Source organism: Nocardiopsis kunsanensis DSM 44524, from assembly GCF_000340965.1.
GTDB classification, from domain to species: Bacteria; Actinomycetota; Actinomycetes; order Streptosporangiales; family Streptosporangiaceae; genus Nocardiopsis; species Nocardiopsis kunsanensis.
The window spans coordinates 171,517-286,859 of sequence record NZ_ANAY01000006.1 but is presented as its reverse complement, the minus strand read 5'-3'; the positions used below and the strand labels follow the sequence as shown (position 1 = coordinate 286,859).

At 69.6% G+C, this 115,343-nt stretch carries 101 protein-coding genes, 1 other RNA gene and 2 pseudogenes (2 of these 104 only partly in view); 58 read left to right on the top strand and 46 right to left on the bottom strand.

The window, feature by feature from the left end; genetic code table 11:
- The 7 genes from D456_RS0105655 to ssrA form a co-directional block, all read left to right on the top strand.
- Window positions 1–913: the final stretch of an NAD-glutamate dehydrogenase gene (locus D456_RS0105655; RefSeq protein ID WP_017575191.1), read on the top strand. The gene continues 3,959 nt to the left of window position 1, outside the view; 913 of the gene's 4,872 nt are visible here — the last part of the coding sequence; its start codon lies off the left edge, out of view; its stop codon occupies window positions 911–913.
- A gap of 132 nt (window positions 914–1,045) precedes the next feature.
- Window positions 1,046–2,155 (top strand): peptide chain release factor 2, encoded by a 1,110-nt coding sequence (gene prfB, locus D456_RS0105650; RefSeq protein WP_017575190.1) that lies wholly within the window; start codon window positions 1,046–1,048, stop codon window positions 2,153–2,155.
- A gap of 353 nt (window positions 2,156–2,508) precedes the next feature.
- On the top strand, window positions 2,509–3,198 hold the full coding sequence (ftsE, locus tag D456_RS0105645; protein ID WP_017575189.1) for a cell division ATP-binding protein FtsE: 690 nt from the start codon (window positions 2,509–2,511) through the stop codon (window positions 3,196–3,198).
- 79 nt (window positions 3,199–3,277) lie between these two features.
- Window positions 3,278–4,189 carry a permease-like cell division protein FtsX gene (gene ftsX, locus D456_RS0105640; RefSeq protein ID WP_193373807.1) on the top strand — a complete coding sequence of 304 codons (912 nt, stop codon included), beginning with the start codon at window positions 3,278–3,280 and terminating at the stop codon, window positions 4,187–4,189.
- A gap of 76 nt (window positions 4,190–4,265) precedes the next feature.
- A complete protein-coding gene (smpB, locus tag D456_RS0105635) occupies window positions 4,266–4,730 on the top strand; it encodes an SsrA-binding protein SmpB (RefSeq protein ID WP_017575187.1) in 465 nt (154 codons plus the stop codon).
- Window positions 4,731–4,753: 23 nt separating this feature from the next.
- A complete protein-coding gene (locus tag D456_RS0105630) occupies window positions 4,754–6,694 on the top strand; it encodes a penicillin-binding transpeptidase domain-containing protein (RefSeq protein WP_017575186.1) in 1,941 nt (646 codons plus the stop codon).
- 370 nt (window positions 6,695–7,064) lie between these two features.
- Window positions 7,065–7,440: a transfer-messenger RNA gene (gene ssrA, locus D456_RS25490) on the top strand.
- A 227-nt stretch (window positions 7,441–7,667) separates the two neighbouring features.
- On the opposite strand, the gene D456_RS0105625 is transcribed toward ssrA, so the two are convergent.
- The 3 genes from D456_RS0105625 to nagA all read right to left on the bottom strand — a co-directional run bounded on the left by D456_RS0105625 (window position 7,668) and on the right by nagA (window position 10,058).
- Entirely contained in the window at window positions 7,668–8,426 is a 759-nt protein-coding gene (locus tag D456_RS0105625; protein WP_017575185.1) for a helical backbone metal receptor, read from the bottom strand.
- A gap of 83 nt (window positions 8,427–8,509) precedes the next feature.
- Complete coding sequence (locus D456_RS0105620; RefSeq protein WP_017575184.1) at window positions 8,510–8,818, bottom strand: hypothetical protein; 309 nt, start codon at window positions 8,816–8,818, stop codon at window positions 8,510–8,512.
- Between the two features lie 103 nt (window positions 8,819–8,921).
- A complete protein-coding gene (gene nagA, locus D456_RS0105615; protein WP_017575183.1) occupies window positions 8,922–10,058 on the bottom strand; it encodes an N-acetylglucosamine-6-phosphate deacetylase in 1,137 nt (378 codons plus the stop codon).
- Between the two features lie 636 nt (window positions 10,059–10,694).
- Here nagA and D456_RS0105605 point away from each other — a divergent pair.
- Entirely contained in the window at window positions 10,695–11,210 is a 516-nt protein-coding gene (locus D456_RS0105605) for an NADPH-dependent FMN reductase (RefSeq protein WP_017575182.1), read from the top strand.
- Window positions 11,211–11,265: 55 nt separating this feature from the next.
- On the opposite strand, the gene D456_RS0105600 is transcribed toward D456_RS0105605, so the two are convergent.
- Window positions 11,266–12,195: a hypothetical protein gene (locus D456_RS0105600; protein ID WP_017575181.1), complete on the bottom strand. Its 930-nt coding sequence runs from the start codon at window positions 12,193–12,195 to the stop codon at window positions 11,266–11,268.
- A gap of 222 nt (window positions 12,196–12,417) precedes the next feature.
- Between D456_RS0105600 and D456_RS0105595 the strand changes: the two genes are divergently transcribed.
- From D456_RS0105595 to thiC, 8 genes are all read left to right on the top strand, one after another.
- On the top strand, window positions 12,418–14,199 hold the full coding sequence (locus D456_RS0105595; protein ID WP_017575180.1) for a GDSL-type esterase/lipase family protein: 1,782 nt from the start codon (window positions 12,418–12,420) through the stop codon (window positions 14,197–14,199).
- Complete coding sequence (locus D456_RS0105590) at window positions 14,199–16,025, top strand: hypothetical protein (RefSeq protein ID WP_017575179.1); 1,827 nt, start codon at window positions 14,199–14,201, stop codon at window positions 16,023–16,025. Before D456_RS0105595 ends, D456_RS0105590 begins: the two co-directional genes overlap by 1 nt.
- The gene (locus D456_RS27040) at window positions 16,022–16,162 is read left to right on the top strand and encodes a hypothetical protein (RefSeq protein WP_017575178.1); all 141 of its coding nucleotides are present in this window, start codon (window positions 16,022–16,024) and stop codon (window positions 16,160–16,162) included. Before D456_RS0105590 ends, D456_RS27040 begins: the two co-directional genes overlap by 4 nt.
- 217 nt (window positions 16,163–16,379) lie before the next feature.
- Entirely contained in the window at window positions 16,380–17,711 is a 1,332-nt protein-coding gene (locus D456_RS0105580; protein ID WP_017575177.1) for a glycosyltransferase family 4 protein, read from the top strand.
- On the top strand, window positions 17,708–22,192 hold the full coding sequence (locus D456_RS0105575) for an alpha-(1->3)-arabinofuranosyltransferase domain-containing protein (RefSeq protein ID WP_026115599.1): 4,485 nt from the start codon (window positions 17,708–17,710) through the stop codon (window positions 22,190–22,192). The genes D456_RS0105580 and D456_RS0105575 overlap by 4 nt, the downstream gene beginning before the upstream one ends.
- Window positions 22,189–23,259 carry a DUF3068 domain-containing protein gene (locus D456_RS0105570; RefSeq protein ID WP_017575175.1) on the top strand — a complete coding sequence of 357 codons (1,071 nt, stop codon included), beginning with the start codon at window positions 22,189–22,191 and terminating at the stop codon, window positions 23,257–23,259. Before D456_RS0105575 ends, D456_RS0105570 begins: the two co-directional genes overlap by 4 nt.
- A 10-nt stretch (window positions 23,260–23,269) precedes the next feature.
- A complete protein-coding gene (locus D456_RS0105565; protein ID WP_017575174.1) occupies window positions 23,270–24,118 on the top strand; it encodes an SOS response-associated peptidase in 849 nt (282 codons plus the stop codon).
- A gap of 213 nt (window positions 24,119–24,331) precedes the next feature.
- The gene (gene thiC / locus D456_RS0105560; protein ID WP_017575173.1) at window positions 24,332–25,999 is read left to right on the top strand and encodes a phosphomethylpyrimidine synthase ThiC; all 1,668 of its coding nucleotides are present in this window, start codon (window positions 24,332–24,334) and stop codon (window positions 25,997–25,999) included.
- A 53-nt stretch (window positions 26,000–26,052) separates the two neighbouring features.
- Here the strand turns inward: thiC and D456_RS0105555 are convergent, their stop codons facing one another.
- Complete coding sequence (locus D456_RS0105555; protein WP_017575172.1) at window positions 26,053–26,874, bottom strand: class I SAM-dependent methyltransferase; 822 nt, start codon at window positions 26,872–26,874, stop codon at window positions 26,053–26,055.
- 356 nt (window positions 26,875–27,230) lie between these two features.
- On the opposite strand from D456_RS0105555, the gene D456_RS0105550 reads away from it, so the two are divergent.
- The 4 genes from D456_RS0105550 (at window position 27,231) to D456_RS0105535 (ending at window position 31,570) form a co-directional block, all read left to right on the top strand.
- Window positions 27,231–27,896, top strand: a complete 666-nt coding sequence (locus D456_RS0105550; protein WP_017575171.1) for a sigma-70 family RNA polymerase sigma factor — start codon at window positions 27,231–27,233, stop codon at window positions 27,894–27,896.
- Window positions 27,896–28,204 carry a mycothiol system anti-sigma-R factor gene (gene rsrA, locus D456_RS0105545; RefSeq protein WP_017575170.1) on the top strand — a complete coding sequence of 103 codons (309 nt, stop codon included), beginning with the start codon at window positions 27,896–27,898 and terminating at the stop codon, window positions 28,202–28,204. Before D456_RS0105550 ends, rsrA begins: the two co-directional genes overlap by 1 nt.
- Window positions 28,205–28,955: 751 nt before the next feature.
- Entirely contained in the window at window positions 28,956–30,305 is a 1,350-nt protein-coding gene (locus D456_RS0105540) for an HD-GYP domain-containing protein (protein WP_373295693.1), read from the top strand.
- Window positions 30,302–31,570, top strand: a complete 1,269-nt coding sequence (locus tag D456_RS0105535) for an HD-GYP domain-containing protein (protein WP_040698705.1) — start codon at window positions 30,302–30,304, stop codon at window positions 31,568–31,570. The genes D456_RS0105540 and D456_RS0105535 overlap by 4 nt, the downstream gene beginning before the upstream one ends.
- Window positions 31,571–31,662: 92 nt before the next feature.
- On the opposite strand, the gene D456_RS0105530 is transcribed toward D456_RS0105535, so the two are convergent.
- Both D456_RS0105530 and D456_RS27740 read right to left on the bottom strand, forming a co-directional pair.
- On the bottom strand, window positions 31,663–32,403 hold the full coding sequence (locus tag D456_RS0105530; RefSeq protein ID WP_017575167.1) for a GntR family transcriptional regulator: 741 nt from the start codon (window positions 32,401–32,403) through the stop codon (window positions 31,663–31,665).
- 25 nt (window positions 32,404–32,428) lie between these two features.
- Window positions 32,429–32,554 carry a hypothetical protein gene (locus D456_RS27740; RefSeq protein WP_017575166.1) on the bottom strand — a complete coding sequence of 42 codons (126 nt, stop codon included), beginning with the start codon at window positions 32,552–32,554 and terminating at the stop codon, window positions 32,429–32,431.
- Window positions 32,555–32,568: 14 nt separating this feature from the next.
- On the opposite strand from D456_RS27740, the gene D456_RS0105520 reads away from it, so the two are divergent.
- Window positions 32,569–34,119 carry a sensor histidine kinase gene (locus tag D456_RS0105520; protein WP_017575165.1) on the top strand — a complete coding sequence of 517 codons (1,551 nt, stop codon included), beginning with the start codon at window positions 32,569–32,571 and terminating at the stop codon, window positions 34,117–34,119.
- 149 nt (window positions 34,120–34,268) lie between these two features.
- Here the strand turns inward: D456_RS0105520 and D456_RS0105515 are convergent, their stop codons facing one another.
- Both D456_RS0105515 and D456_RS0105510 read right to left on the bottom strand, forming a co-directional pair.
- The gene (locus D456_RS0105515) at window positions 34,269–34,526 is read right to left on the bottom strand and encodes a WhiB family transcriptional regulator (RefSeq protein WP_017575164.1); all 258 of its coding nucleotides are present in this window, start codon (window positions 34,524–34,526) and stop codon (window positions 34,269–34,271) included.
- A 302-nt stretch (window positions 34,527–34,828) separates the two neighbouring features.
- Entirely contained in the window at window positions 34,829–35,761 is a 933-nt protein-coding gene (locus D456_RS0105510) for a diacylglycerol/lipid kinase family protein (RefSeq protein ID WP_017575163.1), read from the bottom strand.
- A 45-nt stretch (window positions 35,762–35,806) separates the two neighbouring features.
- Between D456_RS0105510 and D456_RS0105505 the strand changes: the two genes are divergently transcribed.
- Window positions 35,807–36,208: a hypothetical protein gene (locus D456_RS0105505; RefSeq protein ID WP_017575162.1), complete on the top strand. Its 402-nt coding sequence runs from the start codon at window positions 35,807–35,809 to the stop codon at window positions 36,206–36,208.
- 464 nt (window positions 36,209–36,672) lie between these two features.
- On the opposite strand, the gene D456_RS0105500 is transcribed toward D456_RS0105505, so the two are convergent.
- The 7 genes from D456_RS0105500 to D456_RS0105470 form a co-directional block, all read right to left on the bottom strand.
- Complete coding sequence (locus D456_RS0105500; protein ID WP_017575161.1) at window positions 36,673–37,476, bottom strand: RNA polymerase sigma factor SigF; 804 nt, start codon at window positions 37,474–37,476, stop codon at window positions 36,673–36,675.
- Window positions 37,473–37,898, bottom strand: coding sequence for an ATP-binding protein (locus D456_RS0105495; RefSeq protein ID WP_017575160.1), 426 nt, complete (start codon window positions 37,896–37,898; stop codon window positions 37,473–37,475). Before D456_RS0105495 ends, D456_RS0105500 begins: the two co-directional genes overlap by 4 nt.
- 126 nt (window positions 37,899–38,024) lie before the next feature.
- Window positions 38,025–38,516, bottom strand: coding sequence for a GNAT family N-acetyltransferase (locus D456_RS0105490; RefSeq protein WP_026115596.1), 492 nt, complete (start codon window positions 38,514–38,516; stop codon window positions 38,025–38,027).
- Window positions 38,517–38,599: 83 nt separating this feature from the next.
- Complete coding sequence (locus D456_RS0105485; protein ID WP_017575158.1) at window positions 38,600–39,181, bottom strand: class I SAM-dependent methyltransferase; 582 nt, start codon at window positions 39,179–39,181, stop codon at window positions 38,600–38,602.
- 289 nt (window positions 39,182–39,470) lie between these two features.
- A complete protein-coding gene (locus D456_RS0105480; protein ID WP_017575157.1) occupies window positions 39,471–40,289 on the bottom strand; it encodes an amino acid ABC transporter ATP-binding protein in 819 nt (272 codons plus the stop codon).
- The gene (locus D456_RS0105475; protein ID WP_026115595.1) at window positions 40,289–41,248 is read right to left on the bottom strand and encodes an amino acid ABC transporter permease; all 960 of its coding nucleotides are present in this window, start codon (window positions 41,246–41,248) and stop codon (window positions 40,289–40,291) included. The genes D456_RS0105480 and D456_RS0105475 overlap by 1 nt, the downstream gene beginning before the upstream one ends.
- 109 nt (window positions 41,249–41,357) lie before the next feature.
- Window positions 41,358–42,212 carry an ABC transporter substrate-binding protein gene (locus D456_RS0105470; RefSeq protein ID WP_017575155.1) on the bottom strand — a complete coding sequence of 285 codons (855 nt, stop codon included), beginning with the start codon at window positions 42,210–42,212 and terminating at the stop codon, window positions 41,358–41,360.
- 375 nt (window positions 42,213–42,587) lie between these two features.
- On the opposite strand from D456_RS0105470, the gene D456_RS0105465 reads away from it, so the two are divergent.
- Window positions 42,588–43,784: an NAD(P)-dependent malic enzyme gene (locus D456_RS0105465; RefSeq protein ID WP_026115594.1), complete on the top strand. Its 1,197-nt coding sequence runs from the start codon at window positions 42,588–42,590 to the stop codon at window positions 43,782–43,784.
- A gap of 86 nt (window positions 43,785–43,870) precedes the next feature.
- Here D456_RS0105465 and D456_RS0105460 read toward each other — a convergent pair whose 3' ends face one another.
- The 5 genes from D456_RS0105460 to D456_RS0105440 all read right to left on the bottom strand — a co-directional run bounded on the left by D456_RS0105460 (window position 43,871) and on the right by D456_RS0105440 (window position 50,095).
- Window positions 43,871–44,053, bottom strand: a complete 183-nt coding sequence (locus D456_RS0105460) for a hypothetical protein (RefSeq protein WP_017575153.1) — start codon at window positions 44,051–44,053, stop codon at window positions 43,871–43,873.
- Window positions 44,054–44,190: 137 nt separating this feature from the next.
- Window positions 44,191–45,156 (bottom strand): PadR family transcriptional regulator, encoded by a 966-nt coding sequence (locus D456_RS0105455; protein WP_017575152.1) that lies wholly within the window; start codon window positions 45,154–45,156, stop codon window positions 44,191–44,193.
- Window positions 45,157–46,008: a DUF4097 family beta strand repeat-containing protein gene (locus tag D456_RS0105450; protein WP_017575151.1), complete on the bottom strand. Its 852-nt coding sequence runs from the start codon at window positions 46,006–46,008 to the stop codon at window positions 45,157–45,159.
- A gap of 198 nt (window positions 46,009–46,206) precedes the next feature.
- Entirely contained in the window at window positions 46,207–46,386 is a 180-nt protein-coding gene (locus tag D456_RS0105445) for a DUF6104 family protein (protein ID WP_017575150.1), read from the bottom strand.
- Window positions 46,387–46,456: 70 nt separating this feature from the next.
- Window positions 46,457–50,095: a multifunctional oxoglutarate decarboxylase/oxoglutarate dehydrogenase thiamine pyrophosphate-binding subunit/dihydrolipoyllysine-residue succinyltransferase subunit gene (locus tag D456_RS0105440; protein WP_040698702.1), complete on the bottom strand. Its 3,639-nt coding sequence runs from the start codon at window positions 50,093–50,095 to the stop codon at window positions 46,457–46,459.
- 544 nt (window positions 50,096–50,639) lie between these two features.
- On the opposite strand from D456_RS0105440, the gene D456_RS0105435 reads away from it, so the two are divergent.
- Window positions 50,640–51,014 (top strand): BlaI/MecI/CopY family transcriptional regulator, encoded by a 375-nt coding sequence (locus tag D456_RS0105435; RefSeq protein ID WP_017575148.1) that lies wholly within the window; start codon window positions 50,640–50,642, stop codon window positions 51,012–51,014.
- 18 nt (window positions 51,015–51,032) lie between these two features.
- Here the strand turns inward: D456_RS0105435 and D456_RS0105430 are convergent, their stop codons facing one another.
- Together D456_RS0105430 and D456_RS0105425 are read right to left on the bottom strand one after the other, a co-directional pair.
- On the bottom strand, window positions 51,033–52,268 hold the full coding sequence (locus D456_RS0105430; protein WP_017575147.1) for an MFS transporter: 1,236 nt from the start codon (window positions 52,266–52,268) through the stop codon (window positions 51,033–51,035).
- 100 nt (window positions 52,269–52,368) lie between these two features.
- The gene (locus D456_RS0105425; RefSeq protein WP_017575146.1) at window positions 52,369–53,448 is read right to left on the bottom strand and encodes a suppressor of fused domain protein; all 1,080 of its coding nucleotides are present in this window, start codon (window positions 53,446–53,448) and stop codon (window positions 52,369–52,371) included.
- A 202-nt stretch (window positions 53,449–53,650) separates the two neighbouring features.
- Here D456_RS0105425 and rlmN point away from each other — a divergent pair, with 202 nt between their 5' ends.
- Both rlmN and D456_RS0105415 read left to right on the top strand, forming a co-directional pair.
- Window positions 53,651–54,748: a 23S rRNA (adenine(2503)-C(2))-methyltransferase RlmN gene (gene rlmN, locus D456_RS0105420; protein WP_017575145.1), complete on the top strand. Its 1,098-nt coding sequence runs from the start codon at window positions 53,651–53,653 to the stop codon at window positions 54,746–54,748.
- Window positions 54,749–54,755: 7 nt separating this feature from the next.
- A complete protein-coding gene (locus D456_RS0105415) occupies window positions 54,756–55,226 on the top strand; it encodes a hypothetical protein (protein WP_017575144.1) in 471 nt (156 codons plus the stop codon).
- A 236-nt stretch (window positions 55,227–55,462) separates the two neighbouring features.
- Here D456_RS0105415 and D456_RS0105410 read toward each other — a convergent pair whose 3' ends face one another.
- Genes D456_RS0105410 through D456_RS23690 form a run of 3 tightly spaced genes read right to left on the bottom strand, consistent with a single transcriptional unit; the run spans window position 55,463 to window position 58,692 of the window.
- Entirely contained in the window at window positions 55,463–57,061 is a 1,599-nt protein-coding gene (locus D456_RS0105410; RefSeq protein WP_017575143.1) for an ABC transporter permease, read from the bottom strand.
- Window positions 57,058–57,999: an ABC transporter ATP-binding protein gene (locus D456_RS0105405; protein ID WP_017575142.1), complete on the bottom strand. Its 942-nt coding sequence runs from the start codon at window positions 57,997–57,999 to the stop codon at window positions 57,058–57,060. Before D456_RS0105405 ends, D456_RS0105410 begins: the two co-directional genes overlap by 4 nt.
- Window positions 58,000–58,017: 18 nt before the next feature.
- Complete coding sequence (locus D456_RS23690; protein ID WP_051049411.1) at window positions 58,018–58,692, bottom strand: TetR/AcrR family transcriptional regulator; 675 nt, start codon at window positions 58,690–58,692, stop codon at window positions 58,018–58,020.
- 136 nt (window positions 58,693–58,828) lie between these two features.
- Between D456_RS23690 and D456_RS0105395 the strand changes: the two genes are divergently transcribed.
- Both D456_RS0105395 and D456_RS0105390 read left to right on the top strand, forming a co-directional pair.
- Complete coding sequence (locus D456_RS0105395) at window positions 58,829–59,638, top strand: carbon-nitrogen hydrolase family protein (RefSeq protein WP_017575140.1); 810 nt, start codon at window positions 58,829–58,831, stop codon at window positions 59,636–59,638.
- Window positions 59,639–59,880: 242 nt separating this feature from the next.
- Complete coding sequence (locus D456_RS0105390) at window positions 59,881–60,126, top strand: hypothetical protein (protein WP_017575139.1); 246 nt, start codon at window positions 59,881–59,883, stop codon at window positions 60,124–60,126.
- Window positions 60,127–60,516: 390 nt separating this feature from the next.
- On the opposite strand, the gene D456_RS0105385 is transcribed toward D456_RS0105390, so the two are convergent.
- Window positions 60,517–61,809 carry an aspartate aminotransferase family protein gene (locus D456_RS0105385; protein WP_026115593.1) on the bottom strand — a complete coding sequence of 431 codons (1,293 nt, stop codon included), beginning with the start codon at window positions 61,807–61,809 and terminating at the stop codon, window positions 60,517–60,519.
- A gap of 224 nt (window positions 61,810–62,033) precedes the next feature.
- Here D456_RS0105385 and D456_RS0105380 point away from each other — a divergent pair, with 224 nt between their 5' ends.
- The 9 genes from D456_RS0105380 to D456_RS0105340 all read left to right on the top strand — a co-directional run bounded on the left by D456_RS0105380 (window position 62,034) and on the right by D456_RS0105340 (window position 73,344).
- Window positions 62,034–65,024 (top strand): AAA domain-containing protein, encoded by a 2,991-nt coding sequence (locus tag D456_RS0105380; protein ID WP_026115592.1) that lies wholly within the window; start codon window positions 62,034–62,036, stop codon window positions 65,022–65,024.
- A 90-nt stretch (window positions 65,025–65,114) separates the two neighbouring features.
- Window positions 65,115–65,999 (top strand): Fpg/Nei family DNA glycosylase, encoded by an 885-nt coding sequence (locus tag D456_RS0105375; RefSeq protein WP_017575136.1) that lies wholly within the window; start codon window positions 65,115–65,117, stop codon window positions 65,997–65,999.
- 97 nt (window positions 66,000–66,096) lie between these two features.
- Window positions 66,097–67,119 (top strand): LacI family DNA-binding transcriptional regulator, encoded by a 1,023-nt coding sequence (locus D456_RS0105370; RefSeq protein ID WP_026115591.1) that lies wholly within the window; start codon window positions 66,097–66,099, stop codon window positions 67,117–67,119.
- Between the two features lie 214 nt (window positions 67,120–67,333).
- Complete coding sequence (locus D456_RS0105365; RefSeq protein WP_017575134.1) at window positions 67,334–69,028, top strand: ABC transporter substrate-binding protein; 1,695 nt, start codon at window positions 67,334–67,336, stop codon at window positions 69,026–69,028.
- A gap of 65 nt (window positions 69,029–69,093) precedes the next feature.
- The gene (locus D456_RS0105360) at window positions 69,094–70,089 is read left to right on the top strand and encodes an ABC transporter permease (protein WP_017575133.1); all 996 of its coding nucleotides are present in this window, start codon (window positions 69,094–69,096) and stop codon (window positions 70,087–70,089) included.
- Entirely contained in the window at window positions 70,086–70,994 is a 909-nt protein-coding gene (locus D456_RS0105355) for an ABC transporter permease (protein WP_017575132.1), read from the top strand. Before D456_RS0105360 ends, D456_RS0105355 begins: the two co-directional genes overlap by 4 nt.
- Window positions 70,994–71,947: an ABC transporter ATP-binding protein gene (locus tag D456_RS0105350; protein WP_017575131.1), complete on the top strand. Its 954-nt coding sequence runs from the start codon at window positions 70,994–70,996 to the stop codon at window positions 71,945–71,947. Before D456_RS0105355 ends, D456_RS0105350 begins: the two co-directional genes overlap by 1 nt.
- A gap of 1 nt (window position 71,948) precedes the next feature.
- Window positions 71,949–72,860, top strand: coding sequence for an ABC transporter ATP-binding protein (locus D456_RS0105345; protein WP_017575130.1), 912 nt, complete (start codon window positions 71,949–71,951; stop codon window positions 72,858–72,860).
- 280 nt (window positions 72,861–73,140) lie between these two features.
- Window positions 73,141–73,344 carry a cold-shock protein gene (locus tag D456_RS0105340; RefSeq protein ID WP_017575129.1) on the top strand — a complete coding sequence of 68 codons (204 nt, stop codon included), beginning with the start codon at window positions 73,141–73,143 and terminating at the stop codon, window positions 73,342–73,344.
- A gap of 104 nt (window positions 73,345–73,448) precedes the next feature.
- On the opposite strand, the gene D456_RS0105335 is transcribed toward D456_RS0105340, so the two are convergent.
- From D456_RS0105335 to D456_RS0105310, 6 genes are all read right to left on the bottom strand, one after another.
- Window positions 73,449–74,201 (bottom strand): MIP/aquaporin family protein, encoded by a 753-nt coding sequence (locus tag D456_RS0105335; protein WP_017575128.1) that lies wholly within the window; start codon window positions 74,199–74,201, stop codon window positions 73,449–73,451.
- 105 nt (window positions 74,202–74,306) lie between these two features.
- The gene (gene glpK, locus D456_RS0105330) at window positions 74,307–75,800 is read right to left on the bottom strand and encodes a glycerol kinase GlpK (RefSeq protein ID WP_017575127.1); all 1,494 of its coding nucleotides are present in this window, start codon (window positions 75,798–75,800) and stop codon (window positions 74,307–74,309) included.
- 234 nt (window positions 75,801–76,034) lie between these two features.
- Window positions 76,035–76,814 (bottom strand): IclR family transcriptional regulator, encoded by a 780-nt coding sequence (locus tag D456_RS0105325; protein WP_017575126.1) that lies wholly within the window; start codon window positions 76,812–76,814, stop codon window positions 76,035–76,037.
- 56 nt (window positions 76,815–76,870) lie between these two features.
- Window positions 76,871–77,881: a threonine aldolase family protein gene (locus D456_RS0105320; protein ID WP_017575125.1), complete on the bottom strand. Its 1,011-nt coding sequence runs from the start codon at window positions 77,879–77,881 to the stop codon at window positions 76,871–76,873.
- 93 nt (window positions 77,882–77,974) lie between these two features.
- Window positions 77,975–78,436 (bottom strand): MarR family winged helix-turn-helix transcriptional regulator, encoded by a 462-nt coding sequence (locus tag D456_RS0105315; RefSeq protein ID WP_017575124.1) that lies wholly within the window; start codon window positions 78,434–78,436, stop codon window positions 77,975–77,977.
- The gene (locus tag D456_RS0105310) at window positions 78,433–79,065 is read right to left on the bottom strand and encodes a DJ-1/PfpI family protein (RefSeq protein ID WP_017575123.1); all 633 of its coding nucleotides are present in this window, start codon (window positions 79,063–79,065) and stop codon (window positions 78,433–78,435) included. Before D456_RS0105310 ends, D456_RS0105315 begins: the two co-directional genes overlap by 4 nt.
- A gap of 514 nt (window positions 79,066–79,579) precedes the next feature.
- Here D456_RS0105310 and D456_RS0105305 point away from each other — a divergent pair.
- The gene (locus D456_RS0105305; protein WP_017575122.1) at window positions 79,580–80,959 is read left to right on the top strand and encodes a GntP family permease; all 1,380 of its coding nucleotides are present in this window, start codon (window positions 79,580–79,582) and stop codon (window positions 80,957–80,959) included.
- A 26-nt stretch (window positions 80,960–80,985) separates the two neighbouring features.
- On the opposite strand, the gene D456_RS0105300 is transcribed toward D456_RS0105305, so the two are convergent.
- Window positions 80,986–81,720, bottom strand: a complete 735-nt coding sequence (locus tag D456_RS0105300; protein WP_017575121.1) for a FadR/GntR family transcriptional regulator — start codon at window positions 81,718–81,720, stop codon at window positions 80,986–80,988.
- A 136-nt stretch (window positions 81,721–81,856) separates the two neighbouring features.
- Here D456_RS0105300 and D456_RS0105295 point away from each other — a divergent pair, with 136 nt between their 5' ends.
- The 9 genes from D456_RS0105295 (at window position 81,857) to D456_RS0105255 (ending at window position 92,480) form a co-directional block, all read left to right on the top strand.
- Complete coding sequence (locus tag D456_RS0105295; protein ID WP_017575120.1) at window positions 81,857–82,372, top strand: gluconokinase; 516 nt, start codon at window positions 81,857–81,859, stop codon at window positions 82,370–82,372.
- A 56-nt stretch (window positions 82,373–82,428) separates the two neighbouring features.
- Window positions 82,429–82,950: a hypothetical protein gene (locus tag D456_RS0105290; RefSeq protein WP_230479879.1), complete on the top strand. Its 522-nt coding sequence runs from the start codon at window positions 82,429–82,431 to the stop codon at window positions 82,948–82,950.
- 453 nt (window positions 82,951–83,403) lie between these two features.
- Window positions 83,404–85,071 carry an ABC transporter substrate-binding protein gene (locus D456_RS0105285; protein ID WP_017575118.1) on the top strand — a complete coding sequence of 556 codons (1,668 nt, stop codon included), beginning with the start codon at window positions 83,404–83,406 and terminating at the stop codon, window positions 85,069–85,071.
- Window positions 85,072–85,307: 236 nt separating this feature from the next.
- The gene (locus tag D456_RS0105280) at window positions 85,308–86,312 is read left to right on the top strand and encodes an ABC transporter permease (RefSeq protein ID WP_017575117.1); all 1,005 of its coding nucleotides are present in this window, start codon (window positions 85,308–85,310) and stop codon (window positions 86,310–86,312) included.
- A complete protein-coding gene (locus D456_RS0105275; protein WP_026115589.1) occupies window positions 86,312–87,355 on the top strand; it encodes an ABC transporter permease in 1,044 nt (347 codons plus the stop codon). The genes D456_RS0105280 and D456_RS0105275 overlap by 1 nt, the downstream gene beginning before the upstream one ends.
- A gap of 2 nt (window positions 87,356–87,357) precedes the next feature.
- Window positions 87,358–88,419 carry an ABC transporter ATP-binding protein gene (locus tag D456_RS0105270; RefSeq protein ID WP_017575115.1) on the top strand — a complete coding sequence of 354 codons (1,062 nt, stop codon included), beginning with the start codon at window positions 87,358–87,360 and terminating at the stop codon, window positions 88,417–88,419.
- Window positions 88,416–89,489: an ABC transporter ATP-binding protein gene (locus D456_RS0105265; protein ID WP_017575114.1), complete on the top strand. Its 1,074-nt coding sequence runs from the start codon at window positions 88,416–88,418 to the stop codon at window positions 89,487–89,489. The genes D456_RS0105270 and D456_RS0105265 overlap by 4 nt, the downstream gene beginning before the upstream one ends.
- 285 nt (window positions 89,490–89,774) lie before the next feature.
- Complete coding sequence (locus D456_RS0105260) at window positions 89,775–90,770, top strand: bile acid:sodium symporter family protein (protein ID WP_017575113.1); 996 nt, start codon at window positions 89,775–89,777, stop codon at window positions 90,768–90,770.
- An 87-nt stretch (window positions 90,771–90,857) separates the two neighbouring features.
- Complete coding sequence (locus D456_RS0105255) at window positions 90,858–92,480, top strand: serine hydrolase domain-containing protein (protein ID WP_017575112.1); 1,623 nt, start codon at window positions 90,858–90,860, stop codon at window positions 92,478–92,480.
- Window positions 92,481–92,549: 69 nt separating this feature from the next.
- On the opposite strand, the gene D456_RS0105250 is transcribed toward D456_RS0105255, so the two are convergent.
- Both D456_RS0105250 and D456_RS0105245 read right to left on the bottom strand, forming a co-directional pair.
- Window positions 92,550–93,218 carry a response regulator gene (locus D456_RS0105250; protein WP_017575111.1) on the bottom strand — a complete coding sequence of 223 codons (669 nt, stop codon included), beginning with the start codon at window positions 93,216–93,218 and terminating at the stop codon, window positions 92,550–92,552.
- Window positions 93,215–94,501, bottom strand: coding sequence for a sensor histidine kinase (locus D456_RS0105245; protein WP_017575110.1), 1,287 nt, complete (start codon window positions 94,499–94,501; stop codon window positions 93,215–93,217). Before D456_RS0105245 ends, D456_RS0105250 begins: the two co-directional genes overlap by 4 nt.
- 120 nt (window positions 94,502–94,621) lie before the next feature.
- On the opposite strand from D456_RS0105245, the pseudogene D456_RS27895 reads away from it, so the two are divergent.
- Window positions 94,622–94,840 (top strand): annotated as a pseudogene (locus tag D456_RS27895) (hypothetical protein); the annotation flags it as partial.
- A 113-nt stretch (window positions 94,841–94,953) separates the two neighbouring features.
- On the opposite strand, the gene D456_RS27890 reads toward D456_RS27895, so the two are convergent.
- Window positions 94,954–95,112: a hypothetical protein gene (locus D456_RS27890; RefSeq protein WP_338036322.1), complete on the bottom strand. Its 159-nt coding sequence runs from the start codon at window positions 95,110–95,112 to the stop codon at window positions 94,954–94,956.
- A gap of 24 nt (window positions 95,113–95,136) precedes the next feature.
- On the opposite strand from D456_RS27890, the gene D456_RS27885 reads away from it, so the two are divergent.
- The 5 genes and pseudogenes from D456_RS27885 to D456_RS0105230 all read left to right on the top strand — a co-directional run bounded on the left by D456_RS27885 (window position 95,137) and on the right by D456_RS0105230 (window position 97,190).
- A complete protein-coding gene (locus D456_RS27885) occupies window positions 95,137–95,664 on the top strand; it encodes an RNA-guided endonuclease InsQ/TnpB family protein (RefSeq protein WP_338036319.1) in 528 nt (175 codons plus the stop codon).
- Window positions 95,665–95,729: 65 nt separating this feature from the next.
- Window positions 95,730–95,774 (top strand): annotated as a pseudogene (locus D456_RS28130) (hypothetical protein); the annotation flags it as partial.
- 73 nt (window positions 95,775–95,847) lie between these two features.
- Window positions 95,848–95,964: a zinc ribbon domain-containing protein gene (locus D456_RS28125; protein ID WP_449289277.1), complete on the top strand. Its 117-nt coding sequence runs from the start codon at window positions 95,848–95,850 to the stop codon at window positions 95,962–95,964.
- Window positions 95,965–96,357: 393 nt separating this feature from the next.
- Window positions 96,358–96,834: an SdpI family protein gene (locus tag D456_RS0105235; protein ID WP_239643778.1), complete on the top strand. Its 477-nt coding sequence runs from the start codon at window positions 96,358–96,360 to the stop codon at window positions 96,832–96,834.
- Complete coding sequence (locus D456_RS0105230; protein ID WP_017575108.1) at window positions 96,831–97,190, top strand: hypothetical protein; 360 nt, start codon at window positions 96,831–96,833, stop codon at window positions 97,188–97,190. Before D456_RS0105235 ends, D456_RS0105230 begins: the two co-directional genes overlap by 4 nt.
- 14 nt (window positions 97,191–97,204) lie before the next feature.
- Here D456_RS0105230 and D456_RS0105225 read toward each other — a convergent pair whose 3' ends face one another.
- From D456_RS0105225 to D456_RS0105185, 9 genes are all read right to left on the bottom strand, one after another.
- Complete coding sequence (locus D456_RS0105225; RefSeq protein ID WP_017575107.1) at window positions 97,205–97,765, bottom strand: type I-E CRISPR-associated protein Cas6/Cse3/CasE; 561 nt, start codon at window positions 97,763–97,765, stop codon at window positions 97,205–97,207.
- A gap of 137 nt (window positions 97,766–97,902) precedes the next feature.
- Window positions 97,903–98,520: a LysE family translocator gene (locus D456_RS0105220; protein ID WP_026115588.1), complete on the bottom strand. Its 618-nt coding sequence runs from the start codon at window positions 98,518–98,520 to the stop codon at window positions 97,903–97,905.
- Window positions 98,521–98,583: 63 nt separating this feature from the next.
- A complete protein-coding gene (locus D456_RS0105215) occupies window positions 98,584–100,431 on the bottom strand; it encodes a glycoside hydrolase family 13 protein (protein WP_017575105.1) in 1,848 nt (615 codons plus the stop codon).
- Between the two features lie 373 nt (window positions 100,432–100,804).
- Window positions 100,805–101,581 carry a CPBP family intramembrane glutamic endopeptidase gene (locus D456_RS0105210; RefSeq protein ID WP_086002054.1) on the bottom strand — a complete coding sequence of 259 codons (777 nt, stop codon included), beginning with the start codon at window positions 101,579–101,581 and terminating at the stop codon, window positions 100,805–100,807.
- Window positions 101,582–101,646: 65 nt separating this feature from the next.
- Window positions 101,647–102,663: a DUF2254 domain-containing protein gene (locus D456_RS0105205; RefSeq protein WP_017575103.1), complete on the bottom strand. Its 1,017-nt coding sequence runs from the start codon at window positions 102,661–102,663 to the stop codon at window positions 101,647–101,649.
- A 565-nt stretch (window positions 102,664–103,228) separates the two neighbouring features.
- Entirely contained in the window at window positions 103,229–104,116 is an 888-nt protein-coding gene (locus D456_RS0105200; RefSeq protein WP_086002060.1) for a 3-methyladenine DNA glycosylase, read from the bottom strand.
- Window positions 104,117–104,149: 33 nt separating this feature from the next.
- Window positions 104,150–105,934, bottom strand: a complete 1,785-nt coding sequence (locus tag D456_RS0105195) for a coiled-coil domain-containing protein (protein ID WP_017575101.1) — start codon at window positions 105,932–105,934, stop codon at window positions 104,150–104,152.
- A 189-nt stretch (window positions 105,935–106,123) separates the two neighbouring features.
- A complete protein-coding gene (locus tag D456_RS0105190; RefSeq protein ID WP_017575100.1) occupies window positions 106,124–107,170 on the bottom strand; it encodes a trypsin-like serine peptidase in 1,047 nt (348 codons plus the stop codon).
- A gap of 135 nt (window positions 107,171–107,305) precedes the next feature.
- On the bottom strand, window positions 107,306–108,916 hold the full coding sequence (locus tag D456_RS0105185; RefSeq protein ID WP_017575099.1) for a CocE/NonD family hydrolase: 1,611 nt from the start codon (window positions 108,914–108,916) through the stop codon (window positions 107,306–107,308).
- 256 nt (window positions 108,917–109,172) lie between these two features.
- Here D456_RS0105185 and dxr point away from each other — a divergent pair, with 256 nt between their 5' ends.
- From dxr to D456_RS0105160, 5 genes are all read left to right on the top strand, one after another.
- Complete coding sequence (gene dxr, locus D456_RS0105180; RefSeq protein ID WP_017575098.1) at window positions 109,173–110,417, top strand: 1-deoxy-D-xylulose-5-phosphate reductoisomerase; 1,245 nt, start codon at window positions 109,173–109,175, stop codon at window positions 110,415–110,417.
- A gap of 67 nt (window positions 110,418–110,484) precedes the next feature.
- Window positions 110,485–111,846 carry a M50 family metallopeptidase gene (locus tag D456_RS0105175; protein WP_017575097.1) on the top strand — a complete coding sequence of 454 codons (1,362 nt, stop codon included), beginning with the start codon at window positions 110,485–110,487 and terminating at the stop codon, window positions 111,844–111,846.
- A gap of 187 nt (window positions 111,847–112,033) precedes the next feature.
- Window positions 112,034–113,230 carry a flavodoxin-dependent (E)-4-hydroxy-3-methylbut-2-enyl-diphosphate synthase gene (ispG, locus tag D456_RS0105170; RefSeq protein ID WP_051049405.1) on the top strand — a complete coding sequence of 399 codons (1,197 nt, stop codon included), beginning with the start codon at window positions 112,034–112,036 and terminating at the stop codon, window positions 113,228–113,230.
- A gap of 340 nt (window positions 113,231–113,570) precedes the next feature.
- The gene (locus D456_RS0105165) at window positions 113,571–115,028 is read left to right on the top strand and encodes an amino acid permease (protein ID WP_017575095.1); all 1,458 of its coding nucleotides are present in this window, start codon (window positions 113,571–113,573) and stop codon (window positions 115,026–115,028) included.
- A gap of 211 nt (window positions 115,029–115,239) precedes the next feature.
- On the top strand, window positions 115,240–115,343 hold the 5' end (the start) of the coding sequence (locus D456_RS0105160; protein ID WP_017575094.1) for a carbon-nitrogen hydrolase family protein. The gene runs 706 nt beyond the window's last position; the window shows 104 of its 810 coding nt (coding positions 1–104); the start codon lies at window positions 115,240–115,242; the stop codon falls past the right edge of the window.

The following is a 115,343-nucleotide window of genomic DNA, read 5'->3' as shown; positions in this document are numbered from 1 at the left end:
GGACTACTTCCCGGCGCCGCTGCGCTCGGACCGCTTCGCCGACGGCGTGGCCGAGCACCCGCTGCGCAAGGAGATCATCGTCAACCAGGTGGTCAACCAGATGGTGAACCGTTCCGGGATCACCTTCGCGTTCCGCCTCAACGAGGAACTCGGCGCCGGAGCGGCCGACATCGCCCGCGCCTACCTGGTCGTCCAGGACGTCCTGGAGCTGCGCGGTTTCTGGGACGAGATCGAGGCGCTGGGGCAGGACGTCAGCGTCGATGCCAAGCTCACCCTGCTGCTGGAGACCCGCAAGCTCGCAGAGCGATCCGCGCGCTGGCTACTGCGGCGCCGCTCCTTCCCGTTCGACATCCGCAGTGAGATCGCCTACTTCTCCGAACGCATCGGCGAGGTGCTCTCCGACCTGGTCGGGCTGCTGCGCGGGCGCGATCGGGAGGCCTACGAGGAGCGCCGTGACCGCTACACCTCCGTGGGTGTGCCGATCGAGCCCGCCGAGCGGGTCGCCGCCATGGTGCCGGCCTACTCCTCCCTGGACCTGGTGGAGATCACCCACCGCACCGGCCGTTCGCTGAAGCAGGTGGCCGAGCTCTACTTCGAGCTCGCCGACCGGCTCAACATCAGTTGGTGGCGTGAGCGCATCATCGACCTGCCGCGCGACGACCGCTGGGCCACCACGGCACGAGCGGCGCTGCGCGACGACCTGTACGCGGTGCACGCCGACCTGACCGTGCGTGTGCTGGAGTCCGGCGGGGTGGACGACTCGACGGCCGACCTCATCGACCAGTGGTCGAAGCAGAACGAGGACAAGATCGGCCGGAGCGGGATCACCCTCTCGGAGATCCAGGAGAACGAGCGGTTCGACCTGGCCACTCTTTCGGTGGCACTGCGGTCGTTCCGCGGTCTGGTCGACTGAGCCGGTCAGGGCGGCGAACGGAGAACGAGGACGAGGGGCGCACGGCCGGGCCGTGCGCCCCTCGCACCGTCCCGGACGGATTCCGGGTCCGTCCGGGGTCTCACTGACCTCTAGACTGGCGGGGTGGCAGACATGGACCCAGCAGAGAAGATCAAGGAACTCGCAGCGACCCTGACGAGCGTGACCGCCGTCTTGGACATGGATGCGATGCAGACGCAGATCGCTGAGCTGCGCGAGCAGTCCGCCGACCCGGAACTGTGGTCGGACCAGGGCAACGCGCAGCGGGTGACGCGTCAGCTCTCCGCTTTGGAGTCCATGGTCAGCAAGGTGGAAGGCATCCGCCGGCGGCTCGACGATCTCGGGGTGCTCTACGAGTTGGCCGAGACCGAGGACGACCCCGACACCCGGGGCGAGGCCGACCGCGAGCTCGAGCAGCTCCGCAAGGACATCGGGGACCTGGAGGTGCGCACGCTCCTCAACGGTCCCTACGACGAGCGTGAGGCCATCGTCAGCATCAACTCCCAGGCGGGCGGGATCGATGCCGCCGACTGGGCGCAGATGCTGCAGCGTATGTACATGCGCTGGGCCGAGCGGCGCGGCTTCCCGACGGAGGTCTACGAGACCTCCTACGCGGAGGAAGCGGGCATCAAGTCCACGTCCTTCCTGGTCAAAGCCCAGTTCGCCTACGGCACGCTGCGAGGGGAGCACGGCACGCACCGCCTGGTGCGCATCTCCCCGTTCGACAACCAGAACCGGCGCCAGACCTCCTTCGCCGGTGTGGACGTGGTCCCGGTGGTCGAGCAGAGCGACTCCATCGAGATCGACGAGAGCGACCTCCGGGTCGACGTCTACCGGGCCAGTGGCCCCGGCGGTCAGGGTGTGAACACCACCGACTCGGCGGTGCGTATCACCCACCTGCCGACCGGTCTCGTGGTCTCGTGCCAGAACGAGCGTTCTCAGCTGCAGAACAAGGCGACGGCGATGACGATGCTCCAGGCCAAGCTCCTGGCGCGCAAGCGCGAGGAGGAGCAGGCCGAGATCGACGAGATCCGCGGTGAGTCCTTCAGCAGTTGGGGCACGCAGATGCGCAACTACGTGCTGCACCCGTACCAGAACGTCAAGGACGTGCGCACGGGTGTGGAGACCGGGAACACCAGCGGTGTGCTCGACGGGGAGATCGACACTTTCATCGACGCCGAGATCCGGTGGATGCGCAGCCGGGAGAAGGACGGCGAGAACTGAGCGGACCGGGCGTGCACTCTCCCACACCGAGGGAGGGGACACGCCCGGTGTTTCTTCGGGAGCCGGAGGCCCGCATGATGGAGTGATACCGGGTGAGGACCGTGTTCGGTGACGCACTCGTCACTGCGGCCCCACCGGAGATGCTATATGTGAACGTTATCATCGGTTGACGCCTCCGATATGCTCATGGCTGCTGTCCGGCGGCGTTCTGCCGCGAGGGGCGGGGGAGACACTGGACAATCCGGGCCCTTTCCCCCTCTACACTGTCGGTTGGCCACGTGGCCGGTACGATCCCGCGCGGAGCCCTGCTCCACCGCGGTCGCCCATACCTTCGAGAACCTTGTGATGCGCCTGTGATCCACTTCGACAACGTCACCAAGGTCTACACGACCCAGAAGCGTCCCGCGCTCGACGGCGTTTCCATTGACGTAGACAAGGCCGAGTTCGTTTTTCTGGTCGGCCCGTCGGGCTCCGGCAAGTCGACCTTCCTCCGCCTGGTGCTGAAGGAAGAGAAACCCGACAAGGGACGCGTGCACGTTGCGGGCAAGGACCTCGCGCGCCTGTCCAATTGGAAGGTGCCGCACCTGCGCCGCCGGATCGGCTGCGTGTTCCAGGACTTCCGGCTGCTGCCGAACAAGAACGTCTTCGAGAACGTCGCGTTCGCACTGGAGGTCATCGGTAAGCCGCGGCGGTTCATCCGCAAGGTCGTGCCCGAGGTCGTCGAACTCGTCGGTCTCGAGGGCAAGGCCGGCCGGATGCCCCACGAGCTCTCCGGTGGTGAGCAGCAGCGTGTCGCCATCGCGCGCGCCTTCGTCAACCGTCCGCAGATCCTGCTGGCCGACGAGCCCACCGGAAACATCGACCCCGCCACCTCCATCGGCATCATGAAGGTGCTGGACCGAATCAACCGCACGGGCACGACCGTGGTCATGGCCACCCACGACGCCGCCATCGTCGACTCGATGCGCAAGCGCGTCATCGAACTGGAAGAGGGGCTCGTCGTGCGTGACCAGTCCCGCGGCGTCTACGGCCAGGCGTACTGACCCGGACCGGCCCGCACAAGGGTTCCCGGTATCGAGGAACGACGCGGCGAAGCCCCGAAGGACGGACCTTTAACAGACCATGCGAGCACAATTCGTTCTCTCCGAGACGTGGATCGGCCTGCGTCGAAACCTCACGATGACCATTTCCGTCATCACGACGGTGGCCATCTCCTTGGCGCTCTTCGGGGCGGGCCTGCTGGTCAACCAGCAGGTCACCGAGATGCGTAACTACTGGGACCAGCGGATCACGTTGACGGTCTACATGTGCAACGAGATCTCGCCGGCACCGACCTGCCAGGAGAACGGTCCTGCCACCGAGGAGGACCGGCAGAACATGGAGTCGATCCTCGAGGAACAGGCCGAGGTCGCCGACTACGAGTTCCTCTCCGAGGCCGAGGCCTGGCAGGACTTCCAGGAGCGTCTCGGCTCCACCAACGAGGCCCTGGCCGGCGCCGCTCAGGAAGGTGACATCCCGGAGAACTTCCGGGTGCAGCTGACCGACCCCAATGAGTACGACACCGTGCGCAACGCCGTCGAAGGCGCCTCGGGTGTCGACTCGGTCTCCGACGACCAGAGCGTGCTGGAGCAGTTCTTCGGGCTGCTGGAGGGACTCAAGTGGGCAGCCCTTGTGCTCGCGGGCGTCCAATTGGCCGCAGCCGCGCTCCTGATCGGCAACACCATCCGCCTGTCGGCCTACAGCCGGCGGCGGGAGACCGGCATCATGCGCCTGGTCGGTGCCTCGAACTTCTACATCCAGCTACCGTTCCTGCTGGAAGGTGCCATCGCCGGTCTGATCGGTGGCATGATCGCCTCCGGGTTCATCGTCGCGACCAGGTTCACGCTCCTCACCCAGATCGAGGGCTGGTTCCAGTTCGACGTGGCCCTGAGCACGGGCTCGCTGCTCTACGTGATCGGAATGTCGATCATTCTCGGTGTGTTGCTGTGTACCATCACTTCGTTCCTCACCCTGCGCCGTTACCTCAAGGTCTGAGGGCCGGGGACGCGCACAGGGCTTGATCCGGGGGGTCCCAGGTGTGGACCCCCCGATGCCATGAAGGGAGTTCACAGTGGCGCAGGAAACCGGGAACAGGCCCATCGCGAAGAACCGGCGGGCCCGGTACGACTACCACATCGACGAAACCTACGAAGCGGGCATGGTCCTGACCGGTACCGAGGTCAAGTCCTTGCGCCAGGGCCGGGCCTCGCTGGTCGACGGGTTCGCCCACATCCACGACGGCGAGGTGTGGCTGAACAACGTCCACATCCCCGAGTACTCGCAGGGCACCTGGACCAACCACTCCTCCCGCAGATCACGTAAACTACTCCTGCACCGCGAGCAGATCTCCCGGTTGATCGGTAAGACCCGGGAGCCGGGCCGCACCCTGGTGCCCCTGTCGCTCTACTTCAGTGACGGCAAGGCCAAGGTCGAGATCGCCCTCGCCCGCGGTAAGCGTGAATACGACAAGCGCCATGCGATCGCCGAGCGCGAGGCCAAGCGCGACATCGAGCGCGCGCTTCGCCGCCGCCGCTGAGGCGCCTGAAAGGAACACACAAGGTGTCCCCCCGTCCCCTGGGCCGCATTGCGGCCGCCGGAACCGGTCTGCTCGCCACCATGAGCCTCGTGGCGTGCACGCCCCACCCCAGCCCCGAGGTGGCGGTCAGGTCCTTCCTGCTCGCGTGGCAGGACGGCGACTACGCGGAGGCCGCCCGTTACACCGACGGTGAGGCCTCCGAGGTCGAGTCGACCCTGGCGGACGTGCACGACCAGCTCGACCTGGCCTCCCTCAGGTTCGACCTGGGCCCGATCTCGGAGGAGGGTGAGAGTGCCACGGCCGAGTTCGAGGCCAACGCCGACCTCGGTATCGGCGACCCCACCTGGACCTACACCGGGCAGATGCCCCTGCAGTGGGGGCCCGACGGTTGGGAGATCTCCTGGTCCCCGAGCGTCATCCACCCGGAACTCGGCGAGGGCGAACGCCTCGCCGTCAGTTACCAGAGCCAGGAACGCGGCCAGATCCTCGACCGCGAGGGTTCCCCCTTGGTCACCCCCGACAGTGTGACGGCCTTCGGTGTGCTGCCTTCGCAGATGAAGGACAAGGAAGAGGGCGTCGCCGAACTCGCCGAACTCCTCGACGAGGACCCCGACCCGCTGGTGCAGCGGGTGCGGTCGGCCCCGCCCGAGGAGTTCCAGCCCTTGGTGCTCCTCCGCGACGACAACGTCGACGCCTCCCTGCTGCGCCAGGCCTCCGGGATCGACGGCGTGGACACCCAGGAGGTCGAGGTCAACATGACACCCGCGCTGGCGCCCTCCTTGGTGGGCGAGGTCGCGGGCACGTCCGAGCACCGTGTCTCGGCCCGCGTTCCCGGCCCTTACCAGGCGGGGGACACCGTCGGGTTGAGCGGTCTGCAGAGCATCTTCCAGAACGAACTGGCCGGATCGGCCACCACCCAGGTCGTGGCGCTCGACACCGACGGTGAGGCCACCGACGTCCTGGACTCCTGGGAGGGCGAACTCAGCGGACAGATCCGGACCACCCTCGACTCGGGGGTCCAGCGTGCCGCGGAGTCGGCCGTGGAGACCCTGCCGGGCAACGGCTACATGGTGGCCGTCGACCCCGGGAACGGGGAGATCCTCGCCGCCACGAACGGCTCCGAGAGCTCCACCGACGACGGCGCGCTCAACGGCTCCTTCCCGCCCGGGCCGATCTTCACCCTCGTCTCGACGATGGCGGGCCTGGAATCGGGCGCGGTCACCCGGGAGACCACCTCCGAGTGCGCGGCCCAGGCCGAAGTGGGCGGACGCACCTTCGTCAACCCGAGCCAGGGCTACCTCGCCGGCGAGCCCGACCTGGTGCGCAACCTCGCCTACGCCTGCACGGTCGCCTACGCGCAGTTCGCCGACCAGGTAGGGGCCGACAACATCGCCGACACCGCCGGACGTTTCGGTATCGGCGCGGACTGGCAGCTGCCGCTGCCCTCCAACCCCGGCTCGGTCGACATCAACGACGACGAGGCCGATGTGGCCTCCGCGATGATCGGCGAGCACGGGATCGAGGTCAGCCCGCTGTCCATGGCACTGGCCGCCGGCGCGATCTCCGACGGCAACTGGCACGCTCCGACCCTCATCCCTGAGGAGGGGCCCGCGCCCGAGGAGGAGTCGCCCTTCCAGGAGGAACACCTCGAGGTCGTGCGAGAGGGCATGCGCGACGCCGTCGACCAGCGCATGATGCCGGAGCTGGCCGTGGGCGGGCCCGACCTGCACGGCCAGTGGTCGCGGGTCGAGGGGGAGGAGCTCTCCCTGCACTGGTTCGTCGGCTACAAGGACGACATCGCCTTCGCCCTGGTCGCCGAGGTGGACCCCTCGGTGTCGCTGTGGCAGCCCTACGCGGTCCTGGGCGCACAGTCGTTCCTGACCGAGCTCGGCTCCGCGGGTGCCGGGGAACAGGGGCCGCCCGTCCAGGAGCCGAACGGGGCCGAGCTGCCCGGCCCCGAGTAGGGCGGGACCGGACCGATCCCGAAACCGGGGCCCTGACCGGGCAACCTTCCGGGGGCTCCGGTGCGTCTTCCCAAGTGAGTCGGGTTCGCGAAGAGGGGTCTGCGATCCGACCGCGAGGGCAGGACCTCAACTCGGGGGAGGTCCTGCCGGCATCCCGAGGCCGGTTCGACCCTGCCGGCCGCCCCCGTGGGTCGCGTCGACCGCCTCTGGAGTCCGCGCTCACGGGGGTTTCTCCTGTTGGGGGAGCCCGGTGGCGGTCGCCGGGAATACACTTGGTGCCTGCCCCGTTGTAGGGGTAGAGTGAGGGACGTGAGCGTGCGTCGCTCACGTGATGGTCGCCCCCACGCGGGGTGGCTTTGAAAATTTCACAGGGGGTGATCGGTTTCGACTTCGGTGATTGTGCCGAGGGGAAGCGGGTCGAGGAAAGCGTATGCCGCCTCGTTAATCATGCATTCGCGCTAAACACAAGTGCCAATTCCAAGCGCACTGAGTTCGCCCTCGCTGCCTAAGTAGCGATCGCGACTCTGTCGGCCTGAGCTCGTCATCGGCTCAGGTACCGGCACCAGCTAGATGACTCACCGTCCGGATCAGGCCACGGGGCCGGGCGGGACATCCACGTGGCTGGGCCTGTCAGCGATGTGTGCGTCCAAGCGCTGAGGCCGAGCAGAACGATACGACGCACTGCACCCGGAGAAGCCCTGGTTCGACACTGAAGGACGCGGGTTCGATTCCCGCCACCTCCACTCGGAGACGAGCCTGCTCGCGCGTGAACGCGCTCGCAGGCTCGTTCTTTATGTCTTTCGGGGGGACGACCCCCCGCGCCCCCCGGTGTGCGCTCGCTTGCGCTCGCGCCCGGGGGTTCGTTGTGGCCGGGGTGGCCGGTCCCCGTTGAGATAGGCCCCTCTCCTGCGTTCGGACGGGACGGCACACCGCCCTCGTACCGAGGGATGCCGTGAGCCTCGCGGCGGTCGGGTCAGGGGGTGCGGAGAGCGGCGCGCAGGCGTGTGCGGGCGGGGACCAGGGACGGGCCGTACCAGGTCAGGTCCCGGCCGGAGACGTACACCGAGGGCACGCCGGGGAAGGCTTCGGGGCCGTCGCCGGGGCCGAAGGCGTAGGGCTCGTCCGGAAGAACGGCCAGCCCGGCGCCGTCGGCGAGGACCTCCGCGGGGGAGACCGCGGGGTAACGCCCCTCGCGGTGCGCGCACACGTTGACTGCGCCCAAGCGGGTGAGCAGGTCGTGCGCGAAGGTGTCACCGCCGACGAACATCCACGGGTCCCGCCAGATCGGGACGGCCACCCGCGGGCCCTCGGGAGGGGGAGCGGACCACAGGCGCTCGGCCTCGGGGAGCCAGGGCGGCACGGGCAGGTCGCACACGGCCATCAGGCGGCGCAGAGACACGAAGGCGCCGGTGACGGTACGGATGTCGGTCACCCAGACGGGGACCCCCGCCTCGCGCAGGGCCTCCACGTGGCGCCGCCGGTTCTCCTCGCGGTTGGCGACCACGAGGTCGGGGGCGAGTTCGATGATGCGGCCGACATGGGGATTCTTGGTGCCGCGTACCCGTTCGACGTCCAGGTCGGCCGGGTGTGTGCACCACACGGTGGCGCCGACCAACAGGTCGGGCCGGGAACGGGCGAGGGCCTCGGTCAGGGAGGGCACCAGGGAGACCACACGGCGCGGGGGAGCCTCCAGGAGCGCCGGGTGGCCCAGATCGTCCTCAGAAGCGGTCATGGAGCGGAGCCTACCGGCCCCCGGAACGGATGTCGGGGCGACGCCGGACCTGGGCGCCGCCCCGCCGAAGTACGACGATGGTGTTACTGCTCGGTCGCTCCGACCAACCACGCAATCTTGTGCGCTGTGACGCCGATGCTGCCGCTGCTGCCCAAGTGGACGCCGAAGGAGGCGATGAACGCGCAATCGTGTTCGCGGCGTTCACAGATGACGTCCTCCACGGCGTACTTGCTGTCCGGACTGCTCACTCGCAGATAAGGCGGTTCGGCGTCCACGATGTCGGCCTCGACACCGTATCCGGACAACTCGGTCGCGAGCTTGCCGAGGTGTCCGCTCTCCTCGGAGGGCACTCGGGTCGGCTGCTCGTCCTTTGCCTGTCTCGACTGGGCCATGGCAGATCCTTTCCTGTCGAGCATGGTGCTTACTCCTCGATGCCCTGCCGCCATTGTCACGCACTGTTAAGTTACTGGTCCGTACCGTGCCTACGACACGCCGTTACCCGACAAACGCCCCGCGATACATCACCTCGGCGGCCGCGAGCTCCTCGTCGAGCACCAGCAGGTCCGCGGGTGCGCCCGCCTCGACCCGGCCCAGGTCCGCAAGGCCCAGTGCGCCCGCCGGGACGGAGGAGGCCGACCGCACCGCGTCCGGGACCGACACCCCGAGGTGCCGCACAGCGTTGCGCACCGCCTGGGGCAGCACGATGGTGCTCGAGGCGATCGCCCCGGTCTCCACCACACGCGCTTCTCCGCCGCTCACCCGCACGCGCAGGCCGCCCAGTGTGTACTCACCGTCGCCGAGGCCCGTCGCGTTCATCGCATCGGTGACCAACGAGACCCTTCCCGGGCCGGCGGCGTCCACGACCACCTGTGCGGCCCCTGCGTGGACGTGCACCAGGTCCAGGATCAGCTCCACCGCCACTCGGTCGTCGCCCAGGGCCGCCGCGATCGGGCCGGGATCGCGGTGCCCCAGCGGGCGCATCGCGTTGTACAGGTGTGTGGCCACGCTCGCGCCCGCGTCGAAGGCGGCCACGGTCTCCTCATAGGTGGCCTCGGTGTGGCCCACCGCGGCCACCACCCCGGAGGAGGAGGCCGAGCGGATCAACTCCAGGGCCCCCGGGAGTTCCGGCGCCACCGTGATCATGCGTACGTGCCCGCGTCCCGCTTCCAACCACCGGTCGAACTCGGCCGTGTCCGGATCGCGCAGCAGGTCGGGGTCGTGCGCGCCGCACCGCTGCCGGGCGATGAAAGGCCCCTCCAGGTAGATACCGGCCAGCTCGCCCTCGTCGCACAGGTCCGCCAGCGCCGAGACCTGGCGCAGAGTGTCCTCGGGCGAGGCCGCGACCAGGCCACCGACCATCGACGTCACCCCCTGGCTGCGGTTGTAGGCGATGGTCCTCCGGGCGCCCTCCGCGTCGGCCTCGGGGAACCCGTGCCCGGCGCCACCGTGTACATGGGTGTCGACCAGGCCCGGTGCCACCCAGCGCCCGGCCACGTCGTGGACGGTGCCCCGGGGCGGCTCCCCGGAACCGAGTGCGGCGATACGGCCACCGTCCACCTGCACCCAGCCCTCATGGATGCCCTCGGGGGTCACGGTGCGGGTGTTGGTCAGAGTGACGGGTGTGGGGCTCATACGGGGTCCTGTTTCCTTCGTGGCCGGGTAGCGATGTCGGTGAAAAGAGTGGTGTGTTGCAAATTACATCCGCGCGGGACTGCGGTCGTACACCGGTCCCACCCCGGCTGCGGTGCCCCTCGGAACAGGGCAATCCCGCTGCCCGAGACGCCCGTCCGGGGGCCGGACCACCGCCGGAGGCCGCCCGCGGCCGCCCCCGGGGGCCGGGCGCGCATTGACTCCCGTGCCGGCGGAGCTCCATCATGGAGGGCATGTCCGCCGGTGAGCTGCTTGTCCAGCGCCTGCACGTCGACCTCCGACAGCAGGCGAGCGCGCTCTGTCGTAGCTAGCGCCTCCGCGGGGCCCCTGCCCCGCGCCACGGGTCCGACCCGTGTCCCCTGCAGACACCGGACGCTCATCCCCTTCTGGGTCAGGGTCCCGATGCTCATCGGGCCCCGGGAGCACCCTGTCGGCCGACACGTCACCCCGTCTCCCACGGACGACGGATTCCGCACGTGTGCCGGGCCGAGGACCGATGCCCTCCCCGGTGTCCCACGACGGCCCACCGCCGAGAGGCGGAGCGGCCCGATCCCGTTCCACCCCGAGGTTCCTTCCGGTCGTTTCCGGCCCGTTCCTGACCGAACCCAGGAGTTACGCATGACCCGCTTCACCGTGCTCGTCGCCGACCCCCAGCCCCGTTCCTCCGTCTACACCGCAGCCCTGAGCGCCGCCGAGGAGATCGGCGCCCGCGCCGGGGTCCGTGGCGCCCCCGAGGCCATCGACCTCGCAGGCCTCGGCGCCGACCTGCTCGCCGAGACATCGCCCGCACTGGAGGCCGCCCTCGAACGCGTCGCCGAGAGCGACGTGCTGCTGGTGGCCTCGCCCCAGGCACACGGTACTTACACCGGACTGCTCAAGGTCTTCCTCGACCGTCTGCCCGAACTCGGCCTGGGACACGCGGTCGCCGTCCCGCTGACGGTCGTCGACGACCTGCGCAACAGCCGTGGGACCGAGGAGGACCTGAGGGTGCTCCTGGCCGACCTGGGCGCGTGGGTGGCCGAACCCGGCCTGGTCCTGGCCGGTGACGAGACCGCCCGGCCCGAGCGCGTGGTCCGAGCCTGGGCCGACGTCGCCGCGCCCGGGCTGTACGAGGCCGTCTCCGTCGCGGTCTGAGGCCCCGGCCGTACCGGTCCACGGGCCCCGGCGAGGGAACACCCCGCCGGGGCCCTCATGTGTCGCGGGGGCGGTCCGCCACGGCCTCCCCGGAACGCGCCGCCCGTTCGGCGCTGGTGTCGGCCTCGGCCTGGGCGACGTTGCCCCGCACAAGCACCACGACCACCAGGGTCAGGACGAAACCGCCGATCCGCAGAGCCGCTACGGACGGGTCCTCCGGCAGGCTCTCCCCGAACAGGACCGTGCCCGCCACGACGGTGAAGACGTTGCCGACCACGTTGGCCACCGGGGCGGTGATGGAGGCGCGTGAACGCTGCAGCGAGGTCTGGAACAGGACGATGCCCACGGCCCAGCCGAGCGCGTACAGGTACGGGTAGGGCGACACCAGCGCGGGCAGCACCGCTCCCCACACCCCGTGGTCGGCGAGCAGGCCGCCCAGGCCCTTGCCCTGGAGCCCCGCGCTGCCCTGCGCCAGGCCGGCGGCCGCGCCCATCGCTGCCGCCGAGACGTACTTGCCGCGGCCTCCGGCGAGCCCCATGGCGGCCACACACGCCAGCACCGTCAGCACACTGACCACCACCAGCAGGGGGGTGTCCGCGGTCGTTCCCGTGTCGGTCCCGTCACCGGTCGACAGGCTCAACAGGCCCAGGGCCACCGGCATGACCGCCAGCGCCACGTACTCGCCCCGGGTGATGCGCTCGCCCATGACGATCGTGACGACCAGCAACGAACAGGCCACACCGGCGGCGAAGGCGGGCTGGACGACCGAGACCGGGGCCAGCCCCAGCGCTACGATGAGCCCGATACTGCCGAGTGCGGCGAACACGCATCCGAACACCCAACGCGGGTTGCCCAGCAGCACCCGCGCCAGATGCAGGGGACGGTGGATGGAGATCGACTCCGAACTGTGCAGGGCACGCTGTTCCACGGACAGGCCCAGCGTGTAGGTCACGGCGGACAGGAGTGCGACCAGGAGTCCGATCACGGGGATGGCCTTCCGGCTCGAGGTTGGTGCGGGGTGCCCCTCCCGGGCAGCCCGGGCGCTGGGAGCGGTGACACGGGGGTGTCATCCATATAACCAGTTCTATCTTTGCGGGACCAGGGCGCCTATGCTCGTCTGAGCGGACGTGCGAGGAGTGGGTCGATCCCCTTCGTGAGAACCTGTTCCGGAACGCGTGAGCGATGAAGGTCGACGGATCGGGGCACTGTGCAGGAGCCACGGGAAACGGAGGAGCGGCCCTCGTGGTGGTCGCGTGCAACCGCATGGTTCGATTTCTCCGTGTGGCGGACGCGTACCCGGCGCATCTTCTCGGGCCGACGCACACGCACCTGGCGCGACCTCCTGCCCGAGCGTGGACGCCCCCGCCGCTTCGAACCCGGACCGTTGGGCCTGCTCGGTGTCATGCTCGCCGCCATGGCCGTGACCCTGCTCGTGATCCAGACCGGGTCCTCGGGGCTCGACACGAGCGGCGGGGAGGACGCCGCCCCTCCCGCGAGCGTCCCGGGGCCGCCCGAGGGCGAACTGCGGGTCATGCCGGTGGGTGATGCCCTGACCCAGGGCAGCAGCGGCGACCACACCTGGCGCTACCACCTGTGGTCCCACCTGGAGGAGAGCGGCGTCGACTTCTCCTTCGTCGGCCCCCACGACGACATGTACTCCCTGGAGGAGGAGGCCCACGGCGACCACAGCTACGCCGAACCGGACTTCGACACCGACCACGCCGCTCGCTGGGGGCGGAGTGTGAACGACATGGCCGACGGGATCGCCGAGGTCGCCTCCGAACACGAGCCCCACTACCTGCTGGTCATGGCCGGGACCGATGACCTGCTGTCCGGTGACGACCCCGACCGGGTCCTCGAAGGTATCGGCGAGACCGTGTCGACGGTGCGGGTCGCGCTCGAGGAGGCCCGCTTCGTCGTCGGAGAGCTGCCCCCCGTGGAGGGCACCGGCGACGACGAGGCCGCCAACGCGCGCATCGAGCATTTCAACATGGGTCTGGTGGACCTGGCCGAGCAGCTCTCCTCCGAGGGTTCACCGGTCGTGGTCGCCCAGGTCGCCGAGGGCTACGCCCCCGAGCACGACAGCTGGGACGAGGTCCACCCCAATGCCCGGGGCGAGGTCAAGATCGCCGCGGGCTTCGCCGACGCGCTCGCCGAGCCGCTGGCCGTGGGCGAACCCTTCCCCCGGCCGCTCCCGGAGGTACCGACGGGCCCGCGGACCCCGCCCGACCCCGAGGCCGAGGAAGCCGGCGACGGGTTGCGTATCTCCTGGGAACAGGTCCCCGGAGCCACGGATTACCGCGTTGAACAGCGGCGCACCGAACCCGACCCCGACGAGGCCACCGTCCTGTCCCTGGAGATCGAACGCGACGACGGGAGCCGGTCGGTGCTCGTGGAGTCCCTGTTCAGCGGGGCCGGTTACGAGTTCGCCGTGCATCCGTACAAGGGGCGGGACGCCGGTGCGACCTCCGACGTCCTGGAGTTGGTCTACGACGACGACCCGCCCCCGGCTCCGGGCGGCCTGTCGGTGCGCCAGGACGGCACCGTGGTGTGGGACGAGGTCGCGGACGCCTCCCACTACGAGGTGTGGGTGCGCCCCCTGGAGTGTTCCGTGCGGGACGGGGACCGCCGGCCGTTGCCGGTCGAACGGTCCGAGCCGGGCTCCGGGAACGACGTCCTCGACAGGGAACAGGAGGAGCCCGCCTCGCCTGCGCCCGACCCGTCGAGCTCGCCCTCGCCCCCGCCCCGACCTCAGCCCCCGCCGTCCTCCCCGGAGGAGCCACCGGCGCCGCCGGGCGGCGGTGAGCGGGTCTGCGAACCTCGTGACGGCCGGGGCCCGGGCGACGGCGAGGGCTGGATCAGCCAGGGGTCGGTCGGTTCCGACCTCCTGTGGGGGCCGACCGTGTCCGGCCCGTACGAGGTGGTCGTACGGTCCTACAGCGACTACGTCCGGGGCGGGTTCTCCGACCCGGTGCTGCTGGAGGGCTGATGCGCGGCTCCTGGACCGCCCGGCTCCTGCCGTGGGCGGTGGGTCTGGCCACTGGTGTGCTCGCGCTCGGTCCCGCGCTCGGGCGCGGTTTCGTGCTGCGCTACGACATGGTGTTCGTTCCGGAACCGTCGGTGGAGGCGGCCCTGGCCGGCGCGGACGGGTTCCCCCGGGCGATCCCCAGCGACGTGGTCGTCGCGGCCCTGTCGGCGTTGGTGCCGAGCGATCTGGTGCAGTCGGCGCTGCTGTTGGCGATCTTCGTCCTGGGCACGGCGGGGGCGGCGCGTCTGGCACTGCGGTTGCTCCGTGACCGCGGTCCGCTGGGCCCGGGCACGGCGGTCGCGGCGGTGGCGGCCGGTGTCGCCTACGTGTGGAACCCGTTCGTGGCCGAGCGCCTGCTGCTGGGGCAGTGGGCCGTCCTGCTCGGGTACGCGGGTCTGCCGTGGGTGGTCGCTGCCACCGCGCGCCTCGCCGACCGTACGCCGGGGCGGGGTCTGGCCGGTCTGGTGTGTGCGCTGATCCCGGCCGCGATCGGAGGTTTCTCCTCGGTTCTGATCTCGGCGCTGACGGTAGGCCCGGTCGCGTTGTGGAACCGCGGGCCGGCCGTTACGCGATGGTGGTCCCGTGCGGGGGTGTTCGTGTCCGCGCTGGTTCTGGTCTCGTTGCCGTGGCTCGTGCCGTCCTTGACCGGGGGAGCCGTGACCGACCCGCTCGGGGTGGAGGCCTTCGCCCCGCGTTCGGACACCCCCTTCGGCGAGCTCGGGTCGCTGTTCGTCCTGGGCGGGGTCTGGAACGCCGGTGCCGTCCCGCCCGGGTACGGAGAACCGGTCACGGCGCTGCTGCGGCTGGTGCTGTGTGTGTCCGCCCTGGCGGCGTGGGCGTACTGGATGTGGCGGCGCGACCGTCCGGTGATCGGTGCGGGGGTTTCTGCTGGGGCCGCGGCCGGGTTCGCGGTGGCCCTTCTGGGGGTCGTCGGGTCCGGGCGCGCGTTGACGGCAGGGCTCATCGGCCTGTGGCCCGGGTTCGGTCCGTTGCGGGACGCCCAGCTGTACGTGGCCCCGTTCGGGCTCCTGCAGGCTCTGGGGTTCGCTTTCGCGGTTTCGTGCCTGGCCGGCGCCGCGCACACCCCGGTGTGGCGTGCGGGGGCCGGGGCGTTCGCGGCCCTGCTCCCGGTGGTGGTGCTGCCGGGGTTGGCGTGGGGCGCCGGCGGCCGGATGGCCCCGGTCGACTACCCGGACGAATGGCACGGGGTGCAGGCCGAGGTGGCGGCCGACGACGTCCCGGGATCGGTCGTGGTGCTGCCCTGGAACGCTTACCGGGGGCTGGACTGGTCGGGGGAGACGGTCGTTTCCCTGGACCCGGCGACCAAACTCTTCGATCGGCGCACGCTCTGGAACGACGACCTGTCCGTGGGAACCGCCGACGGCGGCACGGTCGTGGTCGGTGGTGAGGACCAGCTGGCCCGGGAAGCGGCCGAGGTCCTGGACCCCGACCCGGAGACGGGTCTGCCCCGCGGAGAGGAACTCGCGGACGGGCTCGGCGGTCTGGGGGCGAGGTACGTTCTTGTGTCCACCCCGGTCGATAACGGGTTCTGGTATGAGGGGCAGGGTTTCGAGGTGGCGCGCGAAGGAGCCGAATTGACGCTGCTCCGTGTGCCAGAAGCGCGGGTAAAGGCCGACAAGCCAGGCATAACGGGGTTGGAAGTTACTGGCGGGTTAGTTACAGTTGTGGCAATCATCTGGTCTGTAGCTAGATCAGGTTCTAGTCTCGTTCTCCAGTGCCCCGGTCCCAAATTGGGGCGGAGTACTCGGAAGGAGAGCCCCAAGTGATCAAAGTAATCGCCGCCTGCGCCATCGGCGCAGCCCTCGCCGGCGGCGCCGCCTTCGCTGCGACCAGCGTTGCCACGGAGTCGACCGCCACGGCGGAACCGGTGAACGAAACCCTCTACAACTACGGCGACCGCTAGGACGTCGTAGCGGAGGACCGAGGGCGCCTCGCCCCCGGGCGGGGCGCCCGACCCCGATCCCCGGCGGCCCCGGCCGCTGACCCCATCGACGTCCGGTCGAGGGCCTGCCAGGTGTGTGGTGTACGCGCCCTACCCCACTGCTCCGCGTGTCCGAACGAGTGCGCGTTGTCATCACGTTCATGGCTCCCACCGGGCATCCCGCGCGGAAGGAGAGCGTGTGGTCTTCCCCAAGACCCCGGATCGGCCGACGGCCGACCCTCCCCCGGCCGGCGAACCCACCGCCGTGGCCCCCGCGCCCCCAGCGGCTTCGGCGTCCGCCCCCGCCCCCACGGAGGCCCCCATCGACCTCGGACCGCGCCTCGACGGTGTCCGGCTGGTGATGATCAATTGGCGCGACCCCTGGCAGTCCGCTGCGGGCGGGGCAGAGGAATACGCCTGGCGCATCAGCCGCCACCTGGCCGAACGCGGCGCCATCGTCACCTTCCTGACCAGCCGTGAGCCCGACCAGGCCCGGGTGGAGACCAAGGACGGGATCGTCATCCGCCGCATGGGCGGCCGCTTCACCGTCTACCCCCGGGTCATGGCCTGGCTCGCGCTGTGGCGCCGCGAGTACCAGCTCGCCTTCGACTGCATGAACGGCATCCCGTTCCTGTCCCGTCTCGTGCTGCGCCGCCGCACCCGAGTCGTCAGCGTCGTGCACCACGTCCACGACCTGCAGTTCGACGCCTACTTCTCCGCGCCCCTGGCCTGGTTCGGACGTTTCATGGAGTCGACCGTCGCCTCCTTCGTCTACCGCCGCTGCACCACGGTCACTGTCTCGGAGTCCTCCCGACGGGCCATGCGCGACAAACTCGGCTGGCGCGCCCCCGTCGAGATCGTGCACAACGGCGGTGTGCCCGGCCCCCGGGGGCCCCTGGACGACGCGCCCACCCCCGAGGAGACCGGTGCTCCCGCGCTGGTCAGCCTCGGCCGCCTCGTCGTCCAGAAACGGGTCGACCGGGTCGCCGCGCTGGCCGGACTGCTCCGCGACCAGTACCCCGATCTGCGCGTGCACGTCATCGGCCGCGGGCCCGAGGGCGAACGCCTCACCGAACAGATCCACCGTGAGGGCACCACCGGCCGTGTGCACATCCACGGTTTCCTGCCCGAGGAGGACAAGAACGCGCTCCTGGGTGCTTGCACCCTCCACGTGACGGCCTCGGAGTTCGAGGGCTGGGGCCTCACCGTCATCGAGGCCGCCCGTCTCGGAGTGCCCACAGTGGCCTACGATGTGGACGGACTTCGCGATTCGGTCCGTGACGGCGAGACCGGGTGGCTCGTCCGCGACGGCGAGAGCCTCAGCGACGTGGTCGCCCGCGCCCTCAAGGAACTGTCCGACCCCCGGCGTGCCGAGGAGGTCCGTCGTGCCTGCCGCGACTGGTCCGCCCAGTTCACCTGGGAGGCCAGCGGAGCGCGCATGACCCATCTGGTCGCGAGGGAGCTCGCACTCACCGACAGCACGCCCCCCGGCGGCCCGAACAACCCAGCGGGTAGGAAAACGACCACGTGACTACGGCGGCCCCCTCCGCCAAGCGCGACCCGGAGGATCCCGGTACACCGTCCGCCCCTCGCGGACCATTGGACGAAAAGCTGCTCGCGCGGCTGAAGGTCCTCACGGTGTGCCTGCTCCTGGGAGCGTTGGCGGCCAGCATCGATCCCGGCAAGATCGTCAGCGACACCAAGCTCGACATGACGGCGGACCCGCTGGGGTTCATGGAGCGTGCCCTGCACCTGTGGGACGCCTCCTACTTCGGGCAGATCCAGAACCAGGCCTATGGGTACTTCTTCCCCAACGGCCCCTTCCACGCCCTCTTCGACGTGCTGGGCATGCCCGACTGGCTCATCCAGCGCCTGTGGATGGCCGTGCTGCTCATCGCCGCCTTCAGCGGTACCTACAAGGTCGCCCGGGCGCTCGGCCTCGGCACCGTCAACACCCGCATCCTGGCCGGTGTCGCCTACGCGCTCGCGCCGCGCGTGCTCACCCTGCTGTCCTACAACTCCGCGGAACTGCAGCCCATGCTGCTCATGCCGTGGATCCTGCTCCCTCTGGTCCTGGGCGCCAGACACGGGTACCCGCCCGCGCGCATGGCCCTGCTCTCGGGCCTGGCCTTCCTGATGTGCGGCGGCACCAACGCGGCCTCCGAACTCGCCGTCCTGGTCGTGCCGGGGCTCTACCTGCTCACCCGCGCCAACGGACCCCGCAAGTGGCGCCTCATGGGCTGGTGGGCGGCGGCCCTGGTCCTGGCCTCGTTCTGGTACATCGTGCCGCTGCTGCTCATGTCGCGGTACGTGTACTCGTTCATGCCCTACACCGAGGACGCCGCGGTCACCACCGAGGTGACCTCGCTGCTGAACTCGTTGCGCGGCACCTCCAACTGGATGGGCTTCCTGCCCGACCAGGGCAACACCGCCCTGCCCGCCGGGGCGGAGCTGTCCACCACCCCGTGGCTGATCGCCGCCACCGCACTCGTGGCAGGACTGGGGCTGGCCGGGCTCATCAACCGGCGCACACCCGAACGGCTCTTCCTCATCTCCACGCTCCTGCTCGGGACCGCGATCGTGGTGGCCGGCTACACAGGAACGCTCACAGGCCCCTTCGCCGAGACCATGCGGGACCTCTTCGACGGGGCCCTGGCTCCTTTCCGCAACATCCACAAGTTCGACGCGCTCATCCGGCTGCCCGTCGTACTGGGGCTGGCACACCTGCCCGTCGTCGTGGCCCGCGACTGGGCCGAGCGACGCGGCGAACGGGTCTCCGGCCGGGTACGGCGCACCGTCGCCGGGGCCACCTCCTCGGTCTTCCTCCTCACCCTCGTGCCCATCGGCACCGTCGGGATCGCTCCGGCCGGCGGCTACGAGGAGATCCCCGACTACTGGCACGAGGCGGCCGACTGGCTCGACGAGAACTCCGGGGACTCGGGCATGACCATGGCCGTGCCCGGATCGGCACGCGGCGAGTACGAGTGGGGACGTCCCATGGACGAACCCCTCCAACCGCTCCTGGAAGGTGCCTGGACCAACCACCAGATCATCCCCTGGGGATCGGCCGGCGTCTCCCGGCTCACCCACGAGATCGACCAGAGGGTCTCCTCCGGCCGCGGCTCCCAGGGGCTGTCCGACGCCCTGGCACGTATGGGCGTGACCCACCTGCTCGTCCGCAACGACCTGCAGCGGGTGGGCCTCAACGGCGCCTGGCCCTCCCGCGTGCACCAGGCCCTGGACGGATCCCCGGGCATCACCGAGGCCGAGACCTTCGGAGACACCGTCGGCTCCGTCGACCACCGGTCGGCCTCGCAGTGGTTCGACCAGCCCCACCCCTCCCTGACCGTCTACGAGGTCGAGGAGGCCGCACCCGCCGTCGGCACGGTGCCCGCGGACGAGACGGTGCGGGTGACCGGGGGACCCGAGTCCGTGCTCCACCTGGCCGAGGAAGGCGTGGTCGGCGACGACCGGCCCGTCGTGCTCGGCGACGACCCCTGGGCCGAGGACCTACCCGCCGAGGACACCGTCGTCACCGACTCCGCACGCCGCCGCGAGGTCGTCTACCCCGACGTGCGAAACAACGTTTCCGCCACCCTCACCGAGGACCAGGAGCTCGAACGCGACGTCCCCGCGCCCGACATCCTCGATCCCGCCTGGGAGGATTTCGTCGGCCACGCGGAGGACCTCGGGATCGAGTCCGTGCGTGCCTCCTCCGCCGAGAGCGGGGCCGACGCCCGCCCCTCCGACCGCGACCCCGGGCACGCCCCGCACGCCGCCCTGGACGACGACCCGAGTACGTCCTGGCGCTCCAGCGTCTTCACCGGCGCCATCGGTGAATGGGTCGAGATCGAGTTCACCGAACCGCGTGACCTGGACGGGCTCACCCTCGCCTTCGAGCAGTTCGCCGAGGAACCCCCGCCCTCCGAGGTGAGCCTCATCACGGACGAGGGCAGTTCCCAGGTCACCGTCGAGGGGACCGACGAACCCCAGGAGGTCACCCCGCCCTCGGGAAAGACCAGCACCCTGCGTGTGCGGGTGGACGAACTCGCCTGGGAACCGGAGTACCGCTTCGGGACCCGGGTTGGCATCTCCGGCATCGCCCTGCCCGGGCTGGAGGCCGGCCGCACCTTGAACGTGCCCGGCCCCGCCGACACCGGGACCCTGCTCTTCACCGGTTCCACCGGTACCGTGCCCGGCTGCATGGAGGGTTCGCACGCCTGGGTGTGCAACCCCGGCCTCCGGGTCCAGGGTGAGGACACCCGCAGCCTCGACCGCACCTTCACACTCTCGGAGCAGGCCGCCGCCGAACAGCACGACATCTCCGGCCGGGTCGTGCTCACCGACCCCCGTGAGGCCGAGAACTCCGCCAACCGGGCGAGCCCCCACCCGCACGTGACGGCCTCCTCGACCGCCGTCCAGCACCCCGCCGCCATGGGGCGCGGCGTTCTGGACGACGAGGACAGCACGGTCTGGTACCCGGACCCCGAGGAGAAGAACCCCTGGCTCGACCTCGAGCTCGGCCGGGAGACCGAGATCGACCACATGGAGGTCGACTTCCCCCGGGCCGACAGCGTGATGCAACCGATCAAGGTCACCGTCGAGGGCAACGACCAGGTCCGGGAGGGCTGGCTCGACGGCAGTGGACGTGTCGACTTCAGCGCCCTGACCGCCGACGAACTGAGAGTGACCTTCGAACGGCCCGAGGGCCAGGCCCTGGAGGTCGGCGGGATCTCCCTGCCCGGCGTCGACGAGGTCGATGCGCTGCCCGAGGGGGACGCCTCCACCGCATGCGGCCTGGGCCCGACCCTGCGGGTCAACGGTGAACGGGTTGAGACCCGGATCAGCGGCGGCACCCTCGCCGACCAGCTCACCGGCCGGCCCCTGCCCTACGAGGCCTGTACCGGCCTCGACCTGGACGCGGGGGAGAACCAGGTGGTCGTCGAACCCGGCAACCGTTACGAGGTCCGCTCGGCTCTCGTGGAGTCCGCCGACCCCGTCGGCGCCCGCGACGAAGTGTCCATGGAAGAGGTCGAGACCCTGCACGGGTGGGGCCCGAGCGGCCGCAGCTTCGACGTCGACGTCGAGGACGAGAGCCTGCTCGTGGTCAACGAGAACTTCAACGAGGGTTGGGAGGCCACCCTCGAGGGCTCCGACCGACCACTGGAACCCCAGCGCCTGGAAGGCTGGAAACAGGCCTGGGTCCTGCCCGAGGGGAGCAGCGGCACCGTCACGCTCTCCTACGCCCCCGACACCTCCTACCACCTCTCCCTCGGGATCGGAGCGGGCCTGGCCGTGCTCATGGCCGTACTGGCGATGTGGCCCCGCCGTTGGCTGCCGGGCGGAGAGCGGCTGCGCGCCGGAGAACCCGTGGGCGACCGGGACCTGCCCGGGGCCGGACCCGGATGGCTTTCGCGCCGGGCGGTCCTGCCCCTGGGACTGGCCTTCGGTGTGTGGGTGGCCGGGCTCACCGGCGCCGCCCTGGTCGGCCTGATCCTGCTCGCCATGTGGTGGCTGGGACGCGCGGCGCCCAAGCGGCTCCGCCACGCCCGGCCCGGGACCCCGACACTGGGCGGGACCGTACTGCGCCACCTGGCAGCGCCCTGGACGGTGGCGATCTCGCTGACCCTGGCCGGTGTGGCGATGGCGGTCGGTACCTACCTGGCGCTCCACCACCCCTTCCACGACATCACCGAGCTCCTGGGCAGCAGCCTGCGCGGCTGGGGCCCCCAACTGCTGTGCCTGCCCGCGCTGGCCCGCCTGGTGCTCTCCCTCGGCCAACCCGGCGACGGGCTGGATGCCGACGCCGACCCGCCTTCCGCCGCCGAACGGAACACCGACCCGCGCCCCCGCCACAGCGGCGGACAGGAGAGCGGCGGTGAACAGGGCAGCGACGACGGCCCCGACGACGAAGACCCCGGCCGCGACCCGGCGAACAACGGGACCGGTGGGAACGGAACCGGAAGCGGAGCACGCGAACCGCGGGCCGGTACCGAGGAGGTGCGCACGTGAGCACGGTTTCCCAGTTCGGTGCCGCACCCCGGGACCGCGGACCGGTCGACAGCCAGGTCGGCCCGGAACGCCGGCCCCGCCGGTCGGTGCCCGCCGGCACCCTTCTGATCGCGGCGGGCACGTTCCTGCTGACCCTGGCGGCCATGCTGCCGTTGTACGTCCACGACCGGGTCGCCCTCCTGCCCGCCGTGGCCGAGCACGAGATGCGCCTGGTCGACGGCGACGCCGCCTACCTCAACGCCGCGAACTGGTCGTGGGTGGACAACACCGGGATCGAACGCAACATCTCCGTCGACGCCACTGCGAACGGCGACGAATGGTCGGCCTGGCAGATGACCGTGGACACTTCCGCCTCCGACCGGATCATCGACCACTGGAGCCGGCGCGTCATCGTGGACCGTTCGACCGCCCGCGCAGTCAACTGCTGCGGCGAACACGTCGACGGCGACCGTGCCGTGCGCCAGGCCGGGCTCGTGCACCACTTCCCGGCCGGGACCGACGCCGACTCCTACCCCTTCTACGACGCGGAGGTGCGCTCGGCACCGTCTATGGAGTTCCAGGGGGAGAACGACATCGCCGGTGTGACGGCACGCCGTTACTCCCAGGCGATCGAGGCCACACAGGTCCCCGGATCCGCCCGGGACGTACCCGCCGACCTGTTCACCCCCGAGGCCCGCGGCACCGTCACCGCCACCCGTTGGTTGGAGCTCACCCGGACCCTGTGGGTGGAGCCGGTCAGCGGAACGGTCGTCAACATGCAGGAGACGCGCCGCGAGACCCTGCGGACCCGGGACAGCGACGGCGCGGTGCCACTCCTGGAGGCCGACCTGACCATGGCCGACACCCAGGTCGACGGGTACGCCGAACAGGCCCGCGTGCGTTCGGTACTGCTGCGTTCCCTCGACGTGTGGGCACTGTGGACCCTGGCACCCCTCGGCGTGCTGGCCCTGGCGGGCGGCCTGTTGCGCGCCCGCAACCACCGAGTACGGGAACAGAGGGAGGGGCGTCCCGAACAGGACGGACATGAGGAGCCCGCCGAGGACGGTTCCGGACCGACGACGCCGTAGGATCACGCCCATGTGCGGTCGCTATGCCCAGTCCCGGAACGTCCACCAGCTCCAGCTCGCCTTCGGCCTGCCCGAACAGGCGTTGGCCGAGGACACCGATCCGCGGTCCTGGCCGCCGCTGGAGGAACTGGAGGCCGACTACAACATCTCGCCGGGTCGGCCGGTCCAGGCCGTGCTCGGACCGCCGCCGCAGGGTGGGAGCAACGGTGCACCCGGGCCGCGTTCCCTGCACACCATGCGTTGGGGGCTGGTGCCCTCCTGGGTCAAGGACCGCAACGTCGGTTACCGGATGATCAACGCCCGCAGCGAGACCGTCGCCGACAAACCCGCCTTCCGGGCCGCGTTCCGGCGCCGCCGCTGCCTGCTGCCCGCCGACGCCTACTACGAGTGGCAGCTCATCGGCCCTGACGGCCGCGCTGAGGCCAGCACCTCCCCGGTCACCGACACCGAGCACAAGAAGCGTAAGGCCCGCTCCGCCAAGAGGCCGTACGCGATCCGCTGCACACAGGACCGTCCGTTGGCCATGGCCGGGATCTTCGAACGCTGGCGCGACCCAGAGGTCGACGAGGACGACCCCGCCGCTTGGCTGTGGAGCTGTGCCGTCATCACCACGGAGGCCGCGCCCGAGCTCGCCCACATCCACGAGCGCATGCCGGTCGTGCTGCCCGAGGTGGACTGGGCCGCCTGGTTGGACCCGGGTACCGGTGCCGAGGAGCTCGCGCACCTGATGGACCACACGCCCGTGGACCGTTTCGCGGTGGACGAGGTCTCCACCGAGGTCAACAGCATCAAGAACAACGACCCTGGGTTGCTCACCCCGTTGGTAGATGGAGGTTATGGGACCGAGACACTTTTCTGACCCCGCCTCGGTGGACGCCACAGAGGCCCGCATGGATACAGTGTCAGAGGCCACAAGGCCGTGAGCACCTCTGGTGCACAGGCACGCCGTGTAGCGTGCCCACACATGAACAAACAGCGCGGGAGCTCGCACCATGGCGGGCTGAGAGGGTGACTCAACGGCGTCGCCGACCGCAGAACCTGTTCGGGTAATTCCGACGTAGGGAGGCATGCCATGACCGCTACCCACGACCACGGCAGCACCGGGGAGCCGGAGAACCGTGTGACCACCGGTCCCATCATGGGATCAACCAAGGTCCACCGGGAGATCGGCACACCCGAGGGGCACCGACTGCGTGTCCCCGCCCGCCGAGTGGAGCTCAGCGACGGCAGCCACTTCGATCTGTACGACACTTCCGGCCCTTACACCGACGACGCGGCCGTCATCGACCTTGACCAAGGCCTTCCCGCCACCCGGCGCGATTGGGCCCTGCCCTCGGCAGACGGTGCCCGTACCCAGTTCGCCCACGCCAGGGCCGGCACCGTCACCCCCGAGATGCGTTTCGTGGCCGAACGCGAAGGCATGGAACCGGAGTTCGTCCGTGAGGAGGTCGCCCTCGGCCGGGCCGTGATCCCCGTCAATCACAACCACCCCGAGTCCGAGCCGACCGTGATCGGCAAGAACTTTCTCGTCAAGGTCAACGCCAACATCGGCAACTCCGCGGTGACCTCCTCCGTTCCGGAGGAGGTGGAGAAGATGGTGTGGGCAACCCGTTGGGGCGCCGACACTGTCATGGACCTGTCCACCGGCAAGCACATCCACGACACCCGGGAACGTATCCTCCGCAACTCCCCGGTGCCGATCGGGACCGTGCCCATCTATCAGGCGTTGGAGAAGGTCGACGGCGATCCCACCCGGCTGACCTGGGAACTGTACCGCGATACGGTGATCGAGCAGGCCGAGCAGGGCGTGGACTACATGACCGTGCATGCCGGCGTCCTGCTCCGGTACGTGCCGCTCACGGCCCGCCGCGTCACCGGTATCGTCTCGCGCGGCGGTTCGATCATGGCCGCCTGGTGCCTGGCCCATCATCGGGAGAGTTTCCTCTACACCCGATTCGAGGAGCTCTGCGCGATCTTCAGGGAGTACGACATCACGTTCTCCCTGGGTGACGGACTGCGGCCCGGGTCCATCGCCGACGCCAACGACGAGGCCCAGTTCGCCGAACTGCGTACCCTCGGCGAGCTCACCCACGTCGCTCGCTCCCACGACGTACAGGTCATGGTGGAGGGCCCCGGCCACGTCCCCATGGACAAGATCGCCGAGAACGTGCACCTGGAGGAGGAGCTGTGCGGTGAGGCACCGTTCTACACACTCGGCCCTCTCGCCACCGATGTCGCACCCGGCTACGACCACATCACCTCGGCCATCGGCGCTGCCCAGATCGGGTGGCACGGGACGGCGATGCTCTGTTACGTCACCCCCAAGGAACACCTGGGACTGCCCGACCGCGATGATGTCAAGACAGGGGTGGTCACCTACAAGCTCGCCGCCCACGCCGCCGACATCGCCAAGGGCCATCCCCGAGCGCAGGCATGGGACGACGAGCTGTCCCGGGCGCGTTTCGAGTTCCGCTGGCGGGACCAGTTCCACCTCTCCCTGGACCCCGAGACAGCGCAGACCTACCATGACCGGACCCTGCCGGCCGAACCCGCCAAGGTCGCTCATTTCTGTTCCATGTGCGGGCCCAAGTTCTGTTCCATGCGTATCTCCCAGGACGTGCGCCGATACGCGAAGGAGAACGGGCTGGAGACCGCCGAAGCGATCGAGCGCGGTATGGCTGACAAATCGACCGAGTTCGCCGAGAGCGGCAACCGCCTCTACCTACCGTTGGCCGACTGACCTGCATACCCCGACCGGGCCCGGGCCCGGTCGGGGTGGGCGTTCATAGGTTCTCAGGCGGGTTTGCGGGCGCTCGCGACCAGGTGCACCCCGACGTAGTCGTCGGACTCGGTGACACGCAGTTCCATCTCGACCAGGTGGGCCATGGACCGGGGGTCGCGGGCCAGCATCATCTCGACGGTGGAGGCCGAGAGCACGGTGCGCGGTTTGACCCATTCCAGCTCCAGGCCGGAGTCGGCGAGGGTCTCGGTGAGCTGTTCGGCGGTGAAGCACCGGGTGATGGACCCGTCGGGCCACGGCACCAGCAGCACGTCGGCGCTGGGGGCGTGGCTGAGCTCGGGCCAGCGGTCCTGCTCGGCCAGGAGCGCCATACCGAGCACGACGGAGTCGACCACCAGGAGAGTCCGCCCGCCGGGGCGCAGTACCCGGGCGACCTCGGCGACCGAGGACTCGGTCGCCAGGTGCCGGGAGAGCACCCGGTTGTCGGCGATGACCCCGTCGAAGGAGGAGTCTGCGAACCCGCGCAGGAACGCGGAGTCACCCACCACGTGGCGCAGACGTCCGTGGGGGGCCGGGTGCGGTACGGGGGACCGCCCGTTGACCAGGGTCAGCGGGCGGCGTACCGCCATGTCGGCGGAGGGCAACAAGGTCACCACGTCGTGGCCGGCCGCGACTGCGCGCGGTGTGCCCTGGAAGCCGGGGCTGGACAGGTCCAGAAGACGTGACGGGGTGGTGGGGAGCCAGCGGGCGATCTGAGTTTCGGCCACCGTCCAGTAGAACCGCCAGTAGTCCGAGAGCCGGTCGGTCGCGGCGAACTGTGCCGCCGGTGAACGGGGGCGGTCCGAAGCCGGGGTCGAGGACGGTCGCACGTGCACTCCTCTCCCATCCTTCAGGGGTTCTACCCGCACTCTGCCATGCCTCACCTTCAACGACAGGTGCGAACGGTGAAGTTCTCCGGGCAGGAGGTCAACGCCCCCGAGGGGCCGGAATGTGTCCGCTCGGGTGGTTGTTGTGATACGACACCGAGCCTCGGGGCGAGTCTCCCGGGGCCAGAACGAGACCCCGAGGAGGCGGCGACCAAATGCCGACAGCTGGGTCGTGCCTGGAGCGCGAGGAAACGCGGGTGACGTCACGCGACGTCGGTGCCCCGGCCTCACCTGTGGGAACGTATCGTTGGGACGATACGGATGTCCCAGTGGGGAACAGCGCGAGGAGGCCGACAGGCTTGGAAATGGGCCAGGAGCAGGAGACAGCCGAGGAGCGGGATCAGCGCTTCGAGAGGGACGTGCTGCCTTATCTCGACCAGCTCTACTCTGCGGCGCTGCGGATGACCCGGAACCCCGCGGACGCGGAGGACCTCGTTCAGGAGACCTTCGCCAAGGCGTTCGGTTCGTTCCACCAGTTCAAGCAGGGGACGAATCTCAAGGCGTGGCTGTACCGCATCCTCACCAACACCTTCATCAACTCCTACCGCAAGAAACAGCGTGAGCCGAAGCAGGCCGGGACCGAGGACGTCGAGGACTGGCAGTTGGCTCAGGCCGCTTCCCACACGGCGGCCGGTCTGAAGTCGGCCGAGGCGGAGGCGCTCGAGCACCTGCCCGACAGCGACGTCAAGCGGGCTCTGCAGGAGCTGGCCGAGGACTTCCGGATCGCGGTCTACCTCGCCGACGTGGAGGGGTTCGCGTACAAGGAGGTCGCCGAGATCATGGGGACGCCGATCGGGACCGTGATGTCCCGTCTGCACCGCGGCCGGCGTCAGCTGCGCACGCTGCTGGAGGAGTACGCGGTCGACCGCGGTTTCCTCCCCGCCGCGCGTGCGGCCGAGACCGCGGGTGCGGTGACGGGGTCCGCGAACGGGCGGACGGAGACGGCTGGGTCGGATCGAGGAGACCGGTGATGAGTGTCGGGCACGGCAAAGACAACGAGACCCCGTGCAGCGAGGTCCTCGACAATCTCTACACCTACATCGACGGTGAGCTGGAGGCGGGCAACTACGGCGTGGTGCGCGAACACCTCGACGGCTGTTCGCCCTGCCTGGAGGAGTACGGGCTCGAAGAGGCCGTGAAGAAGCTCGTCGCCAAGCACTGCGGGTGCGACCCGGTCCCGTTGGACCTGCGGGACAAGGTGCTGTCGCGTCTGGCTCAGGCGCGCAACGAGCAGCTGGCCAAGGAAGCCGGGGCCGAGCCTCCGAACACACCGGCCTGAGCCGGGCACACCCGGAACCGGGCGGCGGTCGAATTGTTCGACCGCCGCCTTTTCTGTGTCTTTTTGTTGGGAATTAATTCTTCTGTCACGGTGTGTTGTGTGTTGTTCCGGTTTGTGCTGTTTGTGGGAATTATGTTCCGGGTGTCACCCGGTGTTCCTGGTTTTGGTCGGGTGACCCTTCACGGGTGCAGGTGGAGGGGGTGGCGACACGCCCGTGGGGGTGGTGTCCTCCAGGGGTGTGGTCGGTTCGAAATCTTTTTACCCAACTTCTTTGTGCCGCTTCTGGGTGATTACGACTGGTAGTCATGCCTGTTGGCAGCTGTACTACTTGCTGTCTGCACCCCTGCAGGGGCCGGGGTGATGGGTTTCTGCGAACCCGAACAGTCAATTACGTACAGTAGTTGAAGGGCATTACTACCTGAATTAGTAATTCCATATGGCGAAAATTTCAAGTTGTTTTCGTGGTGAGAGTGGCGCAGTTCGGGTTGGCGGTAATCGCTCCGCTGTGATTGGCCGTTAAACTGGACTCCATATCCAACGAATGCGGTAATTTGCGCGGCGTGTTCGGTGCCGCCGGGCCGCTGCGCAATGAAGAGAGGAGTTCCAGATGTTCGGTCACCCGATGCTCAGCACGGCTACCACTGCGGGGATCGCATCCACCTTCAACGGATGGTCCTGGTGGTAGAACAGAAACGGTGAAACCATGACGGTCCGGTCGCCAGTCGGTGGGGGGTGAACACGGGTGCGGGCTCTGCCAGGGGGCGCTCGCGTCTACGTCGGGGTCGTTGTCGTCAGCGCGGCGGCCGTGGTGCTGGTCGGTCCCCACACGGGGATCGACGTATGGACGCTGGTGCTCCTCGCGGTCCTGTTCGTCGTCGCGGAATCGGTCGGTACGGCGGTCCTGTCCGACGTTCGGGCAGGGATCTCCCCGAGCTCCGCGGTCGCGCTCGCCTCGGTGGTCCTGCTGGGGCCGGTCGGGGCCGCGGTGGTCGGGTTCTCCGCCGGCCTCACCATCCGCCGGCTGGCACTGGTCAAACGGGCCTTCAACGGGGCGCAGTTCGCGCTCTCGGCCTACACCGCCGGACTCGCCTACATCATGCTGGGCGGTCCCGTGGGCCCCCCGGGGAGTGAGGACTTCCCGGGCGTCCTGGTGCCCTACCTCGCGGCGGTGGCCACCCACACCGTGGTCAACCTGGTGCTCATGAGCGCTCTGCTGTGGACCCTCGGGGCGGTCCGGCACCTGAGCCGTGACGTGCTCGGCCGCCGCCCCCTGGCCGTCGTCGAGCTCACCTCGCTCGGCTACCAGGTCATCGGCCTGGCGATCGCGGCGATCTGGTCCGGTGTCGGTGTCATCGCCCCCCTGCTCGTGCTCTTCCCCCTTTTCATCGCCCGGTGGACCTTCACCCAGCAGGCCAACGAGGTCCGCGCCCACGAAGCCACCCTGGAGACCCTCTGCCAGGCGGTCGAGACCAAGGACCACTACACCCGCGGCCACTGCATGCGCGTGGCCGAGGGATCGGCGATGATCGCCCGCGAACTCGGTATGTCCGCCGAACGTGTGCAGAAGATCCGCTACGCCGGAATGCTGCACGACATCGGCAAACTCGGGGTGCCCACCAAGATCCTCCAGAAGACCGGCAAACTCGACGACGACGAGTACGCCGCCATCAAGCTGCACCCCACGAGGGGGTACGAGATCGTCCGCGAGATCGGCTTCCTCGACGAGGCCCTCGACGGCATCCGCCACCACCACGAGCGCCTGGACGGCCGCGGCTACCCCATGGGACTGCTGGGCATGGAGATCCCCGAGTCGGCTCGGATCATCAGCGTGGCCGACGTCTTCGACTGCCTGACCTCCACACGCTCCTACCGCGAGGCCTGGAGCGCGGAAGCGGCCATCGTCGAGCTCCGCCGCTGTGCCGGGACCCAGTTCGATCCCCGGATGGTCGAGGCCCTGGTCCGTGCCGTCGAGCGCGAGGGGTGGAGCACACCCGACATCGAGGAACCGCCCGGCGGCTGCTACGGGCAGGTCGCGGCGGCGCGTGCGGGCCAGGGCGACCTCGCCGGTCCGAGCCGTTCCAGCTCGGGCGGGCGTGAATGATGCCGACCCGGCGGGAGAACGGGAACGCGGACTGGACCCGCCGTCCCCTGCACACCACGCTGTTGGCCCTGGTCGTGGGGGTCTCGGTCACCGCTCTGCTGTGGACCGCTCTGAACGGCGTCGAAGAACCCGTCGTTGCCCTCGTCTTCTGCCTCTTCGTGGCCGGCGGCGAACTGGCCCGCATCACCCTGCCGGGGGACCGCGAGGTCGCCCCCGTGGCTTCCGCCGGGGCGATCAGTTACGCGTTCGCCGTCAGCCTGGGGGAGGGGGCACTGGAACACTCGGCCGCACAGGTCGTCGCGGTCGCCGCGATCGGTGTGCTCATGGGCGAGCTCCCGCACGTGGCCGTGGGGCGCAGCCCCGCGGTCGAGGACGTAGCCCGCCGACTGCTGACCGTCATGCTCCTGGCGTGGACCTTCCGTCCCATGGCCGAGGAACTGTCGTTGTCGGGCCTGTCGGTCACCGGCGCCGTCCTGATGCTGGCGTTGGTGGTGGCGGTCTGGACCGTGGACTCCGTCCTGTCCGCACTGCTGCGCGCCGAGCGGCTGCGCACCCGGCTGTGGGTCACGGTGCGCGACGAGATGCGTGCCCAGTTCGCGGTCGGCGGGGTCGTCGGTTCGAGCGCGGTGCTCATCGCCCTGGCCTGCAGCGTCTCCGGGCTCTTGGGCCTGTTCGTCTTCTCCGCGCCGCTGCTCGTCTCCCACGTGGCCTTCCGCCGCTACGCCGAGATCCGCCGCACCTACCTGGAGACCGTGCGGGCCTTGTCCCGGGTCACCGAGGTCGGCGGTTACGTGGAGAACGGGCACTCGCGCCGTGTCAGCCGCCTCTCGAACGCCGTGGCCTGCGAGATGGGTTTCTCCGAGGCCGAGCTGCTCAGCCTGGAGTACGCCGCCCTCATGCACGACATCGGCCAACTGTCCCTGAGCGAACCCATCGCCGGCGGGGCCACCGTGCTCGCCTCACCCCTCGAGCAGCGCCGCATCGCCGAACTCGGGTCGGGGATCATCCGTCAGACCGGTGTGCTCGACACCGTGGCCGAGACCGTCCGGCGCCAGTGTGAACCGGTGGGCGGGGACGGCCGTGCGGGCGCGCCCCCGATGGCCAGCCGCATCATCAAGGTCGCCAATGCCTTCGACGACCTGGTCGGCTCCGGGGGCGGGGACGAACGCCGGGCGGCGGTCGTCGAACGCCTGCGTATGGACGCAGGAACCGAGTACGACCCCGAGGTCGTCGGCGCTCTCACCCGGGTCCTGACGAGGACGTGAGGGCCCGCCCGGCGGCCCCGGCCGGGGCGGGGTGGCACAGGGCCGGTGCCGCACACCGCCGACACCGTCGATGCAGGGCCCCGGCCGGGGGATCAGTCCACCGGGGGCCGCAGGCGTGTGACGAACTTGTACCGGTCACCCCGGTAGAGCGAGTGCACCCACTCGACGGGGTGGCCGTCGGAGTCGAAACTGTGCTGGGAGTGCAGGACCAGGGGCAGCCCCACGTCCACGCCCAGGAGCCGGGCCTCGTTCGGGGTCGCCAGCACCGTCTCGATCGAGGCCTCCGCCTCGGCCAGAGACACGTCGTACGCGCTCGCGAGAGCCTCGTAGAGCGACGCGTAGCGGTCCAGCTGGCGTCGCAGGCCGGGGAAGCGCCGTGCGGCCAGATGGGCGGTCTCCACGGCCATGGGTTCGCCGTTGGCGAGTCGGAGCCGTTCGATGCGCAGTACACGCCCGCCCGACCGGATCGCCAGGAGTTCGGCGAGCTGGTCGTCGGCGTTGATGTAGCTCACGTCGAGGATGCGGGTGGCCGGGTGCAGGCCGTGCGCCCGCATCTCCTGCGTGTAGCTGGTCAACTGGAGGATCTGGGCGACCTTGGGTTTTGCCACGAAGGTGCCCTTGCCCTGGATGCGCAGCAGCCGGCCCTCGACCACCATCTCGGTCAGGGCCTGGCGCACGGTGGTGCGCGAGGTACCGAACTGGGTGGCCAGGGCGCGCTCGGGCGGTACCGGATTGCCCGCGGGCATAGCCTCGATGAGTTCGAGCAGCTGTTTCTTGACCAGGTAGTACTTCGGCACCCTGGGGTTGCCGTCGACTGTCTGCCGGCCGGTCATCCGTCTCCTCTGCCGCGTCCCGGGCTCACTCCGCGCCCTCGGTCACCGTGGCCGGTCGGAGGCGTTCGGGGTCGGTGTGGAGCCCGTGTGCGACACCGATTGGTATGGACCACTGGTTGAGTGCGTACCCCTTGAGTATGCCTTCCTTCATGGGATGATTTGTGAGTGCCTCACCTCAGTGATCTCATCAGGCGACACACGTCACTCAAACAAGCCGATCTGGAGTGGATCTACTCCCTGGTCTCGGACTGGCAGTTGCTGGCCGACCTCTCCTTCGCCGACCTGGTCCTGTGGGTCCGGCTGCGCGGTGACGACGGATGGGTGGCCATCGCCCAGATGCGCCCCACGACCGGCCCCACGGCTTTTCAGGACGACCTGGTGGAGAGCGTTCTGCGCGACGACATGGGCGGCGTCGACCCGCGCTCGGTCCCCAGGCTCGTGGGGCGGCGGGCGCTCATCGACCGGGCCTGGGACGAGGGGCGGATCTGCCGCGACGGCGACCCGGACTGGTCCGGCGGGGTCCCGGTCCGTGAGGAGACCGTCCCCGTGCGACGTGAGGGACGACTCATCGGGGTCATCCAGCGCAGCACCAACCTCAGCTCGGCGCGCACCCCCAGCCGCTTGGAACTGACCTACCTGCAGAGCGCGGGGGACCTCGCACAGATGATCGCCGAGGGTGCTTTCCCCTTCAGCGACCAGGGGCCCCTCATGGTCCGCTCGCCCCGTGTCGGGGACGGGCTGCTGCGGCTGGACCAGAACGGCGAGGTCGTCTACGCCAGTCCCAACGCCCTCTCGGCCTACCGGCGCCTGGGGCTGACCGCCGACCTCGTCGGGGGACGCCTGGACCGCACCACGTCGGAACTGGCCGCCCAGGGCGAGGCGCGTGACGAGAACCTCACCTACACCGCCAGCGGACGCGCGCCGCAGGAGGCCGAGGTCGAGGCGCGGGGGGTCACCGTGCAGCTGCGTGCCATCCCGCTGGTGATCGACGGGGTGCGTATCGCCGCGCTGGTCATGGTCCGCGACGTCACCGAGCTGCGCCGCCGCGAGCGTGAACTCATGACCAAGGACGCCACGATCCGGGAGATCCACCACCGGGTCAAGAACAACCTCCAGACCGTCGCGGCGCTGCTGCGCCTGCAGTCGCGGCGCCTGGACGTGCCCGAGGCGCGCACCGCCCTGGACGAGGCCGTCGGGCGTGTGGGTTCGATCGCGATCGTGCACGAGATGCTCTCGCACACCCCCGACGAGGTCGTGGACTTCGACGACATCGCAGACCGGGTCATGCAGATGGCCGCGGAGGTCTCCACCACGAAGGGTTCGGTGATCCCACGCCGGACCGGAGGGTTCGGCCTGCTCAACGCACTGGTGGCGACACCGTTGTCGATGGTGCTGGCGGAGCTGGTGCAGAACGCGGTGGAACACGGTCTGGGACAGGGCCCGGGGCACATCGAAGTGCGGGTGCGCCGTTACGACGCGGGGCCGGGTTTTCCGGGTTCGAGCCAGCTGGAACTGGCGGTCTCCGACGACGGCGGCGGCCTGCCCGAGGACTTCGACCTGGAGGGCACCAAGAGCCTGGGGCTGCAGATCGTGCGCACTCTCATCGTCGGCGAGCTGGACGGGTCCTTGGAGATCAGACCCAAGGACGACGGCGGCACGGAGGTGGCGATCACTCTGCCGTTGGACCGGGACGAAGGGGAGGTGCCCCGCAGGTAGGGAGGCCGTGCCGACCGTCCCGTGACCCTGCTGGGGAGAGGAGGAGGGCCCCGCTGCGCCGGGCGGGGGCCTTCGTGGTCGGGCCTGTGCGGATGAGCCTTCTGCTGTTCGGCTCTCCGCTGGAGCGGCCCCAGTGGGCTGGAACGGCCCTAGTGGCTTCGGGCCATCGGGCGCCGGCCCGCACCGCGTTTGCGGAGCGCACGGCGCTCCTCCTCGCTGGTGCCGCCCCAGACACCGCCGTCCTGTCCGCTCTCGAGGGCCCACTGGAGGCAGGCCGAGCTGACGGGGCAGCGCTGGCAGACCGCCTTGGCTTCCTCGATCTGGATCAGTGCGGGGCCGAAGTTGCCGATGGGGAAGAAGAGCTCCGGGTCTTCGTCACGGCAGGCTGCGTCGTGGCGCCAGTCCATGCGGTCCACTCCTCACGTGAGGCGATCGGGGGTTGTGAAGGCTTTCACGATCGATCGTGTGCGTGCGCGGATGTGCATCGGGAGCCCAGCGGGCGGACCCACCGGTGAATTCCTTGCCGAGTACGTTTCGGAGGTCCACCCCACAACCGTGTGGAGGCACCCAGGTTAACTCGCCCGTAACTCGCGGCGATATCTTGAGCGTGGCAGGGTTCAACGACCCATGCAAGAGGTCCCGAGACCAAAGGTCCTGTTCACGGTGTCGTATGCGTCACATTGCCCATGAATTCGTTCTCGTGGCGCAATTAGCAGACGATTCGTAATGCGTTCGGTAGCGATCGGCAGTTGACCTGTTCTCGGTCCCCCAGGTATTCGCCGTCGATCTGGAAGGCTCTGGGGCGGTCGGACGTGATCGTCAGTGAGTGCTCGTCGTGCCAGGTCAGGTACCCTTCGCCCTGCTCGGGCAGGCCTTTGGGGAAGAACATCTGAGAGAGAATCCATCCCGTCACGGCGGTCGAGGAGTGCGTCAACGCGAAAGCGTCGAGACCCAACTCGAAACGCGAGGCAGGGGTGGGCTGCAACGGCAGGGCGCCCGCGTAGGTCCACGGTGTCGTGTTGGTGACCAGTGCGAAATACACGTTGTTGCAAGATGTGCCACCACCGGACACGCGCAGTGACGGATCGCGGATATCGCCCTGGAAGAAGAGCTTCATCGCGACTTCTGCGTACAGCGCGGGTGTGGCCCTGCGGCCGTGGCGCCGCTCGTCCTCGACGCGCTGCACGACGTCGGCGTCCCAACCGAAGCCGGCGCAGAAGGTGAAGTAACGGTCCGCCGTACCGTCGTCGACCAGACCCAGGCCGATCTCGCGTTCACTGCCCTCGCGCAGGGCCCTCAGTACCGCGCCGGTGGCCTCGACCGGGTCCGCAGGCATCCCCAGGGAACGGATGAACACGTTCGCGCTGCCGCCGGGCAGGACGGCAAAGCGTGGTCGGGGCAGATGGGAGGGTGCCTCCAACAGACCGTTGACGATCTCGTTGACGGTGCCGTCACCACCGAGGCCGATCAGGAGGCCGTAGCCCTGCTCGGCCGCGGACGCGGCGAGTTCACGAGCGTGGTCGCGGTGTGTGGTGACCACCGTGGTCAGGTCCAGCTCGGAGCGCAGGGCGCCCTCGATGGCCTCGTGCGACCGGGACGTGGTCGTGGTCGCTCTGGGATTGACGATGAAAAGGGCACGCACCCGGCCAGTGTAGGGGGATCTCGGGTGCGCGGATAAGCTCGGAGTGTGTCTTCGCGTCCCTTCACCATCGTCATCGCCGCCGCTCTCCAGGCACTGCTCGGCCTGGCGGCCGTACTGGGCGGCCTCTACAGCCTTTACTCGGCCGTCATCGGCCAGGTCAACGACGTGATGTCGGCGATCCCGCTGGCCGCCGCGGGCCTGGGCGTCGGCGCACTCCTGGTGTTCGTCGCGCGCGGCCTCTGGCAGCTCAACGACTGGGCCCGCACACCGGTCTTCCTCACCCAGCTCTTTCTCGCGGTGATCGCCTACTACATGTTCACCGGCGAACAGTACGCCGCCGCGGCCCTGCTCGGCGCCGTCGCGGTGGCTGCCGGAGCCGCTGTCCTCTCGCCGCCCTCGACGGCGGTGCTCTTCCCGGCTGCCCAGGAACCCCGGAAGAAACGCTGAGGCACCTGCCCGGCGGTGAGCGACGAGAGAACGCGGGGACGCCGGTTCCTCGTCCCACACGCCACCGGCCTGCCCGGCGCCTGCTGCGCGCCGGGGTGCCTGTGCCGCGACGCCCGGACCGCGTGGCCGCGGCTTCTGGACGGAGGGGTGAGAGTGTGGGCGTTCAGAGGCCCGTGGAGGCACGTGCACAGGTACTGCGGGGCCCGGGCAAGGGCCGAGCGGTTCCTGTGTCTCTGCATGGACGAGGGGACGCGTCATCGCGACCCGGTGTGTGTTGCCCGCCGTCTTCGCCGGGCTCGCCTGGTCTCTCTCGGCCGGCCCGGGATCCACGGGCCGGAGCAGTGCCCACTGCGGGGCTCGTGCTGTGTCGGGAGGTGTAGTGCGGGATCGGGCACGCCGCAGCGAGGAGCTCTGCCGGAGGGGGTGTCCCCGGCGGCCGCCCCTCGGCGACCGCCGGGACCGGATCAGTCCTCCGTGGTCAGTGCCGTCCGGAGCTGAGCGAGTGTCCTCGCCAGGAGACGGGACACGTGCATCTGCGAGATCCCCAGTTCCTGGGCGATCTGGGACTGTGTCATGTTGCCGAAGAAGCGCAGCAGCAGGATGCGCTTCTCCCGGGGCGGCAGTTGTTCCAGGAGCGGCTTGAGTGACTCCCGGTACTCCACCCCCTCCAGGGACTCGTCCACGATCCCCAAGGAGTCCGCGACCGCAGGGGCGTCCTCGTCACCGCTGTCGGGGGCGTCCAGGGACACCGTCGAGTAGGCGTTGGCGGACTCCAGGCCCTCCAACACCTCCTCCTCCGACATGCTGAGGTGTGCCGCGAGCTCGGCGACCGTCGGCGAACGCCCCTCCCGTTGGGACAGGTCGCTGACGGCCTTGGTGAGCGAGAGCTTCAACTCCTGGAGGCGTCGGGGTACCCGGACCGCCCAGCCCTTGTCACGGAAATGGCGCTTGATCTCACCGACGATGGTGGGCGTGGCGTAGGTCGAGAACTCCACGCCCCTGTCCAGATCGAAACGGTCGATGGACTTGATGAGCCCGATCGTCGCGACCTGGGTGAGATCGTCCAACCACTCGCCGCGGTTGCGGAACCGGCGGGCCAGGTACTCCACCAGCGGAAGGTGGAGCTCCACGAGCTCGTCGCGGATCTGCCGCCGCTCCGCTGACTCCGGGTCGAGTTCACCCAGGCGTTCGAACAACTCTCTGGCGCGTGCCCGGTCGGGCACCGCGTGTTCGGTCTTGGCTGTCAGAGCGGGCCCCCTTTCGCTCACGTCGGCTCCAGCGTGCCGCGGCGCTTGTACAGAACGATGAAGACGCGGTCGTCGGGGCCGACATCGGCGTCGACGTCACCCGCGAGCGCGGACAGGACCGTCCACGCGAACGTGTCGCGGGCGGGGAGGCGTCCGTCGGCTGTCAGTACCGACACGGAGATGCGCATCCCCTCGGGGGTCAGTTCGAATTCGGTGGTCAGTTCTGTGCCGGGCAATGCCTGGGAGAGCAGCATCGCGCAGGCCTCGTCGACGCCGATCCTCAGGTCCTCGATCTCGTCGAGGGTGAAGTCGAGTCGCGCGGCGAGTCCCGCCGTCGCCGTCCGCAGTACGGACAGGTAGGCGCTGTCCGCGGGCATGTTGACGGTGACAGCGTCGCGGACACCGGCCGCGTCGGCCGTGGGCACGGCGGTTTCTTCGGTCACGTCCCTCCTTCGGGGGGCGGGGTTGCCGCTTGAGAGCAATGTATCTCGTTTCACCCTGCCACTGGCGCAAGGGATAGCAGATCGTGTCCGTGCGACGACGCACGAACACAGGACGAACGGCCGCGATCAGCGGCCGGAAGCACCCAAGGACTCCAGCGCGTCGCCGTCCAACCGGCGGACCGTCCAACCATCCATCGGGGCCGACCCGAGGGACTCGTAGAAACGGATCGCGGGTGTGTTCCAGTCCAGGACACTCCACTCCAATCGCCGGTAGCCGCGCTCCACACAGATGCGCGCCAGGTTCTGCAACAACGCGAACCCGTGGCCCAGTCCCCGGTGTTCGGGGCGCACGTACAGATCTTCCAGGTGGATCCCGTGCCGACCCGTCCAGGTGGAGTAGGTCAGGAACCACAGCGCGAACCCCGCGGTGACCTGGGAACCGTCCTCCCCGGTGTGTTCGGCCACGTGCGCGAAGACCGCTGGGGACTGCGCGAACAGCGACCGGTGCAGGTCTGCCTCCGTGGCCTCGACGGCGTCGGGCTCCTTCTCGTACTCGGCCAGTTCTTCGATCAGACGATGGATCTCCGGGACGTCGCCGGGTCGGGCAGGGCGGATCAAACGGATCACCTTGGTCAGGGGCTGGTACGAACGGTCCCTGCCAGGATATGCGCAGGCCGGGACGGTACCGGGACCCCCGGCGGTCACGGACGGTGCGCGACCACACGTTCGATCGTCCCCAGCAGCAGCCGGTCGTGGTGCCCTACACGGAACCCCGCCTCCACCGCGACCTCGCGCGGCAGCCGTCGGGGGTTGCCGCGGCGCCGTTGGAAGAAACGGAAGGGAAAACGGGTCCGGCCGATCCGGTCGACCATGAGCAGGCGGCCCCCCGGTTCCAGGACGCGGTACATCTCCCGCATCCCCTGCTCCTGGTCCTCGACCACCCCCAACGTGAGGGTGCACATGACGGTGTCGAAGGAGCGGTCGGGGAAGTCGAGGTCCTGCACGTCACCGATGAGGAAATGGCCCGGGAGAGCCAGGTCCGCGGCGTGTTCGCGGGCCCGCTCGATCTTCCGCGGGTCGGGGTCGACGGCGGTCAGGCGCACCTGGGGCGGGTAGAACGGCAGATTGCGGCCCGAGCCCACACCGACCTCGAGGGTGCGCCCGCGCGCGCCCGCGCACAGGAGCTCCCTGGTCCGGTGCAGGAGGTGCCCCGGCACATGTTCACCGTGGTCCTGCCGGTCGGCCGGGTCGTCCCGGTGTCTGCGCTCCGAGCGCGATGCCATGCCACTCCTGGGAAGGGGATGTCCACACCATGACTCTGGGTCCCCTGCGTCTCCTGGTCAAGAGCGGGGCCAGGGTGTTTCACCGGCAGGCACCGGATCCCGCGCCTGCCCGGGTCGGGACCCGGTCCGTGCACGGCCCCCTCCTTTCGGAGGCCGGACCGTCGGTCCCGCTGTCGCAGAGGAACCCGTCAGCGTGCAGCGGGCCGTGCCTCGGCGAAGCCGGAACCAGCGCCGGGCGAGCCGGGAACGGGCCGTGGTGGGGCCGCACGGCGGAACGCGGCCCCACGGCTCAGAACAGCACCTTGGACAAGAAGGCCTGGGTGCGCTCGTGCTGCGGGTCGTTGAGCACCTCCGCGGGTGGCCCGGACTCCACGACCATGCCGTCGTCCATGAAGACCAGGGAGTCGCCCACCTCGCGTGCGAACCCCATCTCGTGGGTGACCACGACCATCGTCATCCCACCGCGCGCCAGGTCCCGCATGACGTCGAGGACATCACCGACCAGCTCCGGGTCCAGGGCACTGGTGGGCTCGTCGAACAGCATCAGGTTCGGTTCCATGGCCAGCGCGCGGGCGATGGCAACACGTTGTTGCTGACCGCCGGAGAGCTGTTCCGGGTGGACGTCGGCCTTGTCCGGCAGGCCCACCCGCTCCAGCAGCTGCATGCCGCGCTCGACCGCCTGGGCCCGGGGGACCCTGTTGACCTGGATCGGTGCCTCGACGACGTTGCCCAGGGCGGTCAGGTGCGGAAACAGGTTGAACCGTTGGAAGACCATGCCGATGTCGCGGCGCTGAGCGGCGATCTCCTTGTCGCGCAGTTCGTGCAGGCGCCCACGCTTCTGGTGGAACCCCATGAGCTCGCCGTCGAACCACAAGCGGCCGGCGGTCAGCTTCTCCAGATGGTTGATGCAGCGCAGGAACGTGGACTTGCCCGAACCGGACGGGCCCACGACGCACATGACCTCACCGCGGCGCACCTCCAGGTCGATGCCCTTGAGCACCTCCAGGCGTCCGAAGCTCTTGTGCACGTTCTCGGCCACGACCAGTGCGTCGGAGGGCAGCTCGGCGCCTTCCGTAGTCTCGACGACGGCCTCGTCGCTCTCGCTCATCAGTGTCGCCCTCCGACCGTCCGGATCCTGGCACCGCGCTGCTCGGGGTTGAACCGGCGCTCGATGAAGTACTGGCCCACCATCAGCACGCTCGTGATGGCCAGGTACCACAGGCACGCTGCCACCAGCATCGGGAAGATCTGGTAGGTCTTCGTGCCGATGGCCTGGAGCTGGTAGAACAGCTCGATCGTCACCGGTACGTACGCCAACAACGCGGTGTCCTTGAGCATCGCGATGGTCTCGTTGCCGGTCGGCGGAATGACCACCCGCATCGCCTGGGGCAGGGTGATACGGCGCAGGATCCTGCCGCGGTTCATGCCGAGCGCCTGGGCGGCCTCGGTCTGGCCCTTGTCGACCGACTGCAGGCCCGCGCGGATGATCTCGGCCATGTAGGCGCCCTCGGACAGCGCCAGCGCCAACAGGCCGGCCATGTACCCGCTCAGGGCGGTGCGCACGTCGATCTCGAAGAAGCGGGCCTCGCCCTCCAGACCCAGCAGCGGCATCCAGTAGTTGTCGAAGGGCAGCCCGATCTGGATCGTCGCGTAGAGGATCGCGAGGTTGCCGAAGAGTACGGCCAGGACCAGCCGGGGCACACCGCGGAAGAACCACGTGTACAGCCACGCCACGGTCACCAGCACGGGGTTGCCGGACAGGCGCATCACCGCCAGGACGATGCCCAGCAGGATGCCGATGATCATCGAGAGCACGGTCGCGCTCAGGGTCACCCCGACACCGCGCACCACGGGGTCGGAGAACATGTTGTCCCACATGAACGGCCAGTTGAAGGCCTCGTTCGTGAACAGCATGTGCACGAACATCGCGGCGAGGACCAGGACGACACACGCGGCGGCCCACCGCTCCGGGTAACGGACGGGGACGGCGGACATCGGTTCGGTGGGACGGCTCGGCGGGGGGTTCTCCAGTGCCGGGCCCTCCGACGATTCTGTCGGTGTGGACACAGATCGGTCTTTCACTCGTGTGTTCGGCGGTCGGGCCGCCGACCGGTGGACACGGGAAGGGCGGGCGCGCCGGGTGCGCCCGCCCGGGCCGGGGGAGAGGGAGGGGAACCTACTCGCCGACGGAGGGGTTGACCTCGGCGGCTTCGATGGAGCCGGCGTCGATCCCCCACTCCTCGAGGATCCCGTCGTAGGTGCCGTTCTCCATGATCGTGTTGAAGGCCTCGGCCAGCTCGTCGGCCCGCTCGGTGTCGTCCTGGTGCAGTACGACACCGTAGGGAGCGGCGTCGTACTGGTCGCCGATGAACTCCAGGACGTCGTCGCCGGTCTGTTCCAGGGCGTAGGCCGATGTGGGCATGTCTGCCAGCGAGGCGTCGTTGACACCGGAGACGACGGTCTCGGTCGCCTGCGGCTGGTTCGGGAACTTCTCGATGGTGATCGGGTCGTCGCCGTCCTCGACACAGGCCTCGCTGCGGGCCTCGATGTCGTCGTCGTGCGTGGTGCCGGTCTGCACCGCGATGCGCATGCCGCAGGCGTCGTCGGGGGAGACGTCCGCGGGGTTGCCCGCCTGGGCGAACCACTGCGTGCCGGAGGAGAAGTAGCTGACCATGTTGACCTCCTCCATACGCTGTTCCGTGACGGTGAAGGAGGAGGAACCCATGTCATAGGTACCGGAGTTCACGCCGATGATGATGGCGTCGAAATTGGCCGGTTCCCACTCGGCCTCCAGCCCCATCTCGGCCAGCGCCGCCTCGACGAGTTCGACATTGAAACCGAGGACCGTCTCGCCGTCGGTGTCCAGGTACTCACCGGGCGGGTACTCCGCTTCCACACCGATGGTGACGGTCTCGCCGGCGGCCGAGTCGTCCTCCCCGCCGCTGCCGCATCCGGTCAGGACGAGTGCGGCGGCCAGGGGCAGGGCACCGAGGGCGTACCGGTGGGCGGCTCGTGTCGTGAGCAGGGCCATGTGCAGTCTCCTTCTTCCTTCTGCACGAAGTTACTGGTCGGAGACGGATCGAGGGTCCACCGCCCAGATCTGTGCGACATAGGGGACGTGACGGCAATCGTCGGTGCCGACTCATCTTGGCCACCCGCGATTTTTCTCCGATCACCGTTGTGAGAGGATTGGATAACGGGTCATCCCCGACTGATGAGGCGGCCGCGCAGTACTCGTATAGGAGTCCGGCGAAGCACGACTCCCCGGCGACACCACCGGTCATGGCCGACCGGCGCCGGAGGAGCTCCCCTAGCACCCCACGTCTTTGCACGCGGGCCGCGTTCGACGACCGCTCCGTCATGGCCGACGGCAGCCGGCAGTACAGACCTGAAGGGTTTGAGTGAGTTGACCACTGTTCCGCATTCCCAGAATCCAGAGACCGCCACAGCGAAGTTGGACGAGGACCCGGCCTTCGCCCTGCACCGAGGCGGAAAGCTGCACGTGACCTCGTCCGTGGACGTCAACGACCCGGCGGGTCTCTCCCTGGCCTACACACCCGGGGTCGCCCGCGTGTGCAACGCCATCGCCGACAGGCCCGAGCTCGTCGACACCTACACGTGGAAGAGCAACCTGGTGGCCGTGGTCACCGACGGAACCGCCGTTCTGGGCCTGGGCAACATCGGCCCCGAAGCTTCCCTGCCGGTCATGGAGGGCAAGTCCCTGCTCTTCAAGCAGTTCGCCGGGGTCGACTCCGTCCCGATCGCGCTCACCTGCTCCGACGTGGACGAGTTCGTCGAGACCGTCGCCCGTATGGCGCCCTCCTTCGGCGGCGTCAACCTGGAGGACATCGCGGCTCCGCGCTGCTTCGAGATCGAAGCGCGCCTGCGTGAGCGCCTGAACGTCCCGGTCTTCCACGACGACCAGCACGGCACCGCGATCGTGACCGTCGCCGCCCTGCACAACGCCGCCCGCTTGACCGGCCGCAGCATCGGTGACCTGCGCGCCGTCGTCTCCGGTGCCGGCGCAGCCGGCGTGGCCGTGACCAAGATGCTCGTCGACGGCGGCATCGGCGACATCGCCGTCGCCGACTCCAAGGGCCTGATCCACCAGGGCCGCGAGGGGCTCACCCCGGTCAAGCGCGAGCTCGCCGAGATCAGCAACAAGTCCGGCCTGACCGGCTCCACCGAGTCCGCCCTGGAGGGCGCCGACGTCTTCATCGGACTCTCCGCGGGGGAGGTCGACGAGTCGGTCGTGGCCTCCATGGCCGAGAACGCCGTCGTCTTCGCGATGGCCAACCCCAACCCCGAGGTGCACCCCGAAGTCGCGCGCAAGTACGCCAGTGTCGTGGCGACCGGCCGCAGCGACTTCCCCAACCAGATCAACAACGTCCTGGCCTTCCCCGGCATCTTCCGGGGCGCCTTCGACGCCGGGGCCAGCGACATCACCGAGAACATGAAGCAGGCCGCCGCGCGTGCGCTGGCCGACCTGGTCGGTGACGACCTGTCCGCCGACTACGTGATCCCCAGCGCCTTCGACGTGCGGGTGGCCCCCGCAGTCGCCACGGCCGTGGCCGAGCAGGCCCGCGCCGACGGCGTCGCCTGACCCGGGAGACGAACACGGGGCGGGGCCGACCACCGGTCGGCCCCGCCCTTCGTCGCTCCTCGGCCACCTCGGACGGGCGTGGTCCCTCACCGGGGCGGGCCGCTCCCCTCGACGAGCCCGGCGAGGGCCTCCTGCAGGTCGGCCACGGCCGAGTCCGGGTCGGCGCCCCGGCCGCGTGCTCCGACCCCCGGGCGGATCCGGGCACGGGCGCACCAGAAGCCGTCCTCGTCCTGTTCGAGGGTGTACGGGACAGCCGGGACCTGCGTCATCGGCGCTCCAATCCGTCGGTGTCTTCGGTGGGTGCCGAAGGCTGCCCTGTTCGCAGACTCCGGCGGCGTACACATGGAAGGGGCCGGGAGACACGCCCCCGCGTCGCCTCCCGGCCCCTTCCGTGTCCGGGGCGCCGTCAGCTCCCCTTGGTGGCTTCACCGTCCTCGTCGACGGCCGTGCTCCACGGGCCGGAAGCGGCTCCGCCGTTGCCCGGGTCTCCGCCGGTGCCGGGCCGGCCCTCCTCCGGTCCGGGCCGCGTGTCCTCGTCCGTGCGGGGCTCCCCCGAGCCGCTCCCGTCGGTCCCGGGCCCCTCGTGCGGGGGACCCCAGGTGCGCATGTCGCGGCGGATGACCTCCACCGTCTCGTCGAGGATGCGCCGCAGGTCGACCGCGGCCGCGCCGCCGATGTGGCCGGCCTCGCGGACCACCTCGCGCACCCGGTCGCTGAAGTCGCGCAGCTCCCGGTCGAAGGCGCTCCGGCCGTCGTCGGCCCGCTCGCCGCCGGAGGGGGCTTCCTCATGCTCCCCGGGCTCCTCGTGTTCCCGGGGGCCGCCGCGCCAGGACGTACCCAGATTGGTGAAGGAGCGGGCGAAACGCCCCCACTCCTCGGCCCAGCTCGATCCGCCCTGCGCCGAACCTCCCGGTTCCTGCGAACCGGCCCCCTCGTTCCGCCACGACGCGGGCCCGGGGCTCTCGGGGCCGCCCGCACCCCCTCCTTCGCGGCGGGTCTGGGAGAACTTCAGTTCCTCCCGCAGTGAGCTGATCGTGGAGCGCACGTCCTGCTTGACCGCACGGGCGACGTCGCGCACCGAGTCGGTGATCTCCTGCTCCAGGTCCCTCAGGTCGCTCTCGCGTTCCCGCAGCTCCTCACGGCCCTTGTCGGTGAGGCGGTAGACCTTGCGCCCGCCCTCTTCGGTGTGGGTGACCAGGCCCTCCTCCTCCAACCGGGCCAGCCGCGGGTAGATGGTGCCGGGAGAAGGCGAGTACACCCCCAGGAACCGGTCGCGCAGCAGGCTGATGATCTCGTAACCGTGCCGGGGACTCTCGTCCAGCATCTTGAGCAGATACAGGCGGAGTCTGCCGTGGCCGAAGATGGTGCTCATTCAGGCCCCCTCGGGGATCGCCGCAGGTGCCTCGGGCGCGCGCCGCAGCAGGGCGGTACGGCCGGAGACGGTGTTGGTGGTGATGGAGGCGGGATCGGCGCCGATGCCGACCGTGCCGCTCAGGGAGTTGCGTGCGGTCGCGGTCTTGCGGTCCAGCCCGAAGTCGGACTCGAGCCGGCCGGAGACCGAACGCAACTCGGCCGAGGCCGAGGTCTCGGCCGGCACCCGGAGCGCGATCTCGCCGGAGACCGTCTTGAGGCGGACCTTGGCCGAGGGCGTCAGGTCCGAGTCGGCCAGGATCTGCCCCGAAGCAGTGTTGGCGCGCAAGGAGGACAGGCGGCCGCCCGCCACGGCGAGGCGTCCGCTCGCACTGTTGAAGCCCAGGCTGCCGCCCTGCCCCCGCGCGGACACGTCGCCCGAGGCGGTGTTGATGTCGGTGTCGCCGGAGACGTCGTCGAGTGTGACCTCGCCGGTGGCGGTCCTGACGTTGGTCCGCGCGGACAGGCCGGCCGCCACGACCGGAGCGCTCGCGGTGGTGACCTCGACCGGGCACTGGGACGGGACCCGCAGGTTGACCGTGGCCCGGCGCGAGCCCACCCCCTTGTACGTGCTGAGCTGAACGGGCTTGAGCCGGTCGAGCAGGCCCTGTGCGGTGAGGTCCTCGTAGTGGATGGTGAGGATGCCCGCTTCCTGGGAGACCGTGACGGGCTCGCCGATGATGTCGGTGATCTCGAAGGTCACGGGGTCGTCGGTGGGCAGGATGTTGACGTGGCCGCCGATGATACGGACGCGCAACGCGACGATTCCGTCCAGGGTCTGGGTCGTCGGCGTGTCGACAGTCCAATGTGACATCTGTGGGGTCCCTTCGCTCGCTCCGTCCCTTCACGATATGTCGTGAGTGGAGCAAGCTCAAGATATGTCGCGGATTCTCAGGGGTGGGTCCGCGACGTCCCGGGGACGCCTCCGGGCGAGCCCGGACACACAGAGGGGCCCGGGTCCGGACACATGGTGTTCCCAGCGTCCGGGCCCGGGCCCCCACCCGGCTTCCGCCTACTCTTCGTCCTCGTCGTCCAAGCGGGCCAACCACGTGGCCAACCGGTCGACCGATGTCTCGAACTCGGGGTTCAGGTCGGTGAAGACCCGCAACTGCTCGGAGAGCCAGGCGAAACTGACCTCCTCGCCGCCGCGACGGTTCTCCAGCTCCTCGATCCCGCGGTCGGTGTAGTACATGATCTCTTCTCAGGGCCTCGGAAGTCGGGCCGGGCCGCGGGGCGTATCGACGCGCCCCGCGGCCCCGTTTCTACTCGGCGGGCGGGAAGACCGTGTCCACCAGGGCCCGCTGCTCGGCCTCGTGCCGCTTGGCCGAGCCGGCCGCGGGCGCGGAGGAGGCCGGACGCGAGATCCGGGTGAACGGGCGGTCGAGCTGCTCGGAGAAGACCAGAGCCACGAAGGGCCACGGCCCCATGTTCGCCGGCTCCTCCTGCACCCACAGGACCTCGCCCGCGTTCGGGAAGGCCTTGAGCTGCTCGCGGATCTCCTCGATCGGCAGCGGGTAGAGGCGCTCGGTACGGATGATCGCCGTGTGCTTGTCCCCGCTGGCCTTCCGAGCGGCGTCCAGGTCGTAGTAGATCTTGCCCGAGCACAGCACCACGCGGCGGACCTGGTCCGGCTCGATCGAGTCGTCGACGATCAGCGGCTCGAAGTAGCCGTTGGTGAAGTCGGCGGTGGTCGAGACGGCGGCCTTGTTGCGCAGCAGCGACTTGGGCGTGAAGACCACGAGCGGGCGCTCCAGCGGCGACTTGGCCTGCCAACGCAGCAGGTGGAAGTAGCTCGCCGGGGTACTCGGGTTGGCGACCGTCATGTTCTCCTGAGCGCACTGCTGCAGGAACCGCTCTATGCGGGCCGACGAGTGGTCCGGGCCCTGACCCTCGTAGCCGTGCGGCAGCAGCAGGGTCACGCTGGAGCGCTGGCCCCACTTCTGCTCACCGGAACTGATGTACTCGTCGATGATGCTCTGCGCACCGTTGACGAAGTCACCGAACTGCGCCTCCCACATGACCAGTGCCTCGGGGCGGACCAGGGAGTAGCCGTACTCGAAGCCCAGCGCCGCGTACTCGCTCAGCAGCGAGTCGTGCACGTGGAACTTCGTGGTGCCCTTGTCGAACTGCTTGAGCGGCGTGTGGGGCTCGCCCGTCTCACGGTTCATGATGGTGGCGTGGCGCTGGGTGAACGTGCCGCGTCGGCTGTCCTGACCGATCAGGCGCACCGAGTGCTCGTCCAGCAGCAACGAACCGAAGGCCAGCAGCTCACCTGTGGCCCAGTCGATGGTGTCCTTCTCGACCATCTGAGCGCGTCGGGTGAGCTGCGGGGCCAGACGCGGGTGCGCCGTGAAGTCCTCGGGCAGGTTCACCTGCGTGTCGATGACCCGCTTGACGGTCTCGCCGCTGATGGCGCTCTCGACCTTGGTGTGGTCCAGGTGCGACTCGGTGAAGACCTCGGGACGGACGACGGAACCGGGCTCGATCGGCTTCTTCTCGACCTCGCGGGTCTCCTTGAAGGCGCGCTCCAGCTCGTTCTGGAAGTCGCGCAGGGCCTGCTCGGCCTCCTCCATCGTGATGTCGCCGCGGCCGACCAGGGCCTCGGTGTACAGCTTGCGCGTGGAGCGCTTGCTGTCGATCACGTCGTACATCAGCGGCTGGGTGAAGGCGGGGTTGTCGCCCTCGTTGTGCCCGCGGCGGCGGTAGCACACCAGGTCGATGACGACGTCCTTGTTGAACGCCTGGCGGTAGGCGAAGGCCAGTTCGGCGACACGGACCACAGCCTCGGGGTCGTCCCCGTTGACGTGGAAGATCGGCGCCTGGACCATCCGCGCCACATCGGTGGCGTAGACGCTGGAACGGCTGTCGTCGGGTGTGGTGGTGAAGCCGACCTGGTTGTTCAGGACGACGTGCACCGTCCCGCCGGTACGGTAACCGCGCAGCTGCGACAGGTTGAGGGTCTCGGCGACCACACCCTGGCCGGCGAAGGCCGCGTCGCCGTGGATGAGCAGCGGGAGCACGGTGAAGCCGTGCGGGCCCTTGTCGAGTACGTCCTGCTTGGCCCGGACGATGCCCTCCAGGACCGGGTTGACCGTCTCCAGGTGGGAGGGGTTGGCGGCGAGGTGGATGTCGATCTTCTCGCCGTCGTAGGTCTCGAAGACGCCCTCCGTGCCCAGGTGGTACTTGACGTCACCGGAACCGTGGGAGCTGCGGGGGTCGAGGTTGCCCTCGAACTCGCCGAAGATCTGCCCGTAGGACTTTCCGCAGATGTTGCCGAGCACGTTGAGGCGGCCGCGGTGGGCCATACCGATGACGGTCTCGTCCAGCCCGGCCTTGGCCGCCCTGGTGAGCACACCGTCCAGCAGCGGGATCAGGGACTCCCCGCCCTCGAGGGAGAAGCGCTTCTGACCCACGTACTTGGTCTGCAGGAAGGTCTCGAACGCCTCGGCGTTGTTGAGCCGGCGCAGGATGCGCAGCTGCTCGTCTCGGTCGACCTTCTCGTGCTCACGCTCGACGTGCGACTGGATCCACTCGCGCTCCTCCGGGCTCTGGATGTGCATGTACTCGATACCCACTGTGCGGCAGTAGGTGTCGCGCAGCACGCCCAGGACGTCCCGGAGCGGCATGACCTGCTTGCCGCCGAAGCCGCCGGTGGGGAACTCGCGGTCGAGGTCCCACAGCGTCAGCCCGTGCTCGAGGACGTCGAGGTCGGGGTGCTTGCGCTGCTCGTGCTTCAGCGGGTTGGTGTCGGCCATGAGGTGGCCGCGCACACGGTAGGCGTGGATCAGCTCCTGGACCCGGGCGGTCTTGTCGAGCTGGGTCGCCGGGTTGACGTGGATGTCCTGCACCCAGCGGACCGGCTCGTACGGGATCCGCAGAGCGTTGAAGATCTCGTCGTAGAAGCCGTCCTCGCCCAGCAGCAGCTGGTGGATGCGGCGCAGGAACTCACCCGACTGCGCACCCTGGATGATGCGGTGGTCGTAGGTGGAGGTCAGTGTCATGACCTTGCTGATACCGAGCTCGCTCAGGGTGTCCTGGGAGGCGCCCTGGAACTCGGCGGGGTACTCCATGGCCCCGACACCGAGAATGGTGCCCTGCCCGGGCATCAGGCGCGGCACGGAGTGCACGGTGCCGATGCCGCCGGGGTTGGTGAGGCTGATGGTGGTGCCCTGGAAGTCCGGGATGCCCAGCTTGTTGTTGCGGGCCTTGCGGACGAGGTCCTCGTAGCCGCCCCAGAACTCCGCGAAGTCCATGTTCTCGGCCGACTTGATGGAGGGCACGACCAGCTGGCGGGAACCGTCCTTCTTCTGGAGGTCGATCGCCAGGCCGAAGTTGACGTGCTCGGGCTTGGCCACGCCCGGCTTGCCGTCGACCTCGACGTAGGAGTGGTTCATCTCCGGCATGGCCGCCAGGGCCTTGACCATGGCGTAGCCGATGATGTGCGTGAAGGAGACCTTCCCGCCACGGGCACGCCGGAGGTGGTTGTTGATGACGATGCGGTTGTCGAACAGGAGCTTGACCGGAACCGCGCGCACGCTGGTCGCGGTCGGCAGCTCGAGACTGGACTCCATGTTGGTGGCCGTGCGCGCCGGAGCGCCACGCAGGCGCTCGCGCTTCACGTCGTCCTCGTCCTCCGAGGACGCCGGAGCCTTCTTGCTCTTGGTGTCCTTGCTGTCCTTCTTCGGCGCGGCCTGATCGGCGGGGGTCTTCTTCTCGTTCTGCGCCTTCGCAGCACCCCCACTCTTCGAGCCGGCCGACTCCGCGGGCTTGTAGTCCGCGAAGAAGTTCCACCAGGCCTTGTCAACGGAGTTCCGGTCGTTGAGGTACTTCTGGTAGAGCTCCTCGACCAACCACTCGTTAGGCCCGAAATCTGTCAGGGGTTGAGACGCCTGAGACGACACGGCGGAGATCGCCCACTTCCGCAGCTCGCTTGTGAATGTGAATGACGACGGGTGGCTGTCCGGCGGGCCGGGCTCGAGTCGATGCAGGATTTTCCCCGCTCGGACGGGGAGGCATCCGGCCTCGCCAGCACTCGTCATGTACCAGGCTACTTGTACCTACCTCTTGAGCGGGAACGCAGTGGTTGATGAAACTAGGAGATAGCTAACAATCTTTCACAGCCTTGAGCACGCTTCGGGGTGGCTTGAGCACGCTGCGCTGTTCATTTGGGTTTTTTGTCGGTTTTGTCGAGTGTGAAATCGTGTGAAGAACCTGTCCGCGACCGGCCACAGAGGGCGCCGCCAAGGGTGCGGGGTCACACTCCACGCCCTTGCGCGTGTGTTCACAGCAACCGAAGGCACCGAGCGCCGAACAGTGGCGAAACACCGGCCGTGCACGCCGAATCCGCGCGGATCTGTGTGCCCTTCCGCGTTTACCCGCGCCGGGGCTGCCGCCCTGCCTACGATCACCGTACGAGGACCGTACGTGGAAGCGGGTGGGAAACCCATGCGGGGGTTGGGGGAGCTCGAAGCAGCCATCATGGACGCGCTCTGGCAGGCAGAGGGGCCGATGTCCGTGCGCCGGGTCCGCGAGACCATGGTCTACGACCGGGACATCGCCTACACGACCGTGATGACGGTCGCCAACATCCTCTTCCACAAGGGTCTGCTCGACCGTGAGAAGGTCGGCCGGGCCTGGCTGTACTGGGCCCGGGAGAGCCACGCCGAGTACACCGCACGGGTCATGGACGAAGTGCTCAACACCGGGCCCGACCCCGGTTCCACCCTGCGCAGTTTCGTGGAGCGCTTCAGCGACGAGGACATGCTCCGGTTCCAACGCCTCATCTGCCAGGTCCGAGACCGCCGAAACATCCCCGGCTGATCCGGGGCCGTCCCGGCCTCACGCCCGCCGCAACGCCCGCACACCCGGTACCGCGACCGCCGCGAGCGTGGCCGACAAGGTCGAACACGCCACCAGCAGCAACGCACGGTCGGGACCCACACCCTCCGCCACCGGAGCCACCGCGATCTGCCCCAGCGGCATCGCCACGAACGAGCCGAACGCGTCGTAGGAGTAGACCCGCGACAGGCGTTCCTGCGGGACGTTCTCCTGCACCGACACCTCCCAAGCCACGATGAACTGGTCCACCGCGACCCCGGCCACGAACATCGCCGCGAACAACAACGGCAGCGGCGACGGCCCCATCAGGGCGAAGAACGGGACCGTCTGCACCGACACCAGGGCGACCCCGTACAGCAGAGCACGCCGGGGCTGCCACCGCGCCGCCAACACCCCGCCGGTCAACAGCCCCACGCTGTTGACCGCCATCAACAGACCCCACGTGGTACGTCCGAAGGTCTCGTCGGCGATCCCCGGCCCGAGCACCGTCGTGGCTGCCGCCCACCCGGCGTTGACCACCATGAACTGGAGCACGACCACCCACACCCAGGTACGTGCGGTGAACTCCCCCCAGCCCTCCCGCAGGTCGCTCAGCACGCTCGTGCGCTCCACCGGACCGCCCTGCTCGGACACCCGCAGGAACAGGAAGGCCACACCCGCCGCCGCGAACATCGACGCGTCCACCGCGATGGCCCACCCCGCCCCGGCCGCACCGACCACGACCCCACCGATCGACATCCCCGAGAGGTTGCCCGCGTGCTTGGCCACCCCGATCAGAGCGTTGGCCTGCCGCAACAGGTGCCGGGGCACGGTCTGCGGTGTCGACGCCGCCGCAGCGGGCAGGTTCGCCGCAGCAGCGGCCCCGTTGACCAGACTCAGCACGACCATCAGGGGAAGGGACGCCCGGCCCGTCAGCAACGCCAGGGCCAGAAACCCCTGCGAACCGGCCGCGAGCACACACGCGCCACGCAGCACCAGCGAGCGCGGAAGGCGGTCCGCGACGACACCGCCCAGCAGCAACAGGGACACATTGGCGGCCGAACGCGCGCCCACCACGAGCCCGACCTGCGCCAGCGAGCCGGTCGCGTCCAGGACCGCGAAAGCCAGTGCCACGTGAGCCATGCCGTTGCCGAAGAGCATGAGGGACCGGCCCAGCGCCAACGCACGGAACGGCACGTACGCGAGCGGGGCGGCGACCCCGGACGCGCTCTCGGCCCGGCCTTCCGAGCGTGCCATCGCCCCGCCCTCCCGTCGCTCCCGCCGTCCACGGCCCCGGGAACGATGCCCGCGTGCCGGCCCCCGGGTCAACGGGTTTTCGTGCGCGTACGGGAAGAGGTCAGGCGAGGATCCAGCTGCGGCCCTCGGCGACGAGTTTCTCGACGAGCGTGGCGCTGTCGTGCTCCTTGGCGAACAGGTGCTCGGGGCGGGTGATGGGCACCATCCAGAGCCAGTGCACCGGATCCCCCTGGAAACTCAGCCCCGCGAGGTCCGGCGGGGGAGCCCCGCCCGTCAGCATGGTCGGGTCGGACAACAACAGGACTGCGCCGGCGCCGCCGCGCATCGCACGGTCCTCCGCGTTGTCCAGCCACTTCACGGTGTGCCCGTGCCCGAACCACGTCACCGCTCGCCACGGGAACGCACCGATCCACCGGAAGATCCGCGCTGCCTGATGGGCAGGCATCGTCGTGGCCAGGGCCAGCTCCACGCGTGCGTACTCGGAGGTGTCGGCCATGTACCGGTCCAGCGTCGGCATACGCTGCCCGCACATACCCACCGTGGACAGGATCGTGTACGGGCGTTCGGCCGTGGCCGGCCGTTCGGACACACGCAGCAGCGGAGGATGGCCGTCGGAGACGTCCCAGTAGTGCCCGGGGTCGCCCGCGTGCCGATCGAGGTGGCTCAGCACGGTGCGCTGCACGCTCCGCCACGCCCCCGAGGCCCGGCGCCAGTCCCAGTAGGCCTCGGCGTGCACCACCCGGGGCCACAGCTGCTCGCGCACCGAGTCCAGTTCCCACGCGTACGGACTGCGGCCGATCGCCTCACGCGCGTACCCGGGGAGTCCGCTGTCGGCCTCGGCCCACCCGGGGATGACCGCGAGCAGCCCTTCCTCGTCGACCAGTGCCACCCCGTCGCCTTCCTCGAACCACACCGCACGCAGGCAGGAAGGGTCGAAACGGGGACGGCCCGGCGGGTGTTTGGTGTGGGCCTCGGGCATCAGCGGTGCCCGGCCCTCGAAGAGGCCTCCGGACTCGTCGGTCGCGGGCGCCATCTCGTGGTTGGCCAGCCAGACGGGCACGCGGATGCGCCCGCGCGCGTCCAGGAGGTAGGCGGCGGTGGTGTGGGAATCGCACTCCACGACGACCCGGCGGCTCTGGTACGGGCTGATCTCGTCGAGAAGGACGTCGATCCCTGTCACCGGCCCTCCCACGTGCCGCTCCCGTGTTGTCCGACCAACAGCGACGAAACCCGGCGGGTGTCGTCCGCGCAGTGCGTAGAATCGACGGTAGTGCCCCGACAGGCGGAGCCACACTTCGACCGCGTATAGGTCGTATAACGACCCGAACCGCCGCTGCTTCGCGCCGGGCCCCGACCATCGACTCCATCTTCTACGGATTCCTATGCCCGCCGAGCTCACCTTTGCCGCCCCCCGCCGTGCCAAGCCGCCCCGGCACCTGGCCGACCTCAGCCCCCAAGAGCGGGCCGAGACCGTCCGTGACCTGGGTGAGAAGCCCTTCCGCGCCAAACAGCTCGCCAAGCACTACTTCGGTGGGTTCGAGTCCGACACCGAGCAGATGACCGACCTGCCGGCCGACTCGCGCGAGGCGCTGGGCGAGGCCCTGCTCCCCACCCTGCTCACGCCGGTCCGGCACGTGACCACGGACAACGGCATGACCCGGAAAACCCTGTGGAAGGCGTTCGACGGGGTGATGTTCGAGTCGGTGCTCATGCGCTACCCCGACCGCGTCACCCTGTGCATCTCCTCACAGGCCGGGTGCGGGATGAACTGCCCGTTCTGCGCCACCGGCCAGGCCGGTCTGACCCGCAACCTCTCCACGGGAGAGATCGTCGACCAGGTCGTGGCCAGCGCCCGCGACCTGGCGCGTGGCGACGTCGCCGGCGGCCCCGGCCGTATCAGCAACATCGTGTTCATGGGCATGGGCGAGCCCCTGGCCAACTACAAGCGCGTGCTGCAGACCGTGCGACGGATGACCGACCCGGTCCCTGAGGGCATGGGCATCTCCCAACGCGGAGTGACCGTCTCCACGGTCGGCCTGGTTCCGGCGATCAACAAGCTCATCGACGAGAAGATGCAGGTGCGCCTGGCGATCTCCCTGCACGCCCCCGACGACGAGCTGCGCGACGAGCTGGTGCCGGTCAACACCCGTTGGAAGGTCGACGAGGTCCTGGAAGCCGCGTGGCGCTACGCGGGCACCACCGGCCGCAGGGTCTCCATCGAGTACGCGCTCATCAAGGACATCAACGATCAGGCCTGGCGCGCCGACATGCTCGGTGAGCTCCTCAAGGGCCACTTGGTGCACGTCAACCTCATCCCGCTCAACCCCACCCCGGGGTCGAAGTGGACGGCCTCCCGGCCCGAGGACGAGGCGGAGTTCGTGCGGCGTCTGAAGTCGCACGGTGTCCCGGTCACCATCCGCGACACCCGTGGACAGGAGATCGACGGCGCCTGCGGTCAGCTCGCCGCGGCCGAGGACTGATCCCTCCGTGGTCGAGACCGGGCTGGCCTTCCTCGTCGCGACGGCGTCCGGCCTGCTCCCGGTCATCAACATCGAGCTGTACCTGCTGGGCGCCGTCGTCACGGTGGACGACGGCGCCCTCCTCGCGATGGCTCTCGCCGCGGGCGTGGGCCAGACCCTGGGCAAACTGCCCTACTACTACGTGGGCCGGGGCACGCTCGCGCTGCCGTGGTTCCAGCGGCGGGCCCGCACGCCCGGCAAGTGGGCCGCGCGTGCCGAGCAGTGGCGTGCCCGGGCGGAGGAACGCCCGCTCTGGGGGATGGGGTTGCTGGGCGTGAGCTCCCTGGTGAGCGTGCCGCCGTTCATGGTGGTTGCGGTGCTGGCCGGGGTCGTACGGATCGGCCCGGCCTGGTTCTGCACCATCACCTTCCTCACCCGTACCGCACGATTCCTCGTGGTGGTCCTCGCGCCCGCCTGGACCCTGTCGCTGTTGCCCTGACCGGGGCGTTCGTGGACGCCTGGCCAGGAAGGAAGGTTCCCTGCGGCGCCGGGGCGGTGGGTTCACCGGGGGCGGGGATTCAGCCCGGTCGGGTCCGTGCTCCCCTGAACCAGAGCCCCGCCCCCTCCCACCGATCGGGCGGGAGCACGTCGCCGGCCCTCCGCCACGGTAGGTGTCCGCCTCCGTGCGCCGGTGCCCGCCAAGGGCGGGGCCGGGTACCACCCGGCCCCGCGGGCTCAGTCGGTGGCAAGGTCGCGGCGGCCGAACCCGGCGAGACCGGCGGCACCGGCCAGGAGAACCACGGCCAGGTAGAGGAGGAAGGGCACAGCCTCGGCCTCCTCCCCGGGCGGTGCGGGCAGGATCTCGAACGCGCTCGCGTCCATGACCGCCTCGGGCACGCCCAGCAGGGCACCGAGCATGGTCATGAACACGCTGTAGCCCAGCCACACCCACACGAGCGGGACCAGGCGCGGCGCCGTACCGAACAGCAGCGCCACCAGTGCCCCGAAGACCAGTGCCGCGGGCAGCCCGGCCAGGGTCGCCCCGGTCATCCTCCCGATCCACGCACCGTCCTCCAGCGTCACGGCAGTGCCCAGGCCCAGACCGAGGCCGCCCAGCGCGGTGGTCAGCACCGTCGCCAGCACCGCCACGATCAACGCGGATCCCAGCCACCGCACGCGTCCCACAGCGGTGGCCAGTACCAGCTCGGCCCGCCCGGCACTCTCCTCCGAGCGGGCACGCAGCACCGACAGCGCGCTGAGGGCGCCGGTGCCCATGAGCGCGTACAGCCCGATGGTGCCGAGGAACCCGCCGACGAGGTCCTCGGTGTCGTCGCCCAGGAACGCGGCCAGGTCCGGGTTGGTCTCGACCATGGACTCCACCTCCGGGGCCAAGGAGCCGAAGGCGAACGTGAGCACGAACACCCCCGCCGACCACGCGAACACCATGCCGCGTTGCTGCCGAAGGTGCAGGGCGAGAATCCCGCGCAGCAGCGGCCCGGCCCCGCTCGGCCCGGGACGGGCCGCGATCAGGCCCGCACCCAGGTCACGCCGTCCGGCAAGGACGTGAGCGAGCACGAAGAGCACCACGGCGGCGACCGGGTACAGCGCCAGCGGCCACCATTCGAGCGCGTCGAAGGGGCGGGCCTGCTGCACCCAGGCGAACGGTGAGAGCCACGAGAGCGCGTTGCCCCCGGTCCGGGCGATGTCGCCGACCACACGGGCCATGAAGAGCACCCCGACCACGAGGAAGGCCGTGCCGGCCGCCGTCCGCCCGTGTTCGAAGATCTGCGTGCACACAGCGGTGATTGCGGCGAAGACGATCCCGGCCAGTCCGAGCCCCACCCCGTAGGCGAGGGAATCGGCGGTCGGGAGCCCGAAGAAGATCAACGAGACGGAGGTCGACACGCCGATCAGCAGGTCGACCAGGGCCGCGGTGGCCAGCGCCGCCGCGGGTTGGGCGCCCGGCCCCACGGGGGCGGCGCGCAACAGCTCGGCGCGGCCGTTCTCCTCCTCCGCCCGGGTGTGGCGCACCACGTGCAGCACGTTGAGCACAGCGAGCGCGATGAGCACCGTCATGGTCAGCTCGTTCACCAGCATCGGGCCGAGCTGGTAGTCCTCCAGGCCGTAGCCGGGGCCGCCGAAGACGATGCCGGTCGGGGTCTCCATGAGTGCGGCACGGGACTGGCGTTCGGCGTCGGTGGTGAACATGTCGTCGAGGGCAGGGACGGACGCGGCGACCATGCCCACCAGCGCCAACACCCACACCGACAGGCGCAGTCGGTCGCGCCGCAGCATGAATCGGACCAGGGTCCCGGTTCCGGTGAGGGCGTTCATGCCGCTTCGCCTCCCTTCCCGTTCTCCGCCTCGGCCCGGGCGTCGCCGTAGTGGCGCATGAAGAGCTGCTCCAGTGACGGCGGGTTGCTCACCAGCGAGCGCACGCCCAGCGAGGACAGGTGCCGCACGATGCCGTCGAGGTGCTCGTGGTCGGCCTCGAGCGTGACCCGGTCACCGTCCACCACCAGGTCGTGCACCCCGGCGACCCCCTCCAGACCGTGCGGGTCGCCGTCGACGGTGGCGCGGACCGAGGAACGGGTCAGGTGCCGCAGCTCGTCGAGTGTGCCCTCCTCGACCGTGCGCCCCTGCCGGATGATGGTGACGGTGTCGCACAGTTTCTCCACCTCCGACAGGATGTGGCTGGACAGCAGCACCGTGCGCCCCTCCGCCTTGGCCTCCAGCACGCACTCGGTGAAGACCGCCTCCATGAGCGGGTCGAGACCCGAGGTGGGCTCGTCCAGGATCAGCAGCTCCGCACGGGAGGCCAGCGCCGCCACCAGGGCGACCTTCTGCCGGTTGCCCTTGGAGTAGGTACGGGCCTTCTTGCCGGGGTCCAGTTCGAAACGTTCGGTGAAGGCGCGGACCCGGTCGCGCTCCAGGCCACCGCGCAGGCGCCCCAACAGGTCGATCGCCTGCCCGCCGCTGAGGTTGGGCCACAGGGACACGTCGCCGGGCACGTAGGCCAGGCGCTTGTGCAGCTGTACCGCCTCGCGCCAGGGGTCGCCGCCGAGTAGGCTCACTCGTCCCGCATCGGCACGCAGCAGTCCCAGAAGAATGCGGATGGTCGTCGACTTGCCCGAACCGTTGGGACCGAGGAAACCGGCGACCTGTCCGGTGTGCACGGTGAGATCGAGGCCGTCCAGTGCTCGGGAACGGCCGAAGTTCTTGTCGACCCCGCGTACGTCGACGGCGTTCTGTTCGGTCATGGGTGTGGACATGGGACTCCGTTCGGGTCGTCAGCCAGTGCCCGCCCCGGCCCCGCCGCCGGTGTCCCCGGTCCCGCCCTCGCGGGGGGTGCAGGTGTCCAGGAGCGTGCGGTCGGTGAACACGGGTTCGGTGTAACTCTCCAGCGCTGGGAACATGTACTCCGCGATCCACTCCTGTACCACTCGTCGGAAATCGGGGGTGTGCCCGGGGTGGTGCAGTGTGGTGTGCAGCATCAGTGAGCCGAGGCTGCTCGAAGTCAGGTAGCGGGCGCGCGCGGCCGGGGCGCGGCTGGGCGCGATGGTCCCGGCCTCCTCTCCCACGGCCAGGAAACGCTCCACGTCCTCGACCGTCAACTCGAAGAGGTCGGCGGCCAGGGCACCGCCGGACTGCAGCGAACGCACCACGTACCCGAGCACGGACGCGTACTGTTCGACCTCCGCCAGTTGCTGGAGCATGGAGGTTCCGGAGAACCCCTCCACCGTCTCCGTCTTGATCCCGGCGATGAAGCGGCGTACGTGGGCGTCGCACTCGCCGCGCAGCCGTGCCTTGCTCCCGAAGTGGTGGATGATCAGGCCCGGGGAGACCCCGGCGTGTTCGGAGATGGCACGGACCGACACCGAGAACCCCTCCCGGGCGAAACAGTCGACGGCCGCCTGTCGGATACGTGCCTTGGTGGTGAGGTCGTCCTTCGACCCTGAATGCATGTTCAATACGCTAAACGCGTGTTCAGCTTGCTGGCAAGGGACTGGGCTCCGCCGAACCGGCCCGGAGCGGGACACGGCCGTACACTCGGGCACGGCGCCCCCGGGGCGCCTCCGATGTCGACGAGGAGAGGGACCGATGACGCAGGTAGCGGTTGCGCAGTTCGCTCCAGGCGAGGACAAGGAGGAGAACGCGCGTTCGGTGGCCGACCTGGCCGCGCGTGCCGCGGCCGAGGGCGCAGAGGTGGTGCTCCTGCCCGAGTACGCGATGTTCACTGCCCCGCGTACGGACCACCGCTACGTCGAGGCCGCCGAACCCTTGGACGGCCCCTTCGTGACGGCGGCGGCCGAGACCGCCCGACGTGAGGGCGTGTACGTGGTCGTGGGTGTGAACGAGGCCGGGGAGGGCGGGGACGCCGCCCGCTTCACCAACACCCTCGTCGCACTCTCGCCGCGAGGGGAACGGGTGGCGCTCTACCGCAAGATCCACCTCTACGACGCCTTCGGGGTACGCGAGTCCGAGGTGGTCACTCCCGGGCCGATCGAGGAGCCGGAGACCTTCACCGTCGGTGGCCTCACCTTCGGCCTGCAGACCTGCTACGACCTCCGTTTCCCCGAGGTGACCAGGCGTATCGCGGCCGCGGGGGCGCACGTGCTGCTCCTGGCCGCGCAGTGGGTGCCCGGTCCCCTGAAGGAGGACCACTGGCGCACCCTGGCCCGTGCGCGTGCGATCGAGAACACGGTCTACGTGGCAGCGGCCGGCCAATCGGCCCCGAGGGGAGCGGGGAACAGCATGGTCATCGACCCGATGGGGACCCCGGTCTCGGCTCTGGGCGAGGAGGCTCCCGCCGTGAGCACGGCGCGGATTTCGGCCAGCAGGGTCGAAGAGGTTCGGGTCATGAACCCGGCTCTGGCACTGCGCCGATTTTCCGTCACTCCGAGCGGGTAGCACGGGTTCTCGGAAGAATCTGCAAAGACAAATCGGGCAAAACGTGCGTCTTTTCCCTGCCCCCTGGGGACTTCCCAGGGTTCATTACTAAGGGTTATGCTTTCCACGCACGGAGTGATTTGGATCGGTCCACACCCTTCCAGGTGTCCAGCGCGCCTGAACGAAAATGAGCCGGTGAATATCGGCCCGCCAGACTGTCCTAAACCACGGGGGGAGCAGGGACATTGCGCGGAACGAGCACGATGTGCGAACCGGACACGGGGTCCGGCGGTGCATCCGACCTCTACGTCTACGACCCGGAGTCGCTGAGCGCGACGCAGTGCACGGGGGATGCCTGCGCCGTCTGCCACGTCCAGTGGCCGCGGCCCCGGACCGCCCTGGGTGTGCTGCCGGACGGAGGCAGGGTCCTGGGCTGCGGCGAATGCGCCGAGCTCATGGGGCTGACACCGCGCTCGCGCGCGAGCGGTGCGCTCACCGCCGCACGTTGACGCCGGCGTGAACCCCGGCCCGCAACAGGGCTGGGAGGCGGTCGCGTCCCGGGCCCCGGGGGAGCCAGGACCCGGGACGCGTCCACCGACACGCTCGCTTCCATGGGGAGGAGGGGAAATGAGCGTGTCTTTCCGGAATGGTCCGTGTGCTGTACACCCCTGGTGAAGGGCGCCCGGGGACAACGATACTGCGTGTTGCCCACCACAGACCCACAGTGAGACGGATTCGGTCGACTTTTCCTGGGACCGTCCTCAGTGGTCTGCAGAAAAGCCCAGGTCAAAGGGGTTCGAGGGGTATGCGTCCGGATCCTCCCACCGGACAGTGACCGCCCCGGGCCCCGACACGGAAACGCACACCCTCCGTGCCGTACACGGTCGAACGGGACTGCTTCAGGGCGCAGCACCGGCGTCGACGGCCCGCACGGTCTCCAGGAGCAGGTCCCGGCCCTCGGCCGCGTCGGCGTCCGACAGCGTCATCGCCGGTGCCATACGCAGCACATTGCCCTTGATGCCGCCCTTTCCCACCAGCAGCCCCCGCTCGCGGGCGGCCTCCAGGGCCTGACCGGCCAACGCGGGGGAAGGCGCTCCCGTCACCGGGTCGGCCATCTCCACAGCGAACATCAGGCCCTTGCCGCGCACGTCCTTGACCGCGGGCAGTTCCCGCAGGGCCAGGAGCCCGTCCAGGATCGTGCTGCCCTGGCGCAGCGCGTTGGACTGCAGATCGTGGTCGAGCACGTACCGCAGGGTCGCGCGGGCCGCAGCGGTGGAGACCGGGTTGCCGCCGAAGGTGGCCACACCCATGGCGGGCAGAGCGTCCATGAGATCGCCGCGCGCGACCACGCCGCCGATCGTGAACCCGTTGCCCAGCCCCTTGGCGAAGGTCATGGCCTCCGGGGTCACGCCGTGGTTGCCGATGCCGAAGAACGACGTGCCCGTGCGGCCCCACCCCGTCTGGACCTCGTCGGAGATCATCAGGATCCCGTGTTCGTCCAGGATCTCCTTGTAGGCGCCCAGGAGACCGTCCGGCGGCATCGCGAACCCGTTCACGCCCTGCACGGGCTCGGCGATCAAGCAGGCCACGTTCGGCGCCGTGGTGTCCAGCACATCGCACAGGTCGGCCACGCACGCGTCGATGTACTCGCGCTCGGTCATGTGCCGGAAAGCAGGAGCGGCGTGGTCGGTGCCGTGCAGGTAGTGCACGTTCAACGGTGACAGCGAGGAGTTCTTCCACGCACTGTTCCCGGTCACCGCCACGGTGCCGAAGGAGCGCCCGTGGTAGCCGCCGCGCAGGGCCAGGACCTCGTCGCTGCCCCTGGCGTACGTGGCCAACAGCAGGGCCGTCTCGTTGGCCTCGGTACCGGAGTTGGTGAAGAAGACCTTCGCGTCGGGGATCCCCGACAGCTCGGCGATCTGCTCGGCGAGTTCGACCTGGTGGCGGATCAGGTAGAGCGTCGAGGTGTGCGCCACCCCTGTGGCCACCTGGGCCTGGACGGCCTCGCGCACCTCGTCGACGCCGTAACCGAGGATGTTGGTCGCGATCCCGGTGAAGAAGTCGAGGTAGGAACGCCCGTCGGCGTCGGTGACGCGGGAACCCTTGCCGCCGGTGATCTCCAGCGGCGACTCGTAGTACAGGGGCATCCAGGAGGGCAGGACCGCGCGGTGGCGGGAGAGAAGTTCCGACATGGTCCCAGTCTCACGCGCAGCCCGGATCTTGGCCAGAACCACCCGGTCGGGACGGACGGTGCAGCCTCCGGGTCGGCCCGCCCGTACGGCGGCCGTCGGCCCCGGCCGAAAAGATCCGGGCCGGTTTTCCCGTTCCCCGGGCCCACGGCCGCGCCTTTGAGGAGAATGGACCGGATCAGGGCCTTGGGTAATCACCTGATCACCCGAGCGGGGCGGGAGCGACTGTGCGGTCACTGCAGGACGAAGAGGCACCCACGGCGGCAGGTGCCGTGGCAGAGCCGGGGGCGGGGCCGATGCCGACCGAACGCTCCGGGGTGGGCACCGCCTCGCTGCGTTGGAAACCCTCCGTGGACCGGACCGGGGTCTGCGCGCTCCTGGCCTACCTGCGCACCTGTGTGCGCCGCGAGGGCGTGCACCACCACCCCGTGCGCGAGGACCACCTCGGCACCGACGTGTGCGCCTGCCTGCCCGCAGGCCCCGAACCCCTCTTCAGCGGCTCGGCGGAGACCCTGTCCACCGGCCCGGACACCTTCCGAGTGGTGCGCCGCGCCCAGAGTTACGGGCAGTCCCTGCGGTACGGCTACCCACTCGTCCTCATCGGCGAGGGCGAGGACCGGGCCGCTCTGCCGCTGCTCACCGTGGACGTGCAGAGCACCGACGATCCCGGGTCCGCCGTCCGCTCAGCCACGCCCGGCGCCCGGGTGCGCGCCGTCGGGCCACCCGACCTCAACGCCGCCCTCCTGGCCCGGATCGGCCTCACCGACCCCGACGACCTCTTCGAACTCCGCGCCCGCCTACGCGGTGGAGGCCCCCGCGACGCGCGCCGCCCCGCCGCCGTCGGCGACCTGGCGGCCAAGATCCGCGCCCTGCTGGCTCACCTGGAGATCGAACGCGTCGACGACCTCGTCCCCGGGGCCACCCGGGGCTGCCCCCGGGGGTCGGCCACCGGAGCGCACAACGTCGCCGTCCTCTTCCGTGCCGGTCCCGAGGAACACCCCGCCGACCACGGCTGCGGCCCCGGAGGCGTCACCGGCCTGCTCGACGACCTCGACCACACCGACGAACACGGCCTCGACCCCGAGCGGGTCGGCGGTACCGCCCTGGAAGCCCTCGTCGGCCCCCCGGCCACCGAGAACGGCAGGACCGTCGGCGGCGACATCGTGCCCGTCAGCGCCGCCCCGCTCCGACAGGACCAGTACGATCTCGTGAGCTCGGCCATGCGCGAGCAACTCACCGTCGCCCTCGCCCCGCCCGGGACCGGCGACGACACCGCCGTGGACACCCTCGTCCGCACGGCCGTCACCCACGGCCAGCGGGTCCTGGTCTGCGCCCACACCGACGCCGAACTCGACCGGCTCCTGCGCCGAGCGGAGACCGACACCGACCACCCGGTCGTCCGGGTCGGGCGAAGCGCCCACCGCGGAGCCGAGGCCGGCCTGCTCACCCGGCTGCTCGCCGAGAACCGCGGGCCCCGCTCCACCCCCGCCCGGGGAGAGGCCGCCACCTGTTGGGGCACGCTCACCACCCAGTGGGAACGGGTCCGCCGTGCCTGGAACGCCATGGACACCATGGCTTCCGGCGGCCACGAACTCGCCCGGCTGGCCGAGGAACGCGCCCGCCACGTCGAACGCGGCTGGGACCCCGACACCCTCTTCACCCCCGAGCGAGGCGGCCCCGACCACTGGCTCGACCGTGTCCGGCGTGCCCGGGGCGGTGGGCTCCGCTCCCGACGCCACCGCGCCCTGATCCGACGCGAACTCGGTGTCCGGACCGACCCCGAGTCCCTCGCCCGGCTGCGCGAGCTCGCCCTTCTGGAGAGCCGTTGGCGCGCTGCCGTCGACAGGCGCACCCGCTGCGCTCCCCTGGGAGAACTCACCACCGACCTCGCCGAGGCCGTCGACCAGCACCGCCGCGCCGGCCAGGACTGCCTGACCACCGTCGCCGAGGCCCGCCTGCGCCGCGGACGCAGCGCCGTGGAGAACCGTCTGGAGACCCTCAACTGGTACCGCGGTGACGACCGGCCCGGCCTGTCCACGCTCATGGACACTCTGCCTGCGTGGGCCTGCCGCACCGACCACGTGCGCTCCCTGCCGCTGCGGGCCGGCCTCTTCGACCTGGTCGTGGTCCTGGGTGCTGAACGTACCCGCGTGTGCGAGGCCGTTCCCGCGCTCTACCGTGCCGCCCGTGCCGTCGTGCTCGGCGACCCCGCCCACCCCGGGCCGCACACCGCGCTGGAACCGGAGGAGGAACGCCGCGCCCTCACCGCGTCCGGTGTCTCCGGCGACCGGCTCGACGAACACGGGCTGCGCTACGGCGAGGGTTCGGCCCTGACCGCCGCCGCCAAGGCCGCCCCGCCACCCGTGTGGCTGACCGAGCAGTGGGATGCACCGCCACACCTGGCACGGATCGCCTCCCGCCACTGTTACGGCGGACGCCTGCACGCACGCACCGTCCCCGAGCCCGCCCGGGGGCCCTCCTACGAGTGGCGTGAGGCCCCCGGCACGTGCGAAGCGGCCCCCGGCGCCTCCTACGTCAACCGTGAGGAGGCCTACCGGGCCGCGGTCGTGGTCAGTGAGCTCGACGCCGATCTCCCGCCCGGGGAGAGCATCGCCGTCGTGGCCCCCACCCAGCCGCAGACCGTCCTGTTGCGGCGCCTGCTGCTGCGCCGCCCGGCCCGCCGGGAGATCCGCGTGGGCGGCCCCGATCTGCTCACCGAACACGATGCGGACGTCACGGTGCTCTCCCCGGTCCTGACCGAGGACGCGCCCAGTGCTGCCGAACGTCGCGTACGGCGCATGACCCACCTGTGGTCGGCGGTGCTCACCCGCACCCGCCGCCGTCTGGTCGTCGTGGGCGACCGGCGCCACTGGTCCGTCGGGGACGGGCCCCTGAGCGAGCTCGCCGGCGGCAGGGGGACACCGGTGGTGCCCGACACCGCCGTGGCCGTGCTCGCCGAGGCGCTGCGTGCCGCAGGGACCCGCGTCAGTCTGTGCCAGGAGGCCGACGACCGGTGCGCCGACCTCGTCGTCCGGTTCGGGGCCCGCCGCTTGCGCCTGCTGCTGGACCGCGAACCGGACGGCGCCGCCCTGCGCCACCTCATGGCCCGCGGCGAGCACCTCAACCGCACCAGCGGTGATCCCGTGGTGGTCGTACCCGCCTGGCGCTGCATCGCCGACCGCAGGGGACTGGTCGCGGAGATCCTCTCCGCCCACTGAGGCCGGTCGGCCCGTGCGCCCCGTTTACCCTGGATGTTCCGGCATGCGGCCCTTCAGCGGCCGTCGTGGGACGGAAGGAGAGGAGAACGGGTGCCTGAGGGCCACACGCTGCACCGCCTCGCGGAGCACTTCGACAAGACCTTCGGCGGGGGAGCAGTACGGGTGTCCAGTCCCCAGGGCCGTTTCACCGACGGCGCCGCGCTCGTCGACGGCCGTGTGCTGACCGAGAGCGAGGCCCACGGCAAACACCTCTTCCTCGGCTTCGACTCCGGCGCGTGGCTGCGGGTGCACCTGGGCCTGTACGGCGCCTGGACCTTCGGTGACGCCGACGGGGAACGCCATCTGGGCGCGCCCCGGGCCGAGGGCGCCTCCCGGGTCGACCTGACCCGCGACCCCGACGGTTTTGCCGTACCGCCCGCCCCCGTGGGGGCCGTCCGTGCCCGCATGGTCAACGCGTCCGGGTGGGCGGACCTGCGCGGCCCCTCGGCCTGTGAGGTCGTCACCGAGGAGGAGAAACAGGCCGTGCAGGACAAGCTCGGCCCCGACCCCCTGCGCACCGACGCCGAACCCGAGCGGGCCTGGGAACGCGTGAAGCGGTCGCGCACCACCGTGGCGGCCCTGCTCATGCGACAGGACATCGTGGCCGGGATCGGCAACATCTACCGCGCAGAGTCGCTGTTCCGGGCCGGCATCGACCCCATGACCCCCGGCCGCGAGTTGACCCGTGAGCAGTGGGAGGAGCTGTGGGAGGACCTGTGCGGCCTCCTGCGCGACGGCGTCCGGGACGGCTGCATCATCACCACCCGTCCCGAGGACCGCCCCGATCCCGGCGCCCTCCCCGTCCCCAGGCCCGACACCCTGTACGTGTGTTATCGCACCGGTGACCCCTGCCGGGTCTGCTCCTCGCCGGTCGCGGCGACCGCACTGGCCGGCCGCACCCTCTACTGGTGCCCGGGCTGCCAGCCCGCGCGCTGAGCAGTCCGTCGGATCGGATACCGGTCGGGAGAGCCGTGTGTAGAATTCCCAGCCGTGGGCTGAACCGGTTCAGGAGGTGGGAATGGTGGGAGCTCTCATGCGGCGGCCGACGATCGTCGACATCGCCAAGGCCGCCGGGGTGTCCAAGGGCGCCGTCTCCTACGCGCTCAACGGTCGCCCGGGGGTCTCCGACCGGACCCGTGAGCGCATCCTCACGATCGCGCGCGATCTGGGTTGGGTCCCCAACGGGCCGGCCCGCGCACTGGCCCCCGGCGGCCTCGTCGGCGCGGTCGGTATGGTCGTGGACCGTCCCGCCAGTGAGCTGGGCGCCGAACCGTTCTTCACCCGCCTGGTCTCGGGGATCGAGGCCGAACTGACCGGCTCCGGCGTGGACCTGCTCCTCCAGGTGACCGCGGACGTGGAGTCCGAGGCCGCCGCCTATCGGCGCTGGGCCGCAGAGCGGCGTGTCGACGGGGTCGTGGTCGTGGACCTGCGCGAGAGCGACTACCGTACGGAGCTGGTGCGTGAGCTCCCCCTGCCCGCGGTGGTCCTGGGCGGTCCCGAGGGCGCCGACGGGCTGCCGTGCCTGTGGACCGACGACGCCGCCGTGATGCACGAGGTCGTGCACTACCTCGCGGCACTCGGGCACCGGAACGCGGTGCAGGTGGCCGGGCCGGAGTGCTTCCGGCACACGGGGGCGCGTGCGGCGGCCTTCGCCGAGGCGGCCCGGGAGGCGGGGCTGAAGAGCGCGGCCACGGTCCACGCCGATTACACCGGTGACGAGGGTACCCGGGTGACCCGGCGCCTGCTCGCGCACCGGGACCGCCCCACGGCGCTGGTCTACGACAACGACCTCATGGCTGTGGCCGGACTCGGGGTGGCAGCGGAGATGGGGATCCCCGTTCCCGACGAGCTCTCCATCGTGGCCTGGGACGACTCGGTCCTGTGCCGCCTGGTGCGCCCCTCGCTCACAGCCGTGTCCCGGGACGTGGAGGCCAACGGGGCCCAGGTCGCCCGGATGCTCACCAGACTGGTGGCGGGGGAACCGGTGCACGCCGTCGAGAGCACACGCGGCGAGTTGGTGCCGCGCGACAGCACGGGGCCGCTCACGGAGAGCTGACCCCGCCCGTGTGCTCCGGAACGAAGTCCCGCGTCACAAGCGAGTAACAGGCAGAGGTCGGGGATTGACGCCCTTCGAGCCCCCGTGTTGTCGTTGACGTCACTTACCCGGTTCAGCAAGGGCTCCCTCGCCCCCGCTCTGGGAGCGCTCCCAACCCAGGTGGCGCTCCGAGGATCCACCCCCCGAGGGCCGCCGGGTGGAAGGAGGATTCGAGATGAGATCCCTGCGGCTTCCGGCCGCACTGGTGGCTGTGGCCCTTGTCGCCACCGCCTGCTCCGACGACGAAGGAACGGGCGGCTACCCCCGAGACGAGACCCTCTACACCACGGGCACCGCGTGGGGACCCCCGGTGAACTGGAACCCCCTCATGCCCGGCCTGTTCGCCGTAGGCACCAAGGGCCTGGTCTACGAGTCGCTCTTCCATTACGACCCGGAGGAGAACGAGTACGAACCCTGGCTCGCCGAGAGCGACGAGTGGACCGAGGAGAACGTCCACGTCATCACCCTGCGCGAGGGCGTGGAGTGGAACGACGGAGAGCCCTTCACGGCGGAGGACGTCGTAGCCACCCTCGAACTCGGGGCTCACGACGCCGTGCACTACGGCAACATCTACGACATGACCGAGTCGGTCGAGGCCACCGGTGAGCACGAGGTCACCGTCACCTTCGAGGACAACCGGCCTCAGGAGTGGATGAACTGGGCCTACAACGAGGCCATCGTGCCCGCCCACGTCTGGGCCGGCATGGACGAGGAGACGGTCACCGACAACCCCAACGAGGACCCCGTCGGTACCGGCCCCTACGCCTACGAGTCCAGCACCGACGACCGTATGGTCTGGGAACGCAACGACGCCTGGTGGGGCACCGAGGCCCTCGGCCTGGAGATGCAGCCGCGCTACATCGTCGACATCGTCAACACCTCCAACGAGATCACCATGGGCATGCTCGACCAGAACGAGGTCGACATGTCCAACAATTTCCTGCCCGGCATCGATCAGGTCCTGGAAAGCAACGAGGCGATCACCAGCTACTACGACGAGCCGCCCTACATGCGCAGCGCCAACACGGTCTGGCTCGTCCCCAACCACGAGCGCGAGCCCCTCGGCGACGCCGCCTTCCGCGACGCCCTCGCCCACACCGTCGACCTCCAACAGATCATCGAGGGCCCCTACTCCAACCTCGTCGAACCCGCGAACCCCACCGGCCTGCTGCCCGAATGGGACGACTACATCGACCACGACCTCGTCGAGGAGGAGGGCTTCACCTTCGACCCCGACAGGGCCGCGGAGATCCTGGAGGAGGCCGGCTACACCGACGAGGACGGCGACGGTTTCGTCGAGACCCCCGACGGCGACCCGATCAGCCTGAGCCTGGAGGTGCCCTCGGGCTGGACCGACTGGATGGAGGCCGCCCGGGTCATCGCCGACAACGCCCAGGACGTCGGCATCAACATCGAACCGGCCTTCCCCGACGAGAAGCTCCTCGTCGAGAACCGCAACAGCGGCGAGTACGACCTGGCCCTCAACAACGAGGTACAGCTCAGCAACACCCCGTGGACCTACTACGAGTACCTCTTCGAACTGCCCCTGCGTGAGGACCAGACCACGGCCAACTTCCAACGCCACGAGAACGAGGAGGCCTGGGGACTGGTCGAGCAGCTCGCCGAGGTACCCGCGGAGGACGACGAGGCCATGGCAGAGATCGCTGCCGAGATCCAGGAGATCCAGCTGGCCGAGAACCCCGCCATCCCCCTCTGGTACAACGGCCTCTGGTCGCAGACCAGCGACACCGTCTGGACCAACTGGCCCAGTGAGGCCGACGGCCCCCACCACCCCGGCACCATGTGGAACGACTGGTTCGAACTGGGCGCCATCAGGACCCTCGCCGAGATCGAGCCCGCCGCCCAGTAGCCCGCCGTGCCCCGGCCCGTGACCGGGCCGGGGCACCCCTCCATCCCCATCACCGGGAGGTTCGTGTGTGGCGCTACATGGGACGCAAACTCTTCGTCTACGCCCTCACCTTCATCGTTGCGGTGACCATCAACTGGATGATCCCGCGCTTCATGCCCGGCGACCCCGTCCGGAGCATGCTCAACCGGGGATCCATCAGCGACCCCGAAGCCCTCGAACGTATGACCGCCTACTACAACGAGGTCTTCGGCCTCGACGCACCGCTGCACGAGCAGTACCTGAGCTTCTGGGCCGGTCTGCTCCGCGGTGACCTGGGCATCAGTGTCATGCTCTACCCCGAGCCCGTCGTCGACGTCATCCTGCGCGCGGTGCCCTTCACCCTGGCGCTGCTGGTTCCCGCGATCGTCCTGAGTTGGATCGTGGGCAACCGGTTCGGTGCCTTCGCCGCCCGCAGCAAGTTTCTCGACAACAGCATCCTGCCGGTGGGTTACGTCCTCACCGCCACCCCGTACATGTGGCTGGCACTGCTCATGGTGTGGAGCCTGGGCATCGTCGCCGGCGTCTTCCCCACCGCGGGCGGTTACAGCCTCGCCCTCACCCCCGGCGCCAACTGGGAGTTCGTCTCCAGCCTGATCACCCACTGGTTCCTGCCGTTCCTGTCCATGTTCGTCGTCGCGCTCGGCGGGTGGGCGATCGGCATGCGCAACATGATCATCTACGAGCTGGAGGCCGACTACGCCACCTATCTCCACGCGCTCGGGGCACCCCGCCGGCTCGTGCGGCGCTACGCGTTCCGCAACGCGATGCTGCCCCAGATCACCGGCCTGGCCGTGCAGCTCGGCACCATCATCACCGGCGCCCTGCTGACCGAGATCGTCTTCAACTACCCGGGCCTGGGCACTCTCGTCCTCGACTCCCTCGACAATCGTGACTTCTTCCTGCTCCAGGGGATCTTCCTGTTCGTGGTCGTCGGGGTGCTCATCGCCAACTTCGTCATCGACATCGTCTACGTGCTGATCGATCCGCGGACCCGGGTGCAGATGACGGGAGGCTCCTCATGAGCAATATCGCCGGAGCATCGGGGGCCACCCCCGGATCCGCCCCCGGACCGTCCGGGGAACGCCGGGGCTCCGAGGCCCTCCACTTCGCCCGACGCAACCCCAAACTCCTCATCGGCCTGACGCTGGTGCTCGGGTTCCTGCTGCTCGGGATCATCGGACCGCTCTTCGTCGACCACGGCCCCAACCAGTACGTGGGACCGCAGAGCCGGCCGCCCAGCGGCGAGTACTGGCTCGGCACCACCACTTTCGGGCAGGACGTGTGGGCCCAGTTCGTGTACGGGATCCGCTCGACCTTCCTCATCGGGATACTCGGCGGGGGCGTCGCCTTCCTCATCGGTACCGCGATCGGGTTCCTCGCCGGCTACCGCGGCGGGATCGTCGACGAGGTCCTCAACATGCTCACCAACGTGGTGCTGGTCCTGCCCGCTCTGGTCGTGCTCATCATCGCCGTGGCCTATCTCGACGCACGCGGACTCGTCGTCCAGGCCGTCTTCATCGGCCTCACGACCTGGCCCTGGGCGGCCCGTGCCGTCCGTGCCCAGGCCCTGTCACTGGCCACACGCGAGTACGTGGACCTGGCCCGCCTCAGCGGACGACGCACCTGGCGCATCATCACCACCGAGATCGCCCCGAACATGAGCTCCTACCTGGTCATGAGTTTCATCCTGCTGTTCGGCGGCGCCGTACTGACCGCCGCCGGCCTGGACTTCATCGGGCTCGGACCCACCGACGGGGTCTCCCTCGGACTGATGCTGGAGAACGCGGTGGCCTGGAGCGCCCTGCAACTGGGCCTGTGGTGGTGGTTCGTTCCACCGGGACTGGCGATCACCGTCATCGTCGGATCGATGTACATCCTCAACGTCGGATTGGACGAAGTGTTCAACCCCAAGCTGCGGGAGCTGTGATGAGCCTGCAAGTGAACGACCTGAAGGTCCATTACCGGACCCTGCGCGGAAACGTGCACGCCCTCGACGGTGTCACGTTCTCCCTCGAGGACGGCGAGATCATGGGTCTGGCAGGGGAGTCCGGTTGTGGGAAATCCACCCTCGGCAAGAGTCTGATCCGTCTGGACTCGCGGATGCACCACGCCGGCGGGAGTGTCCGGCTCGACGGCCGCGAGATGCCGATCGCCGACGACAAGGCGATGGTACCGCTGCGTTTCCACGAGGTCTCGCTCATCCCCCAGTACGCGATGAGCGCCCTCAACCCCACGCGCCGGATCGGCCGGATGATCGACGAGCTCCTGCGCGCCCGCGGGGTGCGTCCCGCCGACAAGGCCGACGAGCTCCGGCGCCGCCTCGAACTGGTCGGGCTCGAACCCGACGTGCTGCGCCGGTTCCCCATCGAACTGTCCGGCGGTATGAAACAGCGAGTGGTCATGGTCCTGTCGACCCTGCTGGACCCCTCGCTGCTCATCGCCGACGAGGTCACCTCCGCACTGGACGTGTCCACCCAGCGTTCGGTCGCCGAGTCCCTCGTGGAGTTCCGCGACCGGGGCTACGTGCGCAGCATGGTGTTCGTGACCCACGACGTCTCGCTCGTGTACCAGATCGCCGACACGATCATGGTGATGTACGCCGGGCACGTGGCGGAGAAGGGACCGGCCGCCTCGATCGTCTCCGAGCCCCGCCACCCCTACACCCGGATGCTCCTCTCGGCCCTGCCCGAGGTGGGCTCGACCTCCGGCGAGCGTCTGCAGGGCATCCCGGGCACCCCGCCCGGCCTGCTCGACCCGCCGACCGGGTGCCGGTTCCGGGCCCGCTGCCCGATGGCCTTCGACAAGTGCGTCGAGCGGCCCCCGCTCGTGGAGACCGCACCCGGCCACTGGTCGGCGTGCTGGAAGACGGGAGAGGAGTGACGTGCTCGAACTCAGTCACGTGCACAAGGTCTACCGGGTGGGCGCCTTCGGCGGCGGCCGCAAGCGCGCGGTCCGCGACGTCGATCTGACGGTGCGCCCCGGCGAGGTCGTCTCGCTCATCGGCGAGAGCGGCAGCGGCAAGAGCACCCTCGGCAAGATGGTCCTGGGCCTGACCCGCCCCACCTCGGGGCGGATCACCTTCGAGGGCACCGACATCAGCACCATCAAGAGCTTTCGCGCGAAGAAGGAGTACCACCGGCGGGTGCAGGGGGTCTTCCAGGACCCCTTCAGCTGCTTCAACCCGATCTTCAAGGCCGACCGGGTCCTGACGATGATCCGTTCCTCCTACTTCCCGGACGTCTCCGACGCCGACTGGCGCGACCGGGTCGTCTCCTCGCTGCGCACGGTGCGCCTGGACCCGGACAACGTCCTCGGCAAGTACCCGCACCAGCTCAGCGGCGGACAGCTCCAACGGCTGCTCATCGCCCGGGCGCTGTTGCTGGACATCCGGATGCTGGTGGCGGACGAGGTCATCAGCATGCTCGACGCCTCCACCCGCATCGACGTGCTCAACCTGCTCGCCGACCTCAAGGAACGCGGGCTCGGCATCCTCTTCGTCACCCACGACCTGTCCCTGGGCACCTACGTCAGCGACACCACGGTCATCCTGCGCAAGGGCGCCGTCGCCGAGATGGGGCCCACCCGCGAGGTCTTCGACGACCCGCGGCACCCCTACAGCCGGCACCTGCTCTCGTGCGTGCCCCAGCTCCACCGGAGCTGGGCGGAGGTCGACGCCCAGCTGGCCGCGGAGGAGCCGGAGCCGGTGCGGTTGCCGACCCTGGTCGAGGGCGACGACTCCGCGCCCATGGTCGAGGTCGGGGAAGGGCACTTCGTCGGTGCCGACCAGGGGTGAGCGGGGCTCGTGCCGGGAGCTTCCGGGATCCGGGCCGGTCAGCGGGGTGCGGGACCGGGTCCCGGGTATTCCCGTGGCCACGGTGGCTGTCCCCACACGAAAACCCGGGCCAGGCCCCGGTGTCTGTGATAGATTCTGATCAGATTGTTAGTCGTTGAATTTCGCAGTTGGTGACACGCCCGCGGAGTTTGTGACCGGCGGGCGGTTCCTTGTGGGCCGGCTCGCGGCAATTGGCGGGTGTGAGTGACGCACCCGCGCCCGAAGAGCTGAAGGAGAGAACATGGCTCAGGGAACTGTGAAGTGGTTCAACGGCGAGAAGGGCTTCGGCTTCATCTCCCCCGACGACGGCGGCCCGGACGCCTTCGTCCACTACAGCGCGATCCAGGGCACGGGCTTCCGTAACCTGGAGGAGAACCAGCGCGTGGAGTTCGACATCGTCCAGGGCTCGCGTGGCCCGCAGGCGGACAACGTCGCCGGCATCTGAGAGATGACGCGCTGATCCCCGCCCCGCGGGGAACATGAGCGAAACAGAACGCCCCCGGTAGGACCTCGGTCCCGCCGGGGGCGTTCTTCGTGTGTGGGAGGGGTTCAGGCACCGAACCCGGTGAGGTACCAGATCCAGGCACCGATGACACCGCCGATGACCGGGCCCACGATCGGGATCCAGGAGTAACCCCAGTCCGAACCGCCCTTGCCCGGAATGGGCAGGAGCGCGTGCGCGATACGCGGACCCAGGTCACGGGCCGGGTTGATCGCGTAGCCGGTGGGGCCGCCCAGGGACAGGCCGATCGCGAAGACCAGCAGACCGGTCAACAACGGCGCGATACCGTTCGAGAAGAAGTCGGTCAGCTGGGCCCCGTTCTCGACCGAGACCGAACCCTCGTTCGCGCCGATGCCGAGGATGCCCAACAGGAGCATCGCGGTACCGATGATCTCGGTGGCGAGGTTGGCGATCGGGTTGCGCACGCCCGGAGCGGTACCGAAGACCCCGAGCTTGCCGTCGGGGTCGTCGGTGATCTTCCAGTGGGCGAAGTAGGCCAGGTAGACCAGGACGGCACCGGTGAAACCGCCCGCCACCTGCGCGGCGATGTAGCCGGGCACCTGCGCCCATCCGAAGTCGCCGATACTGGCCAGACCGAGGGTGACGGCCGGGTTGATGTGGGCACCGCTGGTGGCGCCGACGACGTAGACCGCCATCGCCACAGCCATGCCCCAACCGAACGTGACCACGATCCAGCCGGCCGCGTTGGCCTTGGACTTGGCCAGAGTGACACCGGCGACGACGCCGCAACCGAGCAGCGTCAGGATCGCGGTTCCGATGAACTCCGCTAGATACACCATTGGGTTCCTCCGCCCCGTGCGGGGCCGTGAGACGGGCTGGAGCGCCTCAGCGCGCTCCGGGGGTAGGGGTCCCGGTCACCGCAGGGGACGGTGCCCGGGCAGGACTCAGTCCTCGTGCTCGACCCAGTCGAGAGTGCGCTTCACGGCCTTCTTCCAGTTGTGGTACTCGCCTTCGCGCTTGCCGGCGTCCATCTCGGCGTTCCACTCGGCGGCCTTGTGCCAATTGGCGCGCAGCGTTTCGATGTCGGGCCAGTAACCGATGGCCAGGCCGGCGGCGTAAGCGGCACCCAGGCAGGTGGTCTCGGCGACCATGGGGCGCACCACTTCGGCGCCGAGCACGTCCGACAGGATCTGCATGAGCAGGTTGTTGGCGGTCATGCCCCCGTCGACCTTGAGCGTGGTCAGGTCGATGTCGGAGTCCGCGTTCATCGCGTCGACGACCTCGCGGGTCTGCCACGCGGTCGCCTCCAACGCGGCCCGGGCGATGTGGCCCTTGTTCACGTAGCCGGTCAGACCCGCCAGGACACCGCGTGCGTCACTGCGCCAGTGCGGGGCGAACAGACCGGAGAAGGCCGGGACGATGTAGGAACCGCCGTTGTCGTCGACCGTGCGCGCCAGGGTCTCGACCTCCGGGGCGGTGGAGATGAGGCCGAGGTTGTCGCGCAGCCACTGCACCAGGGACCCGGTGACGGCGATGGAGCCCTCGAGGGCGTAGACCGCGTCCTCCTCACCGAGCTTGTAGCCCATGGTGGTGAGCAGGCCGTTCTTGGAGTGGATCGGCTCGGTCCCGGTGTTCATCACCAGGAACGTGCCCGTCCCGTAGGTGCCCTTGACGTCGCCGGGGTCGAAGCAGGTCTGGCCGAACAGCGCGGCGTGCTGGTCGCCCAGGGCCGAGGCGACCGGGGTACCGGACAGGTATCCGCGGGCCTGCCCGTAGACCTCGGAGGAGGAGCGGATCTCCGGCAGGATCCCCCGCGGGATGCCCATGGCCTCGAGCACTGTGTCGTCCCACTGCAGTGTCTGCAGGTTCATGAGCATGGTGCGGCCGGCGTTGGTCACATCGGTGACGTGCTCACCCGTGAGGTTCCAGATGACCCAGGTGTCGATGGTGCCGAACAGGACCTCGCCGCGTTCGGCGCGCTCGCGCAGGCCCTCGACGTTGTCGAGGAGCCACCGGATCTTGGGGCCGGAGAAGTAGGTGGCCAGGGGCAGGCCGCAGATGTCACGGAACCGGTCCTGGCCCTGATCGCCCCCGAGCTCGCGCGTGATCTCGTCGGTGCGCGTGTCCTGCCAGACGATCGCGTTGTAGACCGGCTCGCCGGTCTCCTTGTCCCAGATGACGGTCGTCTCACGCTGGTTGGTGATGCCGATCGCCGCGACCTGCTCGGGGGTGATGTCGCTCTTCTGGACGGCCTCCTGGAGAACGACCTCGACGTTGGCCCACAGCTCCTTGGGGTCGTGTTCGACCCACCCCGGCTTGGGGAAGATCTGCCTGTGTTCACGTTGATCGACGGAGACGATGCGTCCGTCCCTGTCGAAGAGAATGCAGCGGCTCGACGTGGTGCCTTGGTCGATCGCGGCGATGTACTGCTGACTCATCGGTTCTCGCCTTCAGAATGTGACGATGGAAGGTACGGACGCCTGCGCCTCTTCAGTTGTCCCCGAACGTTGTACGGCATTGACGTATGAGTGGCGTCAGTTTCGTCCCAGTTCAGTTCCCATGTCAAGCGGTGTAATGCAGTCGTGGCACGTGGATCACACACGGTTCACACACGACTATCGTCGGTCGTCGCCACCGGTCGCCCCGAACATGGGCGAGCCGGTGTGTCGTTCTCAGAAACGGATGGCCCCCAGCTCGCGGGAGACCGCCCGAGCTGCGTCGCGCACGTAGGAGACCTGCTGCATGTCGGGCTCCCCGTCCTCGTCGCGCAGGCGTTCGACCGCGCCTCCCACCCCGATGGCCCCGACCGTGAGCCCGCGGCGGTCTTGGATGGGTGCCGCGATCGAGACCTCGCCCTCGACCAGTTCCTCGGCCTCCCAGGTCCAGCCGGCCTCGCGGACGGTGGCCGTGCGTCGGGCCAAGGCCTCGGGGGAGGTGATGGTGTGCCGCGTGAAGGCGGGCAGGTCCGCGGCCGGGTCCTCTTCGGCATCCTCCGGGCGGGCCAAGGGGTCGTAGGCCAGGAGGACCTGGCCCAGGGAGGTCGCGTGCAGGGGCAGCAACCCGCCCACGTCCAGACTCTGGCGGCTGGAGTCGGGGCGGAAGACGTGGTGCACGACCAGGACCCGGTTCTTGTGGAGGGTGCCGATGCGTACGCTCTCACCGCTGAGTGAGGCGAGGCTGTCGGCCCAGTTCAGTGCCCGGGCGCGCAGTTCGTTCCCGTCGAGGTAGCGGCTGCCGAGGCTGAGCATGCCTCCGCCCAACCGGTAGTGGCCGGTCTCGGCGTCCTGCTCCACGAACCCCACGTGTTGCAGGGTGCGCAGGATCCCCAGGGTCGTGCCTTTCGGCAGGCCCGAGGATCGCGAGATCTCGCCGAGGCCCACCCCTTGCGGTGCCCTCGACAGGAAGCGCAGAAGGGCCGCGGCGCGTTCGATGGACTGGATCCGTCCCGGCATTGCGCTGCTGTCACTCTCTTGTACGGCAATGTCGCACGAGCCAGATTACTACCCGTTCACAGATCGGTGAGGGCTTTCTCGATCGCCCGTGCTGCATCGGCCACGTCCTCGGTCCCGATCTCCTGCCGCAGTACCATCCGCACCCGGTCGCCCGAACCCAGCGCACGTACCCCGTGGCGGGCGAAGGCCTCCGCATGGGCCCTGCCACTACCCTCGGCCACACCGATCAGGACCATGTTCGTGTGGGCCTCCGCGCTGATCCCCGGCAGTCCGTCGATGCGTCCGGCCAGGTCCGAGGCGTGCCGGTGGTCCTCGACCAGACGCTCGCGGTGGCGGCGCAGAGCATACAGCGCACCCGCGGCCACGATCCCGGCCTGGCGCATGCCCCCGCCCAGCAGTTTGCGGCCCCGACGGGCCCGCCGCACTGTCTCGGCGTCGCCGGCCAGCGCCGACCCCACCGGGGCGCCCAGGCCCTTGGAAAAACAGACCGACACCGAGTCGAAGCCCTGCGCCACCCGGGACGGAGGGACCTCCAGACCGACCGCGGCGTTCCAGAGCCGGGCACCGTCCAGGTGCGTGCGCATCCCGTGGGCACGTGCGAACGCGGTCACCCGCTCCTGCTCGGCCAGGGGCAGGACCCGACCGCTGAAGGTGTTCTCCAACCACAGCAGGGCGGGCTCGGCACGGTGCACGTCGTTCTCGCCCGCACCGGCCGCCCAGGACTCCAACAGGGTGTCGGGGGGCCACGGGTCACCCGAGTACAAGCGCGGCAGCACCCGCGAGAGTACGGTGGCCGCGCCCTGCTCGTCGCCGATGAGGTGGTGCTTCTCGTGCGCCCAGACCTCCTCGCCGCTGCGGGCGGCCACGAACAGGCCCAGCTGGTTGGCCATGTGGCCGGACGGAACGTAGAGGGCGGCCTCCTTCCCCAGCAGGGACGCGGTCTCCTCCTCCAGGGCCCGGACGGCAGGGTCCTCGCCGAACACGTCGTCGCCGACCTCGGCCCCGGCCATGGCCTCGCGCATCCGCGGGGTCGGAACGGTCAGTGTGTCGGAGCGCAGATCGATCACGGGTCTGTTCCTCGGAAGGGGTGCGTGCGTGCCAGGCCAACGATAAGCGGCCCCGGCCCGGTACTGCGCAGTCGGGGCCCGCGGTCGGGCTGCTCAGCGGCGCTCCCAGCGGGCAACGGCCTCGGACAGGGCCTCCATCCGGGCCAGGGTGTGCCGGAGCTCCTCCTCGCCGAGCTCGGCCAGGAGCGCCCGGGCCATACGGGTGCGTTCCGGGGCGGGGCCGCGCAGTGCCTCGTGCCCTTCCTCGGTGGGGCTGAGCAGGCGGGCCCGGCTGTGTGCGGGGTTGGGCAGGTACTCGGCGAGCCCGGCATCCACGAGCGCGTCGGCGATGCGTTGGACGCTCTGGCGCCGTGTTCCCAGGTGGCGGGCGGTATCGGAGACGGTCCGGGGGCGTTCGGCAACGGTCTCCAGGATCTGCCACCGCGCCGCGGTGAGCCCGGAGGCGCGCGCCATGCGGTCGTGGGCGGCCAGGAGCCGGCCGTGGAGCCGGGAGGCGGTCAGCGAGGCCTCACCGAGCAGCGATGTCTCCGGTCCGGGGGCCTGGCTCACGCTCATGCCCCCTCAGGGAGGGAGTGGTAGGCATCGAGGTCGTGCTCGGCGTGCAGCCGGTACCAGGCGTCCAGGACCCGGGGAGGGTACGCGTCGAGTTCGGCGAAGACCGCCCGGGCGAACTCCAGTGTCGCGGTGGATGCTGCGGTGATGAGTCCGCCGTCGGCCGCGGTGAGGGTGTCCCGGTGGCGGCGGGCTCCCTGGTAGCCGGTGGCCAGGAGGTAGTCAGGGGTGGTGCTGGTGTGGTCGCGGTGGTCCAGGAGCCCTTCCCGCGCCAGCCCGGCCGTGGCACTGCAGATCGCCGCGACGGGGACACCGGCGTCGAGGAAGATCCCGGCGGCCGAGGCGAACGGGGACATGCGCTCGGGGTCCTGATCCCACCAGGAGGAACCGGGCAGCAACAGCATCGAGCTGCTGGAGGGCTTGAGCTGGTGGAGCGTGATGTCGGGCAGGACCGTCAGCCCGCCCATCGTGGTCACGGGCGCGCCGCTCAGGCCCACGGTCACCACCTCGAACCGACCGGTCCGGGGCTGCCACTCACTGTTGCGCAGATGGGCCGTGGCGTGTCCGACCTGCCAGTCGGCGAGCTGATCGTAGACGGCGAGATGGACGGTCTTCCGGTAGTCGTCATTCATGTCAGAAAGCTGTCATTGCGACAGTGTGCTGTCAATGCTCTCGGGGGAATCCGGCTGCCACCTGGTCCACTCGGGAGCTTGCCGGGTGCTCGTGTGCATGCGGGGCGGCCGCGGGGGAGCGGGGCGGGGTCGAAGGCACTCGGAGTACGCACTGATCTATCCGGTAACGCAGGCGGGGGCAAGAGCGTCCCGGTGATAGGTCCGTCCGGAACCGGGGACGCGACGAGTGTGCGTAGCCGGTCGGCTCTCTGGCGGGTGATCCGTCGCGATATGACCGACCTTGATTGGTCCGGGCCGTAACACCAGGTCGTGGCGCCGGGACTGTGCGGACCCATCCAAGGTGAATGTGACCAGGGTCACACTCGTGCCTTTCGGGTTGTTCATCCTTATGCGTTCACAGAACCTCACAAATGGTATTACCATTCTCGAAGTTCGCCCCAAGGGCAGGCCATGCCCATCCCCCTGGGGCCGGGGGCGAGCTCCTCCCAGACCCAGCCACCCGGAAGGCTCCGCCGTGGAGAACTTCGCACCCGTCTACGGGACGGGACCCCTCCTTGGGATCGCCGCCGGCGCGATCGCCCTGTTGTTGTTCCTGATCATCCGTTTCAAGGTCCACGCGTTCATCGCACTGGTCCTGGTCAGCGTGGTCACCGCGCTGGCGGCCGGCATCCCGGTCGACCAGGTGGTGCCCACCCTCCTCGACGGTTTCGGCGGGACCCTCGCCAACGTGGCCCTGCTCGTGGGCCTCGGTGTGATGATCGGCAGCATGCTCGAGATCACCGGCGGTGCCGCCGTTCTGGCCGGGGCGCTCATCAAGCTGTTCGGTGAGAAACGGGCACCCCTCGCCCTGGGCGTGTCCTCACTGATCTTCGGCTTCCCGATCTTCTTCGACGTCGGCCTCATCGTGATGCTGCCGATCGTCTTCAGCGTCGCCCGGCGCCTCGGCGGCTCCCTCCTCATGTACGCGCTGCCCACCGCGGGCGCCTTTGCGGTCATGCACGCCTTCGTGCCCCCGCATCCCGGCCCGGTCACCGCTGCCGTCGAGCTCGGCGCGGACATGGGAACGACCCTGCTCGTGGGATCGCTGCTGGCGGTCCCCACCTGGTACCTGTCCAGCTACCTCTTCGGCCTGTGGTCCGGAAGGCGCTGGGAGCTGCCCGTCCCCGACGACGTCATGGGCGACGGCGAGGTCAAGCACGATAACCCGCCGCACCTGCTGACCGTGCTCAGCATCCTCGTCCTGCCGATGCTGCTCATCTTCGGCAACACCGGTGTCAGTACCGCCGTGGAGACCGGGACCGTGTCCGAACAGGCCCTGTGGGCCCAGGTCCTGATGATGCTCGGCCAGGCCCCCATCGCCCTGCTCATCACCGTCCTGTACGCGATGGCGGTGCTCAGCGCCGGCCGCTTCACCCGCAGGCGGGTGGAGGAGATCGTCGGCGGTGCGCTCGGCCCCGTCTGCGGCATCATCCTCATCACCGGTGCCGGGGGCATGTTCGGCGGCGTCCTGCAGACCAGCGGTATCGGTGAGGCACTCGCCGGGACCCTCGACGACACGGGCATGCCGGTCATGCTCGCGGCCTTCGTCATCGCCCTGGCCCTGCGCGTGGCCCAGGGCTCGGCCACCGTCTCGATCACCACAGCCGCGGGCCTCATCGCCCCGGCTGTCCAGTCCACCTCCGGTCTCTCCGGGGTCGACCTGGCCCTGATCGTCATCGCCATCGCCTGCGGTGCCACCGCGCTCTCACACGTCAACGACTCCGGGTTCTGGCTGGTCGGCCGGTTCCTGAACATGGACGTCAAGACCACACTCAAGACCTGGACCGTCATGGAGACCCTCATCGGCTTCATCGGTTTCGGCCTCGCCTTCGGCCTGCACCTGGTCCTACCGTGACCCGGACCTCGAGCCGTGCAGCGGCTTCAGTGCCTGTAGGGGGCGGTCTCCGGACCGCCCCCGCGGCCGTCCTCCCGCAACGCCGTGACCACCTCGGTCACGATCGAACGCATCGCGGCCTCGGCCACGTCCGGCAGGCCGTCGCGGATCGCCCGGGCCACCGCCCTGTGCAGGCGCAGCGCCTCCGGTCGGGGATGGTGCGGCATGAGGTCGTAGGAGGTGCGCCCCACCAGGACCTCGGTGATCACCTGGGTCAGCCCGACGAGCATCTCGTTGCCCGACAGCTCCAGGATCCTGCGGTGAAAGGCCACGTCCAGGTCCAGGAACGCCTCCAGATCGCCCGCACGGCCGGTGTGCTCCATCCGGTCGGCCAACCCCACCAACTGCGCCCGTTCCTCGGCGTCCCCGCGTGTGGCCGCCAGGGCCGCCGCTCCGGGTTCGACCGCCTCGCGCAGCTCGTTGAGGCTGCGCAGCTGTTCCATGCGTCCGGCGCCCGCCAGGCGCCAGCGGATGAGTTGGGGGTCGAAGACGCTCCAGTCCCGGTGAGGCCGGACACGGATGCCCGTCCTGGGGCGGCTGACCACCAGACGCATCGACTCCAGCACCCGCACCGCCTCGCGGGCCACGGTCCGCGAGACCCCGAAGTCCTGCTCCAGACCCTGGAGAGTGAACGTGTGGCCGGTCGTGTATTCGCCGGCCGCGATCGCGGGGCCGAGCACCGCCAGCACCCGATTGTGCAGCGTGCGGTGGTCAGTGCCCATCGTGCTCCCCGTGTTCGACAGCTCTTCGTCCCGGCCCGGTTCCCGCCGGGGGTCAGCCTGCAGCCTATTCGCACCATTCGATAGCACCATTGGGGGCGGACCGTACGGGACCGGCGGCCCCCGACACGGAGAAACCATGCACTTTGTCTTCATGGGTGTCGCGGGTAGCGGCAAGACGACCGTGGCCGAGCACGTGGCCGCGCGTCTGGAGCTGCCCTTCGCCGAGGCGGACGCCTTCCATCCCGAGGCCAACATCCGCAAGATGTCCGACGGCAGGCCCCTCACGGACGATGACCGGGGGCCCTGGTTGCGGAAGCTGTCCTCCTGGATCGCCGGACACCACGCCCTCGGGGAGTCGACGGTCATGGCGTGCTCGGCGCTCAAACGCGAGTACCGGGAACTGCTCGGAGAGGGCGCCCCCGACGTGCACTTCCTCCACATGCACGGTCCCGCCGCGGTCATCTGGGAGCGTATCGAAGCACGCCCCGGCCACTTCATGCCTCCGGCGTTGTTGAGATCACAGTTGGAGACGTTGGAGCGCCTGTGCCCTGATGAGGCCGGCCGTGAGTTCGACGTGCGCGCCGATCTGGACACCCTGTGCGGCGAGGCCCTCGCCTATGTCCAGGACCACCTGCGGCCCATGGTCCCCTGAGCGCACGAGCCCGGCGCGGCTTGCGCCCGGACCACAGGCACGCGACCCTGTTCGTCATGCAAGATACCGTTTCGTCCCCCACGTCGGCCGTACCGCGGCCCTTCAGTGTGGTGCCGCCCCCGGCCCGGAGCCTGCTCGCGAGCGGGCGCCTGGGAGCGCAGCCACCACAGGACGTGCGGCAGACCTGCGTACTCATGTTCGTGGCGGCACCCGTGCTGGCCCTGGCAGCGGTCCGGTCCGGGCTGCTCCTGCACGAGGGCGCCCCGTCCGTGGTGGTCGTGGAGCTGTGGTCGTTGCTGGTGGCCGCCTCCCTGGCCGCCGTGGCCACGGCGGGGCTGGCCCTACCGGTGCGCCGGGCCGCTTACGCCCTGTGGCGTTCCGCCCAGGCGGGTGCCCTGCTCGCGCTGGGGATGTCGGTGGGCGCGCTCTACATGTCCGCCCAGATCGCCGACACGCTGCTGCTCGGTGCGGGTGCGGCCGGTGCGCTGCTGTCGATCGCGGTCAACATCGCCCTGTGGAGCACCAGCGTCATCTCCTGGTGCGACGTCGGGGGCACCGTGCGCCACGACGAGGCCTGACCCCTTCCTCGACCTGCCCCGCGCGGGCCCGGGCCGGGCCCCGGCACCCTCCCGTCACCGTCGATCGGTGCGGAGCGTGCCGGGGCCCGGCCCTTTCCGTGCCCTGTAGGGGGTGGTGCTCCCTCCGGGACCCCCGGAAAAAATCCTTTTTCTGGGTGTAACTCCTGTTTTTCCTTTTTCTGCTGTCTGAGAATTATTCATGGGATGATTCCACCATAGGCTGTTTTGTTCCGGTTACTGTCTGCAATGTTTCGGGTTCGCCGGGGGGTCGGTGTGTGCGGTTCAGTCCGCGATTGGACATCTGTGCGGAAAAACCCTTCTATGGATCACGGCACAGATATGAAACGGTTGTATTAATCCCGAGCCGTCTATCTTCCCACGTGGTCGATGTCCGGTTTAAGGTCCTGCCATCGTCAACGGGCTCACCCCCACCGCCCCACATCGAGGTGGACAATGTTCACGAAGCCTTCCCGGAAACCCCTCGGCCTCCTGGCCGCGGCGGCCTCCCTCGTCCTGGTCGCGAGCGCCTGCGCGGAGAGCGACCGCGACGCCTCCGGCACGGACGAGGGCGAACCCTTCATTTTCGCGGGCGCGGGCGAGATCACCTCGCTCGACCCCTTCCTCGCCAACGACGGCGAGACCTTCCGTTACGCCCGACAGGTCATCGAACCCCTTCTCGACCACGAATCCGGCGGGACCGAGATCGTCGGTGGTCTGGCCGAGGACTGGGAACAGTCCGAGGACGGGACGGAATGGACCTTCCACCTGCGGGAAGACGTCGTTTTCCACGACGGTGACGAGCTCGACGCCGAAGCCGTGTGCGCCAACTACGACCGCTGGTACAACCTCACGGGCGAGTTCCAGAACGCCAACAACTCCTACTACTGGCAGGCGATCTTCGGCGGTTTCGCCGAGAACGAGAACGACTCGATGCCCGAATCACGGTACGCCGGCTGCGAGGCGGTCGACGAGACCACCGCCGTCATCGAGGTGACCGAGTACTCCTCCGTGCTGCCCGGCGGGTTCAGCCTGGCCTCGTTCGGCATCCTCAGCCCCAGCACCCTGGAGGCCATCGAGGACGAGGAGATCACCGGTGGCGACGGCGACTTCACGCTGCCCGACTACACCAGCGACGCCTCCGTGATCGCGGGCACGGGCCCCTTCAGCGTCGAGGAGTGGGACCAGGACCAGAACTCGGTCACCATGGAACGCTTCGACGACTACCACGGTGAACCCGCCGGGTTCCAGACCATGATCCTGCGGGCCATCCCCGACGAGAACGCGCGCCTGCAAGCCCTCGAAGCCGGCGACATCCACGGCTACGACCTCGTCGCCCCCGCCGACGTCGGCCAACTGGAGGAGAGCGGCTTCCAGGTGCCCACCCGCGACGTGTTCAACGTGCTCTACCTCGCCTACCAGCAGGAGAGCCACGAGGCGCTCGCCGACATCGAGGTCCGTGAGGCCCTCTCCCACGCCGTCAACCGCCAACGCATCGTCGACACGATCCTGCCCGAGGGCAGCGAGGTGGCCACCCAGTTCCACCCCGACACCCTCGACGGCTGGTCCGAGGACGTGCGCACCATCGACCACGACCCCGACAAGGCCCGCGAGATGCTCGCGGACGCCGGGCACGAGGACCTCGAGGTCGAGTTCTGCTACCCGGCCGAGGTCACCCGTCCCTACATGCCCGCCCCCCGCGACATCTTCGACGTGATCGTCGACGACCTGCAGGAGGCCGGCGTCAGCGTCCAGGAGACCTCCTACGAGTGGACCGAGTACACCTCCCAGACCGAGAACGGGAACTGCTCCCTCTACCTGCTCGGCTGGACCGGTGACTACAACGACGCCTACAACTTCATCGGTACCTGGTTCTCCTCCCACAACGACGCATGGGGCATGGACAACCAGGACCTGTTCGACGACATGAGCGAGGTCAGCAGCAACCCCGACGAGGCCGAGCGCGTCGCCGGGTACCAGGACCTCAACGAGCAGGTCATGGAGGAACTGCCCGGGCTCCCGCTCTCCAGTTCCCCGCCCTCCATCGCCTTCGCCCCGGAGGTCGACCCGCCCAACGTCAGCCCCCTGACACAGGAGATCTTCGCCGAGGCCTCCTGGAAGTAGACCGCACACCCGCACCAACGGGCCACGGCCCCGGCGGAGCAACGTGTCCCAGGGTCCGGCCGGCCACACCACGGACGGCCGGACCCGCCACGGGGCGCACACCCCGAGCCCCCTCTCTCTGCGGTGCCCCTCGTCGCCGCGCCCCCAGGGAGAACCCATCACCGTCGGCGCGCGAGGACGTCCGCGGTCCGCCCGCGCCCTCGCACCGCTCACCCCACTGGCGAAAGGCGGCGCACGTGCTGCGATTCATCGTCAGACGACTCCTGCAGCTGATCCCCACCCTCCTCGGGCTCTCGATCCTGCTGTTCGTCTGGCTGCAACGGCTCCCGGGCGGCCCGGAGAACGCCCTTCTGCCCGACAACGCACCCCCCGAACAACGGGAGGCACTGCGGGAGTCACTGGGACTGGACGAACCCTTCACCGTCCAGTACTTCTCGTTCCTCGGCCGCATCCTCCAGGGCGACCTGGGCGCCTCCATCCACACCGGCCGACCCGTGCTGGAAGAGTTCCTCACCCGCTTCCCGGCCACCTTCGAACTCGCGGTCACCGCGATCGTCATCGCCGTCGCGGCCGGCCTGCCCCTGGGCTACCTGGCCGCACGCAGGCGGGGCGGAGCCCTGGACTTCGCGGCCGTGGGCGGATCGCTCCTGGGTATCTGCACCCCGGTGTTCTTCCTGGCCTTCCTCCTCAAGGTGGGCCTGGCCGAACAACTCGGCCTGTTCCCGTCCGCCTTCCGGCTCTCCCCGGCCGTCAACCGCACCGACATCACCGGTTTCTTCGTCCTCGACGGCCTCATGACCCGTGAATGGGACGTGGTCTGGGACGCCCTCCTGCACCTGGCCCTGCCCGGGCTCGCCCTGGCTTCCATCCCCCTCGCCGTCATCACCCGGATGACACGCGCCAGCGTCCTGGAAGTCATGGGCGAGGACTACGTGCGCACAGCCAACGCCAAGGGTCTGCACCGCACCACCGTTCGCACCCGGCACGTACTGCGCAACGCCCTGCTGCCCGTCGTCACCGCCGTCGGACTCCTGTCCGGCCAGCTCTTCGCGGGCGCCGTGCTCACCGAGAGCGTCTTCGCCTTCCCCGGGATCGGATCGTTCATCTACGAGGCCACCCACGGGCGCGACTATCCGGTCCTGACCGGGTTCATCCTGCTCATCGCGGCCATGTACGTGGTGATCAACCTCCTGGTCGACATCTCCTACAGCCTCCTCGACCCGAGAGTGCGGGCCCAGTGATGCCTACTACACCGAGTTCACCGAACCAGTCCGGGGTCCCCGACCGGGACGAGGCCGCCGTGGCCGAGGACGGGCGGGTGCCCCTGCACCGGCGCAAGGCAGCCAAGGCCGACCGCCTCGCCGAACTCATGGGGACACGCGTCGACGAGGGTCAGATCTCCGGGATCTGGATCGACGCCTTCCGCCGCATGCGCCGCAACCCCATGGCCATCACCGGCGCGGTCATCGTCGTCGTCTTCGTGGTCGTGGCGCTGCTCTCACCCCTCCTCGCCCCCTACAGCCCCACCTCACAGGCCTGGGGCAGCGAGGTCTTCCCCAACCGCAACGAGTTCGTCGGACCGCGCGCCGAGAACTGGCTCGGCCTGGACCACCTGGGCCGCGACCTCTACTCCCGTTTCGTCATCGGGGCCCGGCAGACCCTCATGGTCGGTGTGGTCGCCACCCTCGTCGGGTTCTTCTTCGGGGCCCTGCTGGGCGGGGCCGCCGGCTCCTGTGCCGTGCTCGGCGGCCGTTGGGGAGCACGTGTCGACAACGTCCTCATGCGGATCATCGACATGATGCTGGCCCTGCCCACCCTGCTGCTGGCCGTCACCGTCGCCGCCCTCGTCGGACCCAGCCTCACCACGGTCATGCTCGCCGTCGGTATCGCGCAGATCCCCATCTTCGCCCGACTGCTGCGCGGGGCCATGCTCGCCCAGGGCAACCGCGATTACGTACTCGCCGCACAGTCCCTGGGCGTGCGCAAACGCAAGATCGCGCTCACCCACATCCTCCCCAACTCCATGGGGCCGGTGATCGTGCAGTCCACCCTCACCCTGGCCACCGCCATCATCGACGCCGCCGCACTGTCCTACCTGGGACTGGGCAACCCCGACGCGTCCTCCCCGGAGTGGGGGACCATGCTCGCCGAGGCGCAGCGCTTCCTGTCCACCGCGCCCGCCCTCGCCGTCTACCCCGCTCTGGGCATCATCATCACCGCGCTCGGCTTCACCCTGCTCGGTGAGTCCCTGCGCGAGGCGCTCGACCCGAAGCTGAGGAAGTGACCATGAGTTCCAACACGCCACTGCTCGAGGTGGAGGAGTTGTCCGTCGCCTTCGGCGGACGCGGATCCACGCCCGTGCGAGCCGTGGACGGGGTCTCCTTCTCCCTGGAGGAAGGCAAGGTCACCGGCCTGGTCGGGGAGTCCGGATGCGGCAAGAGCGTCACCTCCCTCGCCCTCATGGGCCTGCTGCCCGAACGCGGGGTCGAGGTCGGCGGTCGCGCCGTCATGCAGCTGCCCAAGGGCCCCGAGGACCTGCTCTCCCTGCCCCAACGGCGCATGCGCGACCTGCGCGGATCGCAACTGGCGATGATCTTCCAGGACCCGCTGAGCTCCCTCAACCCCGTGGTGCCCATCGGCCGCCAGGTCACCGAGATCCTCAAGCGCCACCGGGGCATGCGTGGGCAGGCCGCCCGCAAGGAGGCCGCCGACCTGCTCCACCGCGTCGGTATCCCCGACCCCGCCCGCCGACTGGACGAGTACCCCCACCAGCTCTCGGGCGGGATGCGCCAACGCGCCCTCATCGCCATGGCGGTCGCCTGCCGTCCCAAACTGATGATCGCCGACGAACCCACCACCGCCCTGGACGTGACCATCCAGGCGCAGATCCTCGAACTGCTGCGCGACCTCGTCACCGAAGAAGGGACCGCGCTGCTGATGATCACCCACGACCTCGGTGTCGTCGCCGGCCTGTGCGACGACATCAACGTGCTCTACGCCGGGCGCGCCGTGGAACGCGCACCCCGCAGACCCCTGTTCGCCGAACCCACCCATCCCTACACCGTCGGCCTGCTCGGCTCGATCCCGCGCCTGGACGCCCCCCGTGGTGAGCCCCTCAGCCCCGTGCGCGGGTCGGTCAACGACAACATCGACTGGACCGACGGGTGTGCCTTCGCGCCCCGCTGCGACCACTACACGATGGAGTGCCTCCAGGGCCCGCCGCCCCTGGTCGAACGCGGCGACCGAGACCACGTGCACCGCTGCGTCAACCCCGTCGGCAACGCCGGGGTGGCCGAACGCACGACGCTGGAGACCTCCGCAGTCGTGGGTGAGGAGGAGGACCGATGAGCCTGCTGGAGATCAAGGACCTCAAGGTCCACTTCCCCATCGAACGGGGCGTTCTCGTGGACCGCGTCGTCGGCCACGTGCGCGCCGTCGACGGTGTCAGCCTGAGTATCGAACGCGGGCAGACCTACGGGCTCGTCGGCGAGTCCGGCTGCGGCAAGACCACCCTCGGGCGCGCCGTCCTACGCCTCAACCCCGTCACCGAGGGCCAGGTGTGGTTCGGCGGGAACGACCTGGCCGAACTCGACACCGAGACCATGCGCCGCGAACGCAAGAACCTGCAGATGGTCTTCCAGGACCCTCTCGGCAGCCTCAACCCGCGCCAGAACATCGGCTCCATCCTCATGGAAGGGTTGCAGACCCACGGCATCGGCGAAGGGGAGAGCCGCAGCCAGGTACAGCAGGACCGCCACAACAGGGTCGTGGCCGCCCTGGAACGCGTCGGCCTCTCCGACCGGGCCCTCAAGCGCTACCCGCACGAGTTCTCCGGTGGCCAGCGCCAACGCATCGGTATCGCCCGCGCCCTGGTCCTGCGCCCCGACCTCATCATCTGCGACGAGCCCGTTTCGGCCCTGGACGTGTCGATCCAGGCGCAGGTACTCAACCTGCTGGAGGAGCTCCAGGACGAACTGGACCTCACCTACCTGGTGATCGCGCACGACCTCGCGGTGGTGCGCCACGTCAGCGACGTCGTCGGTGTCATGTACCTGGGCGAGCTCGTGGAGGAGGCCTCCAGCGACGACATCTACGCCACGCCGCTGCACCCCTACACCCGCACCCTCATGTCCGCGGTGCCCGTGCCCGACCCGTCGGTGGAGGACACCCGCGAGCGCATCCTCCTCGCGGGCGACCTGCCCTCGCCCGCGGACCCCCCGGCCGGTTGCCGTTTCCACACCCGCTGCCCGTGGCGGCAGGAGGAGCGCTGCGACACCGAGCGCCCCGAACTGCGCACGCTGCGAGGTGCCGAACCGGGAAGCACCCACCGGGTGGCCTGCCACTACGCAGAGGAGATCCTCTCCGGGAAGATCCGGCCCAGTGAGGAGCACGCCGAGCGCATCGTTTCCGGCGAATAGAACCGTGCGGGCGGTCACAGTCGTGTCCCCCAGTGGCCGCCCGCGCACCCGAGGTCCGAGCGGACGGTTGCGGGCGGGCCCGTAGGGGACGGTTCAGGCCCCGGAACGGGCCGTGTCCAGAGGGCCGAGAGGACCGTCCCCCGCTGAATGCGGGGTGGGCGAGCAGGCGTCTGTCGTAGGGCGCGGATGGCTCCTGTCGGGGTGTTCGGGTCCGTGGGCGCGTTCCGACAGGGTTCGGCCGCCCCTGGTTCCCCGGTGCCGGCACGCGGACGGCAGAGTGGACGGATGCTCTCCCGTCTACGTCTCTTCCTGGACCCCTTCCTACTGATGTTGCTGCTGTTGCCCGTGGTGGCGACGGTGCTACCGGCTCGTGGGACGGCGGCGGAGGCCCTGGACCACTTCACCGTCGTGGCGATCTGCCTGCTGTTCTTCCTCCACGGGGCCAAACTCTCCCCCACGGAGACCCGGCGGGGCTTCTCCCGGTGGAGGTTCCAGCTGTTGGTGCTGGGCTGCACGTTCGTGCTCTTCCCGACGTTCGGGATGGCGATCGTCGCGCTGCCGTCGTCGGTGCTGAGCCCGGTGATGGCGACGGGGTTCCTGTTCCTGTGCATCCTGCCCTCGACCGTGCAGTCCTCGATCGCCTTCACCTCGATCGCCCGGGGCAACGTGGCCCTGGCCGTGAGTTCGGCCTCCATCTCCAACGTGCTGGGGGTCGTGTTCACCCCGCTGCTCGCCGCACTCCTGTTGGGATCGGCCGTGGAGATCACTCCGGCGTCGCTGCTCGGGATCTTCGGACAGCTGGTGGTGCCCTTCACCGTCGGACAGATGCTGCACCGGTGGGTCGGGCCGTGGTTGAAGAAACACCACCGGGTCGTGTCGGTCGTCGACCAGGGGTCGGTCCTGCTCGTGGTGTACGCGGCGTTCAGCGTCGGCGTGACCCAGGGGCTCTGGGAGGTCGTCCCGCCCACACAGCTGCTCATGGTCGTTCTGGTCTCGTGCGTGCTTCTGGCAGTGGTCCTGACCCTGTTCACCGGTCTGGGCCGCTTGCTGCGGATGGAGCGGGCCGACCGGATCGTCCTGATGTTCTGCGGGTCGAAGAAGAGCCAGGTGAGCGGACTCCCCATGGCCGTCCTGCTGTTCCCGTCGGAACAAGTGGGGATGTACGTGCTCCCGTTGATGGTCTTCCACCTGATCCAACTGCTGGTGTGCGCAGTGATCGCCCGCCGGGCCGCGGACAGCGCCCCCGAGGCGGACACGGCGTCCGGGAACCACACGGTGTGAGGCCACCGGACGTATGACCGTTCTCATGGGTGCAGCCATGACAACGGTGACTGGTGCGCGAGGCCCGCCACGGCGGAGACTGGGCGCATGACATCGGACGGTACCCCTCAGGCCCAGGCACCGGAGCCCGCAGTCGAACCTTCGAAACGCCCCCGCGTCCCCCGCGCCGCACAGGCACCCGGCCGTGTGTGGCTCGCGGCGCTGGGAGCCGGCGTGGCCACCGCGCTCCTGGTTCTCCTCCTTTTCCCGCACGAGTCCGTGCCGCCGGCGGAGTTCGAGGGCGACGGCGAGCTCGTCGGCGACCTCGAGGCCTCCGTCGACCCCGACCTCGTCCAGGGCATGGCCGTGGCCCGCTTCCCCGTCGACGACACCGGCGCGGCCGAATGGGCCTTCGCCGGGACCACCGACGGCGACACCCCGGTCGACGAGGACACCCCGTTCGAGACGGCGTCGGTGTTCAAGACCTTCACGGCGATGACGCTGGCCGACATGGTTGCCGACGGTGAGACCTCCCTCGACCGCACCCTGGGCGAGATCTTCCCCGACGTCGACTTCGCCGACGGGACGATCGCAGACGCGACCCTGGAACAGGTCGCCAACCACCACGCCGGGTTCAGCCAGGGCGCGGTGGGCGCCCCGGACTCGTTCGTGCGCGGCCTCACCTTCGGCGACGCCTACCGCAACGCCCTGCCGCCGATGGATTACCTGCCGGAAGCGGTCGCGGTGGGCCAGGACAACTACGTGTACTCGAACGCGGGGTACACGATCCTGGCCGAGGCCCTCGCGCAGGAGAGCGGAACCCCGTACGAGGAGCTCGTGCGCGAGCGTGTCCTCGACCCGGTCGGCATGGACGACACCGTGGTCTCCGAGGGCATCCCCGAGGGCGGCGCTCCCCCGTACGTGGAGCCCGGTGCACGGTCCGAGGAGTGGCACAACACCGATTACGCCGCCGCCGGCATCACCACGTGGAGCACCACCGCCGACCTCGTACGGTTCATGAGGGCCGTCGCCGAGGGCACAGCCCCCGGCATGGGAGCCCTGGAGGTCCAGCGCGAGGACGTGGACGCGTCCGGCCTGTCCGAGGACGCGGAGGAGACCGGGGAGGCCGGCGGCAGCCTCGACATGGGTCTGGGCTGGCACGTCCTCGACGTCCCCGGCGTCGGCGAGGTGAGCTGGCACAGCGGCGGAACCTACGGGACCCGCACCATGGTCGCCCTCGGTGACGACGAGGCGGTCGTCATCATGGCCAACTCGTTCATGGTGGAGGCACCGGCGCTCGCGTTCGAGCTGCTCTCCGAGGACCCCGAGCCGCTCCCGACGCTCACGCCCCCGGCCTTCCTGATCGCCCAGACCGCGCTCATGGCGCTGCTGCCGGCCCTGTCGCTGCTCGCGTTCGTGGCCCGTCGCCGCACCCTCATCACCCAGCGCCCGCTGGACCGGCTCCGCCTGGTCTCCTTCCCCCTGGGCGCGGTGGCGTGGCTGCTGGCCGCGGTCAAGTTCGGCAGCTGGGCCCTCACCCCGCACACGGTCGCGGCCGTCGCGGCCGGAGCGGTCGCCGCCGCGGTCACGGTGGGGGGCCGGCACTGGAAACGGGTCCCGGTGGAAGCGGCCCGGTGGCGGTGGCTGCACATCCCGGTGTTCGTGCTGTCGCTGCTGTTCTCGCTCGTCCTGGCCGGGGTGTCGGTGTTCGGGCTGGCCATCGTCGCCTGAGGCCCGGCCCCGAGTGCGGGCAGGACGGGGGAGTGCGGGGAGGACGGCCCCGTACTCCCCGCACCCGTCTCAGCCCCTTTCGCGCGAGTACCACAGCGCGAGCTGGGTACGGTCGCGCAGGTCGAGCTTGCGCAGCGCGTTGGTGACGTGGTTGCGCACGGTCCCCTCGGTGACGAAGAGGCGTTCGGAGATCTCCCGGTTCGCAGCACCCTCGCTGATGAGCTGCGCGATCTCGGTCTCACGCTCCGACAGCGGCCCCGCAGCAGACGAGGACGGCTCCGGAACCGGTGAGGGGAAGGCGTCCAGGGCCCCGACGAGCCGGTCCGCGACCACACCCGTCAGGACCCGCTCGCCCCGTGCGGCCCGGCGCAGCACATCAGCGACCTCGTCCGGTTCGGCGTCCTTGAGCAGGTAACCGCGAGCCCCCGCCCGCAACCCCTCGAACAGGTACTCGTCCTCCTGGAAGGTCGTCAGGACCACCGTCGCCACCGCGGGGTGGTCCTCACCCAGCCGTCGGATCAGGGTGATCCCGTCCATGACCGGCATCCGCACGTCGACCAGCGCCACGTGCGGCCGCTCGTGCCCGGCGAACCCGGCGAGCAGAGCGAGTGCCTCCTCGCCGTGGCCCGCCTCGCCCACGACCTCGAGCCCGTCCTCGGCAGCCAGGAGCCGGGCCAGGCCCCGGCGCATGAGGGGCTGGTCGTCCACCACCAGGACACGCACGGGCTGTGTACTCACGAGATGTTCTCCAGGCTCGGATCGGCTTTACGGGGAACGCGGGCGGTGAGCACGTAGCCGCCCCCGGGGCGGTTGCGGCCGTCCAGGGACCCGCCCAGGGCGATCAGGCGCTCCCGTAGGACGGTGAGACCGAACCCGGAACCGGCTGCCGTCCCGTCCGCACCGGTCCCGTCGTCGGAGATCTCCACCGCCACGTCGTCCTCGGTGATCCGTACGGCCACGTCGATGTGTGCGGCGCCGGAATGGCGCAGCGCGTTGGTGAGCCCCTCCTGAGCGGCGCGGTAGGCGGCCAGTTCGGCCTCGCCGTCCATGCCCTCCGGCCACGCCCCTTCCAACCGGAACCGCGTTCGGGCCCCGGTGTCGGAGAAGGACCCGACCAGGGCGCCGATGGCCTCCGCCCCGGTCCGTCCCTCCAGGTCGAGGGGTTTGAGGGCACGCACCCACCGGCGGGTCTCCTCGAGGGCCTGCTTGGCCAGCTGCCGGGCCTCGCCGACGTCCTCGCGTACCTGATCGGGTACGGGGCCGCCGCGTTCTGCGTTGGCCAGGCACACGTTGATCGCGGTGAGGTGGTGACCGGTGCTGTCGTGCATCTCGCGTGCCATGCGGGAGCGTTCCTCGGCCACGGCGAGCTCACGGGTGCGTGCGGTGTAGTGGCGGAGTTTGCGGTGGGTGTCTTCGAGGTCCCGGTGGGCACGTTCCAGGTCGGCGAGGAGCTCACGGGTGTGCTCGGCCTGGCGGCCGGCGGCCACGAGCCCGGTCACGACGAAGCAGATGATGAGCCCGGATACGGCCACCACGGTGCTGTTGGAGACCGCCATCATGGTCGTGAAATCGGTGACGAAGTACTGGACCGCGAAGTTGACCACGCCGAACAGGCCGCACGAGAGCGCACCCGTGCGGAACCCGAACGCGCTCGTGGCCTGAGCGACGACCGTGGCCATGAGGAAGTAGTGGCCGAACTCGCTGATGGCGAAGATCGCCAGTGACGCGAGGACGAAACCCACCGTGGCCGCCGTCTCGCGTGCCGAGGGGTGTCCGTGCCAGGGCAGCATGGGCCACAGGAGCACGGTCGGTACCAAACAGGCCAGCGCCGCGAGATAGACGACCGGGACGTCCTCGAACGTGGCGGGGACGAACTGCCCCTCCAGGTAGGAGAAGAACCCCCGCAGCAGCACGATGAGCCCGATGGTCGTCCAGAACAGGATCCGCGCTGCGGCGGGAGCGGTCCTGCCGCGGGGGTCCCACCGCACGGGATCGAGCAGAGAACGTGAAGGGCGTGTCACAGGTGTAACGGTCACGGAGCTACCTGTCTTGTCCGAGAGTGCTCCGGAGTTCAGGCCGGAGGTGGATCGGCTCCGCCCCTGCGCCCGAGCCTGTCAGACCAGGCGTTTCATGGTCCTGGCATGCAGGGGCACAGCACACCGGTGTGGCTTGTCGCTCGTGGCCGGCACGGTTTCGAGTCCAGCACCATACCCGGCCGGGACCGTTTTTGCCACCGCCGGATCCGGGCTCTTTCCTGGTTTTCCTGCGCGTACGCCGACCCTTCTCGTGCGGTTGTTCGCGTGCAGCTTCGGTTCGCCTACCGCCTCTGCCCGGACGGGCCCCAGCGCGTCGCGCCGGCCCGCCTGTTCGGGTGTGTGCGGGTGGTCCACAACGACGCGCTGGAACGGACCAGGCCGGTCAAGGCCGCCAACAAGCTGCCCGGCTCTGCGAAGCACCGGATCGCCGAGGGCCCCTATGTGCGGGTTCCCAAGAGCGCCGAGTTGTCCCAGGCGTTGATCACCGGGGCGAAGAAGACCCCCGAACGGGCGTGGCTGGGCGAGGTGTCGGCGGTACCGCTCCAGCAGGTACTGCGGGATCTGGACCGGGCCTGGAAGGCCCACGAGGACTCCAAGACCGGCACACGCCGGGGGCCAAGGTGGGCGCGCCCCGCTTCAAGCCGCGCCGCGACCCCGTCCAGTCGGCCCGGTTCACCAACAACGCCCGCTGGAAGATCACCAACGCCGGAAAGCCGGCCCTGCCCGGCGTCGGGGACGTGAAGGCGGCGTGGTCGCGCAGCCTTCCCTCGCCCCCCTCGTCGGTGACCGTGGTCAAGGACGCCGCCGGCCGGTACTTCGCCTCGTTCGTGGTCGAAACCGACGACGAGCCGCTCCCCGACACCACACCCGAGGTCGGCATCGATCTCGGGTTGTCGCACTTCGCGGTGTTCTCGAACGGCACCGAGGTCGCCAGTCCCCGGTTCCTGCGCCGGGCCGGCAAAAAACTGAAGAAGGCCCAACGCGCCCTGTCCCGCACACAGAAAGGCTCCCACAACAAGGAGAAGGCCCGCCTCAAGGTGGCCCGCGCCCATGTGCGGGTGGCCGACGCCCGCAAAACTTCCACCACCAGCTCTCCACACGGATCACGCGCGAGAACCAAACCGTCCACGTGGAAGACCTGTCGGTGAAGGCCCTGGGGCGCACGAAGCTGGCCCAGAGCGTGCATGACGCGGGCTGGTCGCAGTCCGTGTCCATGCTCGAGTACAAAGCGGTCCGGTACGGGCGGACCTTCACCAAGGTGGACCGGTTCCTGCCCTCCTCACAGACCTGCTCCGAATGCGGGGCCGTGGACGGGCCCCAAACCGTTGCACGTGCGCACCTGGACCTGCCCGGTGTGCCAGACGATCCACGATCGGGACCTCAACGCGGCCCGTATCGTCCCGGCGGCCGGCGGGCCGACAGGAAAAACGCCTGCGGAGGGGCCGTAAGACCAGCCGCCTGAGCGGCCGGCAGGACCCGGTGAAACAGGAACCGGCCCGCGCCGCGAGGCGCGGGCACCACCCGCCCGTCAGGGCGGGTCGCAATCCCCGTCGTTCACGACGGGGAGGACGTCAACAGCACATAGGGGGAGCAGGAGAGGCGCACGGCTCGGCTTATGCTGCCCCGCCCTCCGCGTAGGCCGGGTCCCCTTCCGCACGGGCGCCTGGCGGCCGCGGACGGCCCCGGCGCCTGTGAAGGACGTGCGGAACATGACGGCCGTCACGGGTGGGGGACACGTGTCATGGCCCCCGGCCCAGACGGCCGTGGGATGGCTCGCCACCGGCACGGTTTCCTAGGCTTGGCCCGTACAACCGGATCAGAGCGAGGGAAGAGGCGTGCGCATGAAGCTACCGGACCTCCCGTGGGCCGTTACGGCCGTGGCCGCCGGGCAAGAGGCGATCCGGGGCGGTTCCCTGGCGTGGCTGACGTTCGTGATCGCCGCTTCGGCCGTGGCCCTGGTGGTGTGCGGGGTTCTCAGCGCCAGACGCACACTCCACCCCAACCTGATCGCCGGTATCCGCACCGCCTTCACCATGGACAGCGCACGCAACTGGTACGCGGTGCACGACCGTGCGGCCCCGGTCTTCACCGGCAGCGGACTGTTCTACGCGCTCTCGATCGTGCCGCTGTTCCTGTTCGACAACGCAGGCGCGCAGGCCCTACCGATGCTGGCACTCGTGCTCCTGGGCACGGGGGTGATGGTCGTCGGCACCGTACGGGCCCAGCGGGCGGCCAAACACGCCCTGGCGGAGGAGGACGCACGCGGGGACGCCCTCGCCGACGAGGACCCGTACGAGGGCGGAGGCCGGGGCCGTTGACCTCCTGGCTGACCATCGCGTTCGTGTACGCCGTCCTGGCCGGGGCCCTGCTGTGGTCGGCCGGACGCCCGGTGAGCGAGGACGGGCAGGGGCGGTTGCGCACGTTCGTCCAGCTGCCGCCGGGCATCGTGACCAGGGAGCAGGCCGAGGCCTACCGGCGCCGCCTGCATCCCCACCTGGCCGCGGCCTCGTACGTGCTGTCGGCGGCGGCCCCGGGCACGGCGCTGTGGGCCCTGCTGGCCGACGACCCCGGCGACCCGGTACCCGTCCTTCTGGGCATCTGCCTCACGACCGTGGTCATCACGGGCATGGGCCAGGTACGGGCCTCGTTGGAGGTCGGCGACCACACGCGCTGAAGGGAGGCCCGGGCCTACCGGGGAGCGAGAGGGTTGGTCAACAGCAGACCCGCGCCGGTAGCGATGCCCGCACCGACGCCGTCCAGGGAGAGGTCCTGGAGCTCGTCGCTGTCCGTCACCACGGCCGTGCCGGTGAAGTGGTAACGGGCCGGTCTGCCTCCCAGGCGTTTCCACGAGGCGCTCTCGACCTGCAGCGCGTCCCCCAGCTTGTGCTCCAGCCAGTCCTCGAACGCCGATTCGGGCAGGGGGACCCGCTTGCCGCGCGGCTTCTCCGATCCGGCCCCGTCCTGCTTCCGGCCGGTCGGCGCGGTGATCAGCTCCCAGCGGACGGTCTCGCCCTCCCCGTACCGGGGCAGGGGCAGGTAGGTGACCGAGAGCGCGCCGGGGATCCTGCCCCAGGCGGGAGCGGTGTCCGAGCTGATCACGAGGCTGGTGGGGGACAAACGTGCCCACAGCACCCTGGGGTCGGACCCGGGGTCGGGATCGACCGCCTTGCGCACGGCCCGCCCCATCACCGCCCACTGCTCCATGCCGGGGGTGCGTTCGGGGTCGAGGCTGACGCGACTCAGGTACAAGATGATCCGATCCGTTCGGTCCCCGACGGGGGCGGGGCGCTGGCGCGGACGCGGGAGGCCCGCGCCGTGGTGACGGCTCCACCGTATGAGCAGGAGGCCCCTGGTCGGGCCGGTGGAGGTACCGGCCGGCCCGGCGGTCAGGGACTGTTCACAGCGACACGGACCCCGAAGACGACCAGCACACTGCCCATGATCCGGTCCATCCAGCGGCGCACCGCCGGGCGCGCGAAGAAGTGTTTCGCGGCGTCCAGGACCAGTACGTACCCGCCCAACCAGAGCGCCGTGAGCACCAGGTGCGCCGCGACCAGCAGCGCCATACCCCACTGGGTCGGCAGCGCGGACGGGGCCAGGGTCGGCAGCAGGCCGATGTAGAAGACCGCGATCTTGGGGTTGAGGACGTTGCTGATCAGGCCGACCGTCCACGCGTTGCCGCCCCTGGGCGGGGCGGCGTCGGCAGGGGCCTCGTCCCTGTGCCGACTGTCGAGGAAGGACCGCACACCCAGGTGGACGAGGTAGGCCGCACCGGCGTAGGTCACCACCGTGAAGGCCGTGGGGGAGGCTGCCAGGAGTGCGGACAGCCCCAGCGCCGTCAGAGCCCCCCACATGCACAGGCCCAGGATGATGCCGAGGGTCGTGCGCAGGCCGTCGCCCCGGCCCCCGGACACGACCTGGCGGGTCACCACGGCCATGTCGGGCCCCGGCGCCATGGTGACCACGGCCAGCATGCCGGCCGCGACGAGAAGCTCCCCAACCATGATCACCATGGTCCCACCCGGGACGGGGCGGACGCCTCGTGTGATCGGCCACCCCGGCCCCGGTCACCCCACGCGCCGGGTCCCCACCGCCACCAGGTGGCCCGGGCCCTCCGCACCGACCCCGACCTTGCCGTCGAAGCGCGCCCGCACACGGCCTGCGCTCTCCACGGTCTCCCACCCGTCGGCGTCCAGGTCCTGGAATTCCGCGGTCCGCTCGTCGTGGGGACCGTTGGCCAGGTGCACCAGGACCACCTGCTCTCCGAGGGAACGCAGGAAGGTCATGTGGTGCTCGCCGGAGTCCAGCCAACGCAGCCCGCCGGCCCCGAGCGCGGGCAGGCTCCGGTGCAGGCGGAGCAGACGGCGGTGTGCGTCCAGGAGCTCCTGGTCCCAGTCCCCGGTGCGGTGCCAGGGCATCGTGCGGCGGGCGTTCTCGCCGTCCCGGCCCTCCAGGCCGATCTCGTCACCGGCGAAGACGAACGGCACGCCCGGAAGCGTGGCCTGCGCGGCCACGCCCACCGCGTGGAGCACCGGGTCGGCCACGACCGTGGCAAAACGCGCGGAATCGTGCGTGCTCAGCGCGTTCACACTGTGGGTGCGTACCCGCCACGGCAGCCCGGCATTGGTGGTCCGCATCGCCCGGACCGCTGCGGCCGCGCCGCTCGTGGGCAGCGGCGCCGAGGTGTGCGTGGCCGCGTACCGCACCCCTTCAGGACCGGTGTTGAGCCAAGCCCACACCGGGCGGGTGAAACCGGCGTAGTTCATCACCCCGTGCCAGCCGTCGTGCCGCGTGTCGGGGCCGGCGTCGTAGAAGTGCTCGGCCAGTAGCCACGCCTGCGGCGCTATCTCACGCATACGGGTGGCGATCATGCCGGAGACCTCGTGGTTGACGTCCTGGGCGCCCAGGCGCCCGGTCATGTTGGCGACGTCGATACGCCAACCGTCCAGCCGCTCGTCCTCGGCCGAGTGGCCCGAGCCGCCCAACCGGTCGAGCAGGACCGAGTCGTCGGCGCCGTACATCCGCTCGCGCAGTGCGGGGGAGGAGTGGTCGAGCTTGGGCAGGGAGCGCACCCCCAGCCAGCTCACGTAGCCGTCCGGGTGGTCGGTGAAGTAGTAGTAGCCCGCTTCCTCGGAGTCGGCGTCGGCCCGAGCGGTCTCGAACCACTCGTGCCGGTCGCCGGTGTGGTTGGTCGTCAGGTCGCCCATCACCCGCATGCCGCGCGCGTGGGCCTCACGCGTCAGCGCCTTCAGGGCCGCGTCCCCGCCGAGCAGCGGATCCACCTCGTCGAAACCGGCGGCGTCGTAGCGGTGCGTGGACCGGGCCGGGAAGAACGGTGTCAGGTACACGACCTCGGCGCCCAGGTCGGCCAGGTGGTCCAAGTGGCGCCGCACCCCGTCCAGGGTCCCGCCGTAGTACTCCACGGCCGCGGCCGGGCCCGACCCCGAGGGCTCGTCGTCCCAGTGCCGGGGGACCGCCCAGTCGGGGTGTTCGGTGAGGGGGTCGAGCGAGTCGTCGTCGCGGGCGAACCGGTCCGGGAAGATCTGGTAGACGGCCGTCCCCGGGACCCACGAGGGCGGGTTGGGGCCGGTGATCAGGCGGAAGTCGCCGTCGTCGGTGACCTCGTGATCGTGCGCGCCCGCCTGGTTCAGCCAGATGTAGCGGCGTCCGCGCACGATCGCGAACCGGTAGGGGGTGACCACGGCCAGCAGCGGGATCTGCACCGTGTACCAGCTCACGCCTTCCGAGGAGTACTCCTGTTCGCCCTCGATCAGCTCGGCCTCGCCGTCCTCCACCACGTGGGCGTATACCGCGTCCGCCCCGCCGGGGACCCGCACGCGCAGGCGGGCGTGATCCTCGTGGAGGCTCACGTAGTCGGGTGAGCCGTCGTGGTGGGGGTCGTGGCTGAACCGCATGCGGGGACACTCCGTGTGTAGGGCGGAAGGGACTGCCCATACCTTCGCAAGAAATGAGAAAAATTGCGAAAGACTTTGCGGGCCTGTCCGGTGAGCTCGTCTGCCCTGGTCTGCTCCGGCCGCTGCGGTTGCCGAGGTTTCTCGTGGTGTGGGGGAGCCGTGGCCGGGTGAGCCCGTTCTTGGAGCCGGTGACGGGGGTTCTTGTGGTAGCGGGGGTGGGTTCGTCGGGGTCGGGAGGTTCGGCCCGGCCGGGTCTGTGTGCAACCCGCTTCGGCGCCACCCCCGGTTCCCTCGGTGGGTGGTTCTCCGGCGCAGGGGTGCACACGCCTGCCACCCCCGGCTGCAATGCGCCACCGGGTCGTCCGGCCCGTGCTCAGAGTGAGCTCAGAGCGATGAGCGCCACGAGTGCGTTGTTGCAGCAGTGCAGGACGATCGAGGGAAGGATCGATTCGTACCTGCGGTGCAGCCATGCCAACCACAGCCCCAGCACGAAGACGTAGAGCATCACGAGCGGGGTCACGTGCAGGAGGGAGAAAACGAGGGCGGACAGGACGATCGCGGCCCAGGGCGCGACGCGGCGGGAGAGGGCGCCGTGCAGCATGCCGCGGCAGACGATCTCCTCGAAGAGGGGGAAGACGATCACCGTGCCGGCGGCAATCGCCAGGCCGGCGGCCGGCGGAAGTTCCGCGACCAGGTCCGAGGTCGTCGAGGGGCCCGAGTCGTCTGCGCCGGAGGAGCTGTCGAGGGCGGCCAGGAGGCCGAGGGTGGCACCGGTCGCCGAGGCCGAGGTCACGATCGCGAGCGGCACCCACAGCAGTAGTCCGACCGGGAACCGGTTCGGCCGTGTGAGGCCCAGGTCGCGGAGTCGCAGGCGCGGGCCGCGGCGCATGAGGACGAGGTGTCCGGCGACACAGACCACCAGTGGTGTGATCAGGAGCAGCGCCACGACCGCGGACACGAGCCAGAACATGCCGGACCAGGGCAAGAGAGCGAGGGAAGAACCGAGGCGGACCCCTGCCAGGACCAGGGCGATACCCACTGCGGTGAAAGCACCGATCAGAGCGGTGTGGCGCAACCGCACCCGTGTGCCGAGGAGGGGACGGGCGCGCCCGTCCCTCCCACTTTCTTGATGAGCATCCGAATCCACCATAGAGCCAACTATTCACTCAAACATGGACCAATCGGGCAAATTATGGCTTGAGGGTGTGCTCGGGCTCAGCCCATGACGGTCGAGGCGATCTCCTCGGCCTCGCCCGGCTCGGCCGGCCGGACGTTCTCGGCCAGTTCGACCATGTCGATGTCGGGGAAGTCGATGGCCGGTTCGTCGTTCTCGTCGGTCGGCATCCCCGTCATGAGGTTGGCGGCGACCCCGTCCGTGAACTCGGTGCGGGCCTCGAACCGCTCCCCGGTGTTTCTGGACATGTCCGCGACCACGACGTCACCGTGTTCCTCGCACGGCTTGTCGCCGCCGTCCGACTCGCACTGGGAATGGAGCGGGGTCCATCCCGTCTCGGCGAGATCCTCCATGGACTCGCTCTGCAGAGTGAGGACGAACCCGTCGATCTCGGGGGAGGGGTCGACCGGCTCGTAGCCGATGGAGGCCGTACCGAGATCCCGGCTCGCCCACATGGACGTCGGCTCCCATCCGGGCAGGTCCAGGACGGCGATCTCGTGGGGGAAGTCGGAGACGTCCTGCAGGAGTTCCTCCCTGCGCTCCTCCTGCTCCCGCTCATGGAGCCACCAGATCACGCCCACGAGCAGCAGGACCGCCCCGAGCACCGCTGCGAGTGCGGGGACGAGTCGGTTCCGTTCTGTGCCCAGTGAGAACACGAACGTGCCGAGCAGGGCGAACCCCGAGCACGCCAGGGGCAGGGGTATGAAGACGTCCACGTTCACGGAGATCGGAAACACCGACATGAAGATGCCCGCCACCATCGCCGTGCTCAGGACGGCCGGGAACTGCCGGGGCCGGGGTTCGTCCCGGCCCTCCAGGATCCACTGGAGCCAGAAGTGCGCGCCACCGACCACCACGGCGGTACCGAGAACGAAGAGCACCGCGTAGCTCGGATCGTTGTACAGGAGCCCGAAGAGGGCGAAGAACCCGAGAACCCACAGGGCAGTGCCGGCCGCGAGCGGATACACGGATACGAACCAGAACTTCGGGCCTTCGGCGCTCTTGGGCGCCGGAGGCACGGTGCCGTCGTCGGGGGTCTGTTCGGGGGAGGTGTTCATGGAGGCCTCGTCGTCAGGTGGATGCCCGTGCCGGGGAACCCGGCGCCGGAGCTCATGAGGGGCGTTGTGGACGCTACGGATCCGTCCCGGACGGACACCTGAGCCCCCGTACCCAGATCCCGCACTCGTGGTTCTGGACGCTGAGGGTACGCCGACCGACGAGCCGGCACCCGGGCCGTCCACCAGGAGACGGCACCGGCGATCGCCGATTTCACGGAACACCGGGGAGGGGACAGCGCGGCGCTGATCCCGGAGGAGAAGGTCGTCAACGTCCTGCTCTTCGTTCCGATCGGCATCGTCGTGTCCTTCGCCGTCGGCAACCTCACGGGTCGGATCGCGTTCGGTCCGCTGCTGTCGTTGGCGGGGGAAGCCACGCAGTGGGCTCTGGCCGCAGGGGACTGCCGACGTGGTGGACGCCGTTGCCATCACGTTCGGCTCGCTCACGGGTACGGCACTGGCGGGGACGGCGTTCCTGTCGGCGCTTCGGTTCTCCCGGGCCCCGCGCGCGCCGTGCTCCTGGAGACCACGGGCCGGGAACCTTCCGGTCCCGCGACGGGCTGAGCCCTCAGCCCCGCAGTACCGCGATCGCCTCCAGCAACCGTCCCCGCAGCACCGCGCCGCGCTCGGCGAAGTCGCGCTGGTACTCCATGTAGGCCGCCTTGCCCTCGGCGGTCTCGATCCGCACCGGTTCGTACCCCCACTCGCGCAGATCGTAGGGGGAAGCGCGCATGTCCAGGGTCCGGATCTCGCGGGAGAGCTCGAAACAGTCCACGACCAACTCGGAGGGGACCGCGGGCAGCAGCTTGTACGCCCACTTGTACAGGTCCATGTTGGCGTGCAGGCACCCGGGCTGGTCCAGGTCGACCTGCCCCTCGCGCGTGGGCTGCAGCGTGTTGCGGGGCCGTGCCTGCTCGGTGAAGAACCGGAACGCGTCGAAGTGCGAGCACTGCACACGGTGCGACTCCACGACCCGGTCGGTGCCCTCGTGGCCCAACCGCAGCGGCACCTGCCCGTGGCGCACCTCGTCGGTGCGGTAGACCATCGCCCACTCGTGCAGTCCGAAACACCCCAGGTGGGCGGGGCGGGAGGCGACCGCGCCGAGCAGGCGTTCGACGAAGTCCACGACGCGCCGCGCCTCCGAGAACGCCGCACGGTCCAGCACGACGCCCCCCTCGGCCTCGGTGTAGAACCGTTGCCCGAGGAACTCGCGTGCCCCGTCGCCGAGCAGCACCGTGCCCGCGCCGGGGTGCCAACGCCGCAGCTGGGCGGGCTTGAGGTTGTAGTACGTGAAGAGGAAGTCCTCGACCGGGTGGCGCTCGCCCGCAGCGCGGCGGCGCCGGTGGTCGGCGGTGAGCGTGTCCACACGTGCGGCGTGGTGTTCGGCCCGCTCGCGCCACTGTTCCTCGGGCAGGGCGGTCGCGCGCTCCGTGCCTGTGCTGGTCCCGGTTCCCATCACAGGCCCAGGGTACGTACCGCCGGCGGCCGGTCAGTTCGACTGTTGCACGGGAAGGTGGCGGCCCAGGTACCCCACGTAGATGCGGTTGGTCGTCCCGTCGCCGAGGTCGGGGTAGAAGTACAGTCTCGGGCAGATGCCGTGTTCGGTGTCCAGCTTGATGTGGGCGTACATGGGCACCCGCCCGCTCGGGTCGACCTCCTCGGGCACCCGGAACAGGCGTTTGTCGTTGAGCTTGCCGCGGTTGCGCACGTAGTCCGACTCCTGCGACGCCAGTCGTTTGACGGGGATGACCCGGTAGCCGTCGGGACTGCGGCGCAGGTAGGAGTGGAACCCCAGCCCGGAACCGGGGTGCTCGAACTGGTAACGCGCGTAGTCGTCCAGCGCGAGCATCGCCTGCCAGGCCCGCGTCACCCACAGGCCTTCCTTGTGGCTGTCCACCAGTTCCTCGACGGTGTGGTTGTCGATGGTGAAGAATAGGTGCGGCAGGGCGGTACCCGAGGTGATGCGTTCCAGGAGCTCGCGCACGTTGGACGGCGGCCGTGGACTGGGATCGGGCGGCGGCCGGGTGGCGGCGAGCCGGTACAGGCCCGCTTCCCGCACACGTTCGCGCAACCACCGCACCTCGTGGCGGGCAGCCCGCGCCTGGTCGTTGGCGGTACCGACCTCCTCGGCGAGGTCGTTGTTGCCCACCAGCAGGTCCTGGCGTTCGTCGGTGAGCTCCTCCACCCGTGAGTTGAGGCGCTTGACCTCCTCACGCAGCCGTTGGACCTGTTGCTCGTACTGTCCCAGTTCAGCCGCAGAGACCCACCCCTCGGGCGGGGCGGACGGCTTCGGCGCGCCGTTCCCGGAGGAGGACGACCGCGCCGGAACGGGGCGCCGCGGTGTGGCGCGCAGGTCGTCGGTCTCCTCGGCGAGCAGCGCGTCGATGGCGCGCAGCGGTGCGGGCAGGGGTGCGGCGAGCGCGTTCTCGCGCACCTTGCGGGCCAGTGCCGCACCCACCCAGGTACGCAGGCGGTCGCCGTCGCGGGCGGCGCCCAGGCCGGCGGGGCTCATCCGCGGGTGTTGCCCGGGACAGGGGTCCTCGCCCCCCAACGGCAACAAGGTGCGGACCCCGCCGACGGGCACGTCCAGTTCTTCCGGCAGCCGCTCGTTGACGCGGGTGCGTGCGGCGGCGTCGAGCACGTAGGCGGCACACATGCCTGTGCTGCGGTTGAGTGCGCCGGCGATGGCTTCGCGCCAGGCGGGCACGGTCACGTCGGGCGGTGTTCCGGTGGCGACGACGGCGAGGCGCCGTGCGGGGTCGAGGATCGTGGACAGGAGGGCATCGACCGCTTCCGTGTCGCGGCCGCGCACGATCGCGGGGGAGGAGGCCAACAGGTGGTTGCCGTCGTGTGCGGGCACGGCCTCCAGGAGCATACGGGCGGCCTCGGGCGGCATGACCTCCCACCGGGGTGGTTCCGCCCCCTCCCGCACGAGGTCGTGGCGCGGGTCGACGGCCATCTCCAGCCACGCGTACTGCCAGGGTGCCAGGTCGGGGTCGGCGACCGCGGTGACGGTGGTGCGCCAGGTGCCGTCGGGCTTCTCGGACTCGGTGGTCAGCCGCAGGAACGAGAGCCCCTCCTCGGGGTTGTCGTGGCGTACCACCAGAGCACGTGAGCGGTTGCTGAGCTCGTGGCAGCCGGAGGCGTCGAACGCGACCTGGGCGCCGGAGTTCCCTCGTTTGCTCAGCCATCTGTGGAGGAGGCGCGTGGCCGTGGGGACCAGGCCCTCGTCCTCTCCGGGGACGTTGACGAGTGTGCGGTAGACAAGTGGCAACGAACCACGCTCCGGGCTCCCATCGGCGTCTCGGACCGGGGGCCGGCGGGGGAGCGGCGTCGACGGAGCCCCCGCCCTCACACTGTGGACGAGGGCACCGGACTCGTCAGCCGGTCGGCCCGGATCCCTTGTACTGCTGTTTACCCAGCCGTCCGCGCGCCATCCCCCGGTCCGGGCCGGGCGGCCGCCTCAGAGCTGCTGGGCGTTGTCGAACAGCTGTCGTGCTTGCGAGTTCAGGCGCGGGCCGTACTGGGTGTCGAGGTCGTCGGAGTACTTGAAGCTCACCACGGAGGAAACGGTGCCCTCCCCGGTGGAGGCGTCGAAGTCGGTGAGCCAGGGACCGCCGCTGGATCCCTGCGTCATCCCGCATCCCATGCCGCTGGCGGTGGTGCCGCCGGTGTCGGGGGTGGTGGGCCCGGAGCAGTAGTGCAGTTCACTGCCGTCGAAGGGCGGGGCCGAAGGGTAGCCGAACGCGTGGATCTGCACCCCGGCCTGCGTCTGCTCCTCGCTCCAGGTGTCGAAGGAGATGTCCTGGGCGCCGACGCGGTCCTGCACCGTTTCGCCCCCGTCGGTGTTGACCACGGCCATCGCGAAGTCGTAGCTGTCGTCGGCCTGCTCCGACCACTGCGGGGTGACGAGCAGGTCGCGGGCGGTGTAGCGGCCGTGGGGTGCTTCGCCGTCGGAGTAGCCGGGCACGAAGGTCCAGTTCTCCGCCCACGCGCCGGTGCCGTCCTTGGCGCAGTGCCCGGCGGTGACCAGTGTGCTGGCGTTCTCGGAGTCCACCACCGAGGCCGAGCAGGTGAAGTCGCGTCCGTCCATGGTCAGGAAGACCTTGCCGGTGGTGCGGGTGACGAGCCCGCCGCCGGTCCAGGGTTCGCCGGTGCTGTCGGCGTTCGGGGCGCTGTGCAGCTCGACGTCGTCGTCGGGCGCGAGCAGGTTCCCGGTGCCCTCCACGGCATCGCCGACCAGCCCGGCGATGGGGGTGGCCTCGGCCATGCGCTGGGGGGACCAGTAGTCGAGGACGGCACGTTCCTGCGCGGCTCCGGTGGCGGCGGTGCGGTGCTCGACGCTCTCGGTGAGGGAGAGGGGCTCCCCCTGGCCGGGGGTGTGGTTCGTGTGCGCGGCCTGTTCTGCGGAGGCGGGCCCGGGCAGGTGGTCGGTGAGAGCGAGCCCGGCCACGAGGAGGGCGGCGGCGGAGACGGGAGCGAGGATCGTGTACGTGGTGGACGACGTCATGGATCCGATCCTTGCACACAAGGTGTAGCAATGAGGCTACTTTGGGTTTGTGTCGGTCCGGAATCGGGAAACCGGCGGGTCGGCCCCTGCCCCGGGGCCGGCGCCGACGGGGGAGCCCGCCGGCGCCGGACGGGATCAGGCGAACGGCACGGTGACCTGCGACGGTGCCGCTTCCGGGGAAGTGATCTCGATGCGGTCGCCGAGCCGGCTCTCGGAGGTGTACCGGGCGTCCTTGCTGTCGACGACCACCGCGAGCCGGTGTCCTGCCGGCACGTCCCACACCACCGGCTCCAGTTCCGTCTCCACGGTCACCGGGGTGCCGGGTTCGGCGTCGCGCAGTGTCACCGGCGTGTGCGAGAGGAGCGAACCCGTGCCACGCTCGTCGATCGCGTACAGGTAGACGAAGGCGGACTGCTGTTCGGCGGTGGGGGTGAGCGTCAGGGTCACCTCCGGCGCACCGGCCACCCGCGCCCCGTCCGGGTACTCGGGGCCGCTCCACACCGCTGCCCGGTGGCGGTCCACCGTCGGCAGCAGTACACCCGTGGGCACGTCGAAGAACTGCTGTACGGCGCCGGTGAGCATCACCGTGCCGCTGTGCGCGGTCGTACTGATGCCGGTGCGGAAGCCGTAGTCCCAGCCGGTGGCGGGTTCCGCTCCCATCGCCCCGCTGCTCCGCCAGCGGGCCCAGTCGGTCCTGGGCTTCTCGAGGAAGAACTGTTGCGACTCCCCGGTCAGCGAGGGCCAGTCGGAGTGGCCGGACCAGTCACCGCGCCCGTTGTTGGGCTTGGTCTGCAGCGGGTCCTGCTCGTTGATGCCGTTGTCCTCGCCCTTGAGGTGGTGGTCCATCCAGTCGGCCAGGTCCTCCCAGACCTTGCTGGGCAGGCCCGCAGCGCCGAAGGCTTCCTGGGTGGCGTGGTCGCCGGGCGCGAGCATGAACCGTTTGGGAACGTCCAGGTCCGCGTAGAAGTCGGTCAGGTGGCTCACCGGGAACATGCCGTCGTTCCAGCCGTGCGCCATCATCACCGCGGTCCCGTTGGCGTTGATCCGGTCCACCTTGTCGGCGGCCCCGCGGTCGGACGCCATCTCCAGGGCGGGTTCGATGTCGCCGGCGCGGTAGGCCTCCTCGACCCCGGTCAGTGTCTCGCCCGGCTGCCCGGTCAGGTGGCCGGCCAACAGCAGCAGCTCCACCATCTGCAGGTCGACGGTCTCGTTCGGGTACAGCGACGGGGCCAGGTCGGCCCAACCGCTCATGGAGGCCACCGCGTCGATCCGGTCGTCCTCGGCCGCGGTCAGCAAGCTGATGCCGCCCCCGTAGGAGATCCCGGCCATGCCGATGCGGTCGGGGTCGGCGTCGGTGTTGTCCAGGGCCCAGCCGATGACCGAACTGGCGTCGGCGCGGTCCTCGGGGCCGGCGACCTCGATGCTGCCCCCCGAGTCCCAGAAGCCACGGGAGGTGTAGGAGACGACCTGGTAGCCCGACTCCTCGGCCAGGCGCTTGCCCGCACCGACGTAGAGCAGGTGCGGGGTGCCCCAGGCCGAGGGCAGTACCAGCAGCGGGTGGGGGCCTTCGGTGCCTGTGGGGGTGATGACCTTGGCGGCCAGTTCGGTGCCGTCGTGGCTGGTGATCGTCTCGTAGCTGATCTGCGAGCCGACCGAGGCAGAGGCGGGGGCGGGGGAGAGCAGGGCACCGGCGAGCACTGCGGCCGTGCCCGCGGCGACGGACCGGTGCAGGCGCAATCTGGGCATGGGGAACCTCGGATCACAGGGAGGTGAGGCGGCAGGGGCAGGGGGCAGCACGGCCGCCGGGCGCGGGGGAGCGTCCGGACGTGTGGCACACGCCATGGCCAACTGTGCGGTAACTTACTGGAGAGTAAAGTTAAGTCAGGTCTCAGGTCCTGTAAAGACCCCGGCCACGGTTTCCTGCGTCCCCTCCTCCACCCGAGGCAGGGGAAGGGCGGTGGCCGCGGACGAGGGGTGCGGCCCGTGCTCCACAATTGGAGCCGTGCGAGAAGAACAGCAGCGAACAGCAGTCGTCCTCGGCTCCACCGGTTCCATCGGTACCCAGGCCCTCGACATCGTCCGGAACAACCCCGACCGTTTCCGCGCGGTCGGGCTCGCGGCCGGGGGCGGCCGTCTCAGTCTGCTCGCCGAGCAGGCCGCCGAGTTCGGGGTCGACCGGGTCGCCGTCGCCGACCCCTCCCGCGCGCAGGAACTCACCCGCGCACTCGCCGCACACGGGTCACACGCCACCGTCCTGGCCGGCGCCGAAGGGGTCGCTGAACTCGCCGGGACCGAGTGCGACGTCGTCCTCAACGGCATCACCGGCGCCCTCGGGCTGGAATCCACACTCGCCGCGCTGCGTTCCGGACGCCGCCTGGCCCTGGCCAACAAGGAGTCCCTCATCATCGGCGGGCCGCTCGTGCGCGAGCTCGCCGAGCCCGGCCAGATCGTCCCGGTGGATTCCGAGCACTTCGCTCTCGCCCAGTGTTTCCCGTACCTGCCCGACGACGCGCTCGCCAGTCCCGCCCACGGCCTGGTCCGCGCCCGCCGCGAGGAGGTGAGCCGACTCGTCGTCACCGCCAGCGGCGGCCCCTTCCGCGGCCGCACCCGCGCCGAACTGGCCGGCGTCACCCCCGAGCAGGCCCTGGACCACCCCACCTGGAGCATGGGCCCGGTCATCACCATCAACTCCGCCACCCTCGTCAACAAGGGGCTGGAGGTCATCGAGGCCAACCTGCTCTTCGACGTGCCCTTCGACGACATCGAGGTGGTCGTCCACCCGCAGTCGATCGTGCACTCCATGGTCGAGTACGTGGACGGCTCCACCCTCGCCAAGGCCAGCCCGCCCAGTATGACCGTCCCGATCGCCTGGGGACTGGGCTCCCCCGACCGCGTCCCCGGGGCCGGGGCCTCCCTCGACTGGACCCGTGCCCAGAACTGGACCTTCGAGCCCCTCGACCACGAAGCCTTCCCCGCCGTACGCCTGGCCGCGCAGGTCGGACGCGCCGGAGGCACCGCCCCGGCCGTCTACAACGCGGCGAACGAAGAGGCCGTCGATGCCTTCCTCGGGGGAAAGCTCTCGTTCACTTCGATCATGGACACCGTCGCCCAGGTAGTCTCTGAACATCAGCGGACCGACCGCCCCGGGGCCGGGCCCTCCGACAAGGCCTTGACCCTGGACGAGGTCTACGCCGCTGACACCTGGGCTCGCGCGCGGGCACGAGAATTGTTGACGAGCCGCCCCTGACGCCTCAGGCCCCTTCATGCGGGCCCCGGTGGCGCCGAGGAGCTGACTTCGGCTTGAGGAGAGGTGCATGGTCGTTCTGCTGACCGTGATCGGGATCCTTCTGTTCGTCCTCGGACTGTTGTTCTCGATCGCCTGGCACGAGCTCGGCCACCTCTCCACGGCCAAGATGTTCGGCATCAAGTGCACCGAGTACATGGTCGGCTTCGGCAAGACCCTGTGGTCGTTCCGCCGAGGGGGTACCGAGTACGGCATCAAGGCGGTGCCGCTCGGCGGTTTCGTGCGCATGGTCGGCATGATCCCGCCGAGTGAGCGCACCGCCGACGACAGCAGCCGGAAGATCTCCCGGTGGCGGGCGATGGCCGAGGACGCGCGTGAGGCCTCCTACGTCGAGCTCGCCCCCGAGGACCAGGACCGGCAGTTCTACCAGCGCGCCCCCTGGAAGCGCCTCATCGTCATGTTCGCCGGGCCCGGTATGAACGTGATCCTGGCCGCGGTCCTGCTCGGTGTGCTCTTCATGGGTATCGGTGTCCCCAAGGAGACCACCACCGTCGGCGAGGTCAGCGAATGCATGGCCCCCGCCGACACGCAGATCGAGAGCTGCGACGACCCCGGTGCCCAGCCCACGCCCGCAGCCGAGGCCGGGATCCTGCCCGGTGACCGCATCGTCTCCATCGACGGCGAGGCCACCCCCCACTGGAACGACGCCAACCAGAAGATCCGCGACTCCCTGGGCAGCACCGTCTTCGAACTCGAGCGCGACGGTGAGACCTTCCGGACCGACGTCGACATCGTCGAGAACGAGCTGCCCGCGCGCGACGGCAACGGCGAATTCCTGTACGAGACCGACGCCGACGGCGAGTACGTCTACGACGAGAACGGTCGCAGGGTCCCCCGGACCGAGACGGTGGGCTTCTTCGGGATCGTCTTCGACCAGGAGCGCGCCCGCCTGGGACCGGTCGAATCGGCCGGGGAGATGGGCACCATGCTCGTGGCCGTCGGCGAGGCACTGGTGGCCCTGCCCGGCAAGGTCCCCGACGTCTTCGGTGCGGCTTTCCTCGGGGAGCAGCGCACCGAGGACTCCCCGGTCGGCATCGTCGGGATCTCCCGCATCGGCGGCGAGATCATGTCGCAGGGCCTCCCGGTGGCCGACACCGCCGCGATCATGCTGCAGATCCTGGCGGGGGTGAACCTGTTCCTGTTCGCCTTCAACCTGCTGCCGATCCTGCCTCTGGACGGCGGACACATGGCCGGGGCGATCTGGGAGTCGATCAAACGCAAGGTCGCCAAGCTGCTCAGGAAACCCGACCCGGGACCGGTCGACGTGGCCATGCTGACACCTGTGGCCTATGTGGTCGTGGCATGCTTCCTGGTCTTCAGTGTGATCCTGCTCGTGGCCGACCTCGTCAACCCCGTCCGGATCTTCGGGTGACCTGCGTCTCGGTCCCTGGTGTGGATCTGCTCTCCTTGGCCGGTGGTCTGCCGGAAGCAGGTAACCTTGAGGTCGCGTTCCGGGAACGTCAATGGTGCGGCCACCGAGCACGGGTCGGACGCGGCTGAGGTCCCGGTCGCGGCGCCGCGAGCACAGCCGGGCGCCCTCTGACGCAACGGACGAATCCATGGGCCGCCCTCCCTCCGGCGGCAGACGAGGTGAATCAAGCGTGACGACCATCGATCTCGGCATTCCCGCAACCCCGCCGCGCCCGCTGGCGCCCCGGCGCAAGACGCGGCAGATCATGGTCGGGAACGTCCCCGTCGGCGGGGACGCCCCGGTGTCCGTGCAGTCGATGACCACCACCAAGACCTCCGACATCAACGCCACCCTGCAGCAGATCGCCGAGCTGACCGCTTCGGGCTGCCAGATCGTGCGCGTGGCGGTGCCCACCAACGAGGACGCCGAGGCGCTGCCGATCATCGCGAGGAAGTCGCAGATCCCGGTGATCGCCGACATCCATTTCCAGCCCAAGTACGTGTTCGCCGCGATCGAGGCCGGCTGCGCCGCGGTCCGGGTGAACCCGGGAAACATCAAGAAGTTCGACGACAAGGTCGCCGAGATCGCCAAGGCCGCTTCCGAGGCCGGTGTGCCGATCCGGATCGGTGTGAACGCCGGTTCGCTGGACAAGCGCCTGCTGGAGAAGCACGGCAAGGCCACCCCCGAGGCGCTGGCCGAGTCGGCGCTGTGGGAGTGCTCGCTGTTCGAGGAGCACGGTTTCCGCGACATCAAGATCTCCGTCAAGCACAACGACCCGGTCGTGATGGTCAACGCCTACCGGCTGCTGGCCGAGAAGTGCGACTACCCGCTGCACCTGGGTGTGACCGAGGCCGGTCCGGCCTTCCAGGGCACCATCAAGTCCTCGGTGGCCTTCGGTGCGCTGCTCTCGGAGGGCATCGGCGACACCATCCGCGTGTCCCTGTCCTCTCCGCCGGCCGAGGAGGTCAAGGTCGGTGCGCAGATCCTGGAGTCGCTGGGTCTGCGCGAGCGCGGCCTGGAGATCGTCTCCTGCCCGAGCTGCGGCCGTGCCCAGGTGGACGTGTACAAGCTCGCCGACGAGGTCACCGCGGGTCTGGAGGGCATGGACGTGCCCTTGCGCGTGGCCGTCATGGGGTGTGTGGTCAACGGTCCGGGCGAGGCCCGCGACGCCGACCTCGGTGTGGCCTCGGGCAACGGCAAGGGCCAGATCTTCGTCAAGGGCGAGGTCATCAAGACCGTGCCCGAGGAGCAGATCGTGGAGACCCTGATCGAGGAGGCCATGCGTATCGCCGAGGAGATGGGCGAGGACGTCGGTGACGGCGAGCCCTCGGTCGCCGTCGGCTGACCCCTCCACGCAACCTTCACAACGACGGCCGCCCCGGGACGCACCGGGGCGGCCGTCGTTGTTCACGGGGGCACGGCACGAGGCCGGCGGTGCCATGATATCCCTCACTGCGGGAGATTCCGGTCACTTCAGGAGCCCTTCTCTTGCGTCTCTGCGCATGATCGCGGCGCTCAAAGTACGCAGATGCAAAGAAACATGGTGCCCGCTGCACATATCCACCATTAATGTTGTCAAGGGCACACCGGCGGTCTTCGACGGAGGAATGGCCTGCCTCCCCCCTGACGTCCGCTCACAAGGCGGGACACGTGTGCCCACAAGTCACAACGCCGAGGAGAACCCCGTGGTCGACCAGAAGGCCCCTGAGCGCGCCACCCCTGCGCTCAGGGAACGTCTCGTGCGCCGCAAGCCCGTCGAGAAGCTCGTGGCCGAGGCCAGCGGGCCCGAAGCGAGCGGCCTACGACGACACCTCGGCTTCTGGCACCTGTCCATGATCGGTATCGGCGCCACCCTGGGCACCGGCATCTTCGTGGTCCTGGGCGAGGCGGTGCCGGTCGCCGGGCCGGCGGTCGTCCTGTCCTTCGTGCTGGCCGGCCTCACCGCGCTCTTCTCCGCGCTCGCCTACGCCGAGATGGCCGGCATGATCCCCGCTTCCGGATCGGCCTACTCCTACAGCTACGCCACCATGGGCGAGTTCATGGCCTGGGTGTGCGGCTGGTGCCTGATGCTCACCTACGGGGTCTCCGTCGCCGCCATCGGTGTCGGGTGGGGGCAGTACATCAACGAGTTCCTGCACCTGACCACGGGCATGACCCTGCCCCAGGAGTTCCTGTTCGGGCCGATGGAGGGCGGCCTCATCAACGTGCCGGCCGCCGTCGTGGTGCTGCTGGCGATGTTCGCCCTGCTGGCCGGGGTGCGGGAGAGCACCCGCGCCAACGCCGTCATGGTCCTGATCAAGGTCGCGATCCTGGTCATGTTCGTCGGGATCTCGGTGACCGCCGTGCGGGAGGGCAACTTCGCCCCGTTCATGCCCATGGGGATGGCCGGGGTCAGCGCCGCCGGCGCCACCCTGTTCTTCTCCTACATCGGGTTCGACTCGGTCTCCACGGCCAGCGAGGAGGCCAAGAACCCGCAGCGCGACCTGCCCCGCGCCATCATGTTCTCACTGGTCCTGGTCACCGCCCTGTACTGCCTCGTCGCGTTCGCCGCCGTCGGCGCCATGAACTGGGGCCGGTTCTCCGACGGTGAGACCACCCTGGCCGGCATCCTGACCGCGGTCACCGGCACCCCCGTGTGGGCGGTCGTCTTCGCCGGGGGAGCCGTCCTGGCCCTGGCCAGTGTCGTCCTGGTCGTCCTCTACAGCCAGACCCGGATCCTGTACGCGATGTCGCGTGACGGGCTCATCCCCGCCCTCTTCGCCAAGCTCGACGCCAAGGGCACACCCCGTGCCAACACCCTGATCACCTCGGTGTTCGTCGCCGTCCTGGCCGCGTTCGTCCCGCTGGGCCCGCTCGCCGACGCCACCTCGATCGGGACCCTGTTCGCCTTCGCACTGGTCAACGTGGCCGTGCTCGTGCTGCGCCGTACCCGCCCGGACCTGCCGCGCGCCTTCCGCGTGCCCGGCGCCCCGGTCACCCCGCTGCTGGGCGTGTTCGCGTGCGTGTTCCTGGTCGTGAGCATGTCCATGAGCGTGTGGGTGGCTTTCGGCGCCTGGCTCCTGCTCGGCCTGGTCGTCTACTTCGCCTACGGCATGCGCCGCTCGGCCCTGGAGGACGACGCCGCCGCCGAGGTCCGCGCCTGAGCCTCCTCCCCGGAATCAGTACCGCAGGTCCCGTGTTCCACGAGTCGGAACACGGGACCTCGTGCGTTCTGCGCCTCTATCGCGCAACGAAAATACAGAGCAGGGGGGAACTACGCATCGAAGTGCTTGCGCGACACACGATCCACGCGCGTTCCTACGCCTAGAGTGGGCGCAGTTACCGACGCCGACGTGTGGACGGGGGTGGAACCCAATGACACGACCGGCACTGCGTGTTGCCCTGGACCAGGGCACCGGGCCCAGCGGTGACACGGACGCCGCCCTGGAACGGCTCGCCGAGCGGGCCCGCTCCGCGGC

What these genes read in the sequence shown, in the direction of transcription:
- D456_RS0105410 (WP_017575143.1), bottom strand. Translation starts at nt 57,061, where the DNA reads ATGAACGCCCTCACCGGAACCGGGACCCTGGTCCGATTCATGCTGCGG.
- D456_RS0105620 (WP_017575184.1), bottom strand. Translation starts at nt 8,818, where the DNA reads ATGGCCCAGTCGAGACAGGCAAAGGACGAGCAGCCGACCCGAGTGCCC.
- D456_RS0105370 (WP_026115591.1), top strand. Translation starts at nt 66,097, where the DNA reads ATGCGGCGGCCGACGATCGTCGACATCGCCAAGGCCGCCGGGGTGTCC.
- rlmN (WP_017575145.1), top strand. Translation starts at nt 53,651, where the DNA reads ATGCCCGCCGAGCTCACCTTTGCCGCCCCCCGCCGTGCCAAGCCGCCC.
- D456_RS0105445 (WP_017575150.1), bottom strand. Translation starts at nt 46,386, where the DNA reads ATGTACTACACCGACCGCGGGATCGAGGAGCTGGAGAACCGTCGCGGC.
- D456_RS0105350 (WP_017575131.1), top strand. Translation starts at nt 70,994, where the DNA reads ATGAGCCTGCAAGTGAACGACCTGAAGGTCCATTACCGGACCCTGCGC.
- D456_RS0105175 (WP_017575097.1), top strand. Translation starts at nt 110,485, where the DNA reads ATGGTCGTTCTGCTGACCGTGATCGGGATCCTTCTGTTCGTCCTCGGA.
- D456_RS0105205 (WP_017575103.1), bottom strand. Translation starts at nt 102,663, where the DNA reads ATGAACACCTCCCCCGAACAGACCCCCGACGACGGCACCGTGCCTCCG.
- D456_RS0105325 (WP_017575126.1), bottom strand. Translation starts at nt 76,814, where the DNA reads ATGCCGGGACGGATCCAGTCCATCGAACGCGCCGCGGCCCTTCTGCGC.
- D456_RS0105435 (WP_017575148.1), top strand. Translation starts at nt 50,640, where the DNA reads ATGCGGGGGTTGGGGGAGCTCGAAGCAGCCATCATGGACGCGCTCTGG.
- D456_RS0105455 (WP_017575152.1), bottom strand. Translation starts at nt 45,156, where the DNA reads ATGAGCACCATCTTCGGCCACGGCAGACTCCGCCTGTATCTGCTCAAG.
- D456_RS0105235 (WP_239643778.1), top strand. Translation starts at nt 96,358, where the DNA reads ATGAAGCTACCGGACCTCCCGTGGGCCGTTACGGCCGTGGCCGCCGGG.
- D456_RS0105480 (WP_017575157.1), bottom strand. Translation starts at nt 40,289, where the DNA reads ATGAGCGAGAGCGACGAGGCCGTCGTCGAGACTACGGAAGGCGCCGAG.
- D456_RS0105385 (WP_026115593.1), bottom strand. Translation starts at nt 61,809, where the DNA reads ATGTCGGAACTTCTCTCCCGCCACCGCGCGGTCCTGCCCTCCTGGATG.
- D456_RS0105430 (WP_017575147.1), bottom strand. Translation starts at nt 52,268, where the DNA reads ATGGCACGCTCGGAAGGCCGGGCCGAGAGCGCGTCCGGGGTCGCCGCC.
- D456_RS0105215 (WP_017575105.1), bottom strand. Translation starts at nt 100,431, where the DNA reads ATGCGGTTCAGCCACGACCCCCACCACGACGGCTCACCCGACTACGTG.
- D456_RS0105365 (WP_017575134.1), top strand. Translation starts at nt 67,334, where the DNA reads ATGAGATCCCTGCGGCTTCCGGCCGCACTGGTGGCTGTGGCCCTTGTC.
- D456_RS0105200 (WP_086002060.1), bottom strand. Translation starts at nt 104,116, where the DNA reads ATGGGAACCGGGACCAGCACAGGCACGGAGCGCGCGACCGCCCTGCCC.
- D456_RS0105335 (WP_017575128.1), bottom strand. Translation starts at nt 74,201, where the DNA reads ATGGTGTATCTAGCGGAGTTCATCGGAACCGCGATCCTGACGCTGCTC.
- D456_RS0105590 (WP_017575179.1), top strand. Translation starts at nt 14,199, where the DNA reads ATGCGCGGCTCCTGGACCGCCCGGCTCCTGCCGTGGGCGGTGGGTCTG.
- thiC (WP_017575173.1), top strand. Translation starts at nt 24,332, where the DNA reads ATGACCGCTACCCACGACCACGGCAGCACCGGGGAGCCGGAGAACCGT.
- D456_RS0105185 (WP_017575099.1), bottom strand. Translation starts at nt 108,916, where the DNA reads ATGCCCAGATTGCGCCTGCACCGGTCCGTCGCCGCGGGCACGGCCGCA.
- glpK (WP_017575127.1), bottom strand. Translation starts at nt 75,800, where the DNA reads ATGAGTCAGCAGTACATCGCCGCGATCGACCAAGGCACCACGTCGAGC.
- D456_RS23690 (WP_051049411.1), bottom strand. Translation starts at nt 58,692, where the DNA reads ATGCATTCAGGGTCGAAGGACGACCTCACCACCAAGGCACGTATCCGA.
- prfB (WP_017575190.1), top strand. Translation starts at nt 1,046, where the DNA reads ATGGACCCAGCAGAGAAGATCAAGGAACTCGCAGCGACCCTGACGAGC.
- D456_RS0105340 (WP_017575129.1), top strand. Translation starts at nt 73,141, where the DNA reads ATGGCTCAGGGAACTGTGAAGTGGTTCAACGGCGAGAAGGGCTTCGGC.
- D456_RS0105565 (WP_017575174.1), top strand. Translation starts at nt 23,270, where the DNA reads ATGTGCGGTCGCTATGCCCAGTCCCGGAACGTCCACCAGCTCCAGCTC.
- D456_RS0105285 (WP_017575118.1), top strand. Translation starts at nt 83,404, where the DNA reads ATGTTCACGAAGCCTTCCCGGAAACCCCTCGGCCTCCTGGCCGCGGCG.
- D456_RS27740 (WP_017575166.1), bottom strand. Translation starts at nt 32,554, where the DNA reads ATGAAGGAAGGCATACTCAAGGGGTACGCACTCAACCAGTGGTCCATA.
- D456_RS0105405 (WP_017575142.1), bottom strand. Translation starts at nt 57,999, where the DNA reads ATGTCCACACCCATGACCGAACAGAACGCCGTCGACGTACGCGGGGTC.
- D456_RS0105210 (WP_086002054.1), bottom strand. Translation starts at nt 101,581, where the DNA reads ATGGTGGATTCGGATGCTCATCAAGAAAGTGGGAGGGACGGGCGCGCC.
- D456_RS0105270 (WP_017575115.1), top strand. Translation starts at nt 87,358, where the DNA reads ATGAGTTCCAACACGCCACTGCTCGAGGTGGAGGAGTTGTCCGTCGCC.
- D456_RS0105530 (WP_017575167.1), bottom strand. Translation starts at nt 32,403, where the DNA reads ATGACCGGCCGGCAGACAGTCGACGGCAACCCCAGGGTGCCGAAGTAC.
- D456_RS0105605 (WP_017575182.1), top strand. Translation starts at nt 10,695, where the DNA reads ATGACCCGCTTCACCGTGCTCGTCGCCGACCCCCAGCCCCGTTCCTCC.
- D456_RS0105300 (WP_017575121.1), bottom strand. Translation starts at nt 81,720, where the DNA reads ATGGGCACTGACCACCGCACGCTGCACAATCGGGTGCTGGCGGTGCTC.
- D456_RS0105355 (WP_017575132.1), top strand. Translation starts at nt 70,086, where the DNA reads ATGAGCAATATCGCCGGAGCATCGGGGGCCACCCCCGGATCCGCCCCC.
- D456_RS0105315 (WP_017575124.1), bottom strand. Translation starts at nt 78,436, where the DNA reads ATGAGCGTGAGCCAGGCCCCCGGACCGGAGACATCGCTGCTCGGTGAG.
- ftsX (WP_193373807.1), top strand. Translation starts at nt 3,278, where the DNA reads ATGCGAGCACAATTCGTTCTCTCCGAGACGTGGATCGGCCTGCGTCGA.
- D456_RS0105470 (WP_017575155.1), bottom strand. Translation starts at nt 42,212, where the DNA reads ATGGCCCTGCTCACGACACGAGCCGCCCACCGGTACGCCCTCGGTGCC.
- D456_RS0105460 (WP_017575153.1), bottom strand. Translation starts at nt 44,053, where the DNA reads ATGACGCAGGTCCCGGCTGTCCCGTACACCCTCGAACAGGACGAGGAC.
- D456_RS0105515 (WP_017575164.1), bottom strand. Translation starts at nt 34,526, where the DNA reads ATGGACTGGCGCCACGACGCAGCCTGCCGTGACGAAGACCCGGAGCTC.
- D456_RS0105290 (WP_230479879.1), top strand. Translation starts at nt 82,429, where the DNA reads ATGCAAGATACCGTTTCGTCCCCCACGTCGGCCGTACCGCGGCCCTTC.
- D456_RS0105255 (WP_017575112.1), top strand. Translation starts at nt 90,858, where the DNA reads ATGACATCGGACGGTACCCCTCAGGCCCAGGCACCGGAGCCCGCAGTC.
- D456_RS0105450 (WP_017575151.1), bottom strand. Translation starts at nt 46,008, where the DNA reads ATGTCACATTGGACTGTCGACACGCCGACGACCCAGACCCTGGACGGA.
- D456_RS0105310 (WP_017575123.1), bottom strand. Translation starts at nt 79,065, where the DNA reads ATGAATGACGACTACCGGAAGACCGTCCATCTCGCCGTCTACGATCAG.
- D456_RS0105295 (WP_017575120.1), top strand. Translation starts at nt 81,857, where the DNA reads ATGCACTTTGTCTTCATGGGTGTCGCGGGTAGCGGCAAGACGACCGTG.
- rsrA (WP_017575170.1), top strand. Translation starts at nt 27,896, where the DNA reads ATGAGTGTCGGGCACGGCAAAGACAACGAGACCCCGTGCAGCGAGGTC.
- D456_RS0105390 (WP_017575139.1), top strand. Translation starts at nt 59,881, where the DNA reads ATGTGCGAACCGGACACGGGGTCCGGCGGTGCATCCGACCTCTACGTC.
- D456_RS0105485 (WP_017575158.1), bottom strand. Translation starts at nt 39,181, where the DNA reads ATGGCATCGCGCTCGGAGCGCAGACACCGGGACGACCCGGCCGACCGG.
- D456_RS0105535 (WP_040698705.1), top strand. Translation starts at nt 30,302, where the DNA reads ATGATGCCGACCCGGCGGGAGAACGGGAACGCGGACTGGACCCGCCGT.
- D456_RS0105265 (WP_017575114.1), top strand. Translation starts at nt 88,416, where the DNA reads ATGAGCCTGCTGGAGATCAAGGACCTCAAGGTCCACTTCCCCATCGAA.
- D456_RS0105395 (WP_017575140.1), top strand. Translation starts at nt 58,829, where the DNA reads ATGACGCAGGTAGCGGTTGCGCAGTTCGCTCCAGGCGAGGACAAGGAG.
- D456_RS0105220 (WP_026115588.1), bottom strand. Translation starts at nt 98,520, where the DNA reads ATGGTTGGGGAGCTTCTCGTCGCGGCCGGCATGCTGGCCGTGGTCACC.
- D456_RS0105260 (WP_017575113.1), top strand. Translation starts at nt 89,775, where the DNA reads ATGCTCTCCCGTCTACGTCTCTTCCTGGACCCCTTCCTACTGATGTTG.
- D456_RS0105625 (WP_017575185.1), bottom strand. Translation starts at nt 8,426, where the DNA reads ATGACCGCTTCTGAGGACGATCTGGGCCACCCGGCGCTCCTGGAGGCT.
- ispG (WP_051049405.1), top strand. Translation starts at nt 112,034, where the DNA reads ATGGGCCGCCCTCCCTCCGGCGGCAGACGAGGTGAATCAAGCGTGACG.
- nagA (WP_017575183.1), bottom strand. Translation starts at nt 10,058, where the DNA reads ATGAGCCCCACACCCGTCACTCTGACCAACACCCGCACCGTGACCCCC.
- D456_RS0105275 (WP_026115589.1), top strand. Translation starts at nt 86,312, where the DNA reads ATGCCTACTACACCGAGTTCACCGAACCAGTCCGGGGTCCCCGACCGG.
- D456_RS0105190 (WP_017575100.1), bottom strand. Translation starts at nt 107,170, where the DNA reads ATGACGTCGTCCACCACGTACACGATCCTCGCTCCCGTCTCCGCCGCC.
- D456_RS0105550 (WP_017575171.1), top strand. Translation starts at nt 27,231, where the DNA reads ATGGGCCAGGAGCAGGAGACAGCCGAGGAGCGGGATCAGCGCTTCGAG.